The organism is Streptomyces sp. NPDC033178 (assembly GCF_055577685.1).
The window spans coordinates 169,151-280,221 of sequence record NZ_JBVIPT010000013.1; the positions used below are offsets into that span (position 1 = coordinate 169,151).

At 70.6% G+C, this 111,071-nt stretch carries 103 protein-coding genes (2 of these 103 running past the window's edge); 46 read left to right on the forward strand and 57 right to left on the reverse strand.

The window, feature by feature from the left end; genetic code table 11:
* Positions 1-993, reverse strand: partial view of an ABC transporter permease gene (locus ACZ5VQ_RS30015; protein WP_055616551.1) — the 5' portion only. The gene continues 48 nt to the left of window position 1, outside the view; 993 of the gene's 1,041 nt are visible here — the first part of the coding sequence; it begins with the start codon at positions 991-993; the stop codon falls past the left edge of the window.
* Positions 990-2,507 carry a sugar ABC transporter ATP-binding protein gene (locus ACZ5VQ_RS30020; RefSeq protein WP_469107613.1) on the reverse strand — a complete coding sequence of 506 codons (1,518 nt, stop codon included), beginning with the start codon at positions 2,505-2,507 and terminating at the stop codon, positions 990-992. Before ACZ5VQ_RS30020 ends, ACZ5VQ_RS30015 begins: the two co-directional genes overlap by 4 nt.
* Positions 2,508-2,813: 306 nt before the next feature.
* On the opposite strand from ACZ5VQ_RS30020, the gene rhaI reads away from it, so the two are divergent.
* The 7 genes from rhaI to ACZ5VQ_RS30055 all read left to right on the forward strand — a co-directional run bounded on the left by rhaI (position 2,814) and on the right by ACZ5VQ_RS30055 (position 11,941).
* Positions 2,814-3,983 carry an L-rhamnose isomerase gene (rhaI, locus tag ACZ5VQ_RS30025; RefSeq protein ID WP_469107614.1) on the forward strand — a complete coding sequence of 390 codons (1,170 nt, stop codon included), beginning with the start codon at positions 2,814-2,816 and terminating at the stop codon, positions 3,981-3,983.
* A gap of 161 nt (positions 3,984-4,144) precedes the next feature.
* Entirely contained in the window at positions 4,145-6,184 is a 2,040-nt protein-coding gene (locus ACZ5VQ_RS30030; protein ID WP_469107615.1) for a bifunctional aldolase/short-chain dehydrogenase, read from the forward strand.
* 43 nt (positions 6,185-6,227) lie between these two features.
* On the forward strand, positions 6,228-7,667 hold the full coding sequence (locus ACZ5VQ_RS30035) for a rhamnulokinase (RefSeq protein ID WP_469107616.1): 1,440 nt from the start codon (positions 6,228-6,230) through the stop codon (positions 7,665-7,667).
* Between the two features lie 166 nt (positions 7,668-7,833).
* On the forward strand, positions 7,834-8,589 hold the full coding sequence (locus ACZ5VQ_RS30040) for a (Fe-S)-binding protein (RefSeq protein WP_469107741.1): 756 nt from the start codon (positions 7,834-7,836) through the stop codon (positions 8,587-8,589).
* A gap of 49 nt (positions 8,590-8,638) precedes the next feature.
* Positions 8,639-10,120 (forward strand): LutB/LldF family L-lactate oxidation iron-sulfur protein, encoded by a 1,482-nt coding sequence (locus ACZ5VQ_RS30045; protein WP_469107617.1) that lies wholly within the window; start codon positions 8,639-8,641, stop codon positions 10,118-10,120.
* On the forward strand, positions 10,117-10,764 hold the full coding sequence (locus ACZ5VQ_RS30050; RefSeq protein WP_469107618.1) for a LutC/YkgG family protein: 648 nt from the start codon (positions 10,117-10,119) through the stop codon (positions 10,762-10,764). Before ACZ5VQ_RS30045 ends, ACZ5VQ_RS30050 begins: the two co-directional genes overlap by 4 nt.
* Before the next feature lie 22 nt (positions 10,765-10,786).
* On the forward strand, positions 10,787-11,941 hold the full coding sequence (locus ACZ5VQ_RS30055; protein WP_469107619.1) for an ABC transporter ATP-binding protein: 1,155 nt from the start codon (positions 10,787-10,789) through the stop codon (positions 11,939-11,941).
* 70 nt (positions 11,942-12,011) lie between these two features.
* Here ACZ5VQ_RS30055 and ACZ5VQ_RS30060 read toward each other — a convergent pair whose 3' ends face one another.
* From ACZ5VQ_RS30060 to ACZ5VQ_RS30075, 4 genes are all read right to left on the reverse strand, one after another.
* On the reverse strand, positions 12,012-12,923 hold the full coding sequence (locus ACZ5VQ_RS30060) for a hypothetical protein (RefSeq protein WP_469107620.1): 912 nt from the start codon (positions 12,921-12,923) through the stop codon (positions 12,012-12,014).
* A gap of 78 nt (positions 12,924-13,001) precedes the next feature.
* Positions 13,002-13,937, reverse strand: coding sequence for an ABC transporter substrate-binding protein (locus tag ACZ5VQ_RS30065; protein ID WP_469107621.1), 936 nt, complete (start codon positions 13,935-13,937; stop codon positions 13,002-13,004).
* Positions 13,934-14,599: an ABC transporter permease gene (locus tag ACZ5VQ_RS30070; RefSeq protein ID WP_469107742.1), complete on the reverse strand. Its 666-nt coding sequence runs from the start codon at positions 14,597-14,599 to the stop codon at positions 13,934-13,936. Before ACZ5VQ_RS30070 ends, ACZ5VQ_RS30065 begins: the two co-directional genes overlap by 4 nt.
* Entirely contained in the window at positions 14,596-15,276 is a 681-nt protein-coding gene (locus tag ACZ5VQ_RS30075) for an ABC transporter permease (RefSeq protein ID WP_200394409.1), read from the reverse strand. Before ACZ5VQ_RS30075 ends, ACZ5VQ_RS30070 begins: the two co-directional genes overlap by 4 nt.
* A 137-nt stretch (positions 15,277-15,413) precedes the next feature.
* On the opposite strand from ACZ5VQ_RS30075, the gene ACZ5VQ_RS30080 reads away from it, so the two are divergent.
* Together ACZ5VQ_RS30080 and ACZ5VQ_RS30085 are read left to right on the forward strand one after the other, a co-directional pair.
* On the forward strand, positions 15,414-16,328 hold the full coding sequence (locus tag ACZ5VQ_RS30080; RefSeq protein WP_469107622.1) for a lytic polysaccharide monooxygenase auxiliary activity family 9 protein: 915 nt from the start codon (positions 15,414-15,416) through the stop codon (positions 16,326-16,328).
* A 74-nt stretch (positions 16,329-16,402) separates the two neighbouring features.
* Positions 16,403-17,317: a squalene/phytoene synthase family protein gene (locus tag ACZ5VQ_RS30085; RefSeq protein ID WP_469107623.1), complete on the forward strand. Its 915-nt coding sequence runs from the start codon at positions 16,403-16,405 to the stop codon at positions 17,315-17,317.
* Positions 17,318-17,424: 107 nt separating this feature from the next.
* Here ACZ5VQ_RS30085 and ACZ5VQ_RS30090 read toward each other — a convergent pair whose 3' ends face one another.
* Positions 17,425-19,620, reverse strand: a complete 2,196-nt coding sequence (locus ACZ5VQ_RS30090) for an AAA family ATPase (protein WP_469107624.1) — start codon at positions 19,618-19,620, stop codon at positions 17,425-17,427.
* A gap of 108 nt (positions 19,621-19,728) precedes the next feature.
* Positions 19,729-20,589 carry a helix-turn-helix transcriptional regulator gene (locus ACZ5VQ_RS30095; protein WP_362075884.1) on the reverse strand — a complete coding sequence of 287 codons (861 nt, stop codon included), beginning with the start codon at positions 20,587-20,589 and terminating at the stop codon, positions 19,729-19,731.
* A 186-nt stretch (positions 20,590-20,775) separates the two neighbouring features.
* On the opposite strand from ACZ5VQ_RS30095, the gene ACZ5VQ_RS30100 reads away from it, so the two are divergent.
* Both ACZ5VQ_RS30100 and ACZ5VQ_RS30105 read left to right on the forward strand, forming a co-directional pair.
* The gene (locus tag ACZ5VQ_RS30100) at positions 20,776-21,594 is read left to right on the forward strand and encodes an SDR family oxidoreductase (RefSeq protein ID WP_469107625.1); all 819 of its coding nucleotides are present in this window, start codon (positions 20,776-20,778) and stop codon (positions 21,592-21,594) included.
* Positions 21,595-21,676: 82 nt separating this feature from the next.
* Positions 21,677-21,892: a tautomerase family protein gene (locus tag ACZ5VQ_RS30105; protein ID WP_362076346.1), complete on the forward strand. Its 216-nt coding sequence runs from the start codon at positions 21,677-21,679 to the stop codon at positions 21,890-21,892.
* A 52-nt stretch (positions 21,893-21,944) separates the two neighbouring features.
* Here the strand turns inward: ACZ5VQ_RS30105 and ACZ5VQ_RS30110 are convergent, their stop codons facing one another.
* A complete protein-coding gene (locus tag ACZ5VQ_RS30110) occupies positions 21,945-22,928 on the reverse strand; it encodes an FAD-binding dehydrogenase (RefSeq protein WP_469107743.1) in 984 nt (327 codons plus the stop codon).
* A gap of 17 nt (positions 22,929-22,945) precedes the next feature.
* On the opposite strand from ACZ5VQ_RS30110, the gene ACZ5VQ_RS30115 reads away from it, so the two are divergent.
* Positions 22,946-23,338: a DUF2255 family protein gene (locus tag ACZ5VQ_RS30115; RefSeq protein ID WP_469107626.1), complete on the forward strand. Its 393-nt coding sequence runs from the start codon at positions 22,946-22,948 to the stop codon at positions 23,336-23,338.
* Positions 23,339-23,395: 57 nt separating this feature from the next.
* Here the strand turns inward: ACZ5VQ_RS30115 and ACZ5VQ_RS30120 are convergent, their stop codons facing one another.
* The 7 genes from ACZ5VQ_RS30120 to ACZ5VQ_RS30150 form a co-directional block, all read right to left on the reverse strand.
* Positions 23,396-24,061, reverse strand: coding sequence for an SDR family NAD(P)-dependent oxidoreductase (locus ACZ5VQ_RS30120; protein WP_469107627.1), 666 nt, complete (start codon positions 24,059-24,061; stop codon positions 23,396-23,398).
* Positions 24,062-24,111: 50 nt separating this feature from the next.
* On the reverse strand, positions 24,112-24,687 hold the full coding sequence (locus tag ACZ5VQ_RS30125) for a heme-binding beta-barrel domain-containing protein (protein WP_469107628.1): 576 nt from the start codon (positions 24,685-24,687) through the stop codon (positions 24,112-24,114).
* A 232-nt stretch (positions 24,688-24,919) separates the two neighbouring features.
* The gene (locus tag ACZ5VQ_RS30130; RefSeq protein WP_469107629.1) at positions 24,920-26,431 is read right to left on the reverse strand and encodes a DUF1996 domain-containing protein; all 1,512 of its coding nucleotides are present in this window, start codon (positions 26,429-26,431) and stop codon (positions 24,920-24,922) included.
* Positions 26,432-26,746: 315 nt separating this feature from the next.
* Positions 26,747-27,241 (reverse strand): hypothetical protein, encoded by a 495-nt coding sequence (locus ACZ5VQ_RS30135; RefSeq protein ID WP_469107630.1) that lies wholly within the window; start codon positions 27,239-27,241, stop codon positions 26,747-26,749.
* A gap of 1,067 nt (positions 27,242-28,308) precedes the next feature.
* Positions 28,309-28,773 (reverse strand): pyridoxamine 5'-phosphate oxidase family protein, encoded by a 465-nt coding sequence (locus ACZ5VQ_RS30140; protein WP_469107631.1) that lies wholly within the window; start codon positions 28,771-28,773, stop codon positions 28,309-28,311.
* Positions 28,774-28,911: 138 nt separating this feature from the next.
* Complete coding sequence (locus ACZ5VQ_RS30145; RefSeq protein WP_469107632.1) at positions 28,912-29,076, reverse strand: hypothetical protein; 165 nt, start codon at positions 29,074-29,076, stop codon at positions 28,912-28,914.
* A gap of 550 nt (positions 29,077-29,626) precedes the next feature.
* Positions 29,627-30,592: a pirin family protein gene (locus ACZ5VQ_RS30150; protein ID WP_469107633.1), complete on the reverse strand. Its 966-nt coding sequence runs from the start codon at positions 30,590-30,592 to the stop codon at positions 29,627-29,629.
* 120 nt (positions 30,593-30,712) lie between these two features.
* On the opposite strand from ACZ5VQ_RS30150, the gene ACZ5VQ_RS30155 reads away from it, so the two are divergent.
* The 3 genes from ACZ5VQ_RS30155 (at position 30,713) to ACZ5VQ_RS30165 (ending at position 32,092) form a co-directional block, all read left to right on the forward strand.
* Positions 30,713-31,195 carry a MarR family winged helix-turn-helix transcriptional regulator gene (locus tag ACZ5VQ_RS30155; protein WP_469107634.1) on the forward strand — a complete coding sequence of 161 codons (483 nt, stop codon included), beginning with the start codon at positions 30,713-30,715 and terminating at the stop codon, positions 31,193-31,195.
* Positions 31,192-31,656, forward strand: coding sequence for a MarR family winged helix-turn-helix transcriptional regulator (locus tag ACZ5VQ_RS30160; protein ID WP_469107635.1), 465 nt, complete (start codon positions 31,192-31,194; stop codon positions 31,654-31,656). Before ACZ5VQ_RS30155 ends, ACZ5VQ_RS30160 begins: the two co-directional genes overlap by 4 nt.
* A gap of 88 nt (positions 31,657-31,744) precedes the next feature.
* Entirely contained in the window at positions 31,745-32,092 is a 348-nt protein-coding gene (locus ACZ5VQ_RS30165) for a tetratricopeptide repeat protein (protein ID WP_362075848.1), read from the forward strand.
* Positions 32,093-32,114: 22 nt separating this feature from the next.
* Here ACZ5VQ_RS30165 and ACZ5VQ_RS30170 read toward each other — a convergent pair whose 3' ends face one another.
* From ACZ5VQ_RS30170 to ACZ5VQ_RS30180, 3 genes are all read right to left on the reverse strand, one after another.
* On the reverse strand, positions 32,115-33,383 hold the full coding sequence (locus tag ACZ5VQ_RS30170) for an MFS transporter (protein WP_469107636.1): 1,269 nt from the start codon (positions 33,381-33,383) through the stop codon (positions 32,115-32,117).
* Complete coding sequence (locus ACZ5VQ_RS30175) at positions 33,380-33,937, reverse strand: helix-turn-helix domain-containing protein (protein ID WP_469107637.1); 558 nt, start codon at positions 33,935-33,937, stop codon at positions 33,380-33,382. The genes ACZ5VQ_RS30170 and ACZ5VQ_RS30175 overlap by 4 nt, the downstream gene beginning before the upstream one ends.
* Positions 33,938-34,061: 124 nt before the next feature.
* Entirely contained in the window at positions 34,062-35,459 is a 1,398-nt protein-coding gene (locus tag ACZ5VQ_RS30180; RefSeq protein ID WP_469107638.1) for a PepSY-associated TM helix domain-containing protein, read from the reverse strand.
* Positions 35,460-35,634: 175 nt separating this feature from the next.
* On the opposite strand from ACZ5VQ_RS30180, the gene ACZ5VQ_RS30185 reads away from it, so the two are divergent.
* The 3 genes from ACZ5VQ_RS30185 to ACZ5VQ_RS30195 all read left to right on the forward strand — a co-directional run bounded on the left by ACZ5VQ_RS30185 (position 35,635) and on the right by ACZ5VQ_RS30195 (position 37,949).
* On the forward strand, positions 35,635-36,279 hold the full coding sequence (locus ACZ5VQ_RS30185; RefSeq protein ID WP_469107639.1) for a hypothetical protein: 645 nt from the start codon (positions 35,635-35,637) through the stop codon (positions 36,277-36,279).
* Positions 36,280-36,634: 355 nt separating this feature from the next.
* Complete coding sequence (locus tag ACZ5VQ_RS30190) at positions 36,635-37,201, forward strand: sigma-70 family RNA polymerase sigma factor (RefSeq protein WP_362075839.1); 567 nt, start codon at positions 36,635-36,637, stop codon at positions 37,199-37,201.
* A gap of 88 nt (positions 37,202-37,289) precedes the next feature.
* The gene (locus ACZ5VQ_RS30195; protein ID WP_469107640.1) at positions 37,290-37,949 is read left to right on the forward strand and encodes a peptide deformylase; all 660 of its coding nucleotides are present in this window, start codon (positions 37,290-37,292) and stop codon (positions 37,947-37,949) included.
* 53 nt (positions 37,950-38,002) lie between these two features.
* Here ACZ5VQ_RS30195 and ACZ5VQ_RS30200 read toward each other — a convergent pair whose 3' ends face one another.
* Positions 38,003-39,439, reverse strand: coding sequence for a dihydrolipoyl dehydrogenase family protein (locus ACZ5VQ_RS30200; RefSeq protein WP_469107641.1), 1,437 nt, complete (start codon positions 39,437-39,439; stop codon positions 38,003-38,005).
* Positions 39,440-39,561: 122 nt separating this feature from the next.
* Here ACZ5VQ_RS30200 and trxA point away from each other — a divergent pair, with 122 nt between their 5' ends.
* A complete protein-coding gene (trxA, locus tag ACZ5VQ_RS30205) occupies positions 39,562-39,936 on the forward strand; it encodes a thioredoxin (protein ID WP_055616075.1) in 375 nt (124 codons plus the stop codon).
* Positions 39,937-39,975: 39 nt separating this feature from the next.
* On the opposite strand, the gene ACZ5VQ_RS30210 is transcribed toward trxA, so the two are convergent.
* From ACZ5VQ_RS30210 to ACZ5VQ_RS30225, 4 genes are all read right to left on the reverse strand, one after another.
* Entirely contained in the window at positions 39,976-41,412 is a 1,437-nt protein-coding gene (locus tag ACZ5VQ_RS30210) for a benzaldehyde dehydrogenase (RefSeq protein WP_469107642.1), read from the reverse strand.
* Positions 41,413-41,429: 17 nt separating this feature from the next.
* Positions 41,430-42,653: a 4-hydroxybenzoate 3-monooxygenase gene (locus ACZ5VQ_RS30215; protein WP_469107643.1), complete on the reverse strand. Its 1,224-nt coding sequence runs from the start codon at positions 42,651-42,653 to the stop codon at positions 41,430-41,432.
* An 18-nt stretch (positions 42,654-42,671) separates the two neighbouring features.
* Positions 42,672-43,718: a LacI family DNA-binding transcriptional regulator gene (locus ACZ5VQ_RS30220; RefSeq protein ID WP_469107644.1), complete on the reverse strand. Its 1,047-nt coding sequence runs from the start codon at positions 43,716-43,718 to the stop codon at positions 42,672-42,674.
* A gap of 98 nt (positions 43,719-43,816) precedes the next feature.
* Positions 43,817-44,482: a TetR/AcrR family transcriptional regulator gene (locus tag ACZ5VQ_RS30225; protein ID WP_469107645.1), complete on the reverse strand. Its 666-nt coding sequence runs from the start codon at positions 44,480-44,482 to the stop codon at positions 43,817-43,819.
* A gap of 119 nt (positions 44,483-44,601) precedes the next feature.
* Between ACZ5VQ_RS30225 and ACZ5VQ_RS30230 the strand changes: the two genes are divergently transcribed.
* The gene (locus tag ACZ5VQ_RS30230; protein WP_469107646.1) at positions 44,602-45,165 is read left to right on the forward strand and encodes an NAD(P)H-dependent oxidoreductase; all 564 of its coding nucleotides are present in this window, start codon (positions 44,602-44,604) and stop codon (positions 45,163-45,165) included.
* A 161-nt stretch (positions 45,166-45,326) separates the two neighbouring features.
* Positions 45,327-46,181 (forward strand): HAD family hydrolase, encoded by an 855-nt coding sequence (locus ACZ5VQ_RS30235; protein WP_469107647.1) that lies wholly within the window; start codon positions 45,327-45,329, stop codon positions 46,179-46,181.
* 26 nt (positions 46,182-46,207) lie between these two features.
* On the opposite strand, the gene ACZ5VQ_RS30240 is transcribed toward ACZ5VQ_RS30235, so the two are convergent.
* The gene (locus ACZ5VQ_RS30240) at positions 46,208-47,089 is read right to left on the reverse strand and encodes an LLM class F420-dependent oxidoreductase (protein ID WP_362076340.1); all 882 of its coding nucleotides are present in this window, start codon (positions 47,087-47,089) and stop codon (positions 46,208-46,210) included.
* Between the two features lie 234 nt (positions 47,090-47,323).
* Between ACZ5VQ_RS30240 and ACZ5VQ_RS30245 the strand changes: the two genes are divergently transcribed.
* The 4 genes from ACZ5VQ_RS30245 to ACZ5VQ_RS30260 all read left to right on the forward strand — a co-directional run bounded on the left by ACZ5VQ_RS30245 (position 47,324) and on the right by ACZ5VQ_RS30260 (position 51,240).
* A complete protein-coding gene (locus ACZ5VQ_RS30245; RefSeq protein WP_469107744.1) occupies positions 47,324-48,766 on the forward strand; it encodes an amidase in 1,443 nt (480 codons plus the stop codon).
* A 10-nt stretch (positions 48,767-48,776) separates the two neighbouring features.
* Positions 48,777-48,995, forward strand: coding sequence for a hypothetical protein (locus tag ACZ5VQ_RS30250; RefSeq protein WP_307519262.1), 219 nt, complete (start codon positions 48,777-48,779; stop codon positions 48,993-48,995).
* Positions 48,996-49,140: 145 nt separating this feature from the next.
* Entirely contained in the window at positions 49,141-50,637 is a 1,497-nt protein-coding gene (locus tag ACZ5VQ_RS30255) for an SPFH domain-containing protein (protein WP_469107648.1), read from the forward strand.
* Positions 50,638-50,793: 156 nt separating this feature from the next.
* Entirely contained in the window at positions 50,794-51,240 is a 447-nt protein-coding gene (locus tag ACZ5VQ_RS30260) for a type II toxin-antitoxin system PemK/MazF family toxin (RefSeq protein WP_359932449.1), read from the forward strand.
* On the opposite strand, the gene ACZ5VQ_RS30265 is transcribed toward ACZ5VQ_RS30260, so the two are convergent.
* Entirely contained in the window at positions 51,225-52,178 is a 954-nt protein-coding gene (locus ACZ5VQ_RS30265; RefSeq protein WP_469107649.1) for a TIGR02452 family protein, read from the reverse strand. The two genes, ACZ5VQ_RS30260 and ACZ5VQ_RS30265, sit on opposite strands and share 16 nt — an antisense overlap.
* Before the next feature lie 257 nt (positions 52,179-52,435).
* Here ACZ5VQ_RS30265 and egtA point away from each other — a divergent pair, with 257 nt between their 5' ends.
* The 5 genes from egtA to ACZ5VQ_RS30290 all read left to right on the forward strand — a co-directional run bounded on the left by egtA (position 52,436) and on the right by ACZ5VQ_RS30290 (position 57,203).
* Positions 52,436-53,770: an ergothioneine biosynthesis glutamate--cysteine ligase EgtA gene (egtA, locus tag ACZ5VQ_RS30270; protein ID WP_469107650.1), complete on the forward strand. Its 1,335-nt coding sequence runs from the start codon at positions 52,436-52,438 to the stop codon at positions 53,768-53,770.
* Positions 53,767-55,113, forward strand: a complete 1,347-nt coding sequence (gene egtB, locus ACZ5VQ_RS30275) for an ergothioneine biosynthesis protein EgtB (RefSeq protein ID WP_469107651.1) — start codon at positions 53,767-53,769, stop codon at positions 55,111-55,113. The genes egtA and egtB overlap by 4 nt, the downstream gene beginning before the upstream one ends.
* A complete protein-coding gene (gene egtC / locus ACZ5VQ_RS30280; RefSeq protein ID WP_469107652.1) occupies positions 55,113-55,904 on the forward strand; it encodes an ergothioneine biosynthesis protein EgtC in 792 nt (263 codons plus the stop codon). Before egtB ends, egtC begins: the two co-directional genes overlap by 1 nt.
* Positions 55,901-56,863: an L-histidine N(alpha)-methyltransferase gene (gene egtD, locus ACZ5VQ_RS30285; protein ID WP_469107653.1), complete on the forward strand. Its 963-nt coding sequence runs from the start codon at positions 55,901-55,903 to the stop codon at positions 56,861-56,863. The genes egtC and egtD overlap by 4 nt, the downstream gene beginning before the upstream one ends.
* Before the next feature lie 124 nt (positions 56,864-56,987).
* Positions 56,988-57,203, forward strand: a complete 216-nt coding sequence (locus ACZ5VQ_RS30290) for a dodecin (RefSeq protein ID WP_189839283.1) — start codon at positions 56,988-56,990, stop codon at positions 57,201-57,203.
* 43 nt (positions 57,204-57,246) lie between these two features.
* Here ACZ5VQ_RS30290 and ACZ5VQ_RS30295 read toward each other — a convergent pair whose 3' ends face one another.
* The 4 genes from ACZ5VQ_RS30295 to ACZ5VQ_RS30310 form a co-directional block, all read right to left on the reverse strand.
* Entirely contained in the window at positions 57,247-57,780 is a 534-nt protein-coding gene (locus tag ACZ5VQ_RS30295) for a phosphatase domain-containing protein (RefSeq protein WP_469107654.1), read from the reverse strand.
* Between the two features lie 67 nt (positions 57,781-57,847).
* Positions 57,848-58,825, reverse strand: coding sequence for a TerC family protein (locus tag ACZ5VQ_RS30300; protein ID WP_469107655.1), 978 nt, complete (start codon positions 58,823-58,825; stop codon positions 57,848-57,850).
* Between the two features lie 128 nt (positions 58,826-58,953).
* The gene (locus tag ACZ5VQ_RS30305; RefSeq protein WP_469107656.1) at positions 58,954-59,745 is read right to left on the reverse strand and encodes a sulfite exporter TauE/SafE family protein; all 792 of its coding nucleotides are present in this window, start codon (positions 59,743-59,745) and stop codon (positions 58,954-58,956) included.
* A gap of 276 nt (positions 59,746-60,021) precedes the next feature.
* On the reverse strand, positions 60,022-61,068 hold the full coding sequence (locus ACZ5VQ_RS30310; protein WP_362088419.1) for a LacI family DNA-binding transcriptional regulator: 1,047 nt from the start codon (positions 61,066-61,068) through the stop codon (positions 60,022-60,024).
* A gap of 110 nt (positions 61,069-61,178) precedes the next feature.
* On the opposite strand from ACZ5VQ_RS30310, the gene ACZ5VQ_RS30315 reads away from it, so the two are divergent.
* The 4 genes from ACZ5VQ_RS30315 to ACZ5VQ_RS30330 are packed head-to-tail and all read left to right on the forward strand — an operon-like array spanning position 61,179 to position 65,189.
* Positions 61,179-62,357, forward strand: coding sequence for a phytanoyl-CoA dioxygenase family protein (locus tag ACZ5VQ_RS30315; RefSeq protein ID WP_469107657.1), 1,179 nt, complete (start codon positions 61,179-61,181; stop codon positions 62,355-62,357).
* Positions 62,358-62,374: 17 nt separating this feature from the next.
* Positions 62,375-63,136, forward strand: a complete 762-nt coding sequence (locus tag ACZ5VQ_RS30320) for an SDR family oxidoreductase (protein ID WP_469107658.1) — start codon at positions 62,375-62,377, stop codon at positions 63,134-63,136.
* 32 nt (positions 63,137-63,168) lie between these two features.
* Entirely contained in the window at positions 63,169-64,173 is a 1,005-nt protein-coding gene (locus ACZ5VQ_RS30325) for a Gfo/Idh/MocA family protein (protein WP_469107659.1), read from the forward strand.
* Positions 64,170-65,189 carry a Gfo/Idh/MocA family protein gene (locus ACZ5VQ_RS30330; RefSeq protein WP_469107660.1) on the forward strand — a complete coding sequence of 340 codons (1,020 nt, stop codon included), beginning with the start codon at positions 64,170-64,172 and terminating at the stop codon, positions 65,187-65,189. The genes ACZ5VQ_RS30325 and ACZ5VQ_RS30330 overlap by 4 nt, the downstream gene beginning before the upstream one ends.
* Positions 65,190-65,277: 88 nt before the next feature.
* On the opposite strand, the gene ACZ5VQ_RS30335 is transcribed toward ACZ5VQ_RS30330, so the two are convergent.
* The 4 genes from ACZ5VQ_RS30335 to ACZ5VQ_RS30350 all read right to left on the reverse strand — a co-directional run bounded on the left by ACZ5VQ_RS30335 (position 65,278) and on the right by ACZ5VQ_RS30350 (position 69,381).
* Positions 65,278-66,297 (reverse strand): Gfo/Idh/MocA family protein, encoded by a 1,020-nt coding sequence (locus ACZ5VQ_RS30335; protein WP_469107661.1) that lies wholly within the window; start codon positions 66,295-66,297, stop codon positions 65,278-65,280.
* Between the two features lie 69 nt (positions 66,298-66,366).
* Entirely contained in the window at positions 66,367-67,281 is a 915-nt protein-coding gene (locus ACZ5VQ_RS30340; protein WP_469107662.1) for an ATP-binding cassette domain-containing protein, read from the reverse strand.
* A gap of 4 nt (positions 67,282-67,285) precedes the next feature.
* A complete protein-coding gene (locus tag ACZ5VQ_RS30345; RefSeq protein ID WP_469106742.1) occupies positions 67,286-68,359 on the reverse strand; it encodes an ABC transporter permease in 1,074 nt (357 codons plus the stop codon).
* A 5-nt stretch (positions 68,360-68,364) separates the two neighbouring features.
* Positions 68,365-69,381, reverse strand: coding sequence for a sugar ABC transporter substrate-binding protein (locus ACZ5VQ_RS30350; RefSeq protein WP_469107663.1), 1,017 nt, complete (start codon positions 69,379-69,381; stop codon positions 68,365-68,367).
* Between the two features lie 361 nt (positions 69,382-69,742).
* Here ACZ5VQ_RS30350 and mmsA point away from each other — a divergent pair, with 361 nt between their 5' ends.
* Positions 69,743-71,242 (forward strand): CoA-acylating methylmalonate-semialdehyde dehydrogenase, encoded by a 1,500-nt coding sequence (mmsA, locus tag ACZ5VQ_RS30355; protein ID WP_469107664.1) that lies wholly within the window; start codon positions 69,743-69,745, stop codon positions 71,240-71,242.
* Between the two features lie 222 nt (positions 71,243-71,464).
* On the opposite strand, the gene ACZ5VQ_RS30360 is transcribed toward mmsA, so the two are convergent.
* The 7 genes from ACZ5VQ_RS30360 to ACZ5VQ_RS30390 form a co-directional block, all read right to left on the reverse strand.
* Positions 71,465-72,313: a sugar phosphate isomerase/epimerase family protein gene (locus ACZ5VQ_RS30360; protein WP_469107665.1), complete on the reverse strand. Its 849-nt coding sequence runs from the start codon at positions 72,311-72,313 to the stop codon at positions 71,465-71,467.
* Between the two features lie 202 nt (positions 72,314-72,515).
* Entirely contained in the window at positions 72,516-73,403 is an 888-nt protein-coding gene (locus tag ACZ5VQ_RS30365; RefSeq protein ID WP_469107666.1) for a sugar phosphate isomerase/epimerase family protein, read from the reverse strand.
* A complete protein-coding gene (locus ACZ5VQ_RS30370; RefSeq protein ID WP_469107667.1) occupies positions 73,400-74,347 on the reverse strand; it encodes an NAD(P)-dependent oxidoreductase in 948 nt (315 codons plus the stop codon). Before ACZ5VQ_RS30370 ends, ACZ5VQ_RS30365 begins: the two co-directional genes overlap by 4 nt.
* Before the next feature lie 4 nt (positions 74,348-74,351).
* Complete coding sequence (locus ACZ5VQ_RS30375) at positions 74,352-75,569, reverse strand: Gfo/Idh/MocA family protein (protein ID WP_362083700.1); 1,218 nt, start codon at positions 75,567-75,569, stop codon at positions 74,352-74,354.
* Positions 75,566-76,366 (reverse strand): HpcH/HpaI aldolase family protein, encoded by an 801-nt coding sequence (locus ACZ5VQ_RS30380; RefSeq protein ID WP_469107668.1) that lies wholly within the window; start codon positions 76,364-76,366, stop codon positions 75,566-75,568. Before ACZ5VQ_RS30380 ends, ACZ5VQ_RS30375 begins: the two co-directional genes overlap by 4 nt.
* Positions 76,363-78,339 carry a 3D-(3,5/4)-trihydroxycyclohexane-1,2-dione acylhydrolase (decyclizing) gene (gene iolD / locus ACZ5VQ_RS30385; protein ID WP_362083706.1) on the reverse strand — a complete coding sequence of 659 codons (1,977 nt, stop codon included), beginning with the start codon at positions 78,337-78,339 and terminating at the stop codon, positions 76,363-76,365. Before iolD ends, ACZ5VQ_RS30380 begins: the two co-directional genes overlap by 4 nt.
* Positions 78,340-78,430: 91 nt before the next feature.
* On the reverse strand, positions 78,431-79,873 hold the full coding sequence (locus ACZ5VQ_RS30390) for an aldehyde dehydrogenase family protein (RefSeq protein ID WP_469107669.1): 1,443 nt from the start codon (positions 79,871-79,873) through the stop codon (positions 78,431-78,433).
* 275 nt (positions 79,874-80,148) lie between these two features.
* On the opposite strand from ACZ5VQ_RS30390, the gene ACZ5VQ_RS30395 reads away from it, so the two are divergent.
* Positions 80,149-81,198, forward strand: coding sequence for an LLM class flavin-dependent oxidoreductase (locus ACZ5VQ_RS30395; protein ID WP_469107670.1), 1,050 nt, complete (start codon positions 80,149-80,151; stop codon positions 81,196-81,198).
* 69 nt (positions 81,199-81,267) lie between these two features.
* Positions 81,268-83,625, forward strand: coding sequence for an ATP-binding cassette domain-containing protein (locus ACZ5VQ_RS30400; RefSeq protein ID WP_469107671.1), 2,358 nt, complete (start codon positions 81,268-81,270; stop codon positions 83,623-83,625).
* Here the strand turns inward: ACZ5VQ_RS30400 and ACZ5VQ_RS30405 are convergent.
* The 6 genes from ACZ5VQ_RS30405 to ACZ5VQ_RS30430 all read right to left on the reverse strand — a co-directional run bounded on the left by ACZ5VQ_RS30405 (position 83,613) and on the right by ACZ5VQ_RS30430 (position 90,834).
* Entirely contained in the window at positions 83,613-85,124 is a 1,512-nt protein-coding gene (locus ACZ5VQ_RS30405; protein ID WP_469107672.1) for an acyl-CoA synthetase, read from the reverse strand. The two genes, ACZ5VQ_RS30400 and ACZ5VQ_RS30405, sit on opposite strands and share 13 nt — an antisense overlap.
* Before the next feature lie 33 nt (positions 85,125-85,157).
* Entirely contained in the window at positions 85,158-86,270 is a 1,113-nt protein-coding gene (locus ACZ5VQ_RS30410) for a lysophospholipid acyltransferase family protein (RefSeq protein ID WP_469107673.1), read from the reverse strand.
* Positions 86,271-86,284: 14 nt separating this feature from the next.
* Entirely contained in the window at positions 86,285-87,055 is a 771-nt protein-coding gene (locus tag ACZ5VQ_RS30415) for a GNAT family N-acetyltransferase (protein ID WP_362083721.1), read from the reverse strand.
* Positions 87,056-87,426: 371 nt separating this feature from the next.
* Positions 87,427-88,176, reverse strand: coding sequence for a succinate dehydrogenase/fumarate reductase iron-sulfur subunit (locus tag ACZ5VQ_RS30420; protein ID WP_055611311.1), 750 nt, complete (start codon positions 88,174-88,176; stop codon positions 87,427-87,429).
* Positions 88,173-90,125, reverse strand: a complete 1,953-nt coding sequence (locus ACZ5VQ_RS30425; protein ID WP_469107674.1) for a fumarate reductase/succinate dehydrogenase flavoprotein subunit — start codon at positions 90,123-90,125, stop codon at positions 88,173-88,175. The genes ACZ5VQ_RS30420 and ACZ5VQ_RS30425 overlap by 4 nt, the downstream gene beginning before the upstream one ends.
* A gap of 1 nt (position 90,126) precedes the next feature.
* On the reverse strand, positions 90,127-90,834 hold the full coding sequence (locus ACZ5VQ_RS30430) for a succinate dehydrogenase (RefSeq protein WP_469107675.1): 708 nt from the start codon (positions 90,832-90,834) through the stop codon (positions 90,127-90,129).
* A 94-nt stretch (positions 90,835-90,928) separates the two neighbouring features.
* Here ACZ5VQ_RS30430 and ACZ5VQ_RS30435 point away from each other — a divergent pair, with 94 nt between their 5' ends.
* The gene (locus ACZ5VQ_RS30435) at positions 90,929-91,813 is read left to right on the forward strand and encodes a LysR family transcriptional regulator (RefSeq protein WP_143634684.1); all 885 of its coding nucleotides are present in this window, start codon (positions 90,929-90,931) and stop codon (positions 91,811-91,813) included.
* Between the two features lie 367 nt (positions 91,814-92,180).
* Here the strand turns inward: ACZ5VQ_RS30435 and ACZ5VQ_RS30440 are convergent, their stop codons facing one another.
* The 4 genes from ACZ5VQ_RS30440 to ACZ5VQ_RS30455 all read right to left on the reverse strand — a co-directional run bounded on the left by ACZ5VQ_RS30440 (position 92,181) and on the right by ACZ5VQ_RS30455 (position 97,281).
* On the reverse strand, positions 92,181-94,316 hold the full coding sequence (locus ACZ5VQ_RS30440; RefSeq protein WP_469107676.1) for a putative bifunctional diguanylate cyclase/phosphodiesterase: 2,136 nt from the start codon (positions 94,314-94,316) through the stop codon (positions 92,181-92,183).
* Positions 94,313-95,125: an SAM-dependent methyltransferase gene (locus tag ACZ5VQ_RS30445; RefSeq protein WP_469107677.1), complete on the reverse strand. Its 813-nt coding sequence runs from the start codon at positions 95,123-95,125 to the stop codon at positions 94,313-94,315. The genes ACZ5VQ_RS30440 and ACZ5VQ_RS30445 overlap by 4 nt, the downstream gene beginning before the upstream one ends.
* Positions 95,126-95,582: 457 nt before the next feature.
* Positions 95,583-96,569 (reverse strand): SCO0930 family lipoprotein, encoded by a 987-nt coding sequence (locus ACZ5VQ_RS30450; RefSeq protein WP_469107678.1) that lies wholly within the window; start codon positions 96,567-96,569, stop codon positions 95,583-95,585.
* A 280-nt stretch (positions 96,570-96,849) separates the two neighbouring features.
* Positions 96,850-97,281, reverse strand: a complete 432-nt coding sequence (locus ACZ5VQ_RS30455) for a hypothetical protein (RefSeq protein ID WP_469107679.1) — start codon at positions 97,279-97,281, stop codon at positions 96,850-96,852.
* Positions 97,282-97,309: 28 nt separating this feature from the next.
* On the opposite strand from ACZ5VQ_RS30455, the gene ACZ5VQ_RS30460 reads away from it, so the two are divergent.
* The 3 genes from ACZ5VQ_RS30460 (at position 97,310) to ACZ5VQ_RS30470 (ending at position 98,961) form a co-directional block, all read left to right on the forward strand.
* On the forward strand, positions 97,310-97,438 hold the full coding sequence (locus ACZ5VQ_RS30460) for a hypothetical protein (RefSeq protein ID WP_260694962.1): 129 nt from the start codon (positions 97,310-97,312) through the stop codon (positions 97,436-97,438).
* A 16-nt stretch (positions 97,439-97,454) separates the two neighbouring features.
* Positions 97,455-98,219: a bestrophin-like domain gene (locus tag ACZ5VQ_RS30465; protein WP_362083742.1), complete on the forward strand. Its 765-nt coding sequence runs from the start codon at positions 97,455-97,457 to the stop codon at positions 98,217-98,219.
* Positions 98,220-98,439: 220 nt separating this feature from the next.
* Positions 98,440-98,961 (forward strand): hypothetical protein, encoded by a 522-nt coding sequence (locus ACZ5VQ_RS30470; protein WP_469107680.1) that lies wholly within the window; start codon positions 98,440-98,442, stop codon positions 98,959-98,961.
* 79 nt (positions 98,962-99,040) lie between these two features.
* Here ACZ5VQ_RS30470 and ACZ5VQ_RS30475 read toward each other — a convergent pair whose 3' ends face one another.
* On the reverse strand, positions 99,041-99,526 hold the full coding sequence (locus tag ACZ5VQ_RS30475) for a hypothetical protein (RefSeq protein ID WP_469107681.1): 486 nt from the start codon (positions 99,524-99,526) through the stop codon (positions 99,041-99,043).
* A gap of 333 nt (positions 99,527-99,859) precedes the next feature.
* On the opposite strand from ACZ5VQ_RS30475, the gene ACZ5VQ_RS30480 reads away from it, so the two are divergent.
* Positions 99,860-100,525, forward strand: a complete 666-nt coding sequence (locus ACZ5VQ_RS30480; protein ID WP_469107745.1) for a class F sortase — start codon at positions 99,860-99,862, stop codon at positions 100,523-100,525.
* Positions 100,526-100,608: 83 nt separating this feature from the next.
* On the opposite strand, the gene ACZ5VQ_RS30485 is transcribed toward ACZ5VQ_RS30480, so the two are convergent.
* Positions 100,609-101,457 (reverse strand): polysaccharide deacetylase family protein, encoded by an 849-nt coding sequence (locus ACZ5VQ_RS30485; protein WP_469107682.1) that lies wholly within the window; start codon positions 101,455-101,457, stop codon positions 100,609-100,611.
* Between the two features lie 101 nt (positions 101,458-101,558).
* Positions 101,559-104,846, reverse strand: coding sequence for a bifunctional lysylphosphatidylglycerol synthetase/lysine--tRNA ligase LysX (gene lysX, locus ACZ5VQ_RS30490; protein WP_469107683.1), 3,288 nt, complete (start codon positions 104,844-104,846; stop codon positions 101,559-101,561).
* A 102-nt stretch (positions 104,847-104,948) separates the two neighbouring features.
* Between lysX and ACZ5VQ_RS30495 the strand changes: the two genes are divergently transcribed.
* Complete coding sequence (locus tag ACZ5VQ_RS30495) at positions 104,949-105,410, forward strand: universal stress protein (RefSeq protein ID WP_469107684.1); 462 nt, start codon at positions 104,949-104,951, stop codon at positions 105,408-105,410.
* A gap of 118 nt (positions 105,411-105,528) precedes the next feature.
* On the opposite strand, the gene ACZ5VQ_RS30500 is transcribed toward ACZ5VQ_RS30495, so the two are convergent.
* Positions 105,529-106,701 carry a CapA family protein gene (locus ACZ5VQ_RS30500; RefSeq protein ID WP_469107685.1) on the reverse strand — a complete coding sequence of 391 codons (1,173 nt, stop codon included), beginning with the start codon at positions 106,699-106,701 and terminating at the stop codon, positions 105,529-105,531.
* 286 nt (positions 106,702-106,987) lie between these two features.
* On the opposite strand from ACZ5VQ_RS30500, the gene ACZ5VQ_RS30505 reads away from it, so the two are divergent.
* The 3 genes from ACZ5VQ_RS30505 (at position 106,988) to ACZ5VQ_RS30515 (ending at position 109,051) form a co-directional block, all read left to right on the forward strand.
* Entirely contained in the window at positions 106,988-107,533 is a 546-nt protein-coding gene (locus ACZ5VQ_RS30505) for a sigma-70 family RNA polymerase sigma factor (RefSeq protein WP_200394485.1), read from the forward strand.
* A gap of 135 nt (positions 107,534-107,668) precedes the next feature.
* Entirely contained in the window at positions 107,669-108,184 is a 516-nt protein-coding gene (locus ACZ5VQ_RS30510; protein WP_055617218.1) for a hypothetical protein, read from the forward strand.
* 195 nt (positions 108,185-108,379) lie between these two features.
* Positions 108,380-109,051, forward strand: coding sequence for an anti-sigma factor family protein (locus tag ACZ5VQ_RS30515; protein ID WP_469107686.1), 672 nt, complete (start codon positions 108,380-108,382; stop codon positions 109,049-109,051).
* Between the two features lie 84 nt (positions 109,052-109,135).
* Here the strand turns inward: ACZ5VQ_RS30515 and ACZ5VQ_RS30520 are convergent, their stop codons facing one another.
* Positions 109,136-109,999 (reverse strand): Fpg/Nei family DNA glycosylase, encoded by an 864-nt coding sequence (locus ACZ5VQ_RS30520; protein WP_469107687.1) that lies wholly within the window; start codon positions 109,997-109,999, stop codon positions 109,136-109,138.
* A 121-nt stretch (positions 110,000-110,120) separates the two neighbouring features.
* On the reverse strand, positions 110,121-111,071 hold the 3' end of the coding sequence (locus ACZ5VQ_RS30525; protein WP_469107688.1) for a SpoIIE family protein phosphatase. 1,125 nt of this gene lie beyond the right edge of the window; the window shows 951 of its 2,076 coding nt (coding positions 1,126-2,076); its start codon lies off the right edge, out of view; it ends in the stop codon at positions 110,121-110,123.

The window sequence follows — 111,071 nt, forward strand, 5'->3', positions numbered from 1 at the left end:
GGCGACGATCCGGTCGACCGCGATGGCGAGGATGAGCAGGATGCCGTTGATGGCGAGCACCCAGACCGAGCTGACCCCGAGGGCGGGCAGCACGCTGTTGATGGAGGTCAGGAGGAGCGCGCCGAGGGCCGCCCCGTAGACACTGCCGGAGCCGCCGGTGAAGACGACACCGCCGACCACCACCGCGCTGACGACGGTGAGTTCGTAGCCGTTGCCGGTACCGGAGTCGACGTTGCCGAACCGGGCGAGGTACAGCGCGCCCGCGAGTCCCGCGAGGGCTCCGCAGAAGGTGTAGGCGGCCAGGATCCGCTTGCGTACGGGGATGCCGGCCAGGCGGGCGGCCTCCGGGTTGGAGCCGAGCGCGTACAGCTCGCGGCCGCTGCCGAAGTGCTTGAGGTAGTACGCCGTCGCGATCAGCACCACCAGAGCGATCATCGCCAGCCACGGCACGGCGGAGAGGCCGCCGGAGCCGAAGTCGATGAATCCGTCGGGCAGGCCCGCCGCGGTGATCTGCCGGGAGCCGACCCAGATGGAGTCGATGCCGCGGATGATGTAGAGCGTGCCGAGGGTGACGACCAGCGCGGGCACTTGGCCGAGGCTGACGAGCAGCCCGTTGACCAGTCCGCAGCCGATACCGAGCAGGACCGCGAGGGCAACGGCGACAACGGAGTTGCCGCCTCCCTGGAGGTAAGTGCCCGCCGCGAAGGCGCTGATGCCGAGCGTCGAGCCGACCGACAGGTCGACGTTGCGGGTGATGACGACCAGCGACTGGCCGGTGGCGACCAGTACGAGGATGGTCGCGTTCAGCAGGAGGTCCTTGATGCCCTGCTCGGACAGGAAGTCGCTGTTGCCGATCTGGGTGATGACGATCATCACCAGGAAGACGACCAGGATGGCGAGTTCACGCATCTTGAAGACGCGGTCCACCAGCCGGGTGCCGCTGGACTTGGGCACCTCGGCGGCGGGGGCGGGATTGGGAGCGGTGACCGTCACGCGGCTGCCCTCCCGGTGGCTGCGGCCATCACGGTTTCCTCGGTGGCGTCGGAGCGTGGGATCTCGGCGGTGAGCCGGCCCTCGTGCATCACGAGGACCCGGTCGGCCATGCCGAGGATCTCGGGCAGGTCGGAGGAGATCATCAGGACGGCGACCCCGTCGGCGGCCAACTGGCTGAGCAGCCGGTGCACTTCGGCCTTCGTGCCTACGTCGATGCCGCGGGTCGGCTCGTCGACGATCAGCACCTTCGGGCCGGTGGCGAGCCACTTGGCGAGGACGACCTTCTGCTGGTTGCCGCCCGACAGGGTGTTGACGGTGTCGGCGATCCGCGCGTACTTGACCTGGAGCTTGACGGCCCAGTCGAGGGAGCGGCTGCGCTCGGCGCGCGGGTCAATCAGCCCTGCTTTGACGGTCGTACGCAGGCCGGTGAGGCCGATGTTGCGCTCGATGGACATGTCCATCACCAGGCCCTGGGCGCGGCGGTCCTCGGGGACGAGGGCGAGCCCGGCTGCCATCGCCGTGGAGGGCGCGCCGTTCCTCAGCTTCCTGCCGTCGATCTCGACCTCTCCGGCGTCCCAGCGGTCGACGCCGAAGACGGCCCGGGCGACCTCCGTGCGCCCGGCGCCGACGAGTCCGGCGAGGCCGACGATCTCGCCGCGGCGGACGTCGAAGGAGACATCGGTGAAGACGCCCTCACGGGTCAGGCGCCGTACGCTCAGGGCGACTTCGCCCGCCCGGACGTCCTGCTTGGGGTAGAGCTCGTCGAGGTCGCGGCCGACCATGCGCCGGACGAGGTCGTCCTCGGTCATGCCGTCGATCGGCTCGCTGGAGATCAGGGCGCCGTCGCGAAGGGTCGTCACCTGCCGGCAGATCTGGAAGATCTCCTCCAGGCGGTGCGAGATGAACAGCACGGCCGAGCCCTGGTCGCGCAGGGTGCGCACGACTCCGAACAGACGGGCCACCTCGCTGCCGGTGAGGGCGGCGGTCGGCTCGTCCATGATCAGCACGCGGGCGTCGAAGGAGAGCGCCTTGGCGATCTCGACGATCTGCTGGTCGGCGATGGACAGGCCGCGGGCCGGGCGGTCGGGGTCGAGCTCGACGCCGAGGCGCTTCATCAGGGCCAGGGTCGACGCGTGCGTGGCCTTGTGGTCGATCCGGCCCAGCGCGCGCCGCGGCTGACGGCCCATGAAGATGTTCTCGGCGATCGACAGGTCGGGGAAGAGCGTGGGCTCCTGGTAGATCACCGCGATACCCGCGTCCCGGGCGTCGGCGGGACCGTGGAAGACGGTGGGCTCGCCGTCCAGGAGCACCTGACCGGCGTCCGGTCGGTGCACGCCGGCGAGCGTCTTGATGAGGGTCGACTTGCCCGCGCCGTTCTCTCCGGCGAGTGCGTGCACTTCGCCGGGGAAGAGTTCGAGGGACACGTCCCGCAGGGCGCGTACGGCACCGAAGGACTTCGAGATGTCCTTGAGTGCCAGCACGGGGGCCGGACCCGCGTCGGACCGGTGGGTCATGAGGGCTCCTCAACGACGCGGGCGATGCGGCCTCACGACGTCGTGAAAGGTTTCAACTAGGTTGCCGGGACGTTAGGCAGGTAGCCCAGGTCACGTCAATGGGTACAGGCCGAAATTTTCGATAGCCAAAGGTCACAACCGAGTCACGGAGAGACGTATTCGTCGGAGGGGTTGACAGCCTTTCGGGCTGCTCATAGCTTCAGCGTTCTGAATCGTTTCAGACTGGCCTCGCGCTGCACGTCGTGCGGAAGCCGCGCTGAAGCCGTTCGGACCCGATGTCACAACCGAAGTCACAGGAGCCCTGAAGTGACCGAGCTTGCCGCGGTGAAGGCCGCCCTCAAGACCCAGGCAGTAGAGACGCCGTCATGGGCGTACGGGAACTCGGGAACCCGCTTCAAGGTGTTCGCGCAGCCCGGAGTCCCGCGCGATCCTTTCGAAAAGCTGGACGACGCCGCGAAGGTGCACGAGTTCACGGGCGCCGCGCCGACCGTGGCGCTGCACATCCCCTGGGACAAGGTCGAGGGCTCCCATACATACGCAGAGCTGGCGAAGCACGCCGAGGAACGCGGCCTGAAGCTCGGCGCGATCAACTCCAACACCTTCCAGGACGACGACTACAAACTGGGCAGCATCTGCCACCCGGACGCGGCGGTCCGCCGCAAGGCACTCGACCACCTGCTCGAATGCATCGACATCATGGACGCCACGGGTTCGAAGGACCTGAAGCTGTGGTTCGCGGACGGTACGAACTATCCCGGCCAGGACGACATCCGCGAGCGCCAGGACCGGCTCGCCGAGGGGCTCGCCCGGGTGTACGAGCGGCTCGGCGACGACCAGCGGATGCTGCTGGAGTACAAGTTCTTCGAGCCCGCCTTCTATACGACGGACGTGCCGGACTGGGGTACGGCGTACGCCCACTGTCTGAAGCTCGGTCCCAAGGCGCAGGTCGTCGTCGACACCGGGCACCACGCTCCCGGGACCAACATCGAGTTCATCGTCGCCACGCTGCTGCGCGAGGGGAAGCTCGGGGCGTTCGACTTCAACTCGCGGTTCTATGCGGATGACGACCTGATGGTCGGGGCCGCGGACCCCTTCCAGCTGTTCCGGATCATGTACGAGGTGATTCGTGGGGGTGGGTTCAGTCCGGATGTGGCGTTCATGCTCGACCAGTGCCACAACATCGAGGCGAAGATCCCGGCGATCATCCGGTCGGTGATGAATGTGCAGGAGGCCACGGCCAAGGCGCTCCTGGTGGACCGCGAGTCTCTTGTCGTCGCCCAGCGGTCGGGGGATGTGCTTGCTGCGAACGCTGTCGTCATGGATGCGTACAACACGGATGTGCGGCCGTTGGTGGCCGAGGTTCGTGAGGAGCTGGGGTTGGACGCGGACCCGATCGCGGCGTATCGCCGCTCCGGATGGGCGGAGAAGATCGCTGCGGAGCGGGTTGGTGGGCAGCAGGCGGGGTGGGGGGCGTAGCCGCTGCACTGGGCTTGACCGGCCCACTCGCCGTAGGACTGCAGGTCGGTGGCTGACTGCGGGTCGTCTTCGGCTGATCGCGCAGTTCCCCGTGCCCCTAAAGGGGCACGCCCCCTACAGGGCACGAGCACACGTACGCACTCTCTTTAAGGACTAGGAACATGGCACCCCATCCCGAAGCCGCTGCGCTGCTGGCCCGGTCGAATCGGCTTGGCGCTGATCCGCGGAACACGAACTATGCGGGCGGGAACACGTCCGCGAAGGGCACCGACACGGACCCGGTGACCGGGGGTGACGTGGAGTTGATGTGGGTCAAGGGGTCGGGAGGCGACCTGGGGACCCTCACCGAATCCGGTCTCGCGGTGTTGCGGATCGACCGGCTGCTGGCGCTGAAGGACGTGTATCCGGGGGTCGAGCGCGAGGACGAGATGGTGGCCGCGTTCGACTACTGCCTGCACGGGAAGGGCGGGGCGGCTCCGTCGATCGACACGGCCATGCACGGGCTGGTGGACGCGGCGCATGTGGATCATCTGCATCCCGACTCCGGGATCGCGCTCGCCTGTGCGGCCGACGGGGAGAAGCTGACCGCCGAGTGCTTCGGGGACAGCGTGGTGTGGGTGCCGTGGCGGCGGCCGGGGTTCCAGCTCGGTCTGGACATCGCCGCCGTGAAGGAGGCGAATCCGCAGGCCGTCGGCTGCGTCCTCGGCGGGCACGGCATCACCGCCTGGGGCGACACGGCGGAGGAGTGCGAGCGGAACTCGCTGCACATCATCCGTACCGCCGAGGCCTTCCTCGCCGAGCGCGGGAAGGACGAGCCCTTCGGGCCGGTCGTCGAGGGGTACGCGGCTCTCGGCGGCGTCGAGCGCCGGGAGCGGGCCGCCGCCCTCGCGCCCGTGATCCGGTCGCTGGCCTCGCAGGACCGTCCGCAGGTCGGTCACTTCACCGACTCCGAGGTCGTGCTCGACTTCCTCGCGAGCGCCGAGCACCCGCGGCTCGCCGCGCTCGGCACCTCCTGCCCGGACCACTTCCTCCGTACGAAGGTCAGGCCGCTCCTCCTCGATCTGCCGCCGACCGTCGAACCGGACGAGGCGATCGCACGGCTGAAGGAACTGCACGCCGAGTACCGCGAGGAGTACGCCGCCTACTACCAGCGGCACGCCCTGCCCGACTCCCCCGCGATGCGCGGCGCCGACCCGGCGATCGTGCTCGTGCCCGGGGTCGGCATGTTCAGCTTCGGCAAGGACAAGCAGACCGCGCGCGTGGCCGGCGAGTTCTACGTCAACGCGATCAACGTGATGCGCGGGGCCGAGGCCGTCTCGACGTACGCGCCGATCGAGGAGTCGGAGAAGTTCCGCATCGAGTACTGGGCTCTTGAGGAGGCCAAGCTCCAGCGGATGCCGAAGCCCAAGCCGCTCGCCACGCGCGTGGCGCTGGTGACGGGCGCGGGCAGCGGTATCGGCAAGGCGATCGCCGAGCGGCTGGTGGCCGAGGGCGCGTGTGTCGTGATCGCGGACCTCAACGCGGAGAACGCGGCCGATGTCGCCACCGCGCTGGGCGGGCCCGACAAGGCCGTCGCCGTCACCGTCGACGTGACCTCCGAGGAGCAGATCGCCGAGGCATTCAAGGCGGCGGTGCTGGCCTTCGGCGGCGTCGACCTGGTCGTGAACAACGCCGGCATCTCCATCTCCAAGCCGCTCCTGGAGACCACGGCGAAGGACTGGGACCTCCAGCACGACATCATGGCCCGCGGCTCCTTCCTCGTGTCCCGCGAGGCGGCCCGGGTGATGATCGCGCAGGGGCTCGGCGGGGATGTCATCTACATCGCGTCCAAGAACGCGGTCTTCGCCGGTCCGAACAACATCGCGTACTCGGCCACCAAGGCCGACCAGGCCCATCAAGTGCGGCTGCTGGCCGCCGAGTTGGGTGAGCACGGGATCCGGGTCAACGGCATCAACCCCGACGGGGTCGTGCGCGGCTCCGGGATCTTCGCGGGTGGCTGGGGTGCTCAGCGCGCGGCCACGTACGGCATCGAGGAGGAGAAGCTCGGCGAGTTCTACGCCCAGCGGACCATCCTCAAGCGCGAGGTGCTGCCCGAGCACGTCGCCAACGCCGTCTTCGCCCTGACCGGCGGCGATCTCACGCACACCACCGGTCTGCACGTCCCGGTCGACGCCGGTGTCGCCGCCGCGTTCCTCCGGTGACGAACGTGACTCAGGAAACGACAGTGTACCTCAGGAGGCGGCTGTGAAGTCGTACGCCGCGGTCGACCTCGGCGCGTCCAGCGGGCGCGTCATGGTCGGCCGCGTGGGCCCCGACTCGCTGGAGCTGACGGAGGCGCACCGCTTCCCGAACCGGCCGGTGCGGACGCCCGAAGGGCTGCGCTGGGACATCCTCGCGCTGTACGCGGGCGTCCTCGACGGGCTGCGCGCGGCAGGGCAGGTCGACTCCGTCGGCATCGACAGCTGGGCCGTGGACTACGGCCTGCTCGACGCCGACGGGGCGCTCCTCGGCAACCCGGTGCACTACCGCGACGCCCGCACGCAGGGTGTCGCGGAGAAGGTGTGGGCCACCGTGCCCACCGCCGAGCTGTACGCGGCGACCGGGCTCCAGTACGCGCCCTTCAACACGCTGTACCAGCTGGTGGCCGCCCGCTCGTCGTCCCAACTGACTTACGCGAGCCGCATGTTGCTCATCCCCGACCTGCTGGCGTACTGGCTCACGGGCGTGCTGGGCACCGAGCTCACCAACGCCTCCACGACCCAGCTGATCGACCCGCGGACCCGCGACTGGTCGTACGACCTCGCGGAGCGCCTCGGCATCGACCTGACGCTGTTCGCGCCGCTGCGGCAGCCCGGGGATCCGGCGGGGCTGCTCCGGCAGAGCGTGCTGGACGAGACCGGGCTGACGGGTCCGGTGCCGGTGACGACGGTCGGCTCGCACGACACCGCCTCCGCGGTGGCCGCGGTTCCGGCCGTGGGCGGCGAGCGCTTCGCGTACATCTGCACCGGCACCTGGTCGCTGGCGGGTCTGGAACTGGAGGCGCCGGTCCTCACCGAGGCGAGCCGCGCGGCCAACTTCACCAACGAACTGGGCCTGGACGGCACGGTCCGCCATCTGCGGAACATCATGGGGCTCTGGCTGCTCCAGGAGTGCGTACGGGAATGGGGGGACCCCGACCTGGGAGACCTCCTGTCGGCCGCCGCCGAGGTACCGGCGCTGCGGTCCGTCGTGGACGCGGGCGACGCCGCCTTCCTGGCTCCCGGGCGGATGCCGGCCCGGATCGCGGACGCCTGCCGGGAGTCGGGGCAGCCCGTGCCCGAGTCGCCCGCCGAGATCACGCGCTGCATCCTCGACTCGCTCGCCCTGGCCCACCGCCGGGCCATCACCCAGGCCCAGGAACTGGCCGACCACCCGGTCGACGTCGTACACATCGTCGGCGGCGGCACCCGCAACGCCCTCCTGTGCCAGCTGACCGCCGACGCCTGCGGCCTCCCGGTGGTGGCGGGCCCGGCGGAGGCCGCGGCCCTGGGCAACGTCCTCGTACAGGCCCGCACCCACGGCCTGGTCGGCGACCGCACCTCGATGCGCCAACTTCTCGCTCGTACGCAGCCGTTGACCCGCTACGAACCCCGGGGCACCACGTCGGCATGGCAGGCCGCCGAGGCTCGCCTGGCAGGCCGATGACCTGTATCCCCGCCCCAGCACAGGCGCCCCATGGGGGCGCGGGGAACTGCGCGATCAGCCACCGACGACCGGCACCCGACCACCAACAGCCGACGCACCTCATTCCAGCAAAGCGCATCGCCGCGTACGCTGCACTCATCCGATGATCGATCTCAAGGGAGCCGCGATGCGTGTCGCTCTGTTCCTGACCTGTGTCAACGACACGCTCTATCCCGACACCGGCCGTGCCGTGGTGAAACTGCTGACCAGGCTGGGCGTGGAGGTCGACTTCCCGATGGCGCAGACGTGCTGCGGGCAGGCGCACTACAACACCGGCTACCGTCACCAGGCCGAGCCCATGGCCCGGCATTTCTCCGATGTCTTCGGTGGGTACGAAGCGATCGTGACCCCGTCCGGGTCGTGCGGCGCGATGGTGCGGGAGCTGTATCCGCGGATGGGCGAGCGGGCCCGCGCCGAGGGCCGCGGGGACACCCTGGCGGCAACGCTCGCGCCGGTCGTGCCGAAGACGTACGAACTCACGGAGTTCCTGGTCGACGTGCTCGGGGTGACGGACGTGGGCGCGTACTACCCGCACACCGTCACGTACCACCCCACCTGTCACGGACTGCGGAGCCTCGGGCTCGGCGACCGGCCGCGCCGACTGCTCCAGTCCGTCAAGGGACTTGAGCTGAAAGAGCTGCCCGGCGCGGACGAGTGCTGTGGCTTCGGCGGCACGTTCGCCGTCAAGAACTCCGATGTATCGGCGGCGATGGGTGCCGACAAGGTGCGGAACGCCGAGTCGACGGGCGCCGACGTACTGTGCGCCGCAGACAACTCCTGTCTCATGCACATCGGCGGCACCATGACCCGGCTCAGGACGGACATGCGTCCGGTGCACATCGCGGAGATCCTGGCGAGCACGGAGGAGGACCCCCTCGTATGAGCGGGACGTTCGTCGCTATGAACAGCCACAGCGGAGAGGAGCCGAACGCATGAGCGGTGGGACTTTCGTCGGGATGCCCTCCTTCCCCAAGGCCGCGCACGAGGCCGTCCACAACCAGACCCTGCGCGGCAACCTGCGCCACGCCACCCACACCATCCGTGCCAAGCGCGCGAACGCGGTCGCGGAGGTCTCCGACTGGGCCGAGCTGCGCGAGGCCGGCAAGCAGATCAAGGACCACACACTCCGTCATCTCGACCGGTATCTGGTGCAGTTGGAGGAGTCGGTCACGGCGGCCGGCGGCACCGTGCACTGGGCCGCCGACGCGGACGAGGCCAACCGGATCGTCACGTACCTCGTCAAGGCGACCGGCGAGAGCGAGGTCGTCAAGGTCAAGTCGATGGCCACCCAGGAGATCGGACTCAACGAGGCTCTCGAAGCCGAGGGCATCAACGCCTACGAGACCGATCTCGCCGAGCTCATCGTGCAGTTGGGCAAGGACCGGCCGTCCCACATCCTCGTGCCGGCCATCCACCGCAACCGCGGCGAGATCCGTGACATCTTCGCGCGCGAGATGAGCGAGTGGGGCCGCCCGGCGCCCGAGGGCCTGACCGACACGCCCGCCGAACTGGCCGAGGCCGCGCGCGTGCACCTGCGCGAGAAGTTCCTGCGCGCCAAGGTCGGTGTCTCCGGCGCCAACTTCATGGTCGCCGACACCGGCACGCTGGTCGTCGTGGAGTCCGAGGGCAACGGCCGGATGTGCCTGACCCTCCCCGAGACGCTGATCTCGGTCGTCGGCATCGAGAAGATCGTGCCGACCTGGCAGGACCTGGAGGTCTTCCTCCAGACGCTCCCCCGCTCCTCGACGGCCGAGCGGATGAACCCGTACACCTCCACCTGGACGGGCACGACGGATGAGGACGGTCCCCAGACCTTCCATCTTGTCCTCATCGACAACGGCCGCACCGACACGCTCGCCGACGAGGTCGGCCGCCAGGCCCTGCGCTGCATCCGCTGCTCGGCGTGTCTCAACGTCTGCCCGGTGTACGAGCGGGCGGGCGGCCACGCGTACGGCTCGGTCTACCCGGGCCCGATCGGCGCGATCCTCAGCCCCCAACTCCGGGGCACCCAGAGCGAGATCGACGCCTCACTCCCGTACGCCTCCTCGCTGTGCGGCGCCTGCTACGACGTCTGCCCGGTAGCGATCGACATCCCGGAGGTGCTCGTGCATCTGCGGGAGCGGGTCGTCGAGGGCGGCGTCGTGACCCGGGACGGCGCCAAGGTCGTACTCAAGCCCGCCAAGGGGCATGCCGCCGAGCGGGCGGCGATGCGCGCGGCGCGGTGGGCCTTCGGTCATCCGGGCGCGCTGCGCACCGGCCAGCGGTTCGCGTCCCGGACCCGCCGCTTCCATCCGCGGACGCTGCCCGGTCCCGGCAAGGCGTGGAGCGAGACCCGGGCGCTGCCGACGGTTCCCGCGGAGCCGTTCCGCGACTGGTGGCAGCGGACGCACGGTGGAAAGGACGCGTCGAAGTGAGCAGCAGGGATCTGATCCTGGCCCGGGTACGGCGCGCGCTCGCGGACGTGCCACGGGACGACACGCCGTACGACCAGGCCTTCGAGCGCGGGTATCTGCGCGAGCACGGGGACCGGAGTGTCGAGCAGACGGTGGATCTGCTGGCGGAGAACCTGGCGGACTACCGGGCGCGGGTGCACCGCTGTGACGCCGACGGGCTGGCGGCGACGATCGCCGGGCTGCTGGCCGCGCGGGGGTCGGCCTCGGTCGTCGTACCGACGGGCCTCGACCAGGACTGGCTCGCGGCCACCGACGTGACACAGGTTGCGGACCGGCTCGACAGCACCCCGGCCGAACTGGACCGCGTCGACAGCGTCGTCACCGCGTGCGCGGTGGCGATCGCCGAGACCGGCACCATCGTCCTGGACGGCGGCCCGGACCAGGGACGGCGCCGGATCACTCTGGTCCCGGACCACCACATCTGTGTCGTACGCGTCCCCGCACAGGTCGTGTCCTCCGTGCCCCAGGGCCTGGAGCGCCTCGACCCGGCCCGCCCGCTGACCTGGATCTCGGGCCCCTCCGCCACCAGTGACATCGAGCTCGACCGGGTCGAGGGGGTGCACGGTCCGCGCACCCTTGAGGTGGTGCTGGTGAGCGGAGGGTGACGGACGCGGTTAGCGTGAGGTCATGATCCGGTTCGAGCAGGTCACCAAGCGCTACCCGGACGGCACGACGGCCGTGGACGGCCTCTCGTTCGAGGTGTCCGAGGGCGAACTCGTCACGCTCGTGGGCCCGTCCGGCTGCGGCAAGACGACGACCATGATGATGGTGAACCGCCTCATCGAGCCGACGTCCGGCCGGATCCTCGTGGACGGCGAGGACATCGCGGCGGTGGACCCCGTGAAGCTCAGGCGCCGGATCGGATACGTCATCCAGCAGGTGGGCCTCTTCCCCCACCGGACCGTCCTCGACAACACGGCGACCGTGCCGACGCTCGTGGGCTGGAAGAAGGCGAAGGCCCGGGCGCGGGCCGCCGAACTGCTCGACCTGGTCGGTCTGGACCCGAAGACGTTCGGCTCGCGCTATCCGGACCAGCTGTCGGGCGGTCAGCGCCAGCGTGTCGGCGTGGCGCGGGCCCTCGCCGCCGACCCGCCCGTGCTGCTCATGGACGAACCGTTCGGCGCGGTCGACCCCGTGGTGCGCGAGCAGTTGCAGGACGAGTTCCTGCGGATGCAGGCCGCCGTGCGCAAGACGGTGCTGCTGGTCACGCACGACATCGAGGAGGCCGTCCGGCTCGGCGACCGCATCGCGGTGTACGGGCAGGGGCGCATCGAGCAGTTCGACACGCCGGGCGCGGTGCTGGGCGCCCCGGCGACTCCGTACGTGGCCGAGTTCGTGGGCGCCGACCGGGGTCTGAAGCGGCTGTCGGTCACCGAGATCGAGCCCGACGACCTGGAGCAGCCGCCGGTCGCGCGCCTCGACGAGCCGGCCGAGCGGGCCGCATCCCGGCTGAACGCGGACGGCTCCCGCTGGGCCGTGGTCCTCGACTCCGACGGCGATCTGCACGGCTGGGTGGGCGTCGACGAACTCGCCGCGGGCGGCACGGTCGGCGACCTGGCCCACCGCATGAACTCGTGGGTACCGGTGGGCGCCCCGCTGAAGCAGGCCTTCGGTGTGATGCTCCAGCACGACGCCGGATGGGTGGCCGTGCTGGAGGGCGCGCGGTTCCTCGGCGTACTGACTCCCGCGAAACTGCACGAGGCGCTGCGACGGTCGGTGGACGCGGACGCCCTGGGCGTGGCGCGAGGTCAGGTGGAGTTCGACTCGGTGGCGGACGCCTAGCTCTGCCCTTGCACGGGCGCCCGACCCCTGCCCTTGGGCGGACGCCTGGCCGCTCCTCTTGAGCCGGCGCCTAACCGCTGCCCTTGCGCAAGGTGGCCCCCCGTCCGACCAGTCCGTACGCCCAGCGCTCGTTGAACCCGGCCAGGAAGCCGATCGCGCCCCAGAACCCCCAGAAGGCGGTGCCCGCCGAGTCCGCACGTCCCTCCGCGGCGCAGACGTCGGTGATGTCGGCGGGTATCTCGATCACGGTGACGAGACCGCTGCCGAGCAGCAGATAGACGGCGATCGCGAGCAGCCAGCCGAGGAAGACCCGGTGGACCCCGCCGCGCCGCATGGCGCGGGCCTGTTGACCGGGCGGGACCGCTTCCTTCGACCCGTTGGCCTGTCGGCGCATCAGCTGATCGCCGCTGTTGCGCAGCCGTGTCAGGACGCTGAGCACCGCCCCGAACGCACCCGCTCCCCCGCAGACGAGTGCGCCCAACAGGCTCCATCGGTCGGTGCACTTCAGCGAGACGTCACAGAGGCCGAGAAGCTTCTCCCCCACCAGCAACGGCACGATCAGCAGGACCATCCCCAGCACGAATCCGCTGTTGAGCCCGCGGTTGACGGCCAGCTCGCCGTCCTGGTCGAGGCGGACCCGGATGCGCAGGATCTCCCGTTCCAGATAGGCGGCCAGATACTTGTCGGGCTCCGGACCTCCCAGCCGCTGGTCGCGCAGGACGTTTCTCAGCACGCGCTGGACCGTGGTCCGCAGCGACTGCCTGGTCTTCTCCTCGAAGGCGCGCTGCGCTTCGCCGTAGAGCGACTGCAGGTGCAGCTGCGCCTCGGGAAACGACCTGCCGAACTGCACGTACGCGTCCCGCAGTTCGGGCTCCACCAGGTCCGTCAACCCCTGCGGATCGAGATCGGTGTCCGCCCCCTCGATCGTCTCGCACACTCTCTTCCGCCAGTCCCGGCGGCTTCCCCCGTTTTTGTCCCCCATGAAGTACCTGTACCGACGGGCGCCGGACGCGGGAACCCGAGGCACCGCTCCAGTACGGTCACCGACGTCACAGACCTGTCACCTGAGGAGGCCCTTGTCCTCCAGGTACGTACGCGCCACGTCCTCCGGCAGGCGGCGCCAGCTGTCGACCTGCTCGTTCATGGACGCCAGATCGGCAGTGGTGAGTACGTCGTTGAGCCTGTCCAGTGCCCCGGTCACGCCCTCGCTGCCCGCCCTGGAGCGGTTCACGACCGGCACGATGTAGTCGGCGTTCTGCAGATCCTTGTCGTCCGCGAGCAGGACGAGTCCGAACTCGTCGAGCGTCGCGTCCGTCGTGGTGGTGAGCACCATCTGGTCCTGGCCGTTCTGCACGGCCCGTTTCGCCTGCGTAGTGCCGACGCCCTTCGGGTCCACACCGGTGATGTCGATGCCGTACGTCTTCCTCAACCCCGGTTCGCAGTACGGGCGTTGTACGCACTCGTCGCCCGCCGCGAGCCGCACTTCGAGGCCCGATCTGCCGAGGTCGCTCAGTGTCTTCAGATCGTGCTGCCGTGCGAACGCTCCGGTCACCGCGAAGGCGTTCTGGTCGACCGCTCCGCCGGGGTCGAGGACGGTGAGCCCGCGCGGGGTGGCGAGCTTGCGCAGCCCTGCCATCGTGGCCTTCAGGTCGGGCGAGCCGACGGCCGACGCGTCCGCCCCGTTGGTCTTGGCGTTGAGCCAGTCGGCGAAGGTCGCCGCGTACTCTGCGACGACGTCGATCTGCCCCGACTCCAGGGCGGGCTCGTACAGTTCGCGGTTGGCGACGGTGAGCATCGACGTCTTGTAGCCGGCCCGGTTCAGCAGCAGCGCGTACATGGTGGCGAGCAGATCGCTCTCGGTGAACCCGGCCGAGCCGATGGTCAGCTGCTTGCTGTCGCCGGGTGACTCGGTGACCTCGCCCTGGGTCTCCAGCGACGGACCTGAGGCGCAGCCGGTCAGCAGGAGCAGGCCCGCGAGCGCGGCGCGCCCCCTCATCTCGCGCCCCTCTTGGGCGCCAGTCGCTCGGCCACCTCGAAGACCCCTTCGACGAGCAGCGCGAAGACCGCCACGAGGATGGCTCCGGCGACGACCTGGGGCGTACTCGCGAGGTTGAACCCGGCGGTGATGATGCGTCCGAGACCGCCGCCGCCCGCGAGCGCGGCGATCGTGGCGGTGGCGACGAGTTGGACGGCCGCGATGCGCACCCCGTTGAGGATCATCGGCATGGCGAGGGGCACCTCGACCCGCCACAGCATCTGCCGCCCGGTCATGCCCATCCCGCGCGAGGCCCGCACGACGTCACGGTCGACCTCGCGCATCCCGACGTACGCGTTGGTGAGCAGCGGCGGCACGGCGAACAGGACGAGCGCGACGACGGTTGAGCCCTCGTCCCACTTGCCGATGGGGGTGAGGAGCAGCAGGACGAGGACGGCGAAGGTGGGGATCGCGCGGCCGACGTTCGAGATGTTGACGGCGAGTGCGCCGCCCTTGCCGAGGTGGCCGAGGACGAGGGCGACCGGCAGCGCGATCAGACAGCTGATGACGAGGCAGACCACGGTCAGCACGAGGTGCTGGGTGAGCCGGTGCCAGACGCCGTCGTCGCCCGCCCAGTTCGCGGAGTCGGTGAGCCAGTCCCAGGCGTCGGCCAGTGTGTTCACGCCCGGGCCGCCCGGGTCCACGGGGTGATCAGCCACTGCACCCCGAGCAGCAGCAGATCGGCGGCGACGGCGATGACGACACACAGCACGGAGGCGGTGAGGACCTGCGCCTTGAAGAAGGTGTTCATACCCGAGTAGATGAGGTTGCCCAGCCCTCCGAAGCCGACGATCGCGCCGACCGTGGCCAGCGACACGGCCGAGACGGTGGCGATCCGCAGCCCGGCCATGGCGGCGGGCAGGGCGAGCGGCAGCTCCACGGTGAGCAGCAGTCTGATGGGCCCGTATCCCATGCCGCGGGCCGCCTGCCGGGTCTCCTCGGGCACGGCCCGCAGTCCGGCCAGGATGTTCCGTACGAGCAGGGTCAGCGAGTACAGGACGAGACCGGCGACGACGAGGGCCTCCGACAGCCCGTAGACGGGCAGGAGCAGCGAGAACATGGCGAGCGACGGGATCGTGTAGAGGATCGTCGTCACGGCGAGCACCGGGCCCGCCGCCCAGCCCCACCGGCGTGCCAGCACGGCCAGTGGCACGGCGAGGGCCAGCCCGATGAGGACGGAGAGCGCCGTCAGCTGGAGGTGCTGGCCGACCGCGTCGAGGAGGATGTCGCGGCGGGTGCTGAGGTATTCACCGCAGATCCACTCGTTGCGCGCGAGGCAGTCGTCCGGGGGCGCGGTCACGGCTCCATTCCAGCCGCGCGGGCGCCGGGTGGCGCGTATTGATCGCCCGTACGGGGGCGTTGAACGGGTTTCGCGTGATCCCCGTACTTCAGGGGCAGCGGGCCCGACCCGTCTGCCGTGCTAGGAGGACCCGACCCATGACCGCACACCGCACCGCCGCCCTCCTCGGGACGGCCCCGCTCCTGCTCGCGGTGTGGGCCGCCGGGCCCGCCGCCGCGCACGGTGCGCCGACGGACCCCGTCAGCCGAGTGGTGGCCTGCACCCCCGGCGGGCAGCAGTCGCAGTCGGCGGCGTGCCGGGCGGCCGTCTCCTCCGGCATCGCGGCCTTCGACAATCTGCGCCTCGCGGGCGTCAACGGCCGGGACCGCCAGGTCGTCCCCGACGGCAAGCTGTGCAGCGGGGGCATCGCCGCCTACCGGGGCCTGGACCTGGCCCGGGCCGACTGGCCGTCGACCAGGCTGACCGGCGGGGCGAACATGACGCTCACCTACCGGTCGACGATTCCGCACACGGGCTCGTTCAAGCTGTTCCTCACAAAGGAGGGCTACGACCCGACGAAACCCCTCACCTGGTCCGACCTGCCGTCGCAGCCGTTCGCCACGGCGACCGACCCTGCGCTCGTGAACGGCGCCTACCGGATCAAGGCCAAGCTGCCGTCCGACCGCACCGGACGCCATCTGCTCTACACGATCTGGCAGAACACGAGCACGCCGGACACGTACTACTCGTGCTCGGACGTGGTCTTCCCCGCGGCGAAGGAGAACGCGGGGGCCGGTGAGGGCGGGACGGCGTCGAAGCAGCCCGCGGCGACACCGACGAAGGCCGCCGCCACCAAGGCCGCGGCGACTCCCACGCAGTCGGAGTCCCCGGCCGATGCCACCAGCGCTCCGGTGGAACCGTCGGTCACCGTGACCGACGCGGCCGGCGAGGCGGTCTCCTCGCCCAACTCGGGCGACGACAGCCAGTCCCTGGCCCTGCCTCTCGTCGCGGGCGGTGCGGCCGGGCTGTTGATCACGGCGGGCGCGGCGTTCACCCTGCGCCGCCGCCGGTGAGAAGCCCGAAAACCGTGACTGATAGCCTGCGCGTTCTTTAGTTATAAAAAGGAACCATCGCGTGGGAGACGTACGTGCGGACCTGGCGGAGTTGTCTGGAATCGGCAGGAGCGCACCAGGGCGCTCTGCGTGACGACTACATGAAGGTCGCGCGGTTCATGCAGCGGCGCGAGCCCGCCGGCTATCTGGCGGTGCGGCTGCTGGTGCCCGCCTCCCATCAGCCCCATGTGCTGGCCGGGTACGCGTTCGCGGCGTTCACCGACGACGTCTGCGACCGGGGGACGGTCCAGGAACGCACACGGCACTACGACGCGTGGGCCGAGCAGGTGCGTATGGCGCTGAGTACGGGAAGCGCCGCGCATCCCCTGCTGCGGGCGTTCCTGCACACCGCGGCGGAGCGTGAACTGCCGCGCCGCTGGGTCGACTCGTACCTGGAGGGTGCGCGGATCGATCTCGACTTCTCCGGGTTCAAGACCGAGGCCGACTACCAGCGGTATGTGGAGCAGCTCACCTGGCCGTTCCTGATGATCACGTCGGGGCTGGCCCATCTCGGGGGCGGGAGCGCCGAGTTCGCCGCCTCCTGCCGGCTGTTCGCCGACGCCGCCCAGCGCACGGACATCCTCACCGACCTGTCGGAGGACCTGCGCGGCGGGCGGCTGTATCTGCCCCTCAGCGATCTCGACCGGCACGGCATCACGCGCACCGACCTCGAAAAAGGGCGCGATCTGCCCGGAGTCCGCGCGCTGGTCGCGGCCACCGTCGAAGCGGCGCGCGCCACGCTCCACGAGGCCACCGTGCTTCTGGAGCACTGCTCCGAGGAGCACCGGCGGCTGATGCGGTTCATCCTCGACCTGCATCACCAGCGACTGGCGTCGGTGACGGCCCGCGGTGCCTCGGTCGCCCGCCGTCCGGTACGGGACCGTCCGGTGGCATGTCTCCGACTACTGGCCGGGCGTCCGGCACGGGGGCCGGTCCGCGCCACTGGGTGAGGCGGCCGGAGCGAGGGCCCGCGAGCGAGCAAGCAGAGCGTCAACGGGCCGACGAGCGCACCCTGTTGGCCTCGCCGGACCGGGCGCTGACGCCCGTGTGCTGTCCATCAACCCGGGCCCGGGCCGTCGAGCGGCCGCCCGTCCCGCTGGTCCGTCGGCAGGTCCCGGCCGGCGGGCACGATCGGTTCTCCGCTCAGTTCGTGGCTCCACAGCACCTCGCTCACGTGCTTCACCGCGGCCGTCAGATGCCGCCGATACGTGCTGAAGGACATTCCGAGGCGTCTGGCCACCGCCTCCTGGGTGGGCGCGGCCCTGCTGTACGTGGTCGTCACGACGCGGTGTCGTTTCTCCCCGCCGCGCTCCGCGAGGACGGTGTCGACGGCACACAGCAGGACGTCGTGGAGGCTCTGGCCGTGTGCCGCGACGAGGCGGCTACGACTGAGGGGGTTGGCCGCGAGCTCGTTGGGCCACCACAGCGCGCGCAGGGCGTCCCGTACGGCGGTGTCGAACTCCCGCCGGGACAGCACGACATAGTCCGTCCCCTCCCGCGAGGTCCCGTCCGAGGGCGCGGGCACCACCGCACCAGCGGCGGCACCGGCATGAGTGCCCGTGGCCGGGCATGTGCCGGTGCCTGCGCCCGTGCCTGCGCCGACATCGATACCGGCGCCGGCCAGCAGGGCCTTCTTCTTCTCCACCATCCACGCCAGGGCGGGCCGGGTACGCCAGTCGTGGGCGAACAGACGGTATCCGTGGCCGCCGACCACGGGTCCGGCGTCGGTCGGCAGCATGTCGCTGCGTTCGAGATAGTCGTCCCAGAAGCCGTCGTCCCGCATCACGACGAACGACCACGCGAGTTCGTCGGACCGGACGACCTCCCCGATCACCCGCCACTGGACCAGGTTCATGGCGGCCGAAGGACGCTGGTACGCCTGCGGGTCCACATGAAAACGCGCTACGGCCACACGCTCCCCCGCTCGCAGCGGCTCTGCCGTACGCACATGGGCCCAGGCGGCGGCCACCACCGGATCGACGTCCTCCCCCTCCCACTCGGCGAGTTGCAGCCAGGCGGAGAAGGCAACGATGTCATCGGTACCGGTCGACCGGTAGACGACGAACGCCTCGGGCTGCCGGTCCAGCCAGAGCCGGGCGAGCGCGGCGGACTCGGGGCCCTCCGCCTCGTGGACCAGTTCCACCACGCGTTTCTCGTCGGCGGGAGTGCACGGGAGCTCCCGCACCAGGCCGTGGGAGTGCCACTCGAAGCCCTGCGCGAGATGGCCGAGGGTCCGGTGCAGGTACACGAGCGCCTGCATCGCCGGGAGCATCTGCGCGGCGGACGCCTCCCTGACTCGGCCGAGCAGATACTCGTACATCCGTCGGCGCAGGGCGGCGAATCCGTCCGGGTCGCGCCAGCGCAGGTCGGCTGCCAGTACCTCGCGCACCACGTCGTGCGGGAAGAGCCCGGCCGCGGTGGATTCGATGAAGGGCTGGGTGCGCAGCCAGGCGAACAGTTCGGGGGCGCGCTCACCCATCATCGCCCGCAGGAGAGCCTCGGAGGTGACGTCGGCCTGGGCGCAGACCTCCAGCGCGGTGCGGTGTGCGGGGCTCGGCGGATCGCCGACGAGTCGCGGCAGCAGCGTCGCGATCACGTCCCGGCCGGGTGCCCAGTCGGCCGCCCGGGCCGTACCGTCCGCGTCCTGCCGCACGACGACCGCCGCGGCCAGGGACAGGGCCAGCGGATTGCCGCCGGTGAAGGACAGCAGCGCGTGGTGCGCCCCGGCCGGGACGCCGCGCACCCGCAGGAAGGTGGCGGCGTCGCCCCGGGCCAGGTTCCGCAGCGGTACGACATGCATCAGGTCGGCCCATCCCGGGTCGGCGACCCAGCGCGGGTCGGGGGCCGAGCGTGCGGCGACCACCGCGACCGTGCCCAGCGGCAGCCGCGGCAGGAAGTGCTCCCACAACCAGTGCTCCAGGCCCTGGCAGTGCTCGAAGGCATCGACCAGGAGCACCGATCCGGGCTCGCCGATCGCCTTTCCCGCGGCCTGCTCGAAGTCGTCGGGCGTCGCCGGAACCGTACGGCCGTCGATCTCGACCACCAGCCGTCCCGCCTCCCGCGCCTCCAGCGCGAACCGCCTCAGCAGCGTGGACTTGCCGATTCCACCGGGCCCGTGCAGATACAGCACCGGCGAACCCTGGGGGTCGCCCGCCAGCGCGGACCGGAACATCGCCCGTTCCGCCGCCCGCCCGACGAACGCCCGGTCCCGCGCCGCGACCACGAGGTCGCCTAACGAGTCGCCGTCCCCCATACCCCTGAGCCCCTCATGAACCGAACCGAATCTTTCATGACCGGTCACATTACGTCGTTCGCCGCAAGGCAGTTGAAGGGTTGGGGCGCGCGTCGCCGTGAGTTTGGTTCACGGCCGGAGAGGGGCCGGTTCCGTCATGTCCTGGGTGCCGATGACGGACAGGAGCCGCAGTTGCTCGGCGGCCCGGCTGCCGGGCGGCGCCGTGAACCAGAGGAGGCGCTGGCGGCCGTCCTCGCTGAAGAGACTGAGGCATTCGACCTCGATGACGCCGAGACCGGGGTGGACGATGCGTTTGTGGTCGTTCCTGCGCAGGCCCACCTCGTGGGTGTCCCACAACTCGGTGAACTCCGTACTGCGTCGGCGTAGTTCGCGGATCATCCGGGTCACCTCGGCGTCCCGGCCTCGTCGGGCGGCAACCACTTGCAGGTCCGCCACGAAGGCCCGGGACTGGCGGGGATGGTCCGGGGCCGGGTAGAGGGAGCGGGCCGCGGCGTCGGTGAACCACCGGTGGACGAAGCTGGCCGCCGGTCCGCGGACGGCCGGAGGACGGCCGATCAGGGCAGCGGCCGCCTCGTTCTGGACGAGCGTCTCGTGGAGGTCGGTGATGACCTGCGCGGGCGTGCCGGTGAGCTGGTCGAGGAGGCGGAGGAGCGCCGGCTGGACGTGGGCGGCGGGGCCGTGCGCGGCCGGGGGTACCCGTCGGTCCGCGAGGTGGTAGAGGTGGTCGCGCTCGTCACCGGCCAGCCGCAGAGCGCGGGCGAGAGCGGCCAGGGTCTGCTCCGAGGGCTGGGCACCGCGCCCCTGCTCCAGTTCGGTGTAGTAGTCCGCCGACAGGCCGGCCAGCTGGGCGACCTCCTCCCGGCGCAGCCCCGGTACGCGCCTGCGGGGGCCGACCGGCAGCCCCACATCACCCGGCTTCACACGGTCGCGCCGGGACTTCAGGAATGCCGCCAGTTCGGGAAAGGTCACCCCGCCATCCTCACTCGCGCACGTATCGGGAGCCAGGGGATGCCAACCCCAGGGTGGAGACAGCCCTGGTTAACGCGGGAAGAGCCGCCGATGGTGGATCTCGGGGCGCCCGTGGAGAAAGCCGCGGAACAGCGCTCACGGGTATCGCAGAAACCTCAGAAACCTCAGCAAGGAGCCATCACCATCATGTCCAATCCGAATCCGGTGGGGACGCAACCGGTGGACGCGAATCCCTCGGAGAACGTGCACAACCCGGAGGTGCCGGATGCGCGCGCCCACCCCCGCGTCGCCGTCGTCACGGGCGGCTCACGCGGAATCGGCCGCCGGGCCGTGGCCCGCCTGGCGTCCGACGGGTTCGCGGTCGTGGCCGGCTACTCGCGCAACGCGGACCTCGCCGAAGCCGCGGTCGAGGAAGTCACCGCGGCCGGCGGCCGGGCCATCGCCGTACGCGGGGACGTCGCCGACGAGAACGACATGTGCGCGCTGTTCGACCTGGCCGAATCCACGTACGGCGGTGTCGACGTGGTCGTCCACGCGGCGGGCCGGGCCCACACGGCGGCCGTCGTCGACCTGGACCTGGCGGATCTGGACGCGCTGCACCGCACCAACATCCGCGGCACGTTCGTCGTCGCCCAGCAGGCCGCCCGAAGGGTCCGGCCGGGCGGCAGCATCATCACCTTCTCCACGTCGGTCGTCGGTCTCGCGTTTCCCACGTACGGGGCCTACAGCGCGAGCAAGGGAGCGGTGGAGGCCCTGACGCTGGTCCTCGCCCGCGAACTGCGCGGCCGGGACGTGACGGTGAACGCCGTCGCCCCCGGTCCCACCGCGACCGATCTGTTCCTCGACGGCAAGGACGAGGAGACCATCGCCCGGCTGGCCGCCCAGCCTCCGCTGGAACGCCTCGGCACCCCTGCCGACATCGCCGAGGTAGTCGCGTTCCTCGCCTCCCCGGCCGGCCACTGGATCAACGGCCAGGTCGTCCGGGCCAACGGCGGCATCGTCTGACGGCCGCCCCATCCGGCACCACCGATAGCAGCCACCGCTCATCAGCAGTCAGCAACCAGCAACCACAGGAATGAGTACGAACATGCCGTTCGCGAACTTCAAGGTGCCCGCCGACACCCTCACCGAGGCGCAGAAGGAGCAGATCATCACCCGCACCACCGAGCTCTATGTCGAGATATACGGCGAACGCGCCCGCGCCACCACCCTCGTACTGGTCGAGGAGGTCACCGACGGCGGGTGGGGAATCGGCGGTGACGTACTGACGCTCGCGAAGCTTCGGGCGCCGGCGCGGGACTGATCTCCGCGCCGACACCCGTCGGCACCACATCGGCACCGTGTCGACGTAGGTCTCAGGACCCGGTCGCCGCCGCCGCGGCCCGTCCCGCCGTGCGGCCGGAGAACAGGCAGCCGCCGAGGAACGTGCCCTCCAGGGAGCGGTATCCGTGGACGCCGCCTCCGCCGAATCCCGACACCTCTCCGGCCGCGTACAGACCGGGTACGGCTTCTCCGGCAGCGTTCAGGACGCGGCCGGAGAGGTCGGTCTGGAGGCCGCCGAGGGTCTTGCGGGTGAGGATGTTGAGGCGTACGGCGATCAGCGGCCCGGCGCTGCTGTCCATGATCTTGTGGGCGGCGGCCGTGCGGCTGAGGGTGTCCCCGGGGTAGGAGAGGGCGTTGCGGATGCCCATGACCTGGGTGTCCTTGGAGTAGGGGTTGTCCATCTCCCGGTCGCGTGCGTCGATCTGCCGCTGGAGGTCGTTCAGGTCGATCAGGCCGTCCCCGGTCAACTTGTTCATGCCGCGGACGAGTTCGGACAGTGTCGTGGCGACGACGAAGTCCACGCCGTTCTTCTTGAACCTCTCGATCGGCTCCGGGGTCTGCCAGATGCGGGAGAGGAGCATCCAGATGTTCTTCTCGGTGAGGTCCGGGTTCTGCTCGGAGCCGGAGAGCGCGAACTCCTTGGCGATGATCTTCTGGGTGGTCACGAACCAGGAGTAGTCGTACCCGGTGTCGGTGATCGACTTGAGCGTGTGGAGGGTGTCGTAGCCGGGCATGTCGGGTGCGCTGAAGCGTTTGCCGGTGGCGTCGAACCACATGGACGACGGACCGGGCAGGATGCGGATGCCATGGCCCGGCCAGATCGGGTCGTAGTTCCTGAGGCCCTCGGTGTAGTGCCACATGCAGTCCGGGTTGACGATCCTGCCGCCCGCCTTCTCGGTGATCGCGAGCATGCGGCCGTCCACGTGGGCCGGCACGCCGTCGGCCCATTGAGCGCCGTGCTGTTGCCGGTGCCGATCACGGCGGTGAGTCTGGTTCCGAAGCCGGTACACCGGCATGGACAAGGAGACCGTCAATGACGACCTGGCCGAATGACGAACTCGCCCGGATCGGGGGCGCCGAGGAGCTGCGCGTCGTCTCCCTGCGGCGCGACGGATCGCCGGGCAGCTGGCGGACCATCTGGGTCGTCCGCGTCGGCGACGACATCTGCGTACGGTCCGTCAACGGGCCGACGGCCGCCTGGTACCGGGGCACCCGTGCCCGGCTGCAGGGCCGTATCCAGGCCGGTGGCGTGGACAAGGACGTGACCTTCGTCGACGCCGATCCCGCCCTCAACGACGAGGTCGACGCCGCCTACCGCGCCAAGTACGGCCACTACGCCGCGGACATCATCAAGGCCATCACCGGCCCCGAGGCGAACTCCACCACGATGCGGCTCGTCCCCCGCCCGGCGGAGTCTGCCGCCTAGGCCACGGAATCCGCCGCTTGGGCCACGGATTCCGCCGACGAGGTCACCGGCCGGCCGTCAGGAGTCGAGGTCGTCGGCGAAGTGCCGGAACCCGTGCCGGTCCTGATGGATCCCCCACAAGGTGTCCGCGAGCACGGCGGGGTCCTTCCTGTGGTGTCCGGCGATGATCGCGCCGGGGACGATCAGCTGGGCCACATGGATGCCCTCGCCGCCGAGCGCGTCGTGCAGCAGATGGCCGTACGCGCTCTCCGCGGCGAAGGCGATGGACGTGCCGGCGCGGTCGGGGTGGGGGACGACCGCGGTGCCGCCGTTGACGAAGAGGACGGTGCCGCGGCCCAGGGCGCGCATACCGGGGAGCACCTGCTGCACGGCGACGACGGGCCCGTAGACGGAGAACTCCACCGGGCCGGTGAGATCGGCGTGGGTGGTTTCCAGGACCGGCAGCATGAAGTCCCGTTGCGGGATCGGGCTGTACTGCAGGACCTCGACCGACCCCAGAGTCGCGTTCGCCGCGTCGAGGGCGGCCGCGAGGGCCTTCGGGTCCCGTACGTCGGCGGCGAAACCCCGGGCCGTGACGCCCTCGCGGCCCAGCTCGGCGGCGAGGGCGTTCGTCCGCTCGTGGTCGCGGGCGATGAGCGCGACGTCGAAGCCCTCACGCCCGAAGCGCCGCGCGACGGCCGCGCCCAGTCCGGGTCCGGCTCCGATGATGGCGATGCTGGTCATGGTCCTCCTCGATCTCCGGGGTCGGTTCGGCATGGGGGCGTCACTCCTGCTCAACGCCCTGTGAACCGCCGGCCGGGGCCGTCGTCGGCCGTGCGTCGCAGCAGCGCCGAGAGATGGTGCTGCATCGGCTGCCCGACCGCCTCCAGGTCGTGGTCGAACGTGAGCGTGTCGTCGTCGGTCAGCGTGTAGCGGCGGCGGGTGGCGTCGACCTTCTTGGCGGTGGGGGCGAGAGCAACCTCGTGGGTGGAGAGGTCGACCGTCTTGTCGGCCGCTCGGCCGACCATGATCTCGACGATGCCGGTGGGCTGGGTGATCAGTGCCTCCACCCGGCCGTCGGGCTGCAGCCGCCACCAGCCACTCTCCCGGGCCGACGGACGCAGCGGAGCGTCGTCCGCGTCGATGAGCCAGGCCCTGGCCTCGTAACGCAGGAAGGGGCGGCCGTCATGACTGAAGGTCACCTCCTGCGCGTACGCGAAGTCCCCGGTGAGCGTGGGGTAGCCGCCCTGGCCCCGGCCGCGCCAGGAACCCAGGAGGCCGAGCACGGGTTCGAGCAGTGCGTGCGGCGTCGGCGCCTCGTCCGGCCGATGACCGTCGGGGTACGGGTGCTCGGGTGCGGGGTCGAACACGGTGTGCGCTCCTGGGGTGGGTGCCGGTTCCGGTGCCGACCGGAAGCCTAGGCCGTCGACCCACTCGGCGCCCTGAAAGCGGCGGCGCAGGCGTGAACGCGGCGGGGTGGACGCGAGAGCGCCGGGCGCCAGGCGCCGGGGTGGGCACGAACGCAGCAGGGTGGGCGCCGTTCGCACGACGCCCACCCCTACCTACGTACTACCTACCGATGACTGGACCCGCTGTTCGGGCTCAGCTGCACCTGCGTCCGGAGTTGATGCACTGGACCATCTTGTCCTGCACCTTCTTGTCGAACACGTTGATGAAGTCACCATGGTCCGTGATCGGCTTGTGCGCCTGCTCGGGGAACCCGTCCAGGGAGAAGAACGGACGGGTCTTCCCGTTGTCCTTCAGGCTGGGCGCGTCCACGTCGTACACGAGCCGCTGAACCAGCTGCGGAATGGCCTTGAAGCCGGCCGGGCAGTTGCCCTTGGCGTCGGCGAAGGCCACATGCGTACGGTGGTTGGCGCTGTCGATGTTGGTGCCGTCCCAGCAGCTCTGGAACTTGAAGGTGCGCACCACGTCCCGGCCCGACGGGCAGAGGGGGTACTTGTCCTTCAGCTGCACCTTGTTCTCGAAGCCCGTGCAGCTCCAGGAGGCGTTGGCGTTGCCCGGGCCGTTCGTGAACGCCTTGGCGTCACCGGTGATGATGCGCAGGAGCTGCGGCATCGCCACGACCTTGCCGCGCGGGCTGCCCACGAAGTCCAGCGTGGCCTGCTTGGCCGTCAGGATGCGGCCGGTGTTGCCTTCGGCCCCACCGCCCAGCCGATCGGCGTCGAACTCCTTGGTGCCGTCCTGCAGACGCAGCACCGGCCAGTAGTAGGACGACTTGTCGCCCTTGTTCTTGCAACTGGTGTTGGCCTTCAGGAAGTCCTGGTCGCTGGTGAAGGCGTCGTTGTCCTGGCTGCCGACGTAGTCGTGCACGTGGTGGGCGCCGTTGGTGACGCCGGGGGCGACGATGACGTTGTCGCTGTTGTACAGCTTGTTGGCGTTCACCCCGCACTTGGTGACGAAGGTGCCCTTGGACGCCTTCGACGACTTGCGCGGCGTACTCACGTTGGGCTTGACCTTGGTGATGTCCACGAAGTCGGCGGCGACGGGCCCGTTGCCCGCGGCGGGCTGACCGGCGGCCGGCTGGCCGGAGGGCTGGCCCGAAGCGGGCTGACCGGAGGCGGGCTGGCCGGAGGCGGGCTGGCCGGAGGGCTGCCCCGCGGCGGGCTGGTTGCCGGTGGAGCGCAACGTACAGGCCGCCAGCGCCTCAAGGCCCTGCGGCTTGGTGCCCACACGGCCGATGGCGATGACGATCCGGTCGATCGTGGCCTTCCGCTTGTCCTTCAGCGGATTCACGATCGCGTTCTGCGCGAAGTTCGCGTCCTGCTGAATCGCCTGCTGAGAGGTGGAGAGGCGCTGGTAGGCCTCGGACACCTGCTTGTCGAGCAGGGCGAGCTCCCTGTCGACCTGGGTTCGGGCCTTGGCGGGCACCGCCTTCAACTGCTGGCCGACGTCGGGGCAGTCGATCGTGGAGGATCCGGCCGCCAACGCCTGGTTCTGAGCGTTCTGGGCTGTGCCCTTCGATGCGCCGGTTTCGTCGGCAGAGGCATAGATGTTGGCCGCGACGAGTCCGCCGGCCCCCATGGCCAGTGCCGCCGCAGCGCCCACCACCCGAACGGTGGTCTTCGACTTCTTCCGCGTGTTGCGTCTCATCAGGCCTCTCTGAACATCCTCGGAACCGGCGGGACTTCCGGTGTGGGCGAAGCTCTCCTTCGATACGGATGTGGTCGCAGGATGTTCACTGAATTCTCAGATTCATAGTTTCCTCCACCCGCAATCCGGGCATAGGAACCCGACTCGGGCGCCGGAACGACCACGTTCTCCGCGAGGGATCCACGACCTTCACGCGTTCGCCGCTCGCGAAGTCGGGGCACCAACCGGCGGAAAACGGGCATTCATGAGGCACCAAGGCGGCGCTTGTTGTCAGAGGAAGTCCGGGCACTCCTCGGCAAAGCCCTGTGAGACGGGCTACCACACGCCGTGATCCTCACGCACGCTCAGTCGATCCGCTTCCTCCGCGGTCTCGATCAGCTGAGTGGTGGTCAGGGAAACAGCCGCCGCGAAGACCCGCCCGAGGTGGCGGCAGTGCACCATCGGGCGGAGTCCTTCCGGGTACGGCTCATCGGCGACCGCGAAGAGATCAGGCAGGGTCCAGCCCAGCGGACCCGCTACGGCGGACAGCTGCTGCCGGCGGTGCGGACTCGGGTCCCAGCGCCACATCATCCCGTGCAACGTGCTGAGGGACAGTCCCATGAACGGCAGTTCGCGGATGCCGAAGCCGCGGTTGCGGATCAGCGCGCCGAGCACGGCGGCCGACCTGGTCTCGGCGGGACGGCGGCCCGGCCACGCCGGCTGCACGAAGGGTTCTGGAGCGGCGACGCGGGGCAGCGAGCGGACGAAGGCCTCCAGCCCGGCGAGCTGTGAGTGGTTGCAGTGACTGACGCGGTATGCGAACTGCCTCATGACCCTTGCGTCGCGCTCCGGAGGAAGGAGTTCCGCCGGCACCGGGTGGCCCGCGACAACGAAAAGGTCGGCGGCCGGTAGGTCGAGTTCGGCTGCAAGTTCGTTCAGTCGCTGCGGGGCGGTGCCAGTTCCGCCCGCCGCGAGGCTGCTCAGGATAATGGCCCTCTCCATGTGAGGAACGTAGCGGGTGGGCTGCCAGGACGGCCGGGCGCCGCCCCACGATGATCTACTGGCGGTCCTGCGGGTAGTTGCGGACTCGCGGCGCCTGCGGGGCTTGCGGTGAACACGGGTGGCGGCCTCTACAGTTGGAGCTTCTGACCGCCCACCCTCGAAGGCGCCTCACGTTTGACGCCGCTGCACGCCAAGAGCTCGGTCCCGGTGGCGTTGAGATACAGCGTGAAGTGCCACGACCGGTCTGCTGCGTCGATCATGCCGTGCGGAACCGCTCGTCGCGGTGGTGAGCCGGGATCTCAAAGGTCTCGTCGAAGGCGGAGGGTCGTCAGGCCGATTTTCAACGACCGCCTCAGCCTCGCTGCAGCGATCCGCAGCCGGATGAACGGAAAGTGCCTCGACATCCTGGGAGGCCGGCCTGAGAACGGCCAACTCCTGGTAAGCGGGAGCTGCAACGGAGCGCGGAGCCAGAGCTGGGACTTCTGAAGGGTGGCCCGGTCCGGCACATGGTGTGCCGGACCGGGCCGCTGTCACCTGGTGACGTGTGCCGCCCGGCTCGGCCGCACAGTTCTCGCGTGGATCGCGCGTGCCGACCCGAGGTTGCGCGGGTCACAGGTGGCGTAGATGCGATGGAGCTCGCTGCGTACGCGAACCGCCGCTGCGGTGAGTGCGACCACGCCTCGACCGCGTCTGCCACGAACTCACGTGTCTGCTCTTCGGTGTTCGGCCCCCAGGCCTGGAAACGGCAGGCCTGATCGAGGGAGGCTCAGGAGTGGACGGCTCGCCAGTCCGCGAGCCGGATTCTGCTCAGGGTCACCACATGTCGCGACACAAGCAGATGTTGTCAGGTGAGGTCGCGTCGATCCATCCGTGCGAAAACAGGTGCTGAGCTTGTCCTACGGTTCTAGCCACATCCCGTCGCGCATGATGACTCTCCCGCGCAGTTCCGGCTCGCCGCGCCAGGCGCGCACAGTCCGCGGGACCACTCGTACATACAGGAAGGAACCCTCTTCCACGCGTGGATCCCACCCGAACTTGTCGGCGAACGCCTCCGCCGCGCCTGCGGGCACCTCTTGGTCCGGGAAGCACTCCGCCTCACCCTGGAGGAGCACCACGTCGAAGGTGTCCGGCAGCGCCAGGCGCAGGCGCGGCTCCTCGCGGACGTTCCGCGCGGTCACGGAAGTGGCGCCGGTGCACATCCACACCGCTCGCCCGTCCCACAAGAACCACAGCGGCACCTGGTGCGGCCCGTGATCGGGGTGAGCCGTCGACACCCACACATCCCGCTCGGTGACAAGCCGCTCCAAAGCGTCGTACGTACGCTCCGCCGTCCCGCGGCGAACGATCCCCGTGCTCTCCATGACGACCGACCCTAGCCAAGCAGGCGCGATGCGCGCCTGAGGCGCAGGACCTACTCCCAGCGACCGACGAACCCCTCAGCCTTTGGCTCGGGGCGACCAACTGCCCTGCTCAGGTCGGCTTCGTCTGGTGGCGGTTTGTCAGGTGGTGCCGGGCGGCGTCACCTCCACGAGGTGGGCGGAGGAGAAGCGCCAGCGGAGCCACAGGACGGATTCGATGTCCCAGTAGGGAGGGGCGGTCGCTCCGCCTTTGACCGAGAAGCGGAGGCCCTGGGTACCGACGATCGCGCGGAGGGATACGTGCACCCCCGCATAGTCCCGGGCAGCCGCGTTCCAGTCGGGAAAGACCGCGCCGCCGTGCACGAGTGGGTACCGTCCGACGAAGGCTGCCCAGTCGCCGGCCCCCGTGATCTCCAGAACTGATGCCGCGGGTCCGTCACCTGGAGTTCCCACGTGTGCCAGGGCCCTCTCGTTGCGCCGTGAAGGTGTAGAGGCCCGGGTGGAACGGGCTTCGTGCTGCGAGGGATTCGCACCGTCGAGGGAGCGGTGAACCATTCGCGGTCCGGGGTGAGTCGCCGTGACGGCATCAGCTCGTGGCGGCTGCTGCGGATCCAGTGCCGGCGCGTACGGTCCAGGGGGCCGTGGACGATGCTCGGCTCATCGCGTGCGAGGTGCCTCAACAGCAGGCAGCACGGAAGGTGGCCGGCCGAAGCGTTGCCGTTCGAGCGGAGACCAGCGGGATGACGGCCAGGACGGGGATGACTACCCCGCCCTCGATGTGCGGGGCACATGGCGTTGTGGGCTGTCGCGAGGGGCCGGCGGCGCAGCCGTGCGACGGCTCCCGGATTCCCGCAGTTCAGCGCACCCTTCCACGCGGCTTCAGCGGCACGGGCGGAAGTTCGGGAGCGGGCAGTGCGGCCCCGCCGTACCCCACCACCTCACCGAACCGCGAGCCCGTCATCCAGTCCGCACGGGCCTGGGTGATCTCCTCCTGGGAGCGGCCGATGAAGTTCCACCACATGATCAGCTCCTCCTCGAACGGCTCACCCCCGAGGAGCATGAGGCCCGCGTCCGACTCGGCGCGCAGGGGGAGTTCGGAGCGGCCGCAGCCGAGGTAGAGCATGGAACCGGGCAGCAGCGGTACGCCGTCGACGTGGGCCTCGCCGGACATGGACAGCACGGCGTACTCGAAGTCCGGCTCCAACGGGAGGCGTACGTCGGCGCCCTGAGCCAGGGCCAGGTCGGCGCCGACGATCGGGGTGTACGTCGTCCCGGGCGAGGCCGCCCCGTCGACGCTGCCGAGGATGAGCGTGGCCTCGATGCCGGGTGCGGTGACGACGGGCAGTTCGGCGTGGTGCTCGAACAGCGGGTCGGCATGGCGGTCGCTGTCGGGGAGCGCGACCCACAGCTGCGCGCCATGGAGGAAACGGGCGTGCGACTTGGGGCTCTCCTCCGAGTGGCTGATCGCCCGGCCGGACGTCATCAGGCCCAGCTCGCGCGGGCGGATCGTCTGGAGGCTGCCGGTGGAGTCGCGGTGCAGGACCTCGCCCTCGTGGAGCCAGCTGACCGTCTGCAGGCCCATGTGCGGATGCGGCGGAACCTGCATGCCGGGCTCTTCGGCGATGTCGTCGGGGCCGTAGTGATCGACGAAGCACCAGGCGCCCACCATGCGCCGGCCCAGGTTGGGCAGCAGACGGCGGACTTCGCTGGACTCGCCCAGCTTGACCCGGCGGGGACTGAGGAGTTCACGCACCGGCTCCGCCACCACGAAACCCCGGCCGCCGCACAGAGCGGGAACTGCCTCGCGATCAAGATTGCTCATGGCCCACAACCTAGCCCCGTGAGGGACTTTTCGTCAGTCCATCCACCCGCCGACCGACGGCCACGGCGCCCGCCCCATGGATACTAGCCATGTACATAGTAGCCATGTACCGTATCCCTCGTGAGTATGAACCCCGAGGGCGCGACGCCCGGTTTCCTGGTGTGGCGTCTGTCGATGAAATGGCGGGTCGCCGTGGACCGGGCGGTGGCGCCGCTCGGCCTGACCCACGCGCAGTATTCGCTGGTGGCGTCGCTGTACGGCATGCACCGGACCGGGCTCCGCCCCAGCCAGCGGCAACTCGCAGACCACACAGGGCTCGAACCGCTGTACGTGTCGAAGCTCGCCCGCGCCCTGGAGACCGCCGGACTGGTCGAGCGCACGCGGGACCCCGCCGACCCCCGCGCGGTGCAGCTGACGCTCACCGATCAGGGTCGCGAGGTCACCCGCCGCGCGCTCGGGATCGTGCACGGGCTGCTGGAACAACTGCTGACGCCACTCGGAGGCCTCGACGGCCCACGCACGAAGGCTTTCAGCCGCGAGCTGGCGACCCTGCTGGACGTACCACTCGACCCGCCGACCGAGAACGAGACGGAGCAGTCATGACCACCGCCACGCCCACCACACCCGCCACACCCACTGTCAACGGCCGCGTCATCGCCCTGGCCCACTACGCGGGCCGCGCCGTCCTGGAGCGCGTTCTGACGCGTACGGGCAACACCTTCCACCAGTCGGTGACCCTCAGGGTCGTCGCCGCCGAGGACGCCCCCGTCGAGCGAGACAAGGTGGCAGCCGAGGTGACCGGCTCGCTGAAGATCGAGGAGTCGGCGGTGCAGACCACCATCGACGAACTGGTCGCAGCGGAGCTGGTCGAGGAAGTCCCGTCGGACGGTTCCCGGCTGCGGTTCACACCGGCCGGCCGGGAGCTGTACGAGCGGGTCACCGCCGAGACGAGCGAGATCTCCGCCCGGATCTACGCGGGCATTCCCGCCGAGGACCTGGCGACGGCAGGCCGCGTACTGACACTCGTCAACGAACGGGCGAACGCCGAACTGACCCGGATGTAGCAGCCACCGGCATCCCCTTTGGGCGCGCACGAGAGTTGTGGAATATTCAACGAAACGGCGTCGTTCTGCCCGTCGAAGGAGGTCGGAAGTGGACACGACGTACTACGACCACGGGACGCCCGCGGAGCGCTGGGAGCGCGCCCGGATGTTCTTCGACGCCAAGGAATACGCCGCCTCGGCGCGCATCCTCGACGGCCTGGTCGAGGAGGTGCCGGAGCAGGTGGGCCCGCGACTGCTGCTGGCCCGCGCGTACTACCACTCGGCCCAACTGGGCCGCGCGGAAACCCAGTTGCGACTGCTCGTCGAGCGCGACCCCGTAGAGCACTACGCCCGACTGATGCTGGGCCGCACCCTCCAACGCCAGGGCCGAACCGACGAGGCCGAACCCCACATCCGCCTCGCATCGGCCCTCGCGGGCGAGTTCGAGGCCTTGTGAGTACCGGGAGGAACGGGAGCGGCTAGAGGCGAGTGGCTCGCAGCGGCGGGCTGAGCGCGGTCGCGGCCGCAAGGACGCAGATCGCGCCGCACCCGGCGAAGAAGGTCGCCGTACCCCAGAGTGCGGCGGCCAGGCCGGTGAGCGGGAAGAGCAGAGGGCTGAGCCCCAAGGTGCCGAGGGTCGTCACGGAAGTGACGCGCCCGAGGTACCGGGGCTCGGCCTCTTTCTGCAGCAGGGCGTTTCCCAGAACCATCGCGACGCCGCTCACCGCACCGAGAAGCCCGCTGAGCACGACGGCTGTTGCTGGTGTCGTTGCCCTGCCCAGCATCGTGACCAGACCGGCGGTGGCGGCGAGCGAGACCGCCAGAACCGCTCCGGCGCGTGGTACCCGGCGGACTGCGGCCATCGCCAGGGCACTGATGGCTCCGCCGACGCTGAACGCGGCGAGAATCCAGCCGAGTGCGGCGGCGTCCCAATTCCGTTCATCGGCAAGAAGGACGAGTCCGGCCGCGAGCGGGCCGCTGAAGCACATCTCGCCGAGAGCGATGACCCAGACGAGGCGGCGCAGCCGCCGGTGACCGCGCAGATAGCGAAGGCCGTCGCCCAGATCGGCCGACAGAAGCCGGGGCGCAATGGCTTCGACGGGACCGCACCGACGCTGCGCGGGCTCGACGTCCCCCTCCATCGGCGCCGTGGCGACCGCCGTCGCGACGACCGGTGTCGTACGCACCGCCGACAACAGCCCCAACGACACCCCGAACAGCACTCCCACCACGGCGAATGCGCCCGTCGCTCCCGTCATGGCCAGGGCGAAGGACCCGACCAACGGCCCCACCGCGTTGCTGAACCGCACCGCCAGGACCCGCATGCCCTGTACGCGGGCCAACTGCCCCTGGTCCGTGAGTCTCGGCGGCAGGGCACCCACCGCCGGCATGAACACCGCGTCGACAACGCCGAAGAGCACGGACAGGACGTACAGCAGCCATAGTTGAGGGCCGCCGGCCCAGGTCCCGGCGGCGGCGCCGAGCAGCACACCGCACCGTACGAGGTCGCTGCCGATCAGGACGCGGCGCGGGCCGAAGCGGTCGGCGAGCACACCGCCGCCCAGCATGAGGACGGCACGGGGTATCGCGCCGACGGCGAGAACGACACCGACCTGTGCGGGACCAGCGACCCGCGCAGTGGCCCAGGACAGGGCCATGAAGTAGGCGACGTCGCCGGTGACCGAGGTGGTGTAGGCGCCCAGCCAGCGCAGGACGTTGGGATCGCGGAAGGTCGGCCTCGTGGTCACTTCTCTTCGGTGAGCAACGGGAACATCTGCAGCTGAACGGCCACCCTCTCGGCCCCCTCGGTCGGCTCCCCCGTCCGGTACCGCTCGATCACTGCCGCCAACTCCCGCTTCATCGCGTCGAGTTCAACCGGCGTCAGCTGCAGTGCCTGACTCATGAACGTGCTGACCCCGAACCACTCGTCGGGCAGGACCGGTACGACCTCGCCGGCCACCCTGCGCAGCGTCTCGCCGTCGGTCAGGGCCAGAGCCTGTACGTACGCGCGGCTCTCGGTCGCGTCCGGTGATGTGGACGGGTCGTGCATCGAGATCCGGTGCCGTGCACGCCACCACCGGTCCCGCCTCGTCCCCCGCTCCGCGTCCTCCTCGATGAGCCCGCCCGCCGCCAGACGCCGCAGGTGATAGCTGGCCGCGCCGGAGTCCAGCTCGAAGTGCATGGCCAACTGCCGCACGGTCGCCGGGCCTTGCCGGCGCAGGCGGTTCAGCAGTGCGAGCCGCATGGGGTGCGCCAGTACACGTAGTGCGGCCGTGTCGAGGGTGATGTCGTCGTCCGCCATGGGGCGCAGCGTAGAACGCGAAGAACTCTTCCGGAAGAGTTCTTCGCGAACATCTCTTCGTGATCACGTCGTTGCGGCCGGGCCCCTGCCTGAGGGACCCGGCCGCGCGGGGAATGGCGAGCCGCTACTTGGCCGTCGTGTACGTCCGCTTTCCGCGGCGGTGTGCGATCTCGCCCAGTACGACGTCCACGGCGATGAAGGCGGCCAGTGGGATGCCGAGGAGGGGGACGAAGTAGCCGAGGACGGCTGTTGCGGCCATCAGGGGGACGAGGACGTGGGCGGGGACCTGTTGCCAGGCGCCGCGGGGGATGGGGCGGCCGAAGGCGGAGGCTCGGCCGCGTTGCCACCACATGCGGTAGCCCCAGAGGATGAGGAGGATCAGGCTGAGGGCCAGGGCCATCAGTACGAGTTGGTTGCCGAGCCCGAACAGGACTCCGGTGTGGGCGTCGATGCCCCAGCGGGTCAGCTTCGCGAGGACCGGGTAGTCGGCGAACCGGACCGTGTCGGTGACCTCGCCGTTCGACGGGTCGACGGCGACCGCGTCCTGCTTGGTGGGCCAGCTGCGCTGGACCTGCCGCACCACGTACCCGGACTCGGCGTCGGCCGGCGGGACGATCTCCACCGGGTCGCCCAGGCCCTCCGCCCGCGCGGACGCCAGCACCTTGTCGAGGCCGACGCCATGCTCGACGTCCTCCTCCGCCGAGGCGGAACCGTGGCCGGAGTGCTCGCCGCCCGCGGCCGCCGACACCGCGGGGGTGGCCTGGTGGAGCGAGGTGCGCAGTTCGTCGATGTGCGCGCCGGCGTACGTCGACCAGGTCAGTCCCGTCGCCGCGAGGAAGAAGAACCCGAGGGCGGCCCAGACGCCGACCGTGCCGTGCAGACCGAGCGTGCGACGGCGGCCGGTGGTGCCGCGTATCTTGCGCTGCGTACGGCGGCGGCTGAACCAGAGCACCAGACCGCCGCCCGCTGTCACCCACAGCCAGCTGGCGGCGAGTTCGCTGTAGAGCCTGCCGTTCTGGCCGAGTTGCAGGTTGGCGTGGAACTCGTCGATCCAGGTGCGCAGCGGCAGGGCGCCGGTGGATCCGTACTGTTCGAGCGAGCCGCGCACCTTGGCGGTGTACGGGTCGACGAACACCGCGAGGGTGTGGGTTTCACCGATGCCGGGGACGCCCGACAGCATCACCCTGGTGGTTTCGTCGTCCTTCGGCGAGGGGCGGACGGCGGAGACCGTGCCCTCCGGGTGCGCCTTGCGGGCGGCGGTGACCTGCTCGGATATCGGCAGCTTCTCGTCGCCGACGGGGACGGTCATCTCATGCGAGTAAAGGATCTTCTCGGCCTGGAACGACGCCGCGTAAAGGAATCCGGTCGTGGCGGCGACCAGGAGGAACGGGGCGACGAGCACTCCGGCGTAGAAGTGCAGCCGCAGGACCAGGGGGCGCAGCGGCGACCAGAGGCCGCGTTTCGGGGAGGGGGCGACGGCTTGCGGGGACTCGTCCGTCTCGGTCGTGGGAGCGGTGGTCATCGGCGGGCTTCTCCGGTGGGGCTGGGGACGACGGGCCGTGCTCGGCCGTTGCGGTGCAGTAGTCGGTGGGCGGGGGCGTCGAGTTCCCGGAGGTTCGCGTGGCGTGGGTCACATCGCGAGGCGCATATCGGGGCTCCGGCCATCCGAACGCCCTTGTACTGGCACGATGCTCGCCATGACCTCCGGGATCGCCTTCCGCCTCGCGCGTGCCGCTGTGTTCGCGGCCGTGTGCGTGGTGACGGCGGCCCTGGGGCACGCGCTGATGTCCGGGGCGGGTCTGCCGTGGTGGGCCGTCGGATACGCGTTCGCGGCGACGACGGCGGCCGCGTGGTGGCTCACCGGGCGAGAGCGCGGCGCAGGGCTGGTGACGGGAGCCACGGTCGTCGCGCAGCTCGGGCTGCACCAGCTGTTCGGACTTGCCCAGAGTGCGCGCCCGTCGGACACCTTCATGTCCACGACGTCCATGGACGCGGGCCATACGCACCCGATGGGCCCCGAGCCGGCGGACACCCTGCTCATGGGTGGTGACCTCGGCATGTTCGCGGCCCACCTGCTCGCCGCGCTCGTCTGCGGTGTGTGGCTGTGGCGCGGCGAGGAGGCCGCGTTCCGCACGACCCGGGCGCTCGCCTACCGGACCGGCCGGCTGCTCGGCACCGCGCTCTTCGAGCCGCTGCGGCGGGCGTTGCGGGTGTCGGCGGCCATGCGGCCGGCCGGACCCGTACGGACGCCCGCGTTCGTCCCGGTGCGCCCGTTGCGCGGAGTTCTGCTGGAGTACGCCGTCGCGCGGAGAGGGCCGCCGGTCGCACCGGCCGCCCGCTGACCGTCCGTCCCGCACCGGTGACGGGCGGATCCGCGGCGTACGTGCCTGCCGTCGGCGGACGGCTCGCGTGCCCGGCGACCAACTCCCGGTCCCTCTCGTAGGCCGGTCCCGGTCATCCTCATGGACCGAGTCCTGGTCCTTCTCGTGGAACCGGATCCTGGTCCTTCTCGTACTGCGCCCAGGCGTCGTACGAAGCCACGCACGCGTGCCGTCGCCGTAGGTCCACGCGCGCGTGCGACGGCCCCTTGGTCCACGCGAGGCCCACGCGCGCGTGCCTCACGCGCGCCTTCGGGTCGCGTGGGCCGTACGCCGCTCTCCTCACTCCGCGCTTCCCTTCACCGAAGGACCACCTGCGATGGCTTCTGCCCTGCTTCAGGCACACGACGACGAACGGATCACCCGCTGGGCCCTGGCCGCCGGGGCCGGCGACCCCGACGCGGTCGAGCGGTTCGTGCGGGCCACCCACCGGGATGTATGGCGTTTCGTGGCCCACCTCAGCGGCGATGTGCACGGCGCCGACGACCTCACCCAGGAAACGTTCCTGCGCGCGCTGACCGCCCTGCCGGGGTTCTCCGCCCGCTCCAGCGCCCGCAGTTGGCTGCTGGCGATCGCCCGCCGCACGGTGGCCGACCGCTTCCGCACGGCCGCGGCCCGGCCGCGTATGTCCGACACCGGCGACTGGCAGACGGCCGCCGAGCGCGCGCAGCCGCGCGGGCTGCCCGGCTTCGACGAGGGCGTGGCCCTCCTCGACCTGCTGGAGACCCTGGACGCCCCACGGCGCGAGGCGTTCGTCCTGACCCAGCTGGCGGGCCTGCCCTACGCGGACGCCGCGTCGGCGGTGGGCTGCCCGGTCGGAACCGTACGGTCGCGGGTCGCGCGCGCCCGGGAGAGCGTGACGGCGCTGCTGGAGGCCGCGGGATAGGAATCCAGGGAGGGTCCGGATTCCAGGGAGGCGCTCTCCCCCAGAGAGCCGCCTCGCACCCCGGCATCCCGCTTGGCATCCTGGCGAGATGGCTTCCACCAGTGACCCCGTGCCCTCGTCCCTCAGCGATCAGGTGGAGGAACTGCTCTCCCGTACGGGCCCGTTGCCGATCGTCGCCGCCGGTGACCCGGTGCTGCGCCGCCCGGCCGAGCCCTTCGACGGCCAGCTGGACCCGACGCTCCTCGCACGCTTCGTCGCGGCCCTGCGCGACACGATGCACGCGGCACCCGGCGTCGGGCTGGCCGCACCCCAGGTCGGCGTACCGCTGCGCCTCGCGGTGGTCGAGGACCCGGCACCGGTGCCGGACGAGATCCGCGCGGCACGCGGCCGGGTGCCCCTGCCCTTCCGCGTCCTGGTCAACCCGGCGTACGAGCCGGTGGGGCCCGCCCGCGCCGCGTTCTTCGAGGGCTGCCTGAGCGTGCCGGGCTGGCAGGCGGTGGTGGCCCGGCCCGCCGAGGTGCGGCTCCTGGCCCAGGACGAGCACGGCCGCCCGCTGGACGAGGTGTTCACCGGCTGGCCCGCCCGCATCGTCCAGCACGAGACGGACCACCTGAACGGCACCCTCTACCTCGACCGCGCCGAACTGCGCTCGCTCTCCTCCAACCAGGCGATGCTGGAACGGTGGTCCCACCCGACACCGAGGCAGGCGGCCACGGACCTCGGCTTCGAGCTGCCGCAGGAGAGCTGAGGCAGGCGGAGCGATGCCACCGACGGGGTGGCACCGCTCCGCCTGCGCCCCCTCTACTTGCCGTCGCGATACGCCTCCAGCAACCGCAGCCACACCTCGCTCACCGTCGGATACGCCGGCACCGCGTGCCACAGCCGGCTCACCGGGACCTCGCCGGCCACCGCGATCGTGGCGGAGTGGAGCATCTCACCGACGCCGGGGCCGACGAAGGTGACGCCACGGAGGGTCTCGGTGTCGAGGTCCACGATCATGCGGGCGCGGCCGTGGTAGCCCTCGGCGTAGAGGCCGGCGCCGGCGACCGAGGAGAGGTCGACATCGACCGCCCGGACCCGGTGACCGGCCTGTTCGGCCTCGGCGAGGGAGAGACCGACGGAGGCGGCCTCCGGGTCGGTGAAGACGACCTGGGGAACGGCCGCGTGGTCGGCCGTCGCCGAGTGGGCGCCCCAGGGGTCGGTCTCCAGGAGCGGGACACCGGCCGCGCGGGCCGCGATGGCGGCGCCGGCGATACGGGCCTGGTACTTGCCCTGATGGGTGAGAAGGGCACGGTGGTTGACGTCGCCGACCGCGTAGAGCCATTCGCTGCCCGTCACTCGGCAGCTGTCGTCGACCGACAGCCAGGAACCGGGGTCCAGGCCGATCGTCTCAAGTCCGAGGTCGTCGGTGCGCGGGGCGCGGCCGGTGGCGAAGAGGATCTCGTCGGCCTCGATGCGGTCGCCCGCGGAGGTGGTGACCACGACCGTCCCGCCGTCCCGGGTCACCGCCTCGACCGACGTGCCCGTACGCACGTCCGCGCCCGCCTCGGTCAGCGCCTCGGCGACGAGTTCCCCGGCGAAGGGCTCCATCCGGGGCAACAGGCCCTTGCCGCGGACGAGGACCGTGACCTGGGAGCCGAAGGCCTGCCAGGCGGTGGCCATCTCCACGCCGACGACCCCGCCGCCGACGACCACGAGACGGCCCGGCACTGCGTGCGCGCTGGTGGCTTCGCGGCTGGTCCAGGGCTTGACCTCGGCGAGCCCTGGCAGGTCGGGAAGGACGGCACGGGTGCCGGTGCTGACGGCCACGGCGTGCCGGGCGGTCAGGACGTGCCGCTCCCCGTCGGGGCCGTCGACCGTGACCTTGCGTGGTCCGGCGAGCCGTCCGTGGCCGCGGTAGAGGTCGGCGCCGATGCCGTCGAGCCACTGGACCTGGCCGTCGTCCTTCCAGTGCGAGGTGTAGTCGTCACGATGGGCGAGGACCGCGCCGACGTCGAGGGGGCCCTGCACGGCCTGGCTGAGGCCCGGCACGCGGCGTGCGTCCGCACGGGCGAGGACCGAGCGCAACAGGGCCTTGCTGGGCATGCACGCCCAGTAGGAGCACTCGCCGCCGACCAGCTCGCTCTCCACGATCGCGGTGGAGAGGCCTGCCGCGCGGGCGCGGTCGGCGACGTTCTCCCCCACGGGCCCGGCCCCGAGCACCACGACGTCGTACGCGATGGATTCCGATTCCGTCATGGGGTCAGTCTGGTCCTTGGTGTGGGCCGTGGCCACACGGGTACGTGCGCGGAATACGCCACTGATCGACGCCGTTGTGGACAGCGGCAAGGCCCCGACCCCAGGAAGAGGGATTCAACGCCATGAGCAGCACCGTGGAGCTCACCAAGGACAACTTCGACCAGCTGGTCACGGACAACGAATTCGTCCTGATCGACTTCTGGGCGTCCTGGTGCGGCCCGTGCCGCCAGTTCGCCCCGGTCTACGAGAAGGCCGCGGAGGCCAACCCCGACCTGGTCTTCGGCAAGGTGGACACCGAGGCGCAGCCGGAGCTGGCCGCGGCCTTCAACATCCAGTCGATTCCGACGCTGATGATCGTCCGTGACCAGGTTGCCGTCTTCGCCCAGCCCGGGGCGCTGCCCGAGGCCGCCCTTGAGGACGTCATCGGACAGGCCCGGAAGCTGGACATGGACGAGGTCCGCAAGTCCATCGCGGAGCAGGGCCAGCAGGCCCAGTGATCCGCCGGTCCTCCTAGGACCAGTACCTCGTCGGCGCCCCTAGAAGGGGTAGCCCGCCACGTCCCCTCGCACCGTTGTCCAGCGCAGGTCGGTGAATGCCTCCAGGTTGGCCTCGCCGCCGAACCTGGCGCCGGTGCCGGAGGCGGCGATGCCCCCGAAGGGCGCGACGGCCTCGTCGTTGACGGTCTGGTCGTTGATGTGGACGATCCCGGTGGGGACGCGCTCGGCGAGGTCGAGGCCACGTGCGGTGTCCCGGGTGACGATGCCCAGCGAGAGGCCGTACGGCCCGTCGGAGGCGAGGGCGGCGGCCTCGTCGACGGTGCTGAAGGAGCGCACCGGCGCGACCGGTCCGAAGACCTCCTCGGCGTACGCGGGGGTCGAGTCGTCGACCCCGGCGAGGACCGTCGGGCGGTAGAACAGCCGGTCATGGGTGCCGCCCGCCGCCAGCTTCGCGCCGCGCGCGGTGCTGGACTCCACCAGGCCGTGGATCTTGGCCAGTTGGGTGTCGTCGATGATCGGTCCGAGGTGCACGTGCTCCCGGTGCGGGTCGCCGACGGCCAGCGAGTCGGCCTTCGCGGCGAGCCGCTCGATGTACTCCTCGTAGAGGGAGGCGTGCACCAGGTGGCGGCCCGTGGTCATGCAGATCTGGCCCTGGTGGAAGAACGAGCCCCAGGCCGCCGTGGAGATCACCGCGTCGATGTCGGCGTCCTCCAGCACGATCAGCGCGGAGTTGCCGCCCAACTCCAGGTGTACGCGCTTGAGATGGCGCCCCGCGGCCTCACCCACCGCTCGCCCGGCGGCCGTTGAGCCCGTGAAGGAGATCACCGGTACCTGCGGGTCGGCGACGAGCGCCTGCCCTGCTTCCGGACCTCCGGGCAGGACGTGCAGCAGCCCCTCCGGCAGGCCCGCCTCGGCGAAGACCGCGGCGAGCGCGAGGCCACCGCAGACCGCGGTGCGCGGATCCGGCTTCAGTACGACGCCGTTGCCGAGCGCGAGCGCCGGGGCCACCGAGCGGATCGAGAGGATCAGCGGGGCGTTGAAGGGCGAGATCACTCCCACGACACCGACCGGGATCCGGCGCGTGTACGACAGCCGGGCGGCCTCCGACGGCAGGACCTGCCCGGCAGGACGCGACGCGAGCGCCGCCGCCTCGTAGCATTCCTGGGCCGCGACATGCAGTTCGAAGTCGGCCTTGCCGGGTATGGAGCCGGACTCGCGCACGATCCAGTCGCGCAGTTCGTCGGCGTGCGCGGTGAACAGGTCGCCGGCCTTGCGCAGGACGGCGGCGCGGACGAAGTGCGGGGCGCGGGCCCACTCGGCCTGGGCCGCACGGGCGGCCCCTGCGGCTGCCGTGACGTCCTCGGCCGAGGCAAGCGTGACGGTGCCGAGCGGCTCGCCGGTCGCGGGCTCCGTGACGGCGTACTCACCGCCCGCCAGGTTGTGGGACTGCCAGTTCTCCGGGTCGAGCAGCGGCATGTCGGCTCTCCGATCGGTCAGTGGACACCGGTGGGACCCACAGCGCGAACGGTGGCCGCGAGCGGGAGTCCCGTGTAGTTCGCGGCCAGTTCGGCGGCCGCGGGGCGGGATGCCGCGATCCGCCGCAGTCGCGCGAGCTGCAGCCGGTCCTCGAAGGCATCCCCATCTGGTTGAGCATGCAACATCTTAGTCATGTCGTACGAGAAACGTGTCGCCTGCCAGACCCGGTCGAGGCACAACTCCGAGTAGGCGTCGAGGAGTTGGGCCGAACCCGAGCGGTGGAGCTCGGCGAAGCCGCGGGCCAGGACCCGGACGTCGGACACGGCCAGGTTCAGCCCCTTGGCGCCCGTCGGCGGCACGATGTGTGCTGCGTCCCCGGCGAGGAAGAGGCGTCCGTGGCGCATCGGCTCGTGGACGTAACTACGCATCCCGGTGACCGACTTGGCGGCGATCGGGCCCCGCTCCAGCCGCCAGTCGCCGTCGATCGCGAAGCGCGCGTCGAGCTCGTCCCAGATGCGTTCGTCGGGCCAGTCGTCGGCGTCCGTGCCGTTCGGGACCTGCAGATACAGCCGAGACACCGACGTCGAGCGCATGCTGTGCAGCGCGAAGCCGCCCGGGCCGCGCGCGTAGATCAACTCCTCGCAGGAGGGCGCCACATCGGCCAGGATCCCGAGCCAGGAGTAGGGGTATTCGTGTTCGTACGTGCGGCTGACCGCGGCCGGGAAGGCGTCGCGGGCGATGCCGTGGAAACCGTCGCAGCCGACCACGTAGTCGCAGGTGAGGGTCTGTTCGCGGCCGTCGTGCACAAAACGCACGAGCGGTGCGCCGCCGCCCGGCTCCTCGGCGGCGTTCTCGACGGCCAGGACCTCGGCCTCGAACAACAGCGGTGGCCCGTCGGCGAGTTGGAGCTCCACGAGGTCCTTCACGATCTCCGTCTGGGCGTAGATCGTGACCGTGCGGCCGCCGGTGAGCACGGGAAAGTCGATGCGGTGCCGCTCGCGGTCGAAGCGCAGCTCGATGCCGTTGTGGACCAGCCCCTCGACCTCCAGCCGGTCGGCGGCGCCGCACTCGCGCAGGGCGTCCACCGTGCCCTGCTCCAGCATCCCCGCGCGCTGCCGCTGCTCGACGTACGCGCGGGTCCTGCTCTCCAGGACGACGCAGTCGATCCCCGTCCGGTGCAGCAGCCGGGCCAGCAGGAGCCCGGCCGGGCCTCCGCCGATGATGCCGACCGTGGTCCGCATGACGCGCCTCCCAGGTGTTCAGCTCGATTCGCGGTGCACGACCGTCGCTCCCAGCACCTCGTGCGCCTCCGGCGGGGCGCTGGGCTCCCGTACGGCGCGGTCGACCAGCTCGGCGAGTTCCCGTCCGGACGGCAGGTCGATGTGGACGGTGCTCAGCCGGGGACGCAGCAGTCGGCCGAGCATCAGGTCGTCGGCGCCGATGACAGCAGTGTCCCCCGGGATGCCGATGCCTTCATCCTGAAGGGCGCGCGTCAGCAGCATCGCGTACTCGTCGTTGTACGCGAACACGGCGTCCAGGCCCAACGAGCGCCAGCGCGCGGCGAGTTGGGACGCGGCCTCCTCGTCGTAGGCGAGCGACACCTCGGTCACCGACGCGTCCGTGCCGCCGAGGGCCTGCCGTACGCCTTCGAAGCGGGGCTTGGAGAAGATCTCCAGGCCGGGGTCCTCGGGCACCACGACCCCGACGCGGCGGTAGCCGCGGGCCCGCAGGTGGGCGCCCGCGCTCCGGCCGACCTCGTGGTGGTCCATGATCAGGGCGTGCGCGCCCTCGACCCGGTCGGGACCGAGGGTGACGACGGCCCGGGCGCCGGAGCGCTTGAGGACGGCCACGCCCTCCGAGCCGAGTCCGCCGCCGGGCACGAGCACGGCGACCGGGCGCAGTTCGGCCCAGGCGCGGGCCGCCTCGTCGCCCTGGAGGCCGACACTGCCGTACTGCACGACGGTGTAGTCGAGGCGGCTCAGGGCCCACTGGAGTTCGTTGAAGAACTGGCCGTAGAGCGGGCCCACGGGCACGTCCGGCGCGGGCATCAGGACCATGCGGCTGTGCCCGGCGCGCAGGCTGCGGGCCGCGGCGTGCGGTACGTACCCGAGTTCCTTGGCCGCCCGGTGGACACGGCGACGGGTGGGCTCGCTGATCCGTACGGCGCTGGTGTTGTTCAGGACGTAGGAGACGGTCGCGCGCGAGACCCCCGCCAGGCGGGCCACATCGGCACTCGTGGGCACCGAGTGCGGCGCGGGCGACGTAGGGGCGGATGTTTTCGGTATCTGCACCATGACGTACGGCATCTTTGCAGAAGCCGGGGACGGGCCCGGGGCCGGGGGCGCCGCACGTGCCGGACCTGCGGAACCGCCGCCCCAGGCCCGGTACGGCCCAAATCCCGGGCCTACCGGGGCAGTTCCGTACGCGTCACGCGCGCCACCAGGTCGATCCATCCCGCCTCCAGGCGCTCCATCGGCATCCCGCACTCCTTGGTCAGGTGGTGGATCAGGGCGGGGTCGAGATAGCCCATCAGGGCCTGGGCGAGGAGGGCGCAGTCGGCGTCGGGCACCGCCTGGCGCAGCAGCAGGGTGACGTGACCGGACAGAAAACGCTGGGGCGGGTTGGAGTAGCGGCGGGCCGCCTCGGGCTGGGCCGCCAGCTGGAGCTCCAGGTGGTCGGCCGCCTGACGCAGGACGGCCTGGCCGAACGCCCGCAGCCGCTCGGCGGGCGGCGCTCCGGGACCCAGTGGCGGCGGCCCGCTGAGGAAGGCCGCCTGGAGCTGTTTCGCGGAGTGGTCGAGCAGGGCCGTCAGCAGGCCGGTGCGGTCGCCGAAACGGCGGAAGACCGTCCCTTTGCCCACCGAGGCCGCCACGGCCACCGCCTCCATCGTGACCCCGGCAGCTCCGTGCTCCTCGATCAGTCGTGTGGCCGCCTCAAGCAGCCGGGCCCGGTTGCGCGCCGCGTCGGCGCGCAGGCAGGGCTCGTCGGCGGCGGCGGTGGTGAGCTCCAGCAGGACGGGCTCGCCGGTCGGCTCCTGGGACTGCGGGAAGGGCGGCAGGGAGGCGGACATGAACACAGCGTATCGCCCCGGGAAGAAAACTGGACCGCGGTCCGTTTAGGTGCTACAACTTTAAACGGACCCCGGTCCGGATCGTAACGGCAATGTTTCAGCCCCCCTTGGAGTTCCCCATGTCTGTTCGCATCCTCGCGCTCGTCGGCAGCCTCCGCGCCGGCTCCCACAACCGCCAGCTCGCCGAGGCCTCCGTCAAGCTCGCCCCCGAGGGCGCGGAGGTCGACCTGTTCGAGGGCCTCGCCGAGATCCCCTTCTACAACGAGGACATCGACGTGGAGGGCAACGTCCCGGCCGCCGCCGCCCGGCTGCGCGAGGCCGCGGCCTCGGCCGACGCCCTGCTGCTCTTCTCTCCCGAGTACAACGGCACCATCCCGGCCGTCCTGAAGAACGCCATCGACTGGCTGTCCCGGCCGTTCGGCGCCAGCGCCCTGAAGGACAAGCCCCTCGCCGTCGTCGGCACCGCCTACGGCCAGTTCGGCGGCGTCTGGGCGCAGGACGAGACCCGCAAGGCCGCGGGCATCGCCGGCGCCAAGGTCCTCGAGGACATCAAGCTCTCCATCCCCGGCTCCGTGGTCCGCTTCGCCGAGACGCACCCGGCGGACGACACCGAGGTCGCCGCCCAGCTCACCGAGGTCATCGGCCGCATCCACGGCGAGGCCGACGCGCCCGTCGCCGCCTGACGACGGCAGGCTCCCGCGGCTCGCCGCGAGGGCGGGAGGGGGCCGGAACCGACCTGGTTCCGGCCCCCTCCCATGCGTTCGTCCGGTGGCCGCCTCCCGGCACCACCGGTCCCCACAGCCCGGCCGGGCCCTCGCTCCGGCCCGGAAGGCACCGGTTCACGATGACGACGACGCCCGACCCGGCCTCCGATCCCGCCACACCGCCGAAGCTCGTGGCCACCGACCTGGACGGGACGCTGCTGCGCAGCGACGGGGCCCTCTCCGGACGGACGGCGGCCGCGCTCGCGGCGGCCGAGGCGGCCGGAATCCGCCTCGCCCTCGTCACCGGCCGTCCCCCGCGCGGCCTTCCCGCCCTGCACCGCGGCATCGGCCGGCACTTCGCCGTCACCGCGAACGGCGCCGCCGTGTACGCACCCGACGGCACGCCCGTACGGCTGTCACCGTTCCCTGCCGCCTCCGTGGCCCCGCTCGTGGCGCGCGTGCGCACGGCGGTGCCGGGTGTGTCCTTCGCCTTCGAGTACGAGACGGTCTTCGGCCACGAACCGGCGTACCCCGCCTGGTCGTACGGCGAGTCCGAGGTCGAACTCATCGGCACCGCCGAGGAGTTGCTGGCGAGCGACCCCGGCCGTCCGGTCCTCAAGATCCTGGCGCATCATCCGACGCTGTCGTTGCACGACTTCCATGCGCGGGCACACGCCGGCGCGGGCACGGACGCCGAGACCACCCACTCCACGGGGCTCGCGCTCGTGGAGCTCAGCGCTCCGGGAGTCACCAAGGCCAGCGCGCTGACCGCCTGGAGCGCCGGGCTCGGCATACGTCCCGACGACATCGCCGCGTTCGGTGACATGCCGAACGACCTGCCCATGCTCAGGGCGGTGGGCCGCTCGTACGCGATGGCCAACGCCGATCCGTCGGTCAGGAGGGCAGCGCGGTTCCACACCGCCTCCAACGACGAGGACGGGGTGGCCCGGGTGCTGGAGCAGTTCGTCGCACTGGCGCGCCACCAGCCCGCGTAGTCCGCGCGCCAGAAAAGGTTTGTGGTTCAGCCGAGTTCGGCCAGTCGCCCGACCGCCGGGGCCACCCTCTGCTCGATCCACTCGGCCGGCTCGTCCACGCGCGGGCCGAGGATCACGGTCTCGATGCCGAGCTTCGCGTATCCCTCCAACTCCCGGGTGAAGGCGTCGAGTTCGGCCGCGCCCCGCGGGTCGCCCGAGTGGGTGAGCGTCTTGTGGATGTCGGCGTACTCGCGCCCCACGGCGTCGCAGTGCCCGCGCAGGACGTCCAGCTTGTGCGCGACCTCCTCCGGGGTCGAGGCGAAGAGGTTGCAGGCGTCCCCGTACTGGGCGACCAGCCTCAGGGTCTTCTTCTCGCCGCCCCCGCCGATCATGATCCGCGGACGCGGAGTACTCACCGGCGCCGGTACGCAGAGGGTCTCGGCGAGCCGGTAGTGCTTGCCCTCGAAGGGCCCGTCGGCCTCCGGGTCCCACATCTGCAGGCAGATCCGCAGTGTCTCCTCAAGACGCTCGAAGCGCTCCGCGAGCGGCGGGAACGGCACGCCCAGGCCCTCGTGCTCGCGGCCGTACCAGGCCGCGCCGATGCCCAGGGTGGCCCGGCCGCCGGACAGGACGTCGAGCGTGGTGGCGATCTTGGCGAGCAGTCCGGGATGGCGGTACGTCACACCGGTCACCAGCGTGCCGAGCTGGACCGTGGAGGTGTGGGCCGCGAGGAAGCCCAGGGTCGTGTAGGCCTCCAGCATGTCGCTCTCGGCGCCGCCGTTGAACTCCATCTGGAAGTAGTGGTCCATGACCGACATCCAGCTCACGCCAGCCGCTTCGGCGGCGGCGCCCGCGGCGGCCAGCTCGGGACCGAGCGCGGCCGCGCCCCGGGGGTGGTTGAACCGGTTGATGTGTACGCCGACCCGCATGTCCGTCTCCGTCACCCTGGGCTCACCGTCGGACCGTCACCGACTGTCCTGACGGTAGATCTTGAAGCGCGCTCGAAGTCAAGGTCCGACGCGCCGTCCGACCGGCGGGAGCGGCGCCGTGGACGGGCGAATCACCGTCCTGGCGAGGGAAGTTTCCCTTCCCGTACCGCTGAGCCCGCCTTGACGTTACCGTTCAGTAGACAACGCGCTTCCGGAGGTGGACGTATGACTCCCGTGACTCCCGACCGTGCCGCGGGTCTCGCGGAGTGTGCCCGCGCCCTGGCCGATGGAACGGTGTCCTCGCGGACGCTCGTCGAGGAGACCCTCGCCCGGATCGAGGCCTCTCAGGGCACGCTGAACGCCTTCCGGCTGGTGCGTGCCGAGGCCGCGCTCGCCGAGGCCGACGCCGCGGACAAGGAGCTGGCGGCGGGCGAACGCCGACCGCTGCTCGGGGTGCCGGTGGCGGTCAAGGACGACATGGACGTGGCGGGCGAGCCGACCGCGTTCGGCTGCCGCGGGGAGTTCCCGCCGGTGGCCGAGGACGGCGAGGCGGTGCGGCGGCTGCGGGCGGCCGGGGCCGTGGTCGTCGGCAAGACCAACACCTGCGAGTTCGGACAGTGGCCCTTCACCGAGGGGCCTGCCTTCGGTGAGACCCGCAATCCGTGGCACACCGGGCACACGCCGGGCGGTTCGTCCGGCGGTTCGGCGGCCGCGGTCGCGGCCGGCCTGGTGCCCGCCGCGCTGGGCTCGGACGGCGCGGGCTCGGTGCGGATCCCGGCCTCCTGGACCCATCTGATCGGCATCAAACCGCAGCGCGGCCGCATCTCGACCTGGCCGCGCGCGGAGTCCTTCCACGGCATCACGGTCAACGGCACGCTCGCCCGTACGGTCGAGGACGCCGCGCTTCTGCTTGACGCGGCGAGCGGCAGCCACGAGCGCGATCTGCACCGCCCGCCCGCGCTGCGCGTGTCGGACGCGGTGGGCCGGGAGCCGGGGAGGCTGCGCATCGCGCTCTCGCTGAAGCCGCCGTTCACCGCGCTGCCCGCCCGGCTGCGGCCCGACGTACGCGCCCGGGTCCTCGCGCTCGCGGAGCGGCTGGCCGCGCTCGGCCACGAGGTCGAGGAGGCCGATCCGCCGTACGGGCAGATCGGGCTGGCCTTCATCCCGCGCGCCACGGCCGGGATCGCCGAGCGGGTCAGCGAGACACCCCATCCCGGCCTGCTCGACCGGCGGACCCTGGAAGCCGCCCGACTGGGCCGGCTGCTCGGCGGGGCCCCGCTGCGGCTGGCCCGGCGCGCCGAGGCGAGGCTGCACCGGCGCATCGGCGCGCTCTTCGACACGTACGACGTGGTGCTCGCGCCGACCACCGCCGCTCCCCCGCCGCGCATCGGCGCCCTGCACGAGCTGAGCGGCTTCGGCACCGACCGGGCCATGATCGCCGCCTGTCCGTACGCCTGGCCGTGGAACGTGCTGGGCTGGCCCAGCGTCAACGTCCCCGCGGGGTTCGTCGACGGCTCCCTGCCGGTGGGCGCGCAACTGCTCGGGCCCGCGAACAGCGAGCCGCTCCTGGTGTCGCTGGCCGCGCAGCTGGAGGCGGACCAGCGCTGGTACGAGAGCTGGCCGAGCGGTGAAGTGGACGGCGCCGTACCTGATTTCGGGGCGCCTGCCGGCCCGTAGTGTGGGGACCATGGACGACGCGTCGATGGTGGGCCTCATGGGACGGGTGACCGGCACGATCGGGCCGGGGCTCGTCGGCGAGGTGATCGTCCGGGTCCGCGGCGGCGCCGAGCACTTTCTCGCGTATCCCGCCTCCCCGAAGGACCGCATCGAGTCGGGCACGGTGGTGATGGTGGTGGAGTACCTGCCGCCCCGGACGGTGTACGTGTCGGCGGCGTACGACAGTTGAGTCGGCCGTGAGCCTCTGTGCCATGTGAGCGTGTCGTGCTCGTCAAGGATGCGCCAAAGAGCCGTCAGCGTCTGTACCGCCGGACCCGACCGGGCGCACACTCCGTTCGTTCGGTGCCGAAAGGGCACCATCCAACAGGGGGCGAATGCCGATGGTTGTCGGCGTCGTGGCGGGGGCAGCGGTCCTCGCGCTCGTATTCATCGTTGTGGTCTTCAAGCTCATGTGGCGTGTCGCCGAGCCCAACGAAGCACTGATCATCTCCGGTTCGAAGCACCGCACCGAAGGCCTTGAGGAGGGCATGGGTTTCCGTATCGTCACCGGGCGCGGCACGCTCGTGCTGCCGGGCGTCCAGGCGGTGCGCAAACTCTCGCTCGACCTCAACGAGACCGAACTGTCCGTGGACTGCGTGACCCACCAGGGCATTCCGCTCAAGGTGCGGGGCGTGGTCATCTTCAAGGTGGGCGACGACTTCGTGTCGATCGCCAACGCGGGCCGCCGCTTCCTCGACCAGCAGAAGCTGATGTCGGAGCGGGTGCACAACGTGTTCGCAGGTCATCTGCGGTCCATCGTCGGCGGATTGACCGTCGAGGACATGATCCGCGACCGCGAGAAGCTCACCGGGCAGACCCGGGCCGCCTGCGGTACGGAGATGGAGAAGCTGGGGCTGATCGTCGACTCGCTGCAGATCCACGAGATCGAGGATCCGACGGGCTATATCAAGAACCTGGCCATGCCGCACGCGGCGGCCGTGCAGCGGGACGCCCGGATCGCGCAGGCCGAGGCCAACCGGCGGGCCACCGAGGCAGAACAGCAGGCCGCCGCGCGGATGTCGGAGGCGACCCGGGACAGCGAGATCCTGCAGGCCGGGTACCAGGCGGAGCGCGACAACGCCTCCGCCAAGGCCCGGCAGGCCGGACCGCTCGCCGACGCGGCCGCGCGCCAGGAGGTCGTGGTCCAGGAGACACGTGTCGCCGAGCTGGAGGCGCACCGCCGTGAGCAGCAGCTCCAGGCGGACGTCCGTAAGCCCGCGGACGCGAAGGCGTACGAGAAGCGCACGCTGGCCGAGGCCGAGCGGGACGTCCGGATCTCCGCGGCGCAGGCCAAGGCCAAGGAGACGGAGCTCGCGGCCGCGGCGGAGGCGACCCGGGTCACGACGGCCGCGGGTGCCGAGGCCGAGGCGACCAAGGCACGTGGTGCGGCCGCCGCGACGGCGACGCGGGCCACCGGTGAGGCGGAGGCCGCCGCCCAGCAGGCCAAGGGCCTTGCGATCGCCGAGTCCGCGCGAGCGAAGGGGCTCGCGGAGGCCGAGGCCATCAAGGCGCGGGCCGCCGCGCTGGCAGAGAACCAGGAGGCCGTTGTCGCGCAGCAACTTGCCGAGAACTGGCCGGAGATCGTGAGGGCGGGTGCTGGAGCGTTCGGGAACGTCGAGCACATGGTGCTGCTCAACGGGGCCGATGGGATGTCCGACATGTTCGCCAAGGCGTTGACGATGGGGGGTACAGGGTTGGGGCTGGCTCGGCAGTTGCTGTCGTCGATGGGTCAGGATCAGAACGGGCAGGTCGGTAAGGACAGTTCGGCGGTGAACGGGTTTCCGGCGCCGCCGGCTGCTTCGCAGAAGGTTCCGGTGGACGGGGAATCGTAGAACGGCTGGTGGCCGGGTGCGGGTTGTGTGTGGCTGAGTACGCAGTTCCCCGCGCCCCCAGGAAGGCAGTTGCCCGCAGCCCTGGCCGAAGGGGTGCGGGCACTTGCCGAAGGGGTGCGGGGGCTCGTCAAAAGGGCGCGCGTTAGCGTGTGCCCCGTGACTGCCTCTGCCGAGCAAGATGTTCCCGGGCGCTCCGGGCCCGCTGCCACCGTCGAAGCGGATCCGCGCCGGGTGGGTCAGGTGCGTACCGAGTACTCGCCCGCGCACGACGGGGACCCGGACCCGGGCGAGATCGTGTGGACGTGGGTGCCCTATGAAGAGAACGACGGGCGGGGGAAGGACCGGCCGGTGCTGGTCGTCGCCCGTGAGGCCGCCGGGACGTTTCTCGCCGTGCAGCTGTCGAGCAAGCGGCACGACGGTGACCGGGAGTGGGTGCCGATCGGCAGCGGGCCGTGGGACCGGTCGGGGCGCGACTCGTGGGTGGACGTGGACCGGGTGCTGCGGCTGCACGAGAAGGGGATGCGCCGGGAGGCGTGCGCGCTGGACCGGATGCGGTTCAACTCTGTGGTGCACCGGCTGCGGGAGCGCTACGGCTGGCGCTGAGCCGCCTTCGCCTCCAGTACCTCTGCCTCCAGTACCTCCCGGAACGCCCGCTCGAAGGCGCTCCGCACCACCGCGCCCTTCGTACGGTCCAGGACGCCGAACACGACGTGCTCGAAGGAGCCGGCGAACCGGCCGCCGTCCGTGAGCAGGGCGCGGAACGCGCCTGCCACCTGCGCCGGATCGTTCTGGAAGACGCCGCAGCCCCAGGCTCCGAGCACCAGCCGTCGGTAGCCGTGCGCCGCGGCCGTCTCCAGGACCCGTTCGGCCCGTGACGCCAGGGCGCCAGGCAGCTCGGGCGCGCGCTCCGGCGCCGTGCGCAGGACCACCCCGGCGTTGGGCGCGGCCGCGGTCAGGAATCCGGCGGTGTACGGCTCGTCCAGGAGCTGTCCCCGGTCGTCGCGGAAGACCGGGACGGCGGGTGAGTGGATCACCCGATCGGTGTAGAAGGGGTCGCGGTGTGCCCGGTGGTGGTCGTAGAACTCCCTGGCCTCCACCACGCACGTGTACAGCGCTGAGGCCCGGCACAGGGCCTCTTCCTGGGCCTGCGCGCCGTTCAGATAGCCCCCGCCGGGGTTGCGGGCCGATGCGAAGTTCAGGACCGCGACCGGGCCCGGCAGCCGGCGCGCCGCCTCCAGGCTGCTCTCGCCCGTGACCTCGAAGAACGTGTCCACCGGGCCGACCTGCGAGGGGCCCGCAGGGCTGAGCCGCGAGGGCGCCGCGGAACTCGTCGGCGTGGATGCCTCGGGGCCGGTCCGCGCCACGGCCACTGGGCTGGTCGGTGGTATGTCCACGGGCCCCGGCCCGTACATCCGCGTGCCCTGCCGCGCGGCGGCCACCGCCGCGGCGATCGACACCGTGCGTCCGTCGGACGCGCGGTACGAACCCGCCGCGACGATCTCCTCCGTCTGCCGCGCGATCCCGCGCAGGCGCGCACTCATGGCGCCACCCCTGTACGCGCCATGATCGCGTCCCGCGCGATCTCCCCCGACTCCCCCGTCGCATCCCCCGTCGTGCTCATGAACGCATGGTGAGCGATCCTGGTATAGCGCCGCAACAGAGTTTCCCGGCCCCAAAAGCGACGATACGCACCCTTGTGCGAGGCGCCGTAAGGGTCTTGGGTGGGACGAGCGACTGTCGGCCCGGCCCATCCGATGCCGGGCCGACGGCATGGATGGAATCTCAGGAGGATCCCGACATGTCCGATTCGGTGAGTGACTGTACGGAGCGCCGCCGCTCCGCCGTCACCGAGGCCGAGGTGGAGGCGCTGGTCCGCGGTATCTGCTTCAAGACCGGCCCACCCCGGTTCCTCGGTGTGGAACTCGAATGGCTCGTCCAGGATTCGCGCTCCCCGCGACTCCCCGTACCACCAGAACGTCTCGAAGCGGCCTACGCCGCACTGCGGGCCCTGCCCCTGAGTTCGGCGCTCACCGTCGAACCGGGTGGTCAGCTGGAGCTCAGCTCCGCTCCCGCCGCCTCCCTGATGGAGTGCGTGGGGTCCGTGTCAGCCGACCTCGACGCCGTACGCGCGGTACTGCGCGAGGCGGACCTGGCCCTCAGCGGCCTCGGCCAGGATCCCTGGAACCCGCCCACCCGCTTCCTCCATGACCCGCGCTACGACGCCATGGAGACCTACCTCGACCGCACGGGCCCCGAAGGCCGCGCCATGATGTGCACCTCCGCCTCCGTCCAGGTCTGTCTGGACGCCGGGTACGAGGAGCCGGGCCCGCTCGGGCACGGGCGGCGCTGGTGGCTCGCGCACCAGCTGGGCCCGGTCCTGGTGGCCGCGTTCGCCAATTCCCCGATGGCCTGTGGGCAGCCCACGGGCTGGCGCTCCACCCGGCAGTCCCTGTGGGCCGCGATGGATCCGGGCCGCACCAGCGCCCCGCCCCTCGACGGTGATCCTCGGACGGCCTGGGCCCGGCACGTCCTGGACGCGCCGGTCATGTGCGTCCGGGCGCCCAGCGGACCCTGGGACGTGCCGGAGGGGCTGAGTTTCCGTGCGTGGACCCGGTCCGACGCACCGCCCGACCGGGAGGATCTCGACTACCACCAGACGACGCTGTTCCCGCCGGTGCGGCCGCGCGGCCATCTGGAGCTGCGCATGATCGACGCGCAGCCGGGCGAGAACGGCTGGATCGTGCCGCTCGCCGTGACGGCCGCGCTGTTCGACGACGCGGAGGCCGCCGAAACCGCCTACCGGACGGTCAAACCGCTCGCCGAGCGGGCCGGCTCGCTGCCCGCGCCGCGGAACCCGCTGTGGACGGCGGCCGCCCGCGCGGGTCTGACCGACCCCGAGTTGCGCGAGGCCGCCGTCACCTGTTTCGCGGCGGCCGCCGACGCCCTGCCCCGGATCGGCGCGAGCGCCGAGGTGCAGGAGGCGGTCGCGGAGTTCACCGACCGCTATGTGGCCAGGGGCCGCTGCCCCGCCGACGACATCCTCGACCACGCCGACGGCACCGACCGACTGTTCAACGGCACGGAACTCCGGAGCACGGAACACCTGCTCCCCGGGAAGGACATCCGCACATGACCGACCCCGACACCCACTCCTCCCCCACCGACCCGGAGACACTCAGGAAGCGCGCGCTGGCGGCGCTGACCACGGCCCGTGACCGCACCGCGCTCCTGACCTCCTGCGTGGAGGATCCCGAACTGACCGCCCAGCACTCGCCGTTGATGTCCCCGCTGGTGTGGGACCTCGCGCACATCGGCAACCAGGAGGAGCTGTGGCTGCTGCGGACGGTCGCCGGCCGTGACGCGATGCGGCCCGAGATCGACGGCATCTACGACGCGTTCGAGCACCCGCGCTCCGAGCGGCCCTCCCTGCCGCTGCTGCCGCCCGCCGAGGCCCGCCACTACGCGGCCGAGGTGCGCGGCCGGGCGCTCGACGTCCTGGAGAGCGCCTCTTTCCAGGGCACGGGCACTCAGCTGACCGAGGCGGGCTTCGCCTTCGGCATGATCGCCCAGCACGAACAGCAGCACGACGAAACGATGCTGATCACCCATCAGCTGCGCAGGGGACCGGCGGCGTTGACGGCGCCGGACCCCATGCCCGACCCGGCGTTCACCGGACCGTCCGAAGTACTGGTCCCCGGCGGCCCGTTCACGATGGGCACGTCCACCGAGCCATGGGCGCTGGACAACGAACGGCCCGCGCACCAGCGCCTCGTGCCGCCATTCCACATCGACACGACTCCGGTCACGAACGGCGCGTACCAGGCGTTCATGGCGGACGGGGGCTACACCGACCCGCGCTGGTGGACGCTGGACGGCTGGGCCCACATCCGGGCGCACTCCATCGAGGCGCCGCTGTTCTGGCGCCGCGAGGGCGGCGAGTGGCTGCGGCGGCGCTTCGGCGTCACCGAGCTCGTACCGGCGAACGAGCCCGTGCTGCACGTCAGTTGGTACGAGGCCGACGCGTACGCCCGCTGGGCGGGCCGGCGGCTGCCCACCGAGGCCGAGTGGGAGAAGGCGGCCCGCCACGACCCGGTGGCCGACCACTCCACGCGCTACCCGTGGGGCGACGCCGACCCGACGCCCGAGCACGCCAATCTCGGCCAGCGCCATCTGCGGCCGGCCCCCGCAGGCAGTTACCCGGAGGGCCAGTCCCCGCTCGGCGTACGGCAGTTGATCGGTGATGTGTGGGAGTGGACGTCCAGCGATCTGCTCCCCTACCCGGGCTTTGCGGCCTTCCCCTACAAGGAGTACTCGGAGGTCTTCTTCGGGCCGGAGTACAAGGTGCTGCGCGGCGGCTCGTTCGCGGTCGACTCCGTGGCCTGCCGGGGGACGTTCCGCAACTGGGACTACCCGATCCGGCGGCAGATCTTCTCCGGGTTCCGTACCGCCCGGGACGCCGATCCGGAGACCGTCTGATGTGCCGTCATCTCGCGTTCCTGGGACCCGAGGAGCGGCTCGGACGGCTCCTCGTGGACCCGGCGCACAGCCTCTTCCGGCAGTCGTGGGCGCCACGGCGGCAACAGCACGGGACCGTCAACGCCGATGGTTTCGGGGTCGGTTGGTATGCCGAGGGCGATCCGGTGCCGGCGCGTTACCGGCGTACCGGGCCGATCTGGGGCGACCGGTCGTTCGCCGATCTGGCGCGGGTGGTGCGCTCGGGCGCGCTGCTCGCCGCGGTGCGCGACGCGACCGTGGCGAGTGCGGACGGGGAGGCCGCGGCGGCGCCGTTCGCCGCGGGGACCTGGCTGTTCAGCCACAACGGCGCGGTCGCCGGCTGGCCGCGCTCGCTCGCCCCGCTCACCCGGACCCTGCCGGCCGAGGACCTGCTGTCGATGGAGGCGCGCTGCGACTCGGCGCTCGTCTGGGCGCTGGTCCTGAACCGGCTGCGCGGCGGCGACGAGGAGGGCCAGGCGCTCGCCGACACGGTCCTCGACGTCGCGGCGGCGGCCCCCGGTTCACGGCTCAACCTCCTGCTCACCAACGGCGAGGTGATCGCCGCCACCGCCTGGGGCGACACGCTCTGGTATCTGACCGAGCCCGGCCGGCGCACGGTCGTGGCGTCCGAGCCGTACGACGACGATCCGCACTGGCAGGAGGTGCCGGACCGCACGCTACTGGCCGCGAGCCGTACCGACGTCCTGCTCACGCCGCTCAAGGACGTGGAAGAACACCTGGCATCCGTCCCACCCAAGGAGCCCAGTACGTGAGCCCGTTCCTCGTCACCCGCACCCTGCCCGAGGACGCCACCGACGCCGCCCTGCGCGCCGACGTCCTGCACGGCCTGACCCGCACGCCCAAGACGCTCCCGCCCAAGTGGTTCTACGACGCGCACGGCAGCGAGCTCTTCGAGAAGATCACCGAACTGCCCGAGTACTACCCCACGCGTGCCGAGCGCGAGATCCTCGTCGGCCGGGCCGCCGAGATCGCCGGGGTGACCGGCGCGCGCACGCTCGTCGAGCTGGGCTCCGGGTCGTCCGACAAGACCCGTCACCTGCTCGACGCCATGCCAGGCCTGCACACGTACGTACCGGTCGACGTGAGCGAGAGCGCGCTCACCCAGGCAGGCCAGGCGCTGATCGCGGAGCGTCCCTCGCTGAACGTGCACGCGCTGATCGCCGACTTCACCGGCGGTCTCGCGCTGCCCGGCACACCCGGTCCGCGGCTCGTCGCGTTCCTGGGCGGCACGATCGGCAATCTGCTGCCCGCCGAACGCGCCGCGTTCCTGGCGTCCGTACGCTCCCTGCTGTCGCCCGGCGACGCCCTGCTGCTCGGCACCGACCTGGTCAAGGATGAGTCGGTCCTCGTCGCCGCCTACGACGACGCGGCCGGGGTGACGGCCGCGTTCAACAAGAACGTGCTGACCGTGGTCGACCGCGAACTCGGCGCCGACTTCGACCCCGACGAGTTCACCCATGTCGCCCTCTGGGACGCCGAGCAGGAGTGGATCGAGATGCGGCTGCGCGCCCGTTCGGCGCTGACCGTGAAGATTCCCGCGCTCGACCTCGCCGTGGACTTCGCGGAGGGCGAGGAGATGCGCACCGAGGTGTCGGCGAAGTTCCGTGAGGAGGGCGTACGTACGGAGCTGGCCGCGGCCGGTCTCGACCTCACGCACTGGTGGACGGACCCCGAGGGGAGGTTCGCGCTGTCGCTGAGCACGGCCCGGTGACCCGCACCGGGCAGGAACCCGTACGGACCCATGTCCCTCGGGCCCACATATCGCGGTCCCCCGCCTCGTGCGGCACCGTGGAATGACGCGTGGCACACGGGCCACGGCGGAGAGGAGTACCCGCATGTCCGACCACACCTACCGGATCACCGAGATCGTCGGGAGCTCGCACGAGGGCGTCGACGAGGCGATCCGCAACGGCATCTCCCGGGCCTCGCAGACCCTGCGCAACCTCGACTGGTTCGAGGTCACCCAGGTCCGCGGCCAGATCGAGGACGGGCAGATCAAGCACTACCAGGTCGGCCTGAAGGTCGGCTTCCGCCTGGAGGACGCGGGCTGACCTCTGAACCTCCACCGCCGCGGCGAGCGGGCCGGCGAACCCCTCAGGTCCGCCCCTCCCGCTCCTGCGCCACCTTCAACGCCTCGGACGCGGCTGCCCAGCGCGCCCGTACGACGGTGAAGCCGGCCCGCTCGGCGTCCTCGCACACGAGCTCGTCGTCGTCCACGAGCACCCGGACCTCGCGGTCCCGGGCCAGCCCGCGGAGGATCTCCAGCTTGGTGCGCCGAGCGGGCCTGCGGTCGTCGTTGCGCCGCATCCGGATGCGGCCCTCGGGCAAGCCCTGCGCGGCGAGCCAGGCCTCCGTGTCCTTGCGACAGCGCTCGGGCCGCCCGGTCAGATAGAGGATCTCGCACTCCCGCGCGTGCTCCAGTGCGAGGGCGACGCCCTCCGCGAGCGGCGGATCGTGGGGCGCCGCCGCGAAGAAGGCGTCCCAGTCGCGGGGCTTGCGCTCCAGGAACTTCTGCCGGTGCGCGGTGTCGGCGAGGGTGCCGTCGAGGTCGAATACGGCGAGGGGCCCGCGCCCGCCGACGTCGGCGCGCGCGTCGGATCCGGGGCGTGGCCTGCTGGTGTTCGTCACTCGGCCCACCCTAGAGCGCCGCTTTCCTCGCGGGCCCACGGCTGGGGACCGCTCCGGCAGGCGCTCGCTACGGCACGGGCTCCGTCTCCGAGTCCGTCTCCGCCTGCTGTTTCTTCGAGGCCCGCAGGCTGGTGAAGGTCGTCACCGCGAGCACCAGGACGATGAAGCCGAGCGAGAACGGGATGCTGATCTCCGGGACGTGCACTCCGGACTCGTGCAGGGCGTGCAGCACCAGCTTGACGCCGATGAACCCGAGGATGATCGACAGCCCGTACGAGAGATGGACGAGCCTCTTGAGCAGGCCGCCGATCAGGAAGTACAGCTGCCGCAGGCCCATCAGCGCGAAGGCGTTCGCGGTGAAGACGATGTACGGCTCCTCGGTCAGGCCGTAGATGGCCGGGATGGAGTCCAGGGCGAACAGGACGTCCGTGGAGCCGATCGCCAGCATGACCACCATCATCGGGGTCATCACCCGCTTGCCGTTCTGCTCGACCCACAGCTTGGTGCCGTGGTAGCGGTCGGCCACGCCGAAGCGCGTCTCTACCGCCTTGAGCAGCTTGTTCTCCTCGTACTCCTCGTCCCCGTGGCCCTTTCGGGCGTCCTGGACGAGCTTCCACGCGGTCCAGATCAGGAACGCTCCGAAGATGTAGAAGACCCAGGAGAACGTCGAGATGATCGCGGCACCGGCGGCGATGAAGATCGTGCGCAGCACCAGCGCCACCAGCACGCCGACCATCAGCACGCGCTGCTGGTACTGGGCCGGCACCGAGAACTTCGCCATGATCAGGACGAAGACGAAGAGGTTGTCGACGCTGAGCGACTTCTCCGTGATGTAGCCGGCGAAGAACTCGCCCGCGGGCCCGCCTCCGTGGACCACCAGCAGTCCGATGCCGAACGCCACCGCGAGGGCGACCCAGACCGCGCTCCAGATGCCGGCCTCCTTGAGGGAGACCTCATGGGGTTTGCGGCCGATGAAGAAGTCCACGGCGATGAGCGCGCAGAGCACTGCGACAGACAGCGCCCACACGCCAAGGGAGACGTTCACTGTTCCTCCGGGGGCTGATGGTGCGAACTGACAGCGTTGTCAGACATCAGGAGTAAAACCACCCCCAGAAGGTAAACAAACGCCTACGTCCGGGCATACGCACCGCACCGTTGCGTCGGCGCACTCGTTCAGATCGCGGTGGCCTCGCGCCACAGGCTCCACGCGAGTCCGAGGCCGGCGAGGGCGATCGCGATCCGCAGCGGGGCCTCGGGCAGGCGCCGTACCACGGCGGGTCCCATCCAGGCGCCCACGAAGCAGCCCAGGCCGAGCGTGAGGGCCGCGCTCCAGTCGACCGGGGCGAGGAAGACGTAGGCGACGGCCGCGGTGACGTTGGCCGCGCCGGTGGCGATGTTCTTGACGGCGTTGGTCACCCGCAGGGGCTCCGTCGCGGACAGGGAGAGGACGGCCAGCATGAGGACGCCCGCCGCGGCGCCGAAGTAGCCACCGTACAGGCCGACGAGCAGGACGGCACAGGCCAGCGGGAGCCTCGGCAGGGAGTCCCGGCCGGGGTTGAGTCTCACGGTCAGCCGTCGCAGGGGTTCGCGGGCCAGGATCAGGACCGAGCCGAGGGCTATGAGCCACGGTACGACCAGTTCGAACGTCGAGGACGGGGTGCCGAGGAGGAGGGCCGCGCCGGTCGCGCCGCCGAGCGCCGCCGTGAGGGCCAGGGGGATCAGTCGGGCGCGCCGGCCGCGGAGTTCCTCGCGGGAGCCCACCGCGGTTCCGACCGTGTTGGAGAAGAGGGCGACCGTGTTGGTGACGTTGGCCGTCACGGGTGGGAGGCCCGCGGCGAGGAGTGCGGGGTAGCTGAACAGGGAGGCCAGGCCGGCGATCGAGCCGGCGAGGCCTGAGGCTACGCCTGCGGCCAGGAGCAGCAGTGTGGCGCCGGGGGTGGGCTGGCCGGCGATCAGCACTTGCACGTGGCCCTCTTTGTCTTCGCGGGGTGCGGTGGCGTTCTGGCACGCCAGGCTTCGGCGTTCCATATTAGAGACGCCATCTACATATACAGACGGCGGGCCTCTTCTTCGCGTCGGCATCCCGCGGGGCTCGCGGGTTTTCCGCCCCCGCCGCCCCTACCCATTCCCGCCCCCTGGGGGCTTCGCCCCCAGACCCCCGCATCGCGCTGAACGCGCTCGTCCTCAAACGCCGGACGGGCTGAAGATGTCGGCCCGGGCCGGATTGAAAGCGTGTGCCCCTCAGACCGCGAACGGTGCCAGCGGTACACCCGGCGGCATGTTGTACGGAGTGACCACCTGGATCGCCGAAGGCAGGAAGGGGCCCTCGTCCGGGAGGGCCTTGTGGGCTCGCATGATGGTTTGGCAGGCTCGGCGCATGTCCTGGCGGAGGTCGTGGTGGAGTACGGCGGAGAGGCGGCGTTCGCGCAGGAAGCGGGTGTTGTCGTGGTCCAGGTCGTGGGCGATGAACACCGCGCATTCCCGGCCGAGGGTGTCGAACGCGTCGAGGGTCGCGGCGTTGCCGCCACCGGCCGAGTAGACGGCGACGATGTCCTCGTCCCGTTTGAGGGCCTCCAGGACGAGGTCCCGCTGGGTGGCGTCCAGGCCGTCGCTGTCGGTGACCTCCACCAGGGAGCGCCCGGGCTGCGCGATCCGCATCGCGCTGCGGAAGCCCATCTCGCGCTCCTCCTCACCGCGGAAGGAGCCCCGGCTGATCGTCGCGAGGACGTTGCCGGGCCGGTCGCCGAGCCACTGCCCGATGAGGTAGGCGGCGGTGGCACCCGCGTCCCGGTTGTCGATTCCCACGTACGCCATGCGCGCACTGCTGGGCAGGTCGCTGACCAGCGTGACGACGGGGATGCCGGTCGCGACCAGTCGGCCGACGGCCGCGCCGATCTCCGGCAGGTCGGGGGCCTTGAGGATCACGCCCTGCGAACCGCGCTTCGCGATCTTGTCCATGGTCGCGATCAGCTCCGCGGCGGGACAGGTCTCCCGGAAGTGGAAGCGCGATCGCACCACGGCGGGGTGCAACGACGGCAGTTCGACTTCCAGTGCGTTCCGTACGGCGGTGGAGAACCGCTCCGGCGTCTGCATCACGATGTCGATCATGAACGTACGTCCACCGATGCGTACCTGGGTCCGCTGACGGTCCAGATCCTTGATCGCCTGGTGCACCTCCATGACGGTGCTCTCCCGTACGCCGCCCCGGTCGTTGAGGACTCGGTCGACCGTGGCTTCGCTCAGACCCGCTTGACGGGCGATCTCTCTGATCGGATAAGGATGTCGCATGGCGGTCCCCGAAAGCATAATGATGGACTTTTGATGGGTCTCTGCGGATTGAATGACGGGCTCTGGTTCACAAGACTGGCAGAAAAGCAGGCATGGCGAAAGGACCCTGGATGTCCCCCACGGAGGCGGGAGCACCGATGTGGCTGAGCGAGGACGACTGCGATCTCGACGCGTTCCGCTCGCTGGTCGAGCAGAGCACCGATCGGCAGCTGTATCCCACTGCCGAGCGGATCGAGCAGAACGTCCTGGTCTACGCCAGTGATCGGATCCGCGACCTCGCGGTCACCACGCGGGGGCGCCGGGAGGTGCAGGCCGAGTTGGCACGGGCCCTGCTGGACGGGCCCGGAGTCGTCGTTTTCAAGGGCGCGTTCCCGGACCCGGCAGTCGTGGACGCGGCCTCCGACGCCTTCAACGCGCTGATCGAGGAGGAACGTTCGAGCAGCACGTCCCGCGGTGACCACTTCGCCAAGCCCGGCGCCAACGACCGGGTGTGGAACGCCCTGGACAAGGTGGCCGTGCGCACGCCGGAGGTGTTCGCGGACTACTACGCCAACGACATGCTGGCCCTGATCTCCGAGGCCTGGCTCGGCCCCGCCTACCAGGTGACCTCGCAGATCAACGTGGTCAACCCGGGCGGCGCCGCGCAGAGCGTGCACCGCGACTACCACCTGGGCTTCCTGAGCAACGACGTCGCCGCCACGTACCCCGCGCACGTCCACCGCCTCTCCCCCGTACTGACGCTCCAGGGCGCGGTCGCGCACTGCGACATGCCCGTGGAGTCCGGGCCCACGTTGTATCTGCCGCACTCGCAGAAGTACGAGCCCGGCTATCTGGCCTGGCGGCGCCCGGAGTTCATCGCGTACTTCGAGGAGCATCACGTCCAGCTCCCGCTGGAGAAGGGCGACGCGGTGTTCTTCAACCCCGCGCTCTTCCACGCCGCCGGGCACAACCGCTCGGCGGACATCAAGCGCATGGCCAACCTGCTGCAGGTCTCCTCCGCCTTCGGCCGCGCCATGGAGTCCGTGGACCGGGAGGCCATGGCCGTCGCCCTGTTCCCGGTGCTGCTGCGCCGCAAGGCGGAGGGCGCCCCGGAGAGCTGGCTGCGCCGCGTGGTCGCCGCCACGGCCGAGGGCTACCCCTTCCCCACCAACCTGGACCTCGACCCGCCGGTCGACGGTCTCGCTCCGCCCTCGCAGGCGGACACCCTCTGGCAGGCAGTCGCCGAAGGCTGGGCCCCGGCCCGGCTCCGCCAGGAACTACAGGCGGGCACCAAGCGCCGCCGGAGCTGAAGGAGAGAACAGCACTCATGGGACTGCTTGAGGACAAAGTCGTCCTCGTCAACGGCGGCAGCCAAGGCGTCGGCGCTGGAATCGTCCAGGCGGCCGTACGCGAGGGCGCGACCGTCGTCTTCACCGGACGCCGGGCCGACGTCGGCGAGAAACTCGCCGCGGACACCGGTGCCCACTTCGTACGCGCGGACCTGTCGGACGCCGCACAGGCGCGCGACAGCGTCGTACAGACGGTGGACACACACGGACGCGTCGACTGTCTCGTCAACGCGGCGGGGCTCACGTCACGTGGTTCGCTCCTGGACACCACACCGGAGCTGTTCGACGCGCACATCGCGATCAACCTGCGGGCGCCCTTCTTCGCCATGCAGGCCGCGGTCGCCGACATGACGGCCCGGAAGACGCCGGGCACCGTCGTGAACATCATCTCGAACTGCGCGCACGGCGGCCCGCCGCACCTGGCGCCGTACTCCACGGCGAAGGCCGGCCTCGCCGGGCTGACCCGCAACGCGGCCCACGCGCACCGCTGGGACCGCGTCCGCATCAACGGCCTCAACATCGGCTGGACCGACACCGAGGGCGAGGACGCCACCCAGCGTGCCTTCCACGGGGCGGGCGACGACTGGCGGGAAAAGGCCGCCGCAGCCCAGCCGATGGGCAAACTCGGGCAGGTCGACGAGATCGCCGATTTCGTCGTCTTCCTGCTCTCCGACCGCAGCGGTGTGGTGACCGGCTCGGTCATCGACTGGGACCAGATCGTCTTCGGCGGACTCGACTGAACCGCCCCCTGGGCTGAAGGAGCAAGATTCTCATGCGTATTGGCATCATGGGGCTGGGCCGGATCGGCGCGTTCCACGCGGAAACCCTGGCAGGACTCGAAACGGTGGACTCGCTGGTGGTCACCGACCCGGTGGCCGCGGCCGCCTCCTCCGCCGCGGAGCGGTTCGGGGCCACGGCGGTGGACTCCCCCGACGCGGTGCTGGCCGCCGGCGTGGACGGAGTGGTGATCGCCGCCGCGACCAACGCACACCCCGAGCTCATTCTCGCCGCCGTCAAGGCGGGCATCCCGGTCTTCTGCGAGAAGCCCGTGGCCCTCGGCATCGAGGAGAGCCTCGAAGTGCTGCGCGCCGTGGAAGGCGGCGGAGTCGAGGTGCACATCGGCTACAACCGGCGCTTCGACGCCGGCTGTGTCGCCGCGCGCGCGGCCGTGGTGAGCGGCGAACTCGGACTGCTGCACACCGTACGGTCCACCACCCTGGACCCCGCGCCGCCGCCCCCCGCGTACGTGGCCGTCTCCGGCGGCATCTTCCGCGACTGCAGCGTGCACGACTTCGACATCGTGCGCTGGGTCACCGGCCGCGATGTCGTCGAGGTGTACGCGACCGGCGGCAACCGGGGCGCGGACTACATCGCGGCGGCGGGCGACGTCGACACCGCCTCCGCACTGCTCACCTTCGACGACGGCACGATCGGCGTCATCTCCAACTCCCGGCACAACGCCCGGGGTTACGACGTCCGCCTGGAGGTGCACGGCATGAAGGACAGCATCGCCGTGGGCCTGGAGGACAAGCTGCCGCTGCGGTCCGTCGAGCCGGGAGTCACTTTCCCCGCCGGCCCCCCGCACCACTTCTTCATGGACCGGTTCACCGACGCCTACCGCGCCGAGCTCACCGCGTTCACCGAGGTCGTGGCGGGCTCACGCCCCTCCCCCTGCACCGTGGCCGACGCCCTCGAAGCGAGCTGGATCGCCGAGGCCTGCACGCTGTCGCTGCACGAGCGCCGGCCCGTACGACTGGAAGAGGTGCGCAAGGTATGACGGACGAACCCCTACGGATAGGCGTTCTGGGCGCGGCCCGGATCGCTGAGCTCTCGATCGTCGGCCCTGCCCGTGTGACCGGCCACCGCCTCGTCGCGGTGGCCGCCCGCGACCGGTCCCGCGCCGAGGCCTTCGCCGCCGAGCACGATGTCGAACGGGTCCTGGACTCGTACGCCGACGTGATCGCCGACCCCGAGGTCGAGGTCGTCTACAACCCCCTCGCCAACGGTCTGCACGGGCCCTGGAACCTCGCCGCCATCGCCGCGGACAAGCACGTGCTGACGGAGAAGCCGTCCGCGAGCAACACGGAGGAGGCCATCGAGGTCCGGGACGCCGTCGCGAAGGCGGGCACGGCCTTCATGGAGGGCTTCCACTACCTGTTCCACCCGGTCACCCGGCGCCTGCACGAGCTGCTGGACAGCGGGGAACTGGGCGAACTCCGGCACGTGGAAACCACGATGCTCATGCCGGCGCCCGAGGACGACGACGTGCGCTGGTCGCATCCGCTGGCGGGCGGCGCGCTCATGGACCTGGGCTGCTACAGCCTGCACGCCCAGCGTGTGCTCGCGCCCTGGGCGGGCGGCGCACCGCGGCTCGTCGCGGCTCGCGGCGGGGAACGGCCGGGCGCGCCCGGAGTCGACGAATGGCTGGACGCCGAGCTGGCGTTCCCGAGTGGTGTCACGGGTACCGCCCGCTGCCACATGGCGTACCACGAGTGGGAGATGAGCTACCGGATCGTGGGCTCCCTCGGTGAGGCCACGGCGACGAACTTCGTCCAACCGCATCTCGACGACCGGGTCCTGGTCCGCACGGCCTCGGGCGAGCGCACCGAGATGCTCGGTCGCCGGTCCTCGTACACCTACCAGCTCGAAGCCTTCGCGGCCCATCTGCGGAGGGGCGCGCCGCTGCGTCTGGACGCCGATGACGCGCTCGCCACCATGCGGCTCATCGACGACTGCTACGAGGGGGCCGGGTTCTCGCCCCGGCCGCGAACGGTCCTTCCGACCTCGGGCTGAGAGGAACGAACGGGAGAGGGCGGTGCCTTCCGGCACCGCCCTCTCCCGTTCTCCCGTTGTGCGATCCATACCTCTGCAGATCTGCCGTCTACCGGTAGAAGTCGGGCCGCTCGATCAGCTCGACCTCGACGCGCCGGCCCTCCTGCTGGGCCCGCACGCCCGCCTCGCACACCGCGGCCGCCGCGTATCCGTCCCAGACGCTGGGCCCGGTGACCTCGCCGCGCCGGGTGGCGTCCACCCAGGCCCGTACCTGACGGTCGTACGCGTCCTCGAACCGCTCGATGTAGTCCGGTGTGACGCGGCCGCCCCACCGGCCGTCGGCGCTGAGCCGTGGTCCGTGCTCGTCACCGATGCCCACCACGCCCCGCTCGCAGACGGCTTCGGCCCACACCTGGTATCCGTAGCCGCAGTGGCCGAAGATCTCGACGTCGACGAGAGCCCCCGACTCGGTCTCGAACAGGACGAGTTGGGGGTCGCTCATGCCTTCCGGCGCCAGTGAGGACGGAGTCGGCTTGAGGACCGTGACCGCGGTGATCTCCTGATCGAGGAGCCAGCGGGTCACGTCCATCTCGTGCACCACCGAGTCGTTGATGAGCATCTCGGTGGTGAACCCCGACGGCATAGAGGGGTTGCGGTGCCGCTGATGCACCATCAGCGGCCTGCCCAGTTCCCCGCCGTCGAGCAGTTGCTTGAGCTTCACGTACTCGGAGTCGTACCGGCGCATGAAGCCCACCTGCACCCGGCGGTGCCCGAGCCGCTGTTCCGCCTCCAGGACCCGTAGCGCGGAGGCCGCGTCAGGGGTGAGCGGCTTCTCGCACAGGACCGGCAGGTCACGGCCGAGGGCTTCGAGCAGGGCCGCCTCGTGGGCGGGCCCGGGAGACGCGATCAGCACGGCGTCCACGTCATCCGCGGCCAGCGCGACCGCGGCTTCGGTGTACGCCGTGCAACCGTCCAGCGAGTCGGCGAGGGCCTTGGACCGCTCCGCGTCGATGTCCACGACTGCGGTCACCCGCGCCCCGCTGATGACGTGCTGGAGCCTTCGGACATGATCGGCCCCCATCTTGCCGGTGCCGATGACTGCTACGCCGAGTACTCCCTGAGGTGACATATGTGCAGTGTCTCTCCCATACCTGCGGATCAGTCCTGTGACTGAGGATCAGTTGCCTTCGGACGAGGGTCAGTTGCGCTGCGCCCCGACCTGAAGCTCTGCCTCTTCGGGGAGTTCTTCGACGTCGACGCCGCGGACCTGGGCCAACTCGTGTTTGAGTGCGGCGAGTTCGGCGCCGCCGGCCATGTGGTTGGTGAGTTCTTCGAGGCTGACGTCGGCGCGGGCGGCGGAGAGTTCCATGGTGCCCAGGCGCAGGACGCTGAAGTGGTCGCCGACCATGTAGGCGTGGTGGGGGTTGTGGGTGATGAAGATGACGCCCAGGCCGCGGTCGCGGGCGGCGGCGATGTACTTCAGGACCACGCCGGACTGTTTGACGCCGAGGGCTGCGGTGGGTTCGTCGAGGATGAGGACGCGGGCGCCGAAGTAGACGGCGCGGGCGATGGCCACGGACTGGCGCTGGCCGCCGGAGAGGGTGCCGATGGGCTGGTCGAGGTCGTCCAGGACGATGCCCATATGGCGCAGTTCGGTGTCGGCGGTCTCCTTCATCCGCTCGATGTCGAGGCGGCGGATCGGCCAGGGGCCCTTGGTCATCTCGGAGCCGAGGAAGAAGTTCCGCCAGACCGGCATCAGCGGGACGGTGGCGAGGTCCTGGTAGACGGTGGCGATGCCCTTGTCGAGGGCCTCGCGCGGGTTGCTCAACTGCACCGGGTGGCCGTCGATGAGGAACTCGCCCTCGGTGTGCTGGTGCAGGCCGGAGATGATTTTGATGAGGGTGGACTTGCCGGCGCCGTTGTCACCCAGCACACAGGTCACCTGGCTGGGATACACCGCTAGGTCCACGCTGTGCAGGGCCCGGACGTTGCCGTAGGCCTTGCCCGCACCCTTCAGCTCGACGGTGGGTGGGCCGTCCGCCGGCGCGGTGTTCTTGGGGGCCGTCCCGTTGGATGAGACCGGCCCGTCGGCGGTGATGGGGTTGGTGGTCATGGCTTTACCTCCGGGTGGCCTGGCGGCGGACCCACAGATTGACGAGGGCGGCGAGCAGGAGCATGACGCCGAGGAAGGCCTTGAACCAGTCGGGGTTCCAGTTGGCGTAGACGATGCCCTGGGAGACCATGCCGAAGATGAAGGCACCGATGACCGGGCCGATCGCCGATCCGTAGCCGCCGGTGAGCAGGCAGCCGCCGATGACCGCGGCGATGATGTACAGGAACTCGTTGCCCACGCCCTCGCCGGACTGGACGGTGTTGAACGAGAACAGGATGTGCATCCCGACGAACCAGGCACCCGCCCCCACCCCCATGAACAGGGCGATCTTGGTGAAGGTGACCGGCACACCGACCGCACGGGCCGATTCCTTGTTGCCGCCGGTGGCGAAGATCCAGTTGCCGAACTTGGTGCGCAGCAGCAGCCAGGTCGCCGCCGCCGCGAACACGAACCAGTAGAACACCGTGATCTTCACATCGACGCCGCCGATGCTGATCTCGGACGCGAAGACCTGCTTGGCCTGGTCGAATCCGTCCATGTCACTGATCGAGTCGGTCGCCACGTTCCCGGTGAAGATCTTCGTGATGGCGAGGTTCGCGCCCTGCAGGATCAGGAACGTGCCCAGTGTGATCAAGAAGCTGGGAAGGCCGGTGCGTACGAGCAGGTAGCCGTTGAACGCGCCGATCGCCAGGGACACCAGCAGGGCGACGATGACGCCGGTCCACACGTTCATGGAGAGCTGGAAGCTCCACATGCTCGCGGTCAGCGCCGAAGTCGTCACGGCCACACCGGCGGAGAGGTCGAACTCGCCGCCGATCATCAGCAGGGCCACCGGCAGGGCCATGATGCCCATCACCGAGGACTCGTAGAGCACGTTGGCCAGCGAACCGGCCTCACGGAAGGGGGAGGCGACCGCGAAGAAGAACACGTACACGGCGATCGCCGCGATGAGTGCGCCGATCTCGGGGCGGGCCGCCAGCCTGCGGGACAGGGACCGTTGTGAGGTCCGGCCGTCCTTGGGGGCGGCCGGCGGAGCCGGCGACGAGGAGCTCGTCGCCGGTGCCGTTGCCTGGGACATGGAAATCACCGAGTGCCCTTCGCGGCGAACTTCGCGATGGTCTCGACGTTCGACTTGTCGACGAACGCCGGACCGGTCAGCACCGGCGCCTGACCGCCACCGCTGAAGTTGCCGTTGGTCTTGTAGAGCCACAGGGAGTCGACCGAGAGGTAGCCCTGCAGGTACGGCTGCTGGTCGACCGCGAACTGGATGTCGCCGTCCTCGATGGCGCCGATCAGGTCCTTGTTGAGGTCGAAGGTCGCGACCTTGGCCTTGCTGCCCGCGTCGTCCACGGACTGCACGGCGGTCAGCGAGAACGGGGCACCGAGGGTGACCACGTAGTCGATCGCCGAGTCCTGCTTGAGCTTCGCGGTGATCGTCGACTTCACGGACGGCATGTTCGTGCCGTTCACGTAGAGGATCTCCGTCTTGCCCTTGAAGCCTTCCTTGACGCCCTTGCAGCGCGCCTCCAGGGCGACGTGGCCCTGCTCCATGATCACGCAGATGTTGTGCTTGGCCCCGACACCGTTGAGCTTCTCGCCGAAGGCCTTGCCTGCGACGTACTCGTCCTGGCCGAAGTACTCCAGCAGACCCTGCTCCGCCCAGTCGTCGACGCCTCCGTTGAAGCCGACGACCGGGATGCCCGCCGCCTTGGCCTTGGCCACCGTGGACTTCATGGCGTCGGGCTTGGCCAGGGTGACCGCGATGCCGTCGACCTTCTGGTCGATCGCGTTCTGGACCAGGTTGGCCTGCTTGGCACCGTCGGGGTTGCTGGAGTAGATCAGCTCGACGTTGTCCTTGGCGGCGGCGGCTTCCGCCCCCTTGCGGATCGTGTCCCAGAAGGTGTCGCCGGGGGCCGCGTGGGTGATCATCGCGACCTTCATGCGGGGGGTGTCGGCCTTGCCGGCCGACGCGGCCCCCGTGTCCTCCTCGGCCTTCTTGCCACCGGAGTCACTGGAACAACCGGTGACTATCAGGGCCGCCGCGGCGGCCGCGGCGACGAGGGCGATTCTGCGGGAACGGGGGTGGATAGAGCGGTTCATCTTGCCGGCACCTCACTGTGCAGGGGAAAGGAGCAGCGCCCGACCGGGCAGAGGCTCCGGTCACATACCGTTAACACGGCTGTTGCCTATGACGGGATACAAGCCCCAGTAGCACCTCAGCGTCAATATACGTAAAGGCATCATTTACCCATCAAGGGAAAACGGTAGAACATCTCCTTGACGACGGTTCCGTGTGCCATCTACACCTGAAATGGCCGGGGTCACTGTCGGCCTTTCCGATTCAGGGGTCCTCGTGTCTGGCCGAGCGCTCAATAAATCACTCGCGCGATACCGGCCTGCTCAATGTGATCGCTATGGAGCGGCTGTGAATCGGCCTGCCCACCCATGTGAGAGGAACCTCGTGAAGACCATCGCCCATTGGATCAACGGCAAGCCCGCGGAGGGCGTTTCAGGACGTCAGAGCCCTGTGTACGACCCGGCAACGGGCATCCAGGCCAAGCAGACCCCCCTCGCGACCGTCGACGAGGTCGACGCGGCGATCGCCGCCGCGAAGGACGCCTACGCGACCTGGGGCACCTCCTCGCTCGCCAAGCGGTCCACGATCCTCTTCAAGTTCCGGGCGCTGCTGGACGCGCACCGTGACGAGATCGCCGAGCTGATCACCGCCGAGCACGGCAAGGTCCACTCCGACGCGCTCGGCGAGGTCGCGCGCGGCCTGGAGATCGTGGACCTGGCGTGCGGGATCACCGTGCAGCTCAAGGGCGAGCTGTCGACCGAGGTGGCCTCCCGGGTCGACGTCGCCTCGATCCGCCAGCCGCTGGGTGTGGTGGCCGGCATCACGCCGTTCAACTTCCCGGCGATGGTGCCGATGTGGATGTTCCCGCTGGCCATCGCGTGCGGCAACACCTTCGTGCTCAAGCCCAGCGAGAAGGACCCCTCCGCGTCCGTCAGGCTCGCGGAGCTGTTCGCGCAGGCGGGGCTGCCGGACGGCGTGCTGAACGTCGTGCACGGCGACAAGGTGGCCGTCGACCGTCTCCTGGAGCACCCGGACGTCAAGGCGGTCTCCTTCGTCGGCTCGACCCCGATCGCCCGCTACATCCACACCACCGCCTCCGCCAACGGCAAGCGCGTCCAGGCCCTCGGCGGCGCCAAGAACCACATGCTGGTCCTGCCCGACGCCGACCTGGACGCCGCCGCCGACGCCGCGGTGAGCGCGGCGTACGGCTCGGCGGGCGAGCGCTGCATGGCCATCTCGGCCGTCGTCGCCGTCGGCGCCATCGGCGACGAACTGGTGGAGAAGATCCGCGAACGCGCCGAGAAGATCAAGATCGGTCCCGGCAACGACCCGGCCTCCGAGATGGGCCCGCTGATCACCGCCGCCCACCGCGACAAGGTCGCCTCGTACGTGACGGGCGCGGCCGCCCAGGGCTCCGAGGTCGTCCTGGACGGCACCGGCTACACGGTCGAGGGACATGAGGACGGCCACTGGATCGGGCTCTCGCTGCTCGACAAGGTGCCGACGAGTTCGGACGCGTACAGGGACGAGATCTTCGGCCCGGTGCTGTGCGTGCTGCGCGTGGACACCTACGAGGAGGGCGTGGCCCTCATCAACAGCTCCCCGTTCGGCAACGGCACCGCGATCTTCACCCGGGACGGCGGCGCGGCCCGCCGCTTCCAGCTGGAGATCGAGGCGGGCATGGTCGGCGTGAACGTGCCGATCCCGGTGCCGGTGGGCTACCACTCCTTCGGCGGCTGGAAGGACTCCCTCTTCGGGGACCACCACATCTACGGCAACGACGGCACCCACTTCTACACCCGCGGCAAGGTCGTCACCACCCGCTGGCCCGACCCCGCCGACGCCCCCACCGGCGTCGACCTCGGCTTCCCACGCAACCACTGAACACCCCGCACACCCGCGTCGGGCCGTCCGGAATTCCGGGCGGCCCGACGCGTTTTTCGCGGGGTTCCAAGTGCTCGTACACGCCTGAGAGCCGCGCACCCGGCGGGCGGCGGCTGGCAGGTGGCGGATGGCGGATGGCAGGACGGAAACCGGGGTGGCGGAGACGACCGTGGTTTCGTCCCCGCCGCCCCGGCGGCCTAGTTCAGCACCGACCCGACGTCGCTACTTCAGCACCGCCGCAGCGGTCTTGAACGCCGCCTCGGCGGCCTCCCGCACCGGAAGCGCGCGGTGCGTGTCGGACAGGATCTCCACCCCCCACGGACCGGACCAGCCGGCCGTGCGGAGCGCGGAGATGATCCCCGGCAGGTCGAAGGAGCCCTCGCCGCACAGGCGCCGGCGCCGGACCGTGTCCTCGAAGAGCGTGCCGATCACCTCACTGTCGGCGTCGTTGAGCTCCACACCGACGATGCGCGACGCCGGTACGTCCGCGAGGTCGGCCGGTGGCGTGTGGGCGCGCTCGGTGTGCCAGACGTCGATGATGAGGCCGCCCGCGGGATGCCCGGCGGTCTCGACCAGCCGCAGACCGTCGTGCACGGTCTTGAGGTTGGACCAGGGCAGGAACTCGATCGCGAGCCGGGCGCCCACACCGTCGGTCTGCGCAGCCAGCGTGGCGAATTCCTCGGCCCAGTGGTCGAGTTCCCAGGGCCGGTCCTCGACGTCCGGTCCGATCTTGAGGTGGTGGGCGCCGAGTGCCTCGGCCGTCCGCAGAAGATCCAGACGGACGGCGTCCGACGCGGCACGCCGTGGCCCGTCCGCCCACCAGTCGACCAGGAGCTCCAGCTCCAGGTGGACCAGTCCGTTGTCCTCGAAGAGGGACCGGACGCCGGACAGTCCGTACGTGCGCTCGGCCTCCACCAGGTCCGCGTGCAACAGGCCGAAGCCCTTGAACCCGGCGGCGCTCGCCGCTTCCACCCGCTCCCGCAGCGTCAGCGGACTGCGCCCGTCGGGCTGCCCGGGCGCGACATCGCCCGCGGTGGTCCAACAGGTGGCCAGCAGGTCTTCAGTAGTCATACCTGTTTCCTCTTCATAACGATTTCAGGGAACCCGTCCCGGCCACGGTCATCGTCAAGGCCATTCCTTATCAAGGCCATTCCGATGATTCTCATCCGCGTCAATACGGCGAACAGCTGATAAATCCAAGCCGCTTGACATCGGCCCGGCTCCCTTTGATTCCACCCCGAAAGGCAAATCTCGGCAACCCGTCAAAAACACATCACAGATGTGCGTCGCTCAGCACGGTGCGCAGGTGCTCCGCGCTGGCCCACACATCGTCCACGGGCCCCTTGCCGGCGGGCTCTTCGGTGAGGATGGTGTCCTGCTCAAGGACGTACCAGCCGTCGTAGCCGCGAGCACCGAGGTGGGTCACGATGGCCCGGACGTCCACGTCACCGGCGCCGAGCGGGCGGTACATGCCCTCCCGGACGGCTTCCGTATACGTGAGGCGCCCCGACTGGACCTTGGCGGCGAGGGCGGCGTTCACGTCCTTCATGTGGGTGTGGGCGATCCGCTCGGGTGCCTGCCGGGTGAGCTCGGCGGGGTCGGTGCCGCCTATGAGCAGGTGGCCGGTGTCGAGGCAGAGGGCGATCGAGGAGTGCTCAAGGACGCGCTGGACCTCGTCGCCGTTCTCGATCATCGTGCCGACGTGCGGGTGCAGCACGGCCCGTACGCCGCGTTCCGCGGCCAGTGCGGTCAGCCGGTCGAGGTTGGACAGCAGCAGCTTCCAGCCGTCGGCGTCGAGCTCGGGCCGGGAGTCGTAGCCGTCCCGCCCCGTGATGGCCGACAGGACGAGGACGTCGGCCTTGGACGCGGCGTAGCTCTCCAGGAGCGTCTCGACCTCGGGCAGCGGGTCGTGCCCGGGCACGTGCAGCAGGAGCGGGGTGAAGCCGCCGACGGCCCGGAGGTCGTGGTGGGCGAGGACCTGCGCCATGGCCTGCGGCTCGCCGGGCAGGAAGCCCTCGGGTCCTATCTCGGTGGCGGCGAGACCGACCTCGCGCATCTCCTTCAGGACCCGCTCGGGCGTCAACTGGTAGCCCCAGCCGGGTACTTCGCACACGCCCCACGAGATGGGCGCTCCGGCGATTCGCTGTGCTTGGGTGTTCATGCCGTGGCCTTTCGGTGGTTCCAGTCGGGGTTGGCGACCGCGGCCGGCGGACGCCCGGCGAGCACGTCCGCGACGCCGCGGGCGGCGTCGACGAAGGTCAGGGCCATGGCCCTGCTCGTCATGCCCATCAGATGCGGGGTGAGGACGACGTCCGGGTGGTCGAACAGCGGGTGGTGGACTGCCGGCTCGGGATCGAAGACGTCCAGTCCGACACCGGCCAGCCGACCGAGCTCCAGGGCGATCAGGGTGGCGTCCGGGTCGAGCAGACCGCCCCGGCCGCAGTTGACGAGGATCGTCCCGGGCTTGACCCGGGACAGCAGGTCCTCGCCGACCAGGTGGTGCGTGCTCTCGGTGAGCGGGACGTGCAGGGTCAGTACGTCGCTCACTTCGGCGAGCTCACCGAGATCGGCGCAGGCCACCTCGGGCGGGGGCGGGCTGTACGGGTCGTACGCCAGGGTGCGCATCCCGAAGGCGGAGGCGAGTTCACCGACGCGGCGGCCGATGCGGCCGTAGCCGACGATGCCCATGGTGGCGCCGTCGAGGTCGCCGACGGGCACGGTGTTCCGCTCGGCCCAGCGGTTCTCGCGCACCAGGTCGGTGAGCTGGCGCAGCCGTTTGGTCAGGTGCAGGGTCATGGCGAGGACGCCCTCGGCCACGGCCCGTGAGCCGCTCTGCGGGGTGATGACCACGGGGATGCCGCGGGCGGTCGCCGCGGCCACGTCGACGAGGTCCACACCGACTCCGGTGCGGGCGATGACGCGCAGCCGCGGCGCCCGTGCGAGGAAGTCCTCGTCGACGTGGCGGTCGGCGCGGACGATGGCGCCTTCCGCGACCGCGAGGTCGTCGGGCGTGGGGTGGGTGACGAAGGTGACCCGGTCGCCGAGGATGCCGCAGACGGTGTCCGGGTCGACCGGGCCGAGGGCCACTACGACATGCCCGTCCACGCGATCAGCTCCGTGCCTGGTGACCGAAGGTAGCCCCGGCGACGTCCGGCACCGGCTCCCAGGCGCCGCTCTCGGCGGAGGCGGCGGCCGCGGAGATCACCTCGGCGACGGCGTGCGCGTCGTCGATCGTGGAGTTATGGTGTTCGAGGCCGGCCACGGCGGCGAGGAACTTCTTCGCCTCGATGACCTTCAGGTCGTCGTAGCCCATGCTGTTGCCGGGGCCGGGCTGGAAGCTGGCGTAGTCGCCCATGTGGCCGTTGCCGAGCACGGTGGTGTAGCCCTGGTGCGGGCCACTGCGGTCGAGGGCGACGCGCAGCTCGTTCATCCGCTCGAAGTTCCAGGTGAGCGAGCCGTCGGTGCCGTAGATCTCGAAGCCGATGCCGCACTGCGGGCCGACGATGGTCCGGGACGCCTCCAGCGTGCCGACGGCGTCACCGTGGAAGCGGACGAGGGCGGCGGTGTAGTCGTCGTTCTCGACCTGTGCCATCTCGCCGTCCTCGATGACGGCGAAGTGCGTGCCCGAGCCCATCGGGAGGATCGGGCGCTCGGTGTAGACGGTGCTGGTGAGCGCGGAGACCTCGCGGATCGGGGCGACGACGTAGCTGACCAGGTCCACGACGTGGCTCATCAGGTCGCCCAGCGCGCCGTGTCCGGCCAGTTCCCGCTTGAAGCGCCAGGACAGGGCGCCCTTGGGTTCGGAGGCGTAGCCGGAGAAGAACGTGGCGCGCACGTTGGTGATACGGCCCAGCCTTCCCTCGGCGACGAGCTCCCTGGCCCGCTCGACCGCGGGGGCGTGGCGGTAGTTGTAGCCGATGGACGTCACCACTCCGGCGGTACGGGCCGCGGCGGCGACCTCGGCGGTCTCCTCCGCACCGCGTCCGACGGGCTTCTCGATCCAGAAGGGCTTGCCCGCCTTGGCGGCGGCGATGCCTATCTCGTGGTGGAGCATGTTCGGCGCGCAGATCGACACGACCTCGACGTCCGGGTCGTCCAGGACGGCGCGGTAGTCGGTGCCCGCCTTCTCGTAGCCGAGTACGTCACGGGCGTAGGCCGCGCGGTCCTCGGCCGTGTCCGCCGCGTGGACGAGCCGGGGCTTGAGGCCCAGCTCGGGGTAGACGGAGGGCAGTGCCTGGTAGGCGCGGCTGTGCAGCTTGCCCATCCAGCCGACGCTGATCAGTCCGACGCCGATCTCGCGTGCGGCGCCCGAGGGGGTCGTGGTCATGAGTGTGTCTCCTGGTGGTCCCGGGGCTCCGGCCGGGCCTCGCCGAGGGCGGCGGACAGGGCGGCTGCGAGCAGGGTCGAGTCGGATCCGATGGCGATGAACGTCCAGCCCTCGGCGCGTTTGGCGGCGGCCGCCGGGCCGTCGGGTACGAGGAGTCCGCACGCCTTGCCGTGTGCGGCGGCGGCCTTGCGTACGCGTTCCAGGGCCTCGCGGTAGACCGGGGCCGCGAAGTCGCCCGGCACGCCGAGGTCGTGGCTGAGGTCGCGGGGGCCGACGAACAGTACGTCGACGCCGTCCAGTGCGGCGATCGCCTCGACCTCCGCCAGGGCGCTCGCCGACTCGATCTGGACGACGCCGAGGATCTCGCCCTCACGGTCCAGGGCGGCGGAGTCGAGTCCGAAGCGACAGGCACGGTTGTACGTGGCCACGCCCCGATCCCCCGCGGGCGGGTAACGCAGGTGCCGTAGCGCTTCCCGGACCTCGGCCGCCGTGTCGAGGCGCGGCAGCATGATCCCGGCGACGCCCAGGTCGAGTACGCGGCCGATGCGGATGCGGGCCGCGGACTCGACGCGTACGACGGTGGGAACTCCGTAGGCGGCGGCCACCGGTACGGTCGTGCGGGCCTGTTCCTCTCCCCCGGCGCCGTGTTCGAGGTCGAGGAGGAGCCAGTCGGCGCCGGCGGCGGCACACACCTCGGCCGTCATCGAGGAGGCCGTTCCCACGAAGGTGCCCAGGGTGAGCTCTCCCGCGGCGAGTCGGGCGCGCAGCCGGCCGTGGTCCAGCGGTGAGCGGTTCATCCGTACCACCTCTGGGAGGCCAGGCCCTCTTCGTACTCGCTGCGCAGCTGGGTGACCGACTCCTGCTCGGACACCTCGGCGGGCGCCACGTCCCACCACACACCCGCGCCGGGCAGGTCCGCGTGCGGGACGACGGGTACGACGAGGACGACGGGGCCCGCGTGGTCGCGGGTCTCGGCGAGTGCGGTGCGCACCTCGTCGGCGGTGGTGGCACGCATGGCGCGGGCGCCGAGTCCCGTCGCGGTCTGGACGAGGTCGACCTTGAGGTAGTCGCCCTCCAGGCGGGCCGGCTTGGTGTCGCCGCCGGCCTCCGCCAGATGGAGGCCGCCCTCCCGATAGCGGAACTCGTTGCCGAACTCCCGCCCGTTGCGCAGCATTTGGAGGCGGTGGATGACCTGGTACCCGTGGTTCTCCGGGATCACGATGGTGAGCGGGAGCTTCTCCTGGGCCGCGGTGACCAGTTCGGTCGGCGCCATGAGGAAGGTGCCGTCGCCCAGCAGGGACAGCACGCGCTTGGCCGGGTCGGGGGTGGCGAACCGTACGCCGATCGCCGCGGGCAGCTCGTAGCCCATGCAGGAGAAGCCGAACTCCAGATGGGCGCGGCGGCCTTCGGTGGCGTCCCACACCTTCTGGAGGTCGCCGGGCGGGCCACCGGCGGCGGCGATGATCGTGTCGCCGTCCTGTGCGTGCTCCTGTAGCAGGCCGATCAACTGGCCCTGGGTGAGCACCGCGTCGGTGTCGCGTACTACGTCCGAGTCGTCCGGCAGGGCCGAGACGTCGAAGGGTGTGTCCGGGTCGAGGGCAGCGGCGCGCTGGGCCCACCATGTCTCGTGCAGCGCACGCGCCTTGTCCTGCCAGTCCGTGGAGGTGGTGGTGCCGTTCGCGCGGACCGCTTCCGTCAGTGCGGCGAGGGCCCGCTTGGCGTCGGCCACGATCCCTGTGGCGCCCAGACGGCTCACGTCGTGCACGTTGACGTTGACGGCGGCGAACCGCACGTCCGGGTTCTGGAAGATCGAGTGCGAGGCCGTGGAGAAGTCCGTCAGCCGCGAGCCCACGGTCAGCACGAAGTCGGCTTCCCTGGCCAGGGTGTTGACGGCCGGGGTGCCTTCCAGACCGATGCCGCCCAGCTGCCACCAGGCCCGGCGCTGGACCGCGCCCTTGCCCGCGAACGTCTCCGCCACGGGGATCCCCGCCGCGTCGGCCAGCGCCTCCAGCTCCTCGGTGGCACCGGAGTACACGACACCGCCACCGGCGATGATCAGCGGCTTCTCCGCCTCGGCGAGCATCCGGGCCACCGCGGCGACCTCGTCGGCGTCCGCCGCGGGCCGCCGGATCGGCCAGTCGCGCTCGGCGAAGAACTCCACCGGGTAGTCGTACGCGTGGGACTGGATGTCCTGCGGGAGGGAGACGACGACCGCGCCGGTGTCCACGTCGGTGAGGGCGCGCATCGCCGCGGGCAGCGAGGTGAGCAGCTGCTCGGGCCGGGTGATGCGGTCGAAGAACCGGGAGACGGGCCGGAAGGCGTCGTTGACGGAGGTGTCGGCCTCGACGGGGTGCTGCAACTGCTGGAGTACGGGCCCCTGGTGGCGGGTCGCGTAGGTGTCGCCGGGCAGCAGCAGGACGGGCAGCCGGTTGACGGTCGCGAGTCCCGCGCCGGTGACCATGTTGAGGGCGCCCGGGCCGATGGAGGCGGTGACCGCCAGGGTGGCATGCCGGGTGGACGCCTTGGCGTAGGCCGTGGCGATGTGGACGAGGGCCTGCTCGTTGCGGCCCTGGACGAAGGGGAGTTCGTCGCTGAGCTGGTCCAGCGCCTGGCCGAGTCCTGCCACGTTGCCGTGGCCGAAGATGCCCAGGGCGGCGGGTATCAGACGGCGTCGCTCGCCGTCGGCCACAGAGTGCTGGCGGGAGAGGTAGGTGACGAGTGCCTGGGCCACCGTGAGGCGCACGGTGCGCCGGGTCGTCGGGTCAGTCATGGTCGGGCTCCTGTTGGGGAGATGCCCACGGCCCTCGGGCGGCGTGGATGTCCGGAGTCGGATGGGGAGGGGGGATCGGAGTGCCGCGAGCTCACCAGGGACGGCCGTGCAGCACGATGGTCTTCACCTCGGTCATCTCACTGACCGCCGCGCGCGGGCCCTCCTTGCCGTAGCCGCTGCCCTTCAGGCCGCCGTACGGCATCAGGTCGGCGCGCCACAGCGGCGTCCAGTTGATGTGCACCGAGCCCGCGTCGATCTCGCGTACGGCCCGGATCGCGCCGGCCACGTCGGAGGTGAACACGCCCGCTCCCAGGCCGTACGCAGTGCCGTTGGCCTGGGCGATCGCGGACTCCCAGTCCGCGGCCGAGCTGACGGCGACGGCAGGTCCGAACAGTTCCTGCTGGCTGAAGGCGGAGTCGGGGTGGACGTCGGCCACGACGGCGGGGCTCACGACGGCCCCGTCGCGCTCGCCGCCGGTCAGGATCCGGGCGCCGTCGGTGCCGGCCTGGGCGATGGCCCGCTCCACGCGCTCCGCCTCGGCGGTCGTGATCAGCGTGCCCATCGTCGTCTCGGAGGACGACGGGTCGCCGGTCCGGATGGCCTTGACCTTGGGGACGAGCGCGTCGAGGAAGTCGGAGGTGATCGAGGGGTGGGTGATGACCCGCTGGACGGAGATGCACACCTGCCCGGCGTTCACATAGCCGCCCAACGCGACCGCGCTCGCGGCGAGTTCGATGTCCGCGTCCGGCAGGACCACGACCGGGCAGGAGGCGCCCAGTTCGAGGGAGAGCTTCTTCACCCCGGCGACCCGCGCGATGTGCTCGCCGGTGGTGGTGGAACCCGTGAAGGAGATCTTCCGCACCCGGGGGTCCGTGACGAGCAGGTCTCCGAGCACCCCGCCGGAGCCGACGAGCACCGAGAGGACGCCCTCGGGAAGCCCGGCGTCGACGAAGCAGGAGGCGAGTTCCAGCGCGGTCAGCGGGGTGGAGGTGGCCGGCTTGAGGACGACGGCGTTGCCCGCCGCGAGAGCCGGTGCCAGTTTGTGCAGGACGAGCAGGGCGGGGTAGTTGAAGGGCGTGATCGCCACCACGACACCGCAGGGCTGGCGCAGGGTGAAGCCGACCTTGTCGAAGCCGGTGCCGCGGTTCGCGTCCAGGGGCAGCGTCTCGCCGTAGAGCTGGGTCCCCTCGAAGGCCGCGAGCCGGATCAGGTCACCGGAGCGCGATGCCTCGCCGGTGGCCTCGGTGATGGTCTTGCCCGACTCCGCGCTGATGGTCTGCGCAATCTTGCTGGCTCGCTCGTCGGCCAGTTCGGCGGCTCGCAGCAGGATGGTCATCCGCTCGTGGGCGGGCGTGCGCCGCCACACCGCGGCTCCTCGTTCGGCCGCGGCCAGGGCCACGTCGACGTCCTCAGGGCCGGCGAGTGCCACGGTGCCGACGGGCGAACCGTCGAAGGGTGACTTCACTTCCCGTGTCCGTCCCGGCCCTGTCGACGCTTGCCACCGGCTTCCGATGAGCAGCTCCGTCGGTGCCATCGCGTTCTCCCTTCAGACAGCCGTCAGCTCTGGAACGCGGCTCTCGCGAGATCCCGCGGGTGAGCGGGAAGGGGCGAGGGCCGACGGCCAGGCCGTTTACGTGGGCGCAACGTTAGGTGCGTTCCGGCGGAATATTGAAGGGGTGGGATCCATCAATAGACCATCATTGGTCCCATCTTTTTCCCGTCATCGGGATCACCGTCCCGGCGGGCGCGGAAGAAAACAGCGGAACGGCTGTTGAGAGAACAGAGCCCAGTTCTTCCAGCGGAGAGACCATGGTGAACGAGCAGCATCACGAAGCCCGACCGGGCCCCGACCTGGGCTCTCGTCTCGGAGGGGCACGGTTCTCCGTCCTCGACCGCTCGCGCACCCGGGAGGGACACGACGCCCCCGAGGCGCTCCGCGACACCGTCGGGCTGGCACGGGAACTGGAAAGTCTCGGCTACCACCGGATCTGGGTCTCGGAGCACCACGGCGTGCCGGGTGTGGCCGGTTCCGCGCCGACCGTGCTGGCCGCCGCGGTCGCCGCCGCGACCCGCACGATCCGGGTGGGCACGGGCGGGGTGATGCTGCCCAACCACCAGCCCTTGGTGGTGGCCGAGCAGTTCGGCGTTCTGGAGTCCCTGTTCCCCGGCCGCATCGACATGGGCCTGGGCCGTTCCGTCGGGTTCACGGACGGCGTACGGAAGGCGCTGGGCCGGGACAAGGACGTGGCCGAGGACTTCGAGGCCCAGCTGGACGAGCTGCTCGGCTGGTTCCGCGGCACGTCCCCGACCGGTGTGCACGCACGCCCCGCCGAGGGCCTGACCGTGCCGCCGTTCGTGCTGGCCATGGGCGAGGGCGCCACGATCGCCGCCCGGGCCGGCCTCCCCATGGTGATCGGCGACCTCAGGAACCGCGACAAGATGCGCCGCGGCATCGACCACTACCGCGAGACGTTCCGGCCGTCCGCCTGGGCGCGGGAGCCGTACGTGGTCATCTCCGGCACGGTCGCGGTCGCGGAGAGCCCGGAGGAGGCTCGGCGTCTCCTGGTCCCGGAGGCCTGGTCGATGGCGTACTCGCGCACGCACGGCACGTTTCCGCCGCTTCCGTCCGCCGAGCGCGTCGAGTCGCTGACGATGACGGAGAGGGAGCGCGGTTTCTACGAATCCGGCCTCGCCGGCCATGTCGTCGGCACGGAGGAACAGGTCGCTCACGAGCTGGAGACGGTGATCAAGGAGACCGCGGCGGATGAAGTGCTGGTTACGACCAGCACGTATGACCGGGCGGCGCTGGTGGACTCGTATCGGCGGTTGGCGGGGGTTGTGGGGCTGGTCCCCTCGTGAGTGCTCCACTGGGGTCATCGGCCCTGCCTCGCCCGTCGTACCTCACCGTCGTACCTCAGGAGTCACCCCATGCACAGCCCCCACGACCCCTACGTCCGTGTGCGTGGTGCCCGTGAGCACAATCTCAAGGGGGTCGATGTCGATGTTCCGCGGGATGTGCTGGCGGTCTTCACGGGTGTGTCCGGGTCCGGGAAGTCGTCGCTCGCCTTCGGGACGATCTACGCGGAGGCACAGCGGCGGTACTTCGAGTCGGTGGCCCCGTACGCGCGGCGGCTGATCCATCAGGTGGGGGCGCCGAAGGTCGGGGACATCAGTGGGCTGCCGCCGGCGGTGTCGTTGCAGCAGCGGCGGTCGACGCCGACCTCACGCTCTTCGGTGGGTACGGTCACCAACCTCTCCAATTCGCTTCGGATGCTGTTCTCTCGTGCGGGCGACTATCCGCCGGGCGCCGAGCGTCTCGACTCGGACGCCTTCTCGTCGAACACGGCCGTCGGGGCCTGTCCCGAGTGTCATGGGCTCGGTCGGGTGCACCGGACGACCGAGGGGTCGCTGGTCCCCGACCCGACGCTGTCGATCCGCGAGGGCGCGATCGCCGCGTGGCCGGGCGCCTGGCAGGGCAAGAACCTGCGCGATGTCCTCGACGCGCTGGGGTACGACGTGGACCGGCCGTGGCGCGAACTGCCCGCCGAGCAGCGTGAGTGGATCCTGTTCACGGACGAGCAGCCGGTCGTGACCGTGCATCCGGTGCGGGACGCCGAGCGGATCCAACGCCCTTACCAGGGCACGTACATGAGCGCGCGGCGCTATGTCATGAAGACCTTCTCGGACTCGAAGAGTCAGACGTTGCGGGCCAAAGCCGAGCGGTTTCTGGAGGCCGCGCCCTGTCCCGTGTGCGGCGGCAGCCGGCTGCGGCCCGAGGCGCTGGCGGTGACGTTCGCGGGCCGCACGATCGCGGAGCTGGCCGCGCTGCCGCTCGTCGAACTGGCCCAATCCCTCACCGGGCATGGTGATTCGGAAACCGCCCGCGTACTCACCGAGGACCTACTCGCACGTATTGCCCCCGTCACCGAGCTGGGCCTCGGCTATCTCAGCCTCGACCGCGCCGCGCCCACCCTTTCGGCCGGCGAGCTCCAACGGCTGCGTCTGGCCACGCAGTTGCGCTCGGGTCTCTTCGGGGTCGTGTACGTCCTCGACGAGCCGTCGGCGGGACTGCACCCGGCGGACACGGAGGCGCTGCTCACGGTCCTCGACCGGCTGAAGGCGTCCGGCAACTCGGTGTTCGTCGTGGAGCACCACCTCGACGTCATGCGCGGCGCCGACTGGCTCGTCGACGTGGGGCCGAAGGCGGGTGAGCACGGCGGACAGGTGCTGCACAGCGGCCCGGTGGCGGAGCTGGAGCGTGTCACGGAGTCGGCGACGGCCCGGTTCCTCTTCGACCGCTCCCCCGCTCCCGTACGTGAAGTCCGGGCGCCGCGCGGCCAGTTGAAGGTCGGCCCGGTGACACGGCACAACCTGCGCGGGGTGACCGCCGAGTTCCCGCTCGGCGTGCTCACCGCGGTCACCGGCGTCTCCGGCTCGGGCAAGTCCACGCTCATCGGGGAGATCACGGAGGACCTTCCGGGTGTGGGGCGGCTGGTCAGTGTCGACCAGAAACCGATCGGCCGTACACCCCGCTCGAATCTGGCGACGTACACGGGACTCTTCGACGTCGTGCGCAAGGTCTTCGCGGCCACGGAGGAGGCGCACCGGCGCGGATACGGCGTGGGGCGGTTCTCGTTCAACGTGGCGGGCGGACGCTGCGAGACCTGTCAGGGCGAGGGGTTCGTCAGCGTCGAGCTGCTCTTCCTGCCCAGCACCTATGCCCCGTGCCCGGACTGCGGCGGGGCGCGCTACAACCCCGAGACGCTCGAAGTGACGTACAGGGAAAGGAATATCGCGCAGGTGCTGGACCTGACGGTCGAGGCCGCCGCGGAGTTCTTCGCGGACACTCCGGCCGTCGCGCGCAGCCTCGCCACGCTCCTCGATGTCGGCCTCGGCTATCTGCGGCTCGGCCAGCCGGCGACCGAGCTGTCCGGCGGCGAGGCTCAGCGCATCAAGCTCGCGAGCGAACTCCAGCGCGTACGCCGAGGTCACACGCTCTATCTCCTCGACGAGCCGACGACCGGTCTGCACCCGGCCGATGTCGAGGTCCTGATGCGGCAGTTGCACGGTCTGGTCGACGGCGGGCACAGCGTCGTGGTCGTGGAGCACGACATGGCGGTGGTGGCGGGCGCGGACTGGGTGGTCGACCTGGGGCCGGGCGGCGGCGACGCGGGAGGCCGGATCGTGGCGGCGGGGCCTCCGGCGGAGGTCGCACGGGCGGAGCCGAGCATCTCGGCTCCGTACCTCGCCCGCGCGCTGGGCACCGGGGGCTCTCAGTCCCAATAGGCCTTCCTGAGCTTGGACTTGGCCAGTTTCCCGGTGGGTGTGCGCGGCAGCGCGTCCGTGAAGTCGACGCTGCGGGGCGACTTGTAGTGGGCGATGCGGTCGCGGACGAACTCGAGGAGCTCGTGTTCGAGTTCGGGGCCGGGGGTCGCGCCGGGGGCGGGCTGGACGACCGCCTTGACCGCCTCGCCCATCTCCGCGTCCGGGACGCCGACGACCGCGACATCGGTGACCTTGGGGTGCAGGGTCAGACAGTCCTCTATCTCCTGGGGGTATATGTTCACGCCGCCGGAGATGATCGTGAAGGCCCTGCGGTCGGTGAGGAAGAGGTAGCCGTCCTCGTCGACGTGGCCGATGTCCCCGGTGGTCGTCCAGTTGGGGTGCTCGGGGTGCTGTGCCTCACGGGTGCGCGCGTCGTCGTTGTGGTACCTGAACGGGAGTTCCTCGCGCTCGAAGTACACGGTCCCCGTCTCCCCGACGGGCAGCACCTTGCCGTCCTCGCCGCAGATCCGCAGCTCACCGAGGAGGCCGCCGCGGCCCACGGACCCCGGCTTGCGCAGCCATTCCTCGGGACCGATGAAGGTGATCCCGTTGGCCTCCGTCGCCGCGTAGTACTCGTACAGGACGGAACCCCACCAGGCGATCATCCGCCATTTGACCTCGACGGGGCAGGGCGCGGCGGCATGTATGGCGACCTTCAGCGACGACACGTCGTACGCGTCCCGCACCTCGCGCGGCAGCTTCAGCATCCGTACGAACATGGTGGGCACCCACTGGCTGTGCGTCACCCGGTGCCGTTCGATCGCCTCCAACGCCCCCTGCGGATCGAAGGAGTTCATGAGGACGACCGTGCCGCCGGTAGCCGTGACGACGTAGCAGAAGCGGAGGGGCGCGGCGTGGTAGAGCGGGGCCGGGCAGAGGTAGACGGTGTCCTCGCCGAAGCCGTACATGGGCTGGAAGAGCAGCTGGTACGTGCTCATCACCTCGCGGACGTCACCCTCGGGGAGCGTCGGCGCGATGCCCTTGGGACGGCCGGTGGTGCCGGAGGAGTAGAGCATGTCGACGCCGCGGGGCTGGTGGGCCGGGGATTCGGACGATGCGGCGGCCAGCGCCCGCTCGTACGAGCCGTCGTCGAAGCCCAGGTACGAGGTCGGACCGGGCACCAATTGCCGTATCTGCTCCCCGAGTTCGGTGAGCGGTCCGGAGACGACGAGTGTTCTCGCACCGCAGTCGCGGACGATGTACGCGGCCTCGTCGGCGGTCAGGTGATGGTTGACGACGGTGAGGTAGAGGCCGGAGCGCAGGGCCGCCCAGTAGACCTCCAGGACGCGTGGGTCGTTGTCGGACAGGAGCGCCAGATGGTCGCCCGTGCGCAGTCCGGCGGTCCGCAGGTGGTCCGCGAGGCGCAGCGAACGCTCTTCGAGTTGGCCGTAGGTGAGGGTCCGGCCGCCGTCCGCGGTGACGACGGCCGGCCTGGCGGGGTCGTACGCTCCGGGATACATGCGGGGACGGTACCCCGCGCTGGTGACGGCACGTCAGAGGTGTGCATACGCCTTGGAGTTCGCGTTCCTCCGGTGGGCGTCGGCGGTTTCGACGACGCCCGTCCCGGTGTGGGCCGCCTCGGTGGTGGCCGTCTCGGCGGCGAGGGCGAGTGTTCGCCGGTCGGGTGCGCTGCCCGCCGGGAGCACCGGCTCCACGCGCACCTCGGCCACGAGGGCGCGGGCCGACACGACCCGCCAGACCGAGGTGAGCAGCGAGTCGCTCCCGACGAACGCGGGCGCGGTGGTCGCCGCTCCCCCCTCGAACCGGTAGTGGAGGTGCACCGGCTGGACGGGCACGGCGGCGTCCAGGGCGGCCTGGAAGGCGGCTCTGCGGAAACGGCCCTGGGCGCGGCCGCACCAGGTGCTCCCCTCCGGGAAGACCACGACCGCCGATCCGCCGCGCAGGGAGTCCGCGATCCGTTCGACGGTCCTCGGCAGCGCGCGCAGGCGGTCGCGCTCGATGAACAGCGCGCCGCTGCTCGCGGTGAGCACTCCGGCCACGGGCCACTGCCTGATCTCCGCCTTGGCCAGCATCCGGGCAGGGCGGACGGCGGCGAGCAGGGGGATGTCCAGCCAGGAAATGTGGTTGGCCACCAGGAGCAGTCCGCCGCCGGGCGGGGCCGCCCCGGTGATCCGCAGCCTCACGCCCGCGGCACGCACGATCGTCCGGCACCACACCCGGGTGAGCCGGTCGCGCCACACGGCGGGGAGCCGCCCCACGACCGGGATCAGCACGATCCCGAAGAGGAGTACGGCCAGGAGTGCGGCGACCCGCAGCAGGGCGCGCGGCACGGCGGCCGGGGACCCCACGGACTCCACGCAGACCCGCGAGCACGGGGCGCTGGGCAGCCACGCGCTCACCGGGGCGGGCGCCGAGGGCACCGCGCCCGGACGTCCCCCTGTCCCGCCATGCACCCCGCCGCGGCGTGGGCGCGGCACCTTCCCGAGGCCCGGGCCCGGGCCCGGGCCCGGGAACACCGGAGTGCTCGCGCCCGGGCTCACGAGCGTCGTGGTGCCACCACGACGCGGGCGGAGTTTCACGGCCACGCGGGACACACCCGTCGCGCCCATCGCACCCATCGCACCCATCGCACCCATCGCACCCATGCGGGACATGGTGATCACGCCGGTACGAGCGACAGGAAGTGCCGCAGGTAGCGCGGATTGACCCGGCGCATCGACAGCAGCACGTACAGGTCGGCGACGCCGAAGTCGGGGTCGTGGGCCGGTTCCGCGCAGACCCAGGCGCCGAGCCGGAGGTAGCCGCGCAGGAGCGGGGGCAGCTCGGTGCGGGCGGGGCGGGTGACGCCCTCGGCGCTCCACGGCAGCAGCGGCCGTACCCGGTACTCCTCGGGCGCCAGGTGCTTGTCCCGCACCCGGTCCCAGGTGCCCGCGGCGAGCGTGCCGCCGTCGGCGAGCGGGATGGAGCAGCAGCCCGCCAGCCACTCGTGACCGCCGTCGACCATGTAGCGGGCGATCCCGGCCCATATGAGACCGATGACCGCGCCGTCACGGTGGTCGGGGTGGACGCAGGAGCGGCCGACCTCGACGAGCCCGGAGCGGATCCCGGCCAGCGGTCCGAGGTCGAACTCGCCCTCCGAGTAGAGTCGTCCGGCGACCGCGGCACGGTCGGGCGGCAGCAGCCGGTAGGTGCCGACCACCTGCCCGGTCGTGGTGTCGCGTACGAGCAGGTGGTCGCAGTACGCGTCGAAGGCGTCGACGTCGAGACCCGGCTGCGCGGAGGAGAGCAGGGCGCCCATCTCCCCGGCGAAGACGTCGTGGCGCAGCCGCTGGGCGGCGCGGACGTCCGCCTCGTCGCGGGCGAGGGTGACGGTGTAGCGGGTGGGGGCCGTCGACAGTGGGGGGCTGTCGAGCGTGGAAACGCCGGTCATGGCACTCTCCTGGTCACTGGCCGGTTCGGCGGAGCGGCGCGGCGGACCGAAACGAACGGTCCGTGCGCTCCTGTTCTTCCGACGCCGGCTGACCGGCGAGTAACCCCCGGAGAGAGACCGGGTGTGAGCTTGTTGAATGCCAGGGGTGCCTGGTAGGGCCGGGGCTGAACACCACGCCGGCCACTCGTCCGCACCCTAGGCGAACGCCCACTAAAGCCCCCGTAAGGCCGCGGCAAACCGTGCCCCGAAAGGGGCGCGGGGAACTGCGCACCGTAAGGGGCGCGGGGCTGTGTCGATCTGCGGCTCCGCCGCGGGGCGCGACCAGCCCCTCCCTCCCCCCGCAGCCGACCAACACCCCACCCAGCGGAGCGCTACCGCTTTCCGGCCTTCCGAGTCGCCCGCAGCCACTCCTTGTTCATGCCCGTGATGGAGACCAGCGGGATTCCCTTGGGGCACGCGGTGGCGCACTCCCCGGCGAGCGTGCACCCGCCGAACCCCTCCTCGTCCATCTGCGCCACCATGTCGAGCACCCGCGTCTCGCGCTCCGGGGCGCCCTGCGGCAGGACGTTGAGGTGGTTGATCTTCGCCGAGGTGAAGAGCATCGCCGCCCCGTTCGGGCAGGCCGCCACACACGCCCCGCACCCGATGCACTCGGCGTGCTCGAAGGCGAAGTCCGCGTCCGGCTTGGGCACGGGCGTCGCGTGGGCCTCGGGCGCGGCTCCGGTCGGCGCGGTGACGTAGCCGCCGGCCTGGATGATCCGGTCGAAGGCGGACCGGTCGACGACGAGGTCCTTGACGACCGGGAAGGCGGAGGCCCGCCACGGCTCGATGTCGATCGTGTCGCCGTCCTCGAAGGACCGCATGTGCAGCTGGCAGGAGGTCGTGCGCTCCGGCCCGTGCGCATCGCCGTTGATGACGAGCGAGCACGCGCCGCAGATGCCCTCGCGACAGTCGTGGTCGAAGGCGACCGGGTCCTCGCCCTTGAGGATGAGCTCCTCGTTGAGGGTGTCCAGCATCTCCAGGAAGGACATGTCGGCCGAGATGTCGTCCACTTCGTACGTGGACATCGCTCCGTCGGCGTCGGCGTTCCGCTGCCGCCAGACGCGCAGGGTGAGCTTCATGCGTAGCTCCGCTGGGTGGGGTGGACGTACTCGAAGACGAGGTCTTCCTTGTGCAGGACGGGGGCTTCGCCGGTCTCGGTGAACTCCCAGGCGGCCGCGTACGAGAACTCCTCGTCCCGGCGCTCCGCCTCGCCGTCCGGGGTCTGGGACTCCTCGCGGAAGTGGCCGCCGCAGGACTCGTCGCGGTGCAGCGCGTCGAGGCACATCAGCTCGGCGAGCTCCAGGTAGTCGACGATGCGGTTGGCCTTCTCCAGCGACTGGTTGAACTCCTCGCCGGTGCCGGGGACCTTGATGCGCCGCCAGAACTCCTCGCGGATCTGCGGGATGCGCTCCAGGGCCTTGCGCAGCCCCGAGTCCGTACGGGCCATTCCGCAGAACTCCCACATCAGCTCGCCGAGTTCGCGGTGGAAGGAGTCGGGGGTGCGGTCGCCGTCGACGGCGAGGAGCAGCCGGAGCCGGTCCTCGGTGTCGGCCAACGCCTCCTGGACGACGGGGTGTTCGTCGGTGACCTCCTCGTGGTGCGGGTTGCGGGCGAGGTAGTCGTTGATGGTCGAGGGAAGGACGAAGTAGCCGTCGGCGAGGCCCTGCATCAGCGCGGACGCGCCGAGCCGGTTCGCGCCGTGGTCCGAGAAGTTGGCCTCGCCGATCGCGAAGAGACCCGGGACGGTCGTCTGGAGGTCGTAGTCGACCCAGAGACCGCCCATCGTGTAGTGCACGGCGGGGTAGATCCGCATCGGCACCTCGTACGGATCCTCGTCGGTGATCCGCTGGTACATGTCGAAGAGGTTGCCGTACTTGGCCTCGACGGCCTTGCGGCCCATGCGCTCGATGGCGTCGGCGAAGTCGAGGTAGACGCCCTGGCCGCCGGGGCCGACTCCCCTGCCCTCGTCGCAGACGTTCTTCGCGGCGCGGGAGGCGATGTCGCGCGGGACGAGGTTGCCGAAGGAGGGGTAGATGCGCTCCAGGTAGTAGTCGCGCTCGTCCTCGGGGATCTCGTTCGCCGGGCGGTGGTCGCCCTTCGCCTTCGGGACCCAGATCCGGCCGTCGTTGCGCAGCGACTCGCTCATCAGCGTGAGCTTGGACTGGTGCTCGCCGGTGCGCGGGATGCAGGTGGGGTGGATCTGCGTGAAGCACGGGTTGGCGAAGTAGGCGCCGCGCCGGTGGGCCCGCCAGATCGCGGTGGCGTTGGAGTTCATGGCGTTCGTGGAGAGGTAGAAGACGTTGCCGTAGCCACCGCTCGCGAGCACCACGGCGTCCGCGTAGTACGTATCGATCTTCCCGGTGATCAGATCGCGGGCGACGATGCCACGCGCCCGTCCGTCGACCACGATCAGGTCGAGCATCTCGGTGCGCGGATGCATCTCGACGTTGCCGGCGGCGATCTGGCGGGACAGCGCCTGGTAGGCGCCGAGCAGGAGCTGCTGGCCGGTCTGGCCGCGGGCGTAGAAGGTGCGGGACACCTGGACGCCGCCGAAGGAGCGGGTGTCGAGGAGGCCGCCATACTCACGGGCGAAGGGCACGCCCTGCGCGACGCACTGGTCGATGATCTCGACGGAGATCTGGGCGAGCCGGTGGACGTTCGACTCGCGTGCCCTGAAGTCGCCGCCCTTGACTGTGTCGTAGAACAGCCGGTGGATCGAGTCGCCGTCGTTGCGGTAGTTCTTGGCGGCGTTGATGCCGCCCTGCGCGGCGATCGAGTGGGCGCGGCGCGGGGAGTCCTGATAGCAGAACTGCACGACGTGGTAACCCTGTTCGGCGAGCGTGGCGCCGGCGGAGCCGCCCGCGAGACCCGTACCGACGACGATCACTGTGTGCTTGCGGCGGTTGGCCGGGTTGACCAGCTTGGCCTCGAAGCGGCGGGTGTCCCAGCGCTCACCGACCGGTCCCTCGGGGGCTTTGGTGTCGACGACCGGCTCTCCGGTCGTGTACTCGGCGAATTCAGCGGTCATGTCAGCTCACCACTCCGGTCATCACGCCCACGGGTACGGCGATGAAGCCCGCCGTCAGCACCAGCGCGAGCACGTTGGCGATGGTCTTGAAGGCCCGGTCGCGGGTACGGCTGCCCACACCGAGGGTCTGAGCCGCGCTCCAGAAGCCGTGCCGTACGTGCAGGCCGAGCGCGAGCACGGCGACGATGTAGACGACGTTGCCGTACCAGGTGGAGAAGGTGTCGATCACGTTCTGGTACGGGTGTCCGGGCTGGAAGCCGTTCGGGTGCGCGGTGCCGGTCGTCAGGTCGAGGATGTGCCAGACGATGAACAGGCCGAGGATGATGCCGCCCCAGCGCATGGTGCGGGTGGCGTAACTGGCCCGGGGCTTCTTGTGCACGTACTTGGTGGGGCGCGCCCTGATGTCGCGGCGGCTGAGCTGGTACGCGGAGACGGCGTGCGCGACGACGGCGGCGACCAGGACCACGCGGATGATCCACAGCGCCCACTCGTAGTGCAGGAAGGGCTCGCCGATGGTGCGCAGCCAGTGCGCGTAGTGGTTGAACTCGTCCGACCCGAAGAAGATCTTCAGGTTGCCCAGCATGTGGACGACCAGGTACCCCAGCATGATCAGACCGCTGACGGCCATCACGGTCTTCTTGCCGACGGACGAGTCCCACATGGTGCGCGTCATGGACGGTTTTCGTTCCGTCCGCGTTGCCAGAGCCATGGAACGCACGCTAGAGGCGGGAGGGCCGATCGGTCCAAGACATGGTCCGGCTCGTTTCGATAGGTCCTGGCTATCGTGGGCGTATTCTTGAGGGATGCAGTTCCAGCAGCTCCAGTACTTCGTGGCCGTCGCCGAGACCCGGCACTTCACCCGGGCCGCCGACCTGGTCCATGTCGCCCAGCCGTCGCTCTCCCAGCAGATCAAGGCGCTGGAGCGGGAGTTGGGCGCCGACCTCTTCCTCCGGGCGCGCGGGAACATCACGCTCACGGACGCGGGCGAGGCGCTGCTGCCGCTGGCCCGCCGCATCCTGGCCGACGCGGACACGGCCCGGCACGAGGTTCAGGAGCTGGCCCAGCTGCGCAGCGGGCGGGTCAGGCTGGGCGCGACACCGAGCCTGTGCACGGGCCTGCTGCCGGACGTGCTGCGCGCCTTCCACGACCGGTATCCCGGCATCCGGCTGCTGATCGAGGAGGGGGGCTCGCACGATCTCGTACGGGAACTCGCGCGCGGGGCGCTCGACCTTGCCCTCGTGGTGCTGCCGCTCCCCACGCCGTCACCCGCGCTGACCACGGTGGAGGTCCTGCGGGAGGACCTGGTGGTGGTGTCGTCGCCGGAGGCGTCGGCACCGGGGGGTGGGCGGCGGACCGTGCGGGTCTCCGACCTGGAGGGTGAGCGGCTGGTGATGTTCCGGCACGGGTACGACCTGCGGGAGTTGACCGTCGCCGCGTGTCGCTCCGCGGGGTTCGAGCCGGATTTCGCGGTGGAGGGCGGGGAGATGGACGCGGTGTTGGGGTTTGTCCGGGCGGGGTTGGGGGTGGCTGTGGTGCCGCGGATGGTGGCGGCTCGGACCGGGCGGGGGCTGCGGGTGACTCCGCTGGCCCGGCCCGGGCTGGCTCGGACCATCGCGCTGGCCCACCGCAGTGATGTGGCTCCGCCGCGGGCGGCTCGGGAGCTTCAGCGGATGTTGTTGGAGCGGTGAGGCTCCGCCGGGGGTGCCCGGGGCGGTGTTTTGGTGGAGCGGCGTTCGTTGGTGCGGGTCGGCTGTGGCTGGTCGCGCAGTTCCCCGCGCCCCTGGGTGGGTGGGGGTCGGCGGGGTGTGTTGGGTGCGGGTTGGTTTGGGCTGAAGCGCGCCGTTCCCCGCGCCCCTGGGTAAGTGGGAGTCGGCGGGGTGTGTTGCGCGCGGGTGAGTTTCGGCTGAAGCGCGCCGTTCCCCGCGCCCCTGACGGCGAAAAGCCAGGGGCGCAGCCCCGCTTTTCAGGGGCGCGGGGAACTGCGCGGCCGGCCACAGCGCACCCGCACCCCAAAACGGCGCTCCCCGGCACGGCACTCCCGACGAGCGGCCACGCTCACCCAGTCGCGTCCACCAACGCCAGTTCGTGGAGGCGGTCCGGGGGCCCCGGGCGGGCGTAGTACCAGCCCTGGGCCGTGTCGCAGCCCAGTATGCGGAGTTGCTCGGCCTGGGCCGCAGTTTCGACGCCCTCGACCGTGACCGCGAGGTCCAGGCTGTGGGCCAGAGTGACGATCCCCTCGACGATCTTGAGGTCGACGGGATCGGCGGGGAACTGCTGCATGCCCTGGGTGAAGGAACGGTCCAGCTTGAGAATGCTCACCGGCAGGCGACGCAGGTTCGCGAGGTTCGAATAGCCCGTGCCGAAGTCGTCGAGAGCGATGTCGACACCCATCTCGGCGAGCCGGCGCAGCGGCTTGAGCAGATCGTCGTCGGCGCCGATCAGGGCGGACTCGGTGACCTCCAGGCAGAGCGAGGACGGTTCGAGTCCGATGCGCTCCAGGATGTCGACCGTGTCGGCGACCAGACCGGGATGGGTCAGCTGGCACGGCGAGAGGTTCACGTTGATGCGCAGCGGACCCGCGTCGGCGTGACGTTCCTGCCACTCGCGGGCCTGGCGGACCGACTGCTCAAGGACCCACCGGCCGAGCGGCACGATCAGGCCGGTGTGCTCGGCGAGCGGGATGAACCGGTCGGGCCCGAGCACGCCGTGCTGCGGATGCAGCCAGCGCACGAGGGCCTCGGCGCCGCGCACGCTGCCGTCGCCGAGGTGGACGAGCGGCTGGTACTCGATGAAGAACTCGTTCCGGTCCAGGGCCGCGGGCAGCGCCGTGGTGAGCCCGTGCCGGGTGATGGCACGGGCGTCGGCCTCGGGGTCGGCGAGCTCGTAGCGGTTGCCGCCCGCCGACTTGGCGCGGTACATCGTGATGTCGGCGCTGCGCAGCACCTCGGCCGGGCCGCGCTCGCCCGCCGGGCCCTCGACGATGCCGATGCTGCCGCGGACGGTCAGTTCCCTGCCGTCGATGCGCACCGGTGTGATCAGGGCGTTCATGATGCGGTCGGCGAGCGCGTCGACCTCGCTCTCGGTGTCCGGCCCGGTGGTCAGGGCCACGAACTCGTCACCGCCGAGCCTGGCGACCATCTCGCCGGGCGCGGTCGCGCAGGACTGCAGCCGGTCGGCGACCTCGACGAGCAGCCGGTCGCCGGCCGCGTGCCCGAGGCTGTCGTTGATGGTCTTGAAGCCGTCGAGGTCGAGGTAGCAGAGACCGAAGCGCATGCCGTCGCCCGCCGCGAGCGCCTTGTCGAGCCGCTCGAAGAACAGCGTCCGGTTGGGCAGTCCGGTGAGCGCGTCGTGCGTGGCCTCGTACCGCAGCCGCAGGTTGAGCAGCCGCCGCTCGGTGGTGTCCTCCATGAGGGCGAGCTGGAACTGGGGCCGGCCGTCCGCGTCACGCAGCAGGGAGACGGTGAGGTTGGTCCACAGAACCGTTCCGTCGGGGCGGTAGAAGGCTTTCTCCACGTGGTAGTGCTCGCGGTCGCCGCGCACCAACTCCTCGTAGAGCCGCCACACTTGGGGGGCGTCCTCGGGGTGGGTCCACTCGGTGACGTTGCGGCCGCGCATCAGCTGCTCGGTACCGCCGAACATCCGCAGCAGGGCGTTGTTCACCTGGAGGATGTTGCCGTCGAGGTCGGCGACGCCGATGCCTATCGCGGCGCCCTCGAAGACCGCGCGGAAGCGTGCCTCGGTGGCGTGCAGGGCGTCCGCCACGACGCCCTGGGCCTGGAGGGCGGCGCGCGCGATGGACTCCTGCTCGGCAAGCGTCCGTTCCCGCAGGGCGTGCGCGAACCCGGCCGCCATGGCGTGCTGCAGCCGCGAGGAGCGGGTGCGCAGGGCCTCCTGGGATCCGTCGCCGCCGCAGTAGAGCACCAGGTAGGCGTCGACGCAGTCGAGTGTGCGGCTGAGCGCCTCGGGTTCGGTGCAGTGCGCGTCGATGAGCGCGGCACCGACGGCCCGGCCCTCGGCCGCGTCGAACGTCCTGGCCCGCAGCGCCTCGCTGAGCCGCCTGGCGAGCGGCATCAGGCGCTGCTCGAACTCCGGCCGGGTCAACGACGTAGCGGTCGCCGGGAACACGGCCCGGCTCCAGATCGTCGCGAACCTGCGCAGTCTGTCCTCCGGCCCGTCCGGCTCGGCGGTCACGCCTTGCGCCCCACGCCCGCGAAACCCGAGTAGGAATAAGGATCCTCGTCCTCGGACGCCGAGTCGGGCCGCCATTTCGCCATCGGCACCAGTCCGGGTTCCACCATGTCGTACCCCTCGAAGAACCGCGCGACGTCCTCGCGCGAGCGCATGATCAGCGGGTTGCGGATGTCCTTGTAGACGTCGACGGCGCCCTCGGCCCGCTCCTGGGGGAGCGGGAGTCCCTCGTACGAGGCGTGCGAGACGACGAACAGGCTGCCGGGCGCAAGCGCGTCCCTCAGCTCTGCCACCGCCCCGTACGGGTCGTCCGCGTCCTCCACGAAGTGAAGTATGGCAACGAGAAGGAGTGCGACTGGCTGATTCAGGTCTATCAGGCGCTGAACCTGAGGGCTCGCCAGGATCTCCTGGGGCTTGCGGAGGTCGGCGGTGACCACGTCCGCGTCCTCGTTTCCGGCCAGGACGGCCGTACTGTGCGCGACGGCGACCGGGTCGTGGTCGACGTACATGACGCGTGCGCCGGGGCGGGCACTCTGCGCCACCTCGTGGACGTTGCCGAAGGTGGGGATGCCCGAACCGATGTCGAGGAACTGGGCGATGCCCTCGTCGGCCGCGAAGCGCACGGCGCGGCGCAGGAACGCGCGGTTCGCCTGCATGATCTTCGGAAGTCCCGGCATGAACTCCATGGCCCGGCGCGCGGCTTCCCGGTCGACCTCGAAATTGTGCGATCCGCCCAGGTAGTAGTCGTAGACGCGGCTCACGCTCGGCACCGAGATGTCGATGCCACGTGGGGCCCAGGCGGGACGCTCCATCTATCTCTCCAAGGCGTAGACGATCCGGTGTTCGAGCTGAGGCTACTGATCGCCCGCCAAAGGAGCGAGCAGAAACGGAAATTGACCGTCCGTTCCAGGTCACTGCCTCCGGCACGTGCCGAATTGGCCACCTTACGAAATCGCACCGAAGCATTCCAAAGAGTTCCGGGGAAACTGCGCAGCGTTACGAAGAGGCGTGCGGAAAACCGTTCACGCGACCGGCTCCGGCCGGATGTGAAAAAGCCGCTTCGCCCCCTCCGTGCGGTGCGGAGGGGGCGAACCGGTGGTTGTACACACGTTTTCCGAAGTTTCGGCACTCTCCTTCTCTGTGCGTTCACGTTCTCCGTGCGTTCACAACCTTCCGCGCTTCGAACGTCGCCTCCCCTCCGCGCTTCGTGATCGGTGTCTCGGTGACCAACCTGGGGAAGTGGTCGTCTCGTTGGCTGCTTCGGCCGGGCTACTTCGGCTTGCCGAGCGGCTTGCCCTCCGGGGAGATGGCGTACCACGTGCCGCCGACGCCCTGGCCGTTGGTGTCACCGGGCTTCTTGTCGCCCGCGAAGGTGTAGAGCGGCCAGCAGTCGATGCTCTGCTGCGTGAGGCCGTCCGGACGGTTCAGGACGACGTAGCCGCGCCGGCCGTCGTTCTTGTTGTCGATGCCCTTGGTGTCGGCGGCGGCCACCGGCGCGACGACCGGCCACTTCTCCAGGCACTCCCCGATGCAGGCCGACTTCATCGGCCACGGGGTGTCCTTCTCGAACCGGTAGACCGTCATACCGTTCTTGTCGACGACGACCTCACCGAGCTCGGGGTCGTTACGGGTCGACAGACCCGGCAGGTCGGCGGCTTCCGCGCTGCCGCCGGCCGCGGCCTCCCCGCCACCGGAGGCCTTCTTGCCGTCGGGGGCCGTCGCGTACCAAGTACCGCCCACACCCTGGCCCTTGGTGTCACCGGCCTTGGTGTCCTTCGCGAACCGGTACAGCGGCCAGCCCTCGTACGTCAGCTGCTTGGTGCCGTCGGTACGGGTGACCTCGCCGAGCAGGGTCTTGTCAATGCCGATCGGCGCGGTGGCGCCCGAGGCCGGAACCGGAGGCCAGGCAGTGGCGCAGTCGCCGTCACAGTTCGACTTCGGCGGCTCGGCCGTGTCCTTGTCGAAGCGGTAGAGCGTCATGCCCGCGCTGTCCGTGACAACCTCACCGAGCTTGTCGGTGTCCGCCACGGCAAGCTGTCCGGCGCTCTGCGTCTGGGCGCCGGCACCAGCGGCACCGGCCCCGGTGCTCGGGCTGGCCGCGGCCCCCGCCGAGCCGTAACCGTTGGCCGCGGGCGCCGCGCCCACGTTCTGGCTGCCGGTCGAAGTGTCCGCCTTGTCCTGACCGCACGCCGTCGTCAGCACCAGCACTGCCGCAGCTGACGCTACGAGTGAGGCGCTCCGCCAGGAGGTCTTCATTGGTAACTCCCGCTGTCTGCTTAGGTGTTGCGGCGCTGATCCACACCGCGTATGGCCCTAGGTACGGGTGGGAGTGCGGTGAGTGTTCAAAGCGCGCTCAAATTTCTTTCTGGTAACGCCCGTGAACCCTGCTTTTGGTGGGGCGCGGGAGGCCGGTTCGGGCGCGTGACGGCAAGCGCGTAAGCCCCCTTGTCCCTCCTTCGGGGCAACCTGGGCGCACTCTCGCGCGCGCGAGCGCGGGGGGACCGATGATCTCCGTCGTGCCTGGACCACTACGAACTCAGCCACGGACCGGATGCGCCCTCGCCATACGCCTGCTGATGCTGCTCGCGCTGACCTGGATCGCCGGTGGCGCGCCCGCTCCGGCGGCCGCCGACTCCTGCGCGTACGCCGCCACGGGGCCCGGCGGCAACGGCACGGTGGCGGTGGCCGTCGCGGGGACCTGCCCCACGCCGACACCGACACCGACTCCGACGCCCACCCCGCCCTGCCCGACTCCGGAACCGTCCCCTCCGCCGAAGCCCCCGCCCAAGCCGACTCCGACGCCCACACCGACGCCCGACCCGCCGCCTCCCCCACCGAAGCCTTCCCCTGCCCCGCCGACCGTGCCACCGCCCGCGCCCGCCCCACCCCGGCCGGCCCCCGTCGTACCGCGCCCGGCGGTTTCCGTGCCGGCTCCGAAGCCCGCTCCGACACCGACGCCGACCCCCACCCTGCGTCCCAGCCCCTCGCCGACTCCGGTGAGTTACCCGCCGTACCGCACCAGGGCGCGCAAGGCACCGCCCCGCGGCGGTCCGTCCCTGGTCTCGCTCACCCTGCTCATCACCGCGCCCGCGGTGTTCGCCGTCGCCGCGCTGCGCCCGCGCTGACCCCTGGAGGAATCCTTTGTCGGAATGGCTTGTTCTCGCCCTCGCGATGGCGGCGGCCAGCGTCGTCGTCCTCATCGTCACCGTCGTGCGGCACCACACCGCCGCCGAGGACGACGATCCGTCCGAGACTCCGGACGTGATCGAGTACATGACGATGATGATCGGCGTGGTGTACGCCATCGTGCTCGGCCTGGCCATCGCCGGTGTCTGGGAGGCGCGGGGCGTCGCCCAGGATCACGTCCAGAACGAGGCGTACGCGCTGCACGAGATCTCCGAGCGCGTACGGGTGTACCCGCCCGAGGTACGCGACCGCATCCGGGACGACGTCAACGTCTATGTCGGCCACGTCGTCACCACCGAGTGGAAGGCCATGGCCGACGACGGCAAGGTCACCGAGCAGGGGACGAAGCTGCTGGCCAAGATCCGCAACGACGTCACCGACTACGAGCCGCGGACGGACTTCGAGGCCCAGGCCTACCAGCCGCTCCTCGACCAGGTCACCGCGGCGGACAACGCGCGCACGGCACGCGCGGAGTCGACGGCCCCGACCATGCCGGGCGTCGTGTGGTTCGGTCTGATCACCGGAGCCGTGGTCACCGTCGGGCTGATCTTCGCGCTGCAGATCCGCCGCACCCTGCGCGAGGTGATCCTGGCGGGCCTGTTCGCCGCCCTGATCGCCTTCCTGCTCTTCCTGATCTGGGACTTCGACGCTCCCTACAGCCGCGGCATCACGGCGACGGCCGATCCGTTCCTGACGCTCTTCCCGAAGGCCGGTGAGTGACGGACCCCTACGAGCCGACTTCGCCGGGGGACGGACGCCACGCCGGGCCGTCCCCCAATCGCACGCATCCGATACCCGGTTCGGCCCACACGGTTGCCCCATTCGCGCGACAGCGATCGCGCCGGCGCCCGCACCTTCCTAGCGTTTCGATCATCGAGGTGCATGTACGGCGCAGCGGAAAAGGTCCGCGGCTGCGCCTCGGGGACCCGGAGGACTCACCATGCGCGCGATACGCGTCGCTTGTGCCGCACTGCTGGGCATGACCGCCCTGACCCTCACCGCACCCGTCGCCGCCGCCCGGGACGACGGCGAGCGCAACATCACCTCGTTCGGCTTCAACGTCTCGCCCACGACCATCGCCGCGGGCGGCCGGGTCTCGCTGTCGGTCAACGGCTGCAAGTCGGACACCAAGGTCTCCTCGGGCGTCTTCAACACGGTGACGATCCCCAAGGGACAGGGCTCCGCCACGGCCACCGTCGACTGGGACGCCAAGCCCGGCGCGGTGTACGAGGTGACGTTCCAGTGCGGAAACGAGTCAGGCCACACGGACCTCACCATCGCGACCGGCCGCCCGAACGACCCGACGCACACCCCCGTCCACCGGGGCGTCAAGGCGGGCGTCGGCGGCAGCGCGGACGGCTTCGACCTGAGTGAGATCGGCCTCGGCGCCGCACTCATCGCGGGCTCGGTCGGCGCGGCGTACTACTGGTCGCGGCGGCGCACCGGCGAGCACGGCGGCTGACGTACCGGATACACCGGACGCACCGGACAGCCCTTCGCCCCGGAACCCTTGAGGGTCCGGGGCGAAGGGCTGTGCACGCTCAGATCTTGTTCTCGGAGCGGCGGCGCATCCAGAACACCCCGCCGCCGATGAGGGCGAGGCCGACGAGGCCGCCGCCGATCGCGATGTCGGTCGGTGTGGCACCGGTGGAGCTGCTGCCGCCGAGACCGCCTCGGACACCACCGATGACGGTGAAGGCCTGCGGCTTGGTGAGGGTCTTGCCGCTGCAGTGGACCGTGATGTCGTACGAGCCCGGGTTGGCCGAGCTGTTGATGGTGGCGGTCCCCTTCGCGGTCTCGTTGTTGCCACCGGTCGACGAGAGTCTGGCCTGTGGGAACGCCGTCGACGTCATGGAGCCGCCGTTCGGGCAGCCGTCCACGCTGACCGACAGCTGGCCTCCCCGGGCGATGACGCTGGGCGTGGCGGTGATGTTGCTCGGGTTGTCCCAGGCCGCGGCCGTGGGAGCGGCGATTCCGACGGCGGCGAACGCCGCCGCAGAGACCGCCAGGGCACGAGTGGTACGCATGTGATCCTCCGCGGAAGGCGCCCCGGGAACCCGTCCCCGAGTCGATCGGCGAGAAAACGCCTCCCAGACAGACCCTCAGTTGCCGTGCACAGGGCCGCATTTCGAGAATGCTCCGTACCGGTGAGAGGACACGCCGACAGAAAGGAACACAATCGGATATTGCCGCAGGTCACGGACCGTCAGAAATTTCCTGGCGATGGCAACTCGGATGGCGCACGGCAGTCCGCTCCGCCACCCGTTCGCGCTTCTCCCGTCGCCCTGTGAGCGCGCTGCGCTTAGCGTTCTCGTATGCGCGACGGACGTGGCGACGGCCACGTCGAGAGGGGATTGCGAATGTCCGTGTCCGAGCTGGCGGAAGAGGAGGAGCGCCCCAGGAGGCGCGCTCCTTGGGGCGTGATAGCGCTTGTCCTGCTGACCGGCCTCGCTCTCATTCGGAATGGTTCGGGAGAGTTCGACGTCGGGCCCCCGCAACCCGCGACGGCCGCCGCCGCGGACGACCACGTCACCGACAACACGATGCGCACGGGCGCTCCGGCCCCCCTGCCGTTCTCCGTGGCCGACCGCATCAGGATCCCGGCGATCCGGGTGGACGCCCCCACCACGCCCGTGGGCCTCGACATGGAGGGCTGGGTGGACGCGCCGCCGCCGGAGGACCCGAACCTCGCGGGCTGGTTCTCGGGCGCGGTCTCGCCCGGCGAGAAGGGCACGGCCGTCATGGTCGGCCACGTCGACAACCGACAGGGCCCCGCCGTCTTCTACGGACTCGGGGCCCTCAAAAAGGGACATCGCGTGGAGGTCCTGCGCAAGGACGGAAAGACCGCCGTGTTCGAGATCTACGGCATCGAGGTCTTCGAGAAGAACAACTTCCCCGGAGACCGTGTCTACGGGAACACCGGAACCCCCGAAATTCGCGTCATCACCTGCGGAGGCGGTTTCTCCAAGCAGAACGGCTACGACGGGAACGTCGTCGTGTTCGCCCGCCTGATCGAGGTTCGCTGAGCGTTCCCCGGCCCGGCGGGCGAGATCCCGCGAAATCCACGGAGTTCCACGGAACCGAAAGGGTTCCGTGGAACTCCGCGGATCTATGTGGACTGCCGCCGGGGCACGATGATGTGGTATCCCGAGTCCAGCAGCCGCGGCAGATAGTCGCGCAGCGCCGTCACACTCTGCGTACGGTCCCCGCCGGCGTCGTGCGCGAGGACCACGACGCCCGGGGACGCGCCCTTGATGACCCGGTTCTCGATCGCGCCGGCGCCCGGCGAGGTCCAGTCGAGGGTGTCGACGGTCCAGGCGAGCGGCTCCATGCCCAGTTCGGCGCCGATCTGGAAGGCGGCCCGGTTCCAGGCTCCGTACGGCGCACGGAACCAGCCGGGCCGCTCTCCGGTTCCCTCCTCGATGACATCGCAGGTGCGCTCCATCTGGGAGCGGATCTCGGACCGGGTCAGCCGGGTCAGCAGCGGGTGGGACCAGGTGTGGTTGCCCACCACGTGTCCCTCGTCGGCCATCCGGCGCAGCAGGTCCTTGTGGTCGGCGGCCATCTCCCCGCACACGAAGAACATGGCACGCACGTTGTGGGCCTTGAGCGTGCGCAGCATCTGGGGGGTGTAGCGGGGGTCGGGCCCGTCGTCGAAGGTCAGCACCATGCTCTTGCCGCGCCCCGACATACGCAGGAACGGCTCGTGCCGTACGAGGGTCCGCGCGGCCGTGCCGCGGACCGGCCCGTATCCGGCGATGGGCTGAAGACGGTAGGCGGAGGGTCTCAGGGCCGCGCGCCTGGCCTGAGCACCGGCGGCGGGAGCGGCGGAGGACCGGACCGGGGAGCCCGGGTCGGCGGTGAGCACCTGTACGGTGCCGGCCGCGCCCGCCGCTCCCAGCACGGCGGCACCGGCGAGCAACGCCCGGCGCCGCGAGAGGAACTGATCCTTATTCATGAGTAATCAGTCGCCCGGCCGACGTGTGCCGCAGCACATGTCCACCGATGCGGACGCACGAAAGCACCCGTTGAGAGCAGCTCCCGGGGGCCGGGAACGGCTCAGCGGCGGCGTACGAGCGGGAAGGGCAGCGTCTCGCGGATGGTGAGTCCGGTGAGGAACATGACGAGCCGGTCGACGCCGATGCCGAGCCCTCCGGTGGGCGGCATGGCGTACTCCAGGGCGTCGAGGAAGTCCTCGTCCAGCTCCATCGCCTCCGGGTCTCCCCCGGCGGCGAGCAGCGACTGCGCCGTGAGACGCCGGCGCTGCTCGACGGGGTCGGTCAACTCGGAGTAGGCGGTCCCCAGCTCCGTGCCGAAGGCGACGAGGTCCCAGCGTTCGGCGAGTCGCGGGTCCACGCGGTGCTGGCGGGTGAGCGGGGAGACGTCGGTCGGGAAGTCCTTGTAGAAGGTCGGCAGCTGGGTCTTCTCCTCCACCAGGCGCTCGTACATTTCGAGGACGACGTCGCCGCGGCCGTGCTCGGCGGTGTACGGGACGTCCGCCCGGTCGCACAGCCGGTGCAGGGACTCCAGGGGCGTGTCGGCGTCGATCTCCTCCCCCAGCGCCTCGGAGATCGCTCCGTAGACCGTCCTGACGGGCCAGGGTCCCGAGATGTCGTACTCGGTGCCGTCCTTGCGGGCGATCGGCGAACCGAAGGCCGCGGTGGCAGCGCCCTGGATCAGTTCGCGGGTGAGGTCGAGCATCACGTCGTAGTCGGCGAAGGCCTGGTAGGCCTCCAGCATCGTGAACTCGGGGTTGTGCTTGTAGGAGACGCCCTCGTTGCGGAAGGTGCGGCCCATCTCGAAGACCTTCTCCATGCCGCCGACGCACAGCCGCTTCAGATACAGCTCGGGGGCGATCCGCAGATAGAGGTCGAGGTCGTAGGCGTTGATGTGGGTGTGGAAGGGCCTGGCGTTGGCGCCGCCGTGGATCTGCTGGAGCATCGGCGTCTCGACCTCCAGATAGCCGCGCTCCAGAAGGCCCTGGCGCAGGGCCTGGACGGCGGTGGACCTGGCGCGTACGACGTCCCGGGCGTCCGGGCTCGCGACCAGGTCGAGATAGCGGCGGCGCACCTTGGCCTCGGGGTCGGCGAGGCCGCGCCGCTTGTCCGGCAGCGGGCGCAGACACTTGCCGATGAGCTGCCAGGAGGTGGCGAAGACCGTGGGCTGCCCCTTGTCGCTGACCCCCGTCAGTCCGGTGGCGGTGACGTGGTCGCCGATGTCGACGTCCTTGCGGAACCGGTCGAGGGCGGGGCCGGCGTCCTTCCGGGTGAGGGCGAGCTGGAAGTCGCCGGACCAGTCGCGCAGGACGGCGAAGAGGATGCCGCCGAAGTCGCGTACGAGCATGACGCGGCCCGCGACGGTCACGTGCTGCCCCTCGCGGACCTCGGCGAGGGTGTGGGTGCGGGGCGGGATGCCGACCGGGTAGGCGTCGATGCCGTCGGCGCGGAGCCGGTCGAGTTTGCGGTGCCGGATGCGGACCTGTTCGGGCAGTCCCGCGGTCGGATCGGCGGCCTCGGCCTCGGCCCCTCCGTCGAGGCCGAGCGCCGACAGCGACGGCAGGCCCTCGGTGCTCGCCGGTTTCGGCCCGCCCTTCGCGTGCCCCCTGCCCCGGAGCGTGCGCAGCGACGGTACGGAGACGAAGCCCTCCGCGATGCCGGAGGCGAGGCCGATCCGGGCGAGGGCGGCAGTGTCTCCGTAGCAGATGAAGCGCGGATACCACTCGGGGTGGTACTTGGCGTTGGACCGGTAGAGGGCCTCAAGCTGCCACCACTTGGAGAAGAACAGCAGCAGGCGGCGCCAGAGTCTGAGGACCGGTCCGGCGCCGATGCGGGCGCCCTCCTCGAAGACCGAGCGGAACACGGCGAAGTTCAGCGAGATCCTGCGCACACCGAGTTTCCCGGCGACCGCGCACAGCTCGGCGACCATGAACTCCATGACGCCGTTGGGCGCGCTGCGGTCCCTGCGCATCAGGTCGAGCGAGACGCCGTCGCGGCCCCAGGGCACGAGGGACAGCAGCGCCAGCAGTCTGCCGTCGGAGTCGAGCGCCTCGACGAGGAGGCAGTCGCCGTCCTCGGGGTCGCCGAGCCGGTCCAGGGCCATGGAGAAGCCGCGCTCGGTCTCGGTGTCCCGCCAGGCGTCCGCCCTGTCGACGATCGCCTCCATCTCCTCGTCGGTGAGGGTGGAGTGCCGGCGTACGCGGCAGGTGGCGCCGGTGCGGCGGACGCGGCCCACCGCCTGTCGGGCCACCCGCATGTCACGGCCATCGAGGTCGAATCCGGCGACGTGCAGAATCGCCTCGTCGCCGAGCTGTAGAGCGCCGAGCCCGGAGCGCGCATACGCCTTCGCGCCCTCCTCGGAGGCGCCCATGACGGCGGGGGCCCAGGCGTAGCGGCGGGCCACGTCGAGCCAGGCGCCGATCGCGTGCTGCCAGGTCTCGCGGTCGCCGACGGGGTCACCGCTGGCCAGGCACACCCCGGCCTCGACGCGGTAGGTGACGGCCGCCTTGCCGCTGGGCGAGAAGACGACGGCCTTGTCGCGGCGGGTGGCGAAGTAGCCGAGCGAGTCGTCCGCCCCGTACGCCTTCAGCAGCCCGCGGATTCGGCGCTCCTCGTCGCCGTGCAGGGCCGCCTCCATGCGCTGGGAGCGGAAGAGGGTGGCGGCCGCGTTCAGCAGGGCGAGCGCGCCGAACAGGCCGAGGAAGAAGAACAGCGGGCGGGGTGGCCGCCCGTCGAAGGCGCCGCCCGAGATCAGTCCGCCGCAGACCCGGTCGGCGGCCCACAGCAACCGCTGGCCGCGCGGCAGTGTGCCGGGGAAGAGCTCGACGAGCCCCCAGCCGACGAGGATCGCCACGGCCAGCCCGGCGAACAGCACGCCGAGGGCCCGGCGCACCGCGGCCCTGCGCGAGTCCGCGTAGAACTCCCGGCGGGCCACGATCAGCAGGCCCAGGGCCAGCGCGCAGACCACGAGCGAGGGGACGGAGTCGGCGTACTGGCCCATCGCGGTGCCCAGCGCGTCGACGAGGACCAGCAGTCCGAGGTAGACGACGACCAGCCACCAGGCGATCTTCTTGCGGGCCGCGATGGCGGCGGCGAGGAGGAAGAGGAAGACGGCGTACGCGAGGTTCGCGCTGACCGGGACCACGACCAGGTTCAGCACGTGGACGACCGGGCGCAGCAGCCGGCGCAGCGGCGGGATGAAGGCCAGCACCAGGCAGAGCAGGCCGAGGGCGGCGAAGAAGACCGCGAATCCCTCGGGCACCTTGCTGAGGAGACCGTCTCGCGACGGGCGTATCGGCCCTGTCGTGTCCTTCGGGTCCCTCGGGGCTTCCGCCCGGACGCCGGCACTCATGCTCTCGACTGTAGGAAGAGCGGGGCCCGGCCGCCTGTCGAGCGCGGCCGGGCGAGATCCCGGGCGGCTGCGGGAGAGGGCTGTTCCGATAGCCTCTGCGCCGTGACGGAACAGCACTCCCACCAGTTCGAACGGGGCACCGACGGGCCCAAGGTCATCGTGGTTGGCGTGGACGGCTCCGACTCGTCCCTGCGCGCCGCCGCCTATGCCGCGGGGCTGGCCCGGCGGCAGCGGGCGCTGCTCGCTCTGGTGTACATCCAGCCGGTGATGGCGGCCGGCGCCGCGCTCGGCGTTCCGGTCGCGGAGACGACCGACCAGATCGCCGAGGATCTGATCCAGCAGATCCGGGAGGGGACCGAGCAGGTCAAGGGCATATTCGACGTGCGCTGGGAGTTCCACACCTTCCGCGGCGACCCGTACAACGGGCTCGTCTCGGCGGCGGACCAGCTCAAGGCGGACGCCGTCGTCGTGGGCGCCTCCGAGCAGGCGGGCCACCGGATCGTCGGCTCCGTCGCGATCCGCCTGGTGAAGGCTGGGCGGTGGCCGGTGACGGTGGTGCCGTAGAGCGCCGAGCGCGGCGACCGAAGCAGGCCGTGCCATCGGTGCGCGCGCCGGGGTGACGGCAACGCGCTCCCTCGGTCTGGACGCCCGGGAGGTGCTTCAACGCGCCCCGCTGCTCCGCCTACTGCGCCGGTTTCGCCATGACCAGGCCATCCTCGGCCGCGCCCCGGCTGAGTACGACGCGGCGGATCCGGTCGCGTACGGCGCTCACGTCGGCTCCTTGGCCGATCGCGCTGTTGAGGTCGACCACGCGGCCCGAGTCGACGTCGAACCACTGGGGTACGAATTCGGCCTTCTCGACCCGCCAGCGGTCGCCGGCCTTCTCCGGCGGGGCGAAGGTGAAGCGGCCGATCGTGCTCTCGTTGCCGCGGGGATCCTGGGCGCCGCCGTGGTTGGTCATCCTGCCGGCGATCTGGTCGCCCATCCCGTAGATCACCCAGGTGCCGTTGACCTTCTCGTACGCCTGGGGGACGTGGGCGTGGGTGCCGAGGATCAGGTCGATGTCGGGACGGCCGTCCGTGCGGGCCCCGGTGAGCCGCTTACTCAGGGTCAGCTGCCGGGTGTCGGGCTCGTCCTGCCATTCGGTGCCCCAGTGCAGGGAGACGACCACGACGTCGGCGCCCGCCTTCCGGGAGGCCCGGGCGTCCGTGACGATCCGGTCGGGGTCGATGAGGTTGACGGCCCAGGGTTCGCCGGCCGGGAGTGGGAAGCCGTTCGTGCCGTAGGTGTACGCGAGGTGGGCGACCTTGGCGGTGCCCGTCTGCATGATCGTGGGCGCGTCCGCCTCGGCGGCGCTGCGGGCGGATCCGGCGTGCCGCACCCCGGCCCGGTCGAGCGCGTCGAGGGTGCGGTGGATACCGGCGGAGCCGTCGTCCAGGGTGTGGTTGGAGGCGGTCGAGCAGGCGTCGTAGCCGGTCGCGGCGAGGCCCTCGGCCACCTGCGGCGGGGACTTGAAGGTGGGGTAGCCGGTGTAGTGGCCGTCCGCTCCGTAGACCGTCTCCATGTGACAGATCGCCAGGTCGGCGCGGGCCACGACGGGTTTGACCCCCGACAGCATGGGGCGGAAGTCGTAGCCGTAACCGCCCGCGTCGGCCTTCGCCCGGTCGATGATCGAGCTGTGCGGGAGGACTTCACCGGAGGCCACGAGTGTGAAGCTCTGCGCCGACGCTCCGCCCCCGACCGGGCTCCCCCGGCGTTTCGGCCCGTCCTGCCCTTGACAGCTCGCCACGACAGCGGCGCAGCACAGGACCGCGAGAACTGTTGACGCCTGACGGGTGCGCGGTGTCCTCGCCATTCTCGGCCTCGCTCCAATGCGGCTCAATACCGCTCAATGCGGTCGTATTTAAGTACGAACCGATATGTATCCGGATAAGAGTGCCGACGCGAGTCGAGAAGGCGCCACCGTCACTACCCCGAACGAGGTTCCAGGACGGGGCCATTGGGGCGAACCGAGATGCGGAGGCGGAGCCTTCCGTCCCGGTTGACCGTTCGTCGTACCGTTCGTCGACGGGTTCGACCGTCTGCCGACGAGCCGCGTCCGTGGCCTGTCCCGGCGGGTCACGCTGCGCTGGCATACGGCCATGACGGCCGCCACAACCATGACCAGCAGGACGACCGCCGAGCACGAGCTGGCCGAATTGCAGCGGGAGCACGGCGCACCGCTCTTCGCCCTGATGCTGAGGCTCTCCGACGGAGACCGCCAGCGCGCCGAGGATCTGGTGCAGGAGACGTTCGTACGCGCCTGGCAGCATCCCGAGGCGCTGCGCGCCGACGACTTCGACTCCGTACGGCCCTGGCTGCTGACGGTCGGCCGGCGGCTGGCCATAGACGCGCGGCGGGCCCGCCAGGCGCGGCCCGCCGAGGTCGGGGACGCCGTGCTGGAGAGCGCGCGGGTCGCGGCCGATCACGCGGAACGCTCGGTGGCGACCCTCGATGTGCGGGAGGCTGTGAAGACACTCACTCCGGAGCACCGTGAAGTCCTGGTGCAGGTGTATTTCCGGGGGGCGAGTGTGGCGGAGGCCGCCGAGGCCCTGGGGATTCCGCCCGGTACCGTGAAATCTCGCGCGTACTACGCGCTGCGCGCCCTGCGCCGGGTTCTTCCGGGATACGCGGCCGACCTGCGGTGAAACCGGAGGCTAGGTCAAGCCTCCGTAAAGCGCCTTGCCGAGGACCATGGTTGAGCAATCAGCTGTCTTCATCCGTGTTCCGGACTGGGGCCCGGGGTCGGGCGACGCGCACGCACCGGAGGAAGGCAGGAAGGGATGCTGCACAGAGGTCAAGAGAGCACGGACGGCGCGGGCGGTGGTGAACTCACCGTCCCCATGGCGTGGTTGTACGCCGAGTACATCGCCGACGAACTGCTGCGGACGGGCGACCTGATGCCGCCGACGTCCTTCGAGTTCCGCGCCGGGCGCGACGCCCTGGCGCTCACCATCTTCCTGTCGGACACGAGCGGTGAGCTCTCGGGCATCCGGGTCGTCTCACAGCTGGAGACGTGGCTGTCGCTGACGGCGTACGACCAGCCATGGCAGGACTGGGTGCGTGAGCGCATGGCCGGACTCGCCGCCGAGGCGATCGACGCGGGTGGTCCGGCGCCGGACCTGGACCTGGCGACGGCGGCTTGGCGCTGGCTGGAGGAGACCGAGCTGCTCGCGCCGGACCTGGACGCGGTGCCGGGCGGCGGTCCGGTCATCGGGGAGGACGACGGTCCGAAGGTCTGGACACCCGCCTGGCAGCTGGGGCTGCCGCTGGGGCACCTGGCGATCCATCTTTTCTGAGCGATTTTCCGACACACTTCCGCCTCCAACTACCCTGACCAGTTTTTTCTGAACCTCGACCAATCCGCGGGCCCGTCCGCTCCGAATCTCTTGGTTCGTTTCCTACGGGACTTGAGTGATTCGGCGGTCTCCTGCGTACCGGTGGGCAAGCAACTACTCCCCGCACACACACCCCATCGGCACCGAGGATTTGGTATGAGGTCGCTGGAACGCCACCGCGACGTCGGCGCATATGCGCTCGGCGTGCTGGACGAGGCGGATGCCTTCCGCTTCGAGGACCACCTCACGGAGTGTCCCCAGTGTGCGGTTCAGATACATGAACTGGCAGCCACCACACGGTCGTTGCGGGCATACGCCCAGGCGACGCCACGTGCGGTGCATCCCATGACGCAGGCCGGGCCGGCCCTGCTGGACCGGCTCCTGGACGATGTCGTCGCGACGCGTCGCAGCGGACGGAGGCGCTGGCTGTACGCGGTCGCCGCGGCCGTGGTCTTCGCCGTGGGCGGCCCCGCGGTCGCGGTCTTCACCGGGGACGAGGGCTCCGGCGGCGAGACGGTCGCGGCGACCGACCCGTCGTCGGGCGTATGGGCCGAGGTCACGACCCTGAACCGCGCCTGGGGCAGCGAAGTGGACCTGAAGGTCAAGAACGCGCCGAGTCTCCTGCGCTGCCAACTCGTCGCCATCGGCCGCGACGACTCGGAGCAGGTCGTACTCAGCTGGACCGTGCCCGAGAAGACCGGCGAGACCGCCGAGGGCCAGCCGTCCGAGCCCATGCAGGGCGCGGCGGCGATGCATCCCGGCGAGGTCGTCCGGTACGAGGTGCGCAACCCGGACGGGAAGGCCCTGGTGACACTCAAGGCCCCCTGAGGCGGAGGTGTCCGACGGCACCGTCCACTGAGTCCCGACGGCCCCTGCGCGGGCGCCTGACGGCCGGTCACGGCCCACCGTGGGTTACTTCAGGAACTTCGACATCCTGCGGTCCGCGAGGGGCTTGCCGCCCGTCTGGCAGGTCGGGCAGTACTGGAGGGACGAGTCGCTGAAGGAGACCTCGCGGATGGTGTCGCCGCAGACCGGGCAGGGCTGTCCGGTGCGACCGTGGACGCGCAGGCCGCTCTTCTTCTCGGCCTTCAGCCGGCCCGCGGCGAGTCCGCGGGAGCGCTCGACGGCGTCGGCGAGGGTCGTCCGCAGGGCCTCGTACAGCCGCCCTGTCTCCTCCGGCGTCAGGGCCGAGGCGAGCTTGAAGGGCGACATCTTCGCGGCGTGCAGGATCTCGTCGCTGTAGGCGTTCCCCACTCCCGCGATCAGGCTCTGGTCGCGCAGGGCACCCTTCAGCTGCCGCCGCTCGCCGTGCAGGAGCTTCGCGAAGCGGGCCTCGTCGAAGTCGTCGGCCAACGGGTCGGGGCCGAGCCGGGCGACACCCGGGACCTCACCCGGATCCCGTACGACGTACACGGCCAGCCGCTTCTGGGTGCCCGCCTCGGTGAGGTCGAAGCCCTCGCCGGTCTCCAGGGCGACGCGCATCGCCAGCGGGCCCTTGCCGGGGCGCGGCGGCCCGTCCGGAAGCCGGTCCTTCCAGTGCAGCCATCCGGCACGCGCCAGATGCGTGACGAAGCGCGGCCCGCCGTCCGTCTCCAGGTCCAGAAACTTCCCGTGCCGATGCACCGCCACGACCTCACGCCCTTCGAGGGCGCTGAGCGGCGGCTCGTACGTCTTCAGCACACTGATCGCGACGGGCAGCACCCGCACGATCTCGTGACCGACCAGGTGATCACCCAGAAAGTCCTTCAGGGCTTCGACCTCAGGCAGCTCCGGCATAGAACCAGGGTGCCACCAGCGCCCCTCTGCGGCGCGGGGCTGTGACATGACGCGGCTCCACCGCGGGGGCGCGATCAACCCCGACGCACCCGCACGTCACAACGCACCCCCAAACCCTCACTCACTCCCGGTCGGGCACAAGGAACTCGCACCACACACACTTGCCACCGCCCCGCGCCTCCACGCCCCACACGTCCGCGAGCCGGTCCACCAGCAGCAGTCCCCTCCCGGAGACCCCGGACTCCCCCGCCTCCCGCCGCCGCGGCAACGCACTGGACGCGTCCTCGACCTCCACACGGAGCCGCCGGTCGAGGCCGGTGAGGACACGCAACGTCACAATGGCGGAGCCCTCCGTATGCATCAGGGCGTTGGTGATCAGCTCGTCCGCGATCAGCTCGATCTCGTCGGCCCTCCCACCCGCGCCCCAGGCGCGTACGGCCGCACGGATCATGTGCCGCGCCTCGGCGAGCGCCTCGGGGTCGCCGGGCCCGACGTGCTGCTGGAGACGGCCTCCGGGGCGCTGCGCGTCGAGGCCGAGGCGCCGCATCAGGAGCAGCGCCACGTCGTCCTCGCCGCCGCGTTCCTCGGCCACGTCGATGAGCCGGTCCGCGAGGTCGCGTACGTCGTCGGGGCCGGTGGAGATGAGCGCGCGCAGGGTCTGCATGCCGTCGTCGAGGTCGATCCCGGGCTGTTCGACGAGGCCGTCGGTGCACAGCAGCAGGGTCTGGCCGGGGTCGAGTTCGAGGGTGTTGACCGGGTATTCGAGGCGCCCGAACAGGGCGGACAGGCCGAGTGGCAGGCCCCCTTCGACGGGCAGCCTGCGGCAGCTGCCGTCCGTGTCACGGACGAGCGGGTCGATGTGGCCGGCCCGGACGACCTGCATCACACCCGTGGACAGATCGACCTCCGCGTACAGGCAGGTCGCGAAGCGCTCGGTGTCGAGCTCGTGCAGGAAGACGGAGGCGCGGGCCATGACGGTGGCGGGGGTGTGGCCCTCGGCCGCGTAGGCGCGCAGGACGATACGCAGCTGGCCCATGACGGCGGCCGCGTGCGTGTCGTGGCCCTGGACATC

Excerpts from the sequence above, each read along its gene's own strand:
- ACZ5VQ_RS30350 (WP_469107663.1), bottom strand. The coding sequence starts at position 69,381 with ATGAACCGCTCTATCCACCCCCGTTCCCGCAGAATCGCCCTCGTCGCC.
- ACZ5VQ_RS30400 (WP_469107671.1), top strand. The coding sequence starts at position 81,268 with ATGCACAGCCCCCACGACCCCTACGTCCGTGTGCGTGGTGCCCGTGAG.
- ACZ5VQ_RS30175 (WP_469107637.1), bottom strand. The coding sequence starts at position 33,937 with ATGGCGGACGACGACATCACCCTCGACACGGCCGCACTACGTGTACTG.
- ACZ5VQ_RS30320 (WP_469107658.1), top strand. The coding sequence starts at position 62,375 with ATGGGACTGCTTGAGGACAAAGTCGTCCTCGTCAACGGCGGCAGCCAA.
- ACZ5VQ_RS30410 (WP_469107673.1), bottom strand. The coding sequence starts at position 86,270 with ATGGGTGCGATGGGTGCGATGGGTGCGATGGGTGCGATGGGCGCGACG.
- ACZ5VQ_RS30020 (WP_469107613.1), bottom strand. The coding sequence starts at position 2,507 with ATGACCCACCGGTCCGACGCGGGTCCGGCCCCCGTGCTGGCACTCAAG.
- ACZ5VQ_RS30470 (WP_469107680.1), top strand. The coding sequence starts at position 98,440 with ATGCGCGCGATACGCGTCGCTTGTGCCGCACTGCTGGGCATGACCGCC.
- ACZ5VQ_RS30080 (WP_469107622.1), top strand. The coding sequence starts at position 15,414 with ATGACCGCACACCGCACCGCCGCCCTCCTCGGGACGGCCCCGCTCCTG.
- ACZ5VQ_RS30485 (WP_469107682.1), bottom strand. The coding sequence starts at position 101,457 with ATGAATAAGGATCAGTTCCTCTCGCGGCGCCGGGCGTTGCTCGCCGGT.
- ACZ5VQ_RS30235 (WP_469107647.1), top strand. The coding sequence starts at position 45,327 with ATGACGACGACGCCCGACCCGGCCTCCGATCCCGCCACACCGCCGAAG.
- ACZ5VQ_RS30450 (WP_469107678.1), bottom strand. The coding sequence starts at position 96,569 with ATGAAGACCTCCTGGCGGAGCGCCTCACTCGTAGCGTCAGCTGCGGCA.
- ACZ5VQ_RS30265 (WP_469107649.1), bottom strand. The coding sequence starts at position 52,178 with ATGAGTGCGCGCCTGCGCGGGATCGCGCGGCAGACGGAGGAGATCGTC.
- ACZ5VQ_RS30290 (WP_189839283.1), top strand. The coding sequence starts at position 56,988 with ATGTCCGACCACACCTACCGGATCACCGAGATCGTCGGGAGCTCGCAC.
- ACZ5VQ_RS30230 (WP_469107646.1), top strand. The coding sequence starts at position 44,602 with ATGTCTGTTCGCATCCTCGCGCTCGTCGGCAGCCTCCGCGCCGGCTCC.
- ACZ5VQ_RS30435 (WP_143634684.1), top strand. The coding sequence starts at position 90,929 with ATGCAGTTCCAGCAGCTCCAGTACTTCGTGGCCGTCGCCGAGACCCGG.
- ACZ5VQ_RS30040 (WP_469107741.1), top strand. The coding sequence starts at position 7,834 with ATGCGTGTCGCTCTGTTCCTGACCTGTGTCAACGACACGCTCTATCCC.
- egtB (WP_469107651.1), top strand. The coding sequence starts at position 53,767 with ATGACCGACCCCGACACCCACTCCTCCCCCACCGACCCGGAGACACTC.
- ACZ5VQ_RS30200 (WP_469107641.1), bottom strand. The coding sequence starts at position 39,439 with ATGACGGAATCGGAATCCATCGCGTACGACGTCGTGGTGCTCGGGGCC.
- lysX (WP_469107683.1), bottom strand. The coding sequence starts at position 104,846 with ATGAGTGCCGGCGTCCGGGCGGAAGCCCCGAGGGACCCGAAGGACACG.
- egtC (WP_469107652.1), top strand. The coding sequence starts at position 55,113 with ATGTGCCGTCATCTCGCGTTCCTGGGACCCGAGGAGCGGCTCGGACGG.
- ACZ5VQ_RS30210 (WP_469107642.1), bottom strand. The coding sequence starts at position 41,412 with ATGCCGCTGCTCGACCCGGAGAACTGGCAGTCCCACAACCTGGCGGGC.
- ACZ5VQ_RS30220 (WP_469107644.1), bottom strand. The coding sequence starts at position 43,718 with ATGCCGTACGTCATGGTGCAGATACCGAAAACATCCGCCCCTACGTCG.
- ACZ5VQ_RS30255 (WP_469107648.1), top strand. The coding sequence starts at position 49,141 with ATGCCGATGGTTGTCGGCGTCGTGGCGGGGGCAGCGGTCCTCGCGCTC.
- ACZ5VQ_RS30185 (WP_469107639.1), top strand. The coding sequence starts at position 35,635 with ATGACCTCCGGGATCGCCTTCCGCCTCGCGCGTGCCGCTGTGTTCGCG.
- ACZ5VQ_RS30335 (WP_469107661.1), bottom strand. The coding sequence starts at position 66,297 with ATGTCACCTCAGGGAGTACTCGGCGTAGCAGTCATCGGCACCGGCAAG.
- ACZ5VQ_RS30065 (WP_469107621.1), bottom strand. The coding sequence starts at position 13,937 with ATGAGGGGGCGCGCCGCGCTCGCGGGCCTGCTCCTGCTGACCGGCTGC.
- ACZ5VQ_RS30130 (WP_469107629.1), bottom strand. The coding sequence starts at position 26,431 with ATGAGACGCAACACGCGGAAGAAGTCGAAGACCACCGTTCGGGTGGTG.
- ACZ5VQ_RS30250 (WP_307519262.1), top strand. The coding sequence starts at position 48,777 with ATGGACGACGCGTCGATGGTGGGCCTCATGGGACGGGTGACCGGCACG.
- ACZ5VQ_RS30345 (WP_469106742.1), bottom strand. The coding sequence starts at position 68,359 with ATGTCCCAGGCAACGGCACCGGCGACGAGCTCCTCGTCGCCGGCTCCG.
- ACZ5VQ_RS30510 (WP_055617218.1), top strand. The coding sequence starts at position 107,669 with ATGCTGCACAGAGGTCAAGAGAGCACGGACGGCGCGGGCGGTGGTGAA.
- egtA (WP_469107650.1), top strand. The coding sequence starts at position 52,436 with ATGTCCGATTCGGTGAGTGACTGTACGGAGCGCCGCCGCTCCGCCGTC.
- ACZ5VQ_RS30330 (WP_469107660.1), top strand. The coding sequence starts at position 64,170 with ATGACGGACGAACCCCTACGGATAGGCGTTCTGGGCGCGGCCCGGATC.
- ACZ5VQ_RS30225 (WP_469107645.1), bottom strand. The coding sequence starts at position 44,482 with ATGTCCGCCTCCCTGCCGCCCTTCCCGCAGTCCCAGGAGCCGACCGGC.
- trxA (WP_055616075.1), top strand. The coding sequence starts at position 39,562 with ATGAGCAGCACCGTGGAGCTCACCAAGGACAACTTCGACCAGCTGGTC.
- iolD (WP_362083706.1), bottom strand. The coding sequence starts at position 78,339 with ATGACTGACCCGACGACCCGGCGCACCGTGCGCCTCACGGTGGCCCAG.
- ACZ5VQ_RS30190 (WP_362075839.1), top strand. The coding sequence starts at position 36,635 with ATGGCTTCTGCCCTGCTTCAGGCACACGACGACGAACGGATCACCCGC.
- ACZ5VQ_RS30415 (WP_362083721.1), bottom strand. The coding sequence starts at position 87,055 with ATGACCGGCGTTTCCACGCTCGACAGCCCCCCACTGTCGACGGCCCCC.
- ACZ5VQ_RS30365 (WP_469107666.1), bottom strand. The coding sequence starts at position 73,403 with ATGAACACCCAAGCACAGCGAATCGCCGGAGCGCCCATCTCGTGGGGC.
- ACZ5VQ_RS30140 (WP_469107631.1), bottom strand. The coding sequence starts at position 28,773 with ATGGAGAGCACGGGGATCGTTCGCCGCGGGACGGCGGAGCGTACGTAC.
- ACZ5VQ_RS30045 (WP_469107617.1), top strand. The coding sequence starts at position 8,639 with ATGAGCGGTGGGACTTTCGTCGGGATGCCCTCCTTCCCCAAGGCCGCG.
- ACZ5VQ_RS30105 (WP_362076346.1), top strand. The coding sequence starts at position 21,677 with ATGCCGTTCGCGAACTTCAAGGTGCCCGCCGACACCCTCACCGAGGCG.
- ACZ5VQ_RS30060 (WP_469107620.1), bottom strand. The coding sequence starts at position 12,923 with ATGGGGGACAAAAACGGGGGAAGCCGCCGGGACTGGCGGAAGAGAGTG.
- ACZ5VQ_RS30115 (WP_469107626.1), top strand. The coding sequence starts at position 22,946 with ATGACGACCTGGCCGAATGACGAACTCGCCCGGATCGGGGGCGCCGAG.
- ACZ5VQ_RS30520 (WP_469107687.1), bottom strand. The coding sequence starts at position 109,999 with ATGCCGGAGCTGCCTGAGGTCGAAGCCCTGAAGGACTTTCTGGGTGAT.
- ACZ5VQ_RS30515 (WP_469107686.1), top strand. The coding sequence starts at position 108,380 with ATGAGGTCGCTGGAACGCCACCGCGACGTCGGCGCATATGCGCTCGGC.
- ACZ5VQ_RS30310 (WP_362088419.1), bottom strand. The coding sequence starts at position 61,068 with ATGCGACATCCTTATCCGATCAGAGAGATCGCCCGTCAAGCGGGTCTG.
- ACZ5VQ_RS30475 (WP_469107681.1), bottom strand. The coding sequence starts at position 99,526 with ATGCGTACCACTCGTGCCCTGGCGGTCTCTGCGGCGGCGTTCGCCGCC.
- ACZ5VQ_RS30315 (WP_469107657.1), top strand. The coding sequence starts at position 61,179 with ATGTCCCCCACGGAGGCGGGAGCACCGATGTGGCTGAGCGAGGACGAC.
- ACZ5VQ_RS30500 (WP_469107685.1), bottom strand. The coding sequence starts at position 106,701 with ATGGCGAGGACACCGCGCACCCGTCAGGCGTCAACAGTTCTCGCGGTC.
- ACZ5VQ_RS30120 (WP_469107627.1), bottom strand. The coding sequence starts at position 24,061 with ATGACCAGCATCGCCATCATCGGAGCCGGACCCGGACTGGGCGCGGCC.
- ACZ5VQ_RS30055 (WP_469107619.1), top strand. The coding sequence starts at position 10,787 with ATGATCCGGTTCGAGCAGGTCACCAAGCGCTACCCGGACGGCACGACG.
- ACZ5VQ_RS30215 (WP_469107643.1), bottom strand. The coding sequence starts at position 42,653 with ATGCGGACCACGGTCGGCATCATCGGCGGAGGCCCGGCCGGGCTCCTG.
- ACZ5VQ_RS30240 (WP_362076340.1), bottom strand. The coding sequence starts at position 47,089 with ATGCGGGTCGGCGTACACATCAACCGGTTCAACCACCCCCGGGGCGCG.
- ACZ5VQ_RS30480 (WP_469107745.1), top strand. The coding sequence starts at position 99,860 with ATGTCCGTGTCCGAGCTGGCGGAAGAGGAGGAGCGCCCCAGGAGGCGC.
- ACZ5VQ_RS30445 (WP_469107677.1), bottom strand. The coding sequence starts at position 95,125 with ATGGAGCGTCCCGCCTGGGCCCCACGTGGCATCGACATCTCGGTGCCG.
- ACZ5VQ_RS30430 (WP_469107675.1), bottom strand. The coding sequence starts at position 90,834 with ATGGCTCTGGCAACGCGGACGGAACGAAAACCGTCCATGACGCGCACC.
- ACZ5VQ_RS30135 (WP_469107630.1), bottom strand. The coding sequence starts at position 27,241 with ATGAGGCAGTTCGCATACCGCGTCAGTCACTGCAACCACTCACAGCTC.
- ACZ5VQ_RS30150 (WP_469107633.1), bottom strand. The coding sequence starts at position 30,592 with ATGAGCAATCTTGATCGCGAGGCAGTTCCCGCTCTGTGCGGCGGCCGG.
- ACZ5VQ_RS30180 (WP_469107638.1), bottom strand. The coding sequence starts at position 35,459 with ATGACCACCGCTCCCACGACCGAGACGGACGAGTCCCCGCAAGCCGTC.
- ACZ5VQ_RS30340 (WP_469107662.1), bottom strand. The coding sequence starts at position 67,281 with ATGACCACCAACCCCATCACCGCCGACGGGCCGGTCTCATCCAACGGG.
- ACZ5VQ_RS30325 (WP_469107659.1), top strand. The coding sequence starts at position 63,169 with ATGCGTATTGGCATCATGGGGCTGGGCCGGATCGGCGCGTTCCACGCG.
- ACZ5VQ_RS30160 (WP_469107635.1), top strand. The coding sequence starts at position 31,192 with ATGACCACCGCCACGCCCACCACACCCGCCACACCCACTGTCAACGGC.
- ACZ5VQ_RS30090 (WP_469107624.1), bottom strand. The coding sequence starts at position 19,620 with ATGGGGGACGGCGACTCGTTAGGCGACCTCGTGGTCGCGGCGCGGGAC.
- ACZ5VQ_RS30425 (WP_469107674.1), bottom strand. The coding sequence starts at position 90,125 with ATGACCGCTGAATTCGCCGAGTACACGACCGGAGAGCCGGTCGTCGAC.
- ACZ5VQ_RS30030 (WP_469107615.1), top strand. The coding sequence starts at position 4,145 with ATGGCACCCCATCCCGAAGCCGCTGCGCTGCTGGCCCGGTCGAATCGG.
- ACZ5VQ_RS30420 (WP_055611311.1), bottom strand. The coding sequence starts at position 88,176 with ATGAAGCTCACCCTGCGCGTCTGGCGGCAGCGGAACGCCGACGCCGAC.
- ACZ5VQ_RS30110 (WP_469107743.1), bottom strand. The coding sequence starts at position 22,928 with ATGCCGGTGTACCGGCTTCGGAACCAGACTCACCGCCGTGATCGGCAC.
- ACZ5VQ_RS30100 (WP_469107625.1), top strand. The coding sequence starts at position 20,776 with ATGTCCAATCCGAATCCGGTGGGGACGCAACCGGTGGACGCGAATCCC.
- ACZ5VQ_RS30380 (WP_469107668.1), bottom strand. The coding sequence starts at position 76,366 with ATGAACCGCTCACCGCTGGACCACGGCCGGCTGCGCGCCCGACTCGCC.
- ACZ5VQ_RS30195 (WP_469107640.1), top strand. The coding sequence starts at position 37,290 with ATGGCTTCCACCAGTGACCCCGTGCCCTCGTCCCTCAGCGATCAGGTG.
- ACZ5VQ_RS30395 (WP_469107670.1), top strand. The coding sequence starts at position 80,149 with ATGGTGAACGAGCAGCATCACGAAGCCCGACCGGGCCCCGACCTGGGC.
- ACZ5VQ_RS30390 (WP_469107669.1), bottom strand. The coding sequence starts at position 79,873 with ATGGCACCGACGGAGCTGCTCATCGGAAGCCGGTGGCAAGCGTCGACA.
- ACZ5VQ_RS30505 (WP_200394485.1), top strand. The coding sequence starts at position 106,988 with ATGACGGCCGCCACAACCATGACCAGCAGGACGACCGCCGAGCACGAG.
- ACZ5VQ_RS30360 (WP_469107665.1), bottom strand. The coding sequence starts at position 72,313 with ATGACTACTGAAGACCTGCTGGCCACCTGTTGGACCACCGCGGGCGAT.
- ACZ5VQ_RS30375 (WP_362083700.1), bottom strand. The coding sequence starts at position 75,569 with ATGACCACGACCCCCTCGGGCGCCGCACGCGAGATCGGCGTCGGACTG.
- ACZ5VQ_RS30405 (WP_469107672.1), bottom strand. The coding sequence starts at position 85,124 with ATGTATCCCGGAGCGTACGACCCCGCCAGGCCGGCCGTCGTCACCGCG.